The 115,343-nt window shown below is 42.0% G+C and carries 102 protein-coding genes and 3 pseudogenes (2 of these 105 only partly in view); 34 read left to right on the top strand and 71 right to left on the bottom strand.

The window, feature by feature from the left end:
• From CWC29_RS23870 to CWC29_RS23865, 5 genes and pseudogenes are all read right to left on the bottom strand, one after another.
• A pseudogene (locus tag CWC29_RS23870) lies at nucleotides 1-158 on the bottom strand (transposase); its annotated part reaches 8 nt to the left of the window's first position; the annotation flags it as partial.
• Between the two features lie 183 nt (nucleotides 159-341).
• Nucleotides 342-716 carry a hypothetical protein gene (locus tag CWC29_RS21270; RefSeq protein WP_128727414.1) on the bottom strand — a complete coding sequence of 125 codons (375 nt, stop codon included), beginning with the start codon at nucleotides 714-716 and terminating at the stop codon, nucleotides 342-344.
• Nucleotides 716-961: a hypothetical protein gene (locus tag CWC29_RS21265; RefSeq protein ID WP_128727415.1), complete on the bottom strand. Its 246-nt coding sequence runs from the start codon at nucleotides 959-961 to the stop codon at nucleotides 716-718. The genes CWC29_RS21270 and CWC29_RS21265 overlap by 1 nt, the downstream gene beginning before the upstream one ends.
• On the bottom strand, nucleotides 951-1,844 hold the full coding sequence (locus CWC29_RS21260) for an RHS repeat-associated core domain-containing protein (RefSeq protein WP_138524367.1): 894 nt from the start codon (nucleotides 1,842-1,844) through the stop codon (nucleotides 951-953). The genes CWC29_RS21265 and CWC29_RS21260 overlap by 11 nt, the downstream gene beginning before the upstream one ends.
• Before the next feature lie 462 nt (nucleotides 1,845-2,306).
• Nucleotides 2,307-3,023, bottom strand: coding sequence for an NBR1-Ig-like domain-containing protein (locus CWC29_RS23865; protein WP_235956708.1), 717 nt, complete (start codon nucleotides 3,021-3,023; stop codon nucleotides 2,307-2,309).
• A gap of 249 nt (nucleotides 3,024-3,272) precedes the next feature.
• Between CWC29_RS23865 and CWC29_RS21250 the strand changes: the two genes are divergently transcribed.
• Nucleotides 3,273-4,148 (top strand): CHAP domain-containing protein, encoded by an 876-nt coding sequence (locus CWC29_RS21250; protein ID WP_128727428.1) that lies wholly within the window; start codon nucleotides 3,273-3,275, stop codon nucleotides 4,146-4,148.
• A gap of 69 nt (nucleotides 4,149-4,217) precedes the next feature.
• On the opposite strand, the gene CWC29_RS21245 is transcribed toward CWC29_RS21250, so the two are convergent.
• From CWC29_RS21245 to CWC29_RS21235, 3 genes are all read right to left on the bottom strand, one after another.
• Complete coding sequence (locus CWC29_RS21245; protein WP_128727429.1) at nucleotides 4,218-5,372, bottom strand: iron-containing alcohol dehydrogenase; 1,155 nt, start codon at nucleotides 5,370-5,372, stop codon at nucleotides 4,218-4,220.
• Between the two features lie 10 nt (nucleotides 5,373-5,382).
• Nucleotides 5,383-6,213: a type 1 glutamine amidotransferase domain-containing protein gene (locus CWC29_RS21240; protein ID WP_138524397.1), complete on the bottom strand. Its 831-nt coding sequence runs from the start codon at nucleotides 6,211-6,213 to the stop codon at nucleotides 5,383-5,385.
• Nucleotides 6,214-6,605: 392 nt separating this feature from the next.
• The gene (locus tag CWC29_RS21235) at nucleotides 6,606-7,637 is read right to left on the bottom strand and encodes an IS110 family RNA-guided transposase (protein WP_138524990.1); all 1,032 of its coding nucleotides are present in this window, start codon (nucleotides 7,635-7,637) and stop codon (nucleotides 6,606-6,608) included.
• 222 nt (nucleotides 7,638-7,859) lie between these two features.
• On the opposite strand from CWC29_RS21235, the gene CWC29_RS21230 reads away from it, so the two are divergent.
• The 4 genes from CWC29_RS21230 to CWC29_RS21215 all read left to right on the top strand — a co-directional run bounded on the left by CWC29_RS21230 (nucleotide 7,860) and on the right by CWC29_RS21215 (nucleotide 10,244).
• Nucleotides 7,860-8,759 (top strand): LysR family transcriptional regulator, encoded by a 900-nt coding sequence (locus CWC29_RS21230; RefSeq protein ID WP_138524960.1) that lies wholly within the window; start codon nucleotides 7,860-7,862, stop codon nucleotides 8,757-8,759.
• A gap of 89 nt (nucleotides 8,760-8,848) precedes the next feature.
• The gene (locus CWC29_RS21225; protein WP_010369844.1) at nucleotides 8,849-9,082 is read left to right on the top strand and encodes a hypothetical protein; all 234 of its coding nucleotides are present in this window, start codon (nucleotides 8,849-8,851) and stop codon (nucleotides 9,080-9,082) included.
• A gap of 429 nt (nucleotides 9,083-9,511) precedes the next feature.
• Nucleotides 9,512-9,667 carry a hypothetical protein gene (locus CWC29_RS21220; protein WP_017217632.1) on the top strand — a complete coding sequence of 52 codons (156 nt, stop codon included), beginning with the start codon at nucleotides 9,512-9,514 and terminating at the stop codon, nucleotides 9,665-9,667.
• Nucleotides 9,657-10,244 (top strand): Fic/DOC family protein, encoded by a 588-nt coding sequence (locus CWC29_RS21215; RefSeq protein WP_138524958.1) that lies wholly within the window; start codon nucleotides 9,657-9,659, stop codon nucleotides 10,242-10,244. Before CWC29_RS21220 ends, CWC29_RS21215 begins: the two co-directional genes overlap by 11 nt.
• Nucleotides 10,245-10,317: 73 nt before the next feature.
• Here CWC29_RS21215 and CWC29_RS21210 read toward each other — a convergent pair whose 3' ends face one another.
• The 6 genes and pseudogenes from CWC29_RS21210 to CWC29_RS21185 form a co-directional block, all read right to left on the bottom strand.
• Complete coding sequence (locus CWC29_RS21210; protein ID WP_138524956.1) at nucleotides 10,318-11,196, bottom strand: helix-turn-helix domain-containing protein; 879 nt, start codon at nucleotides 11,194-11,196, stop codon at nucleotides 10,318-10,320.
• A gap of 45 nt (nucleotides 11,197-11,241) precedes the next feature.
• Nucleotides 11,242-12,105 (bottom strand): helix-turn-helix domain-containing protein, encoded by an 864-nt coding sequence (locus CWC29_RS21205; protein WP_138524954.1) that lies wholly within the window; start codon nucleotides 12,103-12,105, stop codon nucleotides 11,242-11,244.
• 59 nt (nucleotides 12,106-12,164) lie between these two features.
• Entirely contained in the window at nucleotides 12,165-13,034 is an 870-nt protein-coding gene (locus tag CWC29_RS21200; protein WP_138524952.1) for a helix-turn-helix domain-containing protein, read from the bottom strand.
• Between the two features lie 222 nt (nucleotides 13,035-13,256).
• On the bottom strand, nucleotides 13,257-13,877 hold the full coding sequence (locus CWC29_RS21195) for a hypothetical protein (RefSeq protein ID WP_138524950.1): 621 nt from the start codon (nucleotides 13,875-13,877) through the stop codon (nucleotides 13,257-13,259).
• A gap of 150 nt (nucleotides 13,878-14,027) precedes the next feature.
• Nucleotides 14,028-14,300 (bottom strand): annotated as a pseudogene (locus CWC29_RS21190) (helix-turn-helix domain-containing protein); the annotation flags it as partial.
• 271 nt (nucleotides 14,301-14,571) lie between these two features.
• On the bottom strand, nucleotides 14,572-15,447 hold the full coding sequence (locus tag CWC29_RS21185) for a helix-turn-helix domain-containing protein (protein WP_138524945.1): 876 nt from the start codon (nucleotides 15,445-15,447) through the stop codon (nucleotides 14,572-14,574).
• Nucleotides 15,448-16,148: 701 nt separating this feature from the next.
• Here CWC29_RS21185 and CWC29_RS21180 point away from each other — a divergent pair.
• From CWC29_RS21180 to corA, 4 genes are all read left to right on the top strand, one after another.
• Nucleotides 16,149-17,009: an alpha/beta fold hydrolase gene (locus CWC29_RS21180; RefSeq protein ID WP_138523360.1), complete on the top strand. Its 861-nt coding sequence runs from the start codon at nucleotides 16,149-16,151 to the stop codon at nucleotides 17,007-17,009.
• 3 nt (nucleotides 17,010-17,012) lie between these two features.
• Entirely contained in the window at nucleotides 17,013-17,636 is a 624-nt protein-coding gene (locus CWC29_RS21175; protein WP_039496548.1) for a TetR/AcrR family transcriptional regulator, read from the top strand.
• A complete protein-coding gene (locus CWC29_RS21170) occupies nucleotides 17,633-18,124 on the top strand; it encodes a GNAT family N-acetyltransferase (RefSeq protein WP_039496546.1) in 492 nt (163 codons plus the stop codon). Before CWC29_RS21175 ends, CWC29_RS21170 begins: the two co-directional genes overlap by 4 nt.
• An 85-nt stretch (nucleotides 18,125-18,209) precedes the next feature.
• A complete protein-coding gene (corA, locus tag CWC29_RS21165; RefSeq protein WP_010603700.1) occupies nucleotides 18,210-19,166 on the top strand; it encodes a magnesium/cobalt transporter CorA in 957 nt (318 codons plus the stop codon).
• 12 nt (nucleotides 19,167-19,178) lie between these two features.
• On the opposite strand, the gene CWC29_RS21160 is transcribed toward corA, so the two are convergent.
• Both CWC29_RS21160 and CWC29_RS21155 read right to left on the bottom strand, forming a co-directional pair.
• Nucleotides 19,179-19,631 (bottom strand): GNAT family N-acetyltransferase, encoded by a 453-nt coding sequence (locus tag CWC29_RS21160; protein WP_039496544.1) that lies wholly within the window; start codon nucleotides 19,629-19,631, stop codon nucleotides 19,179-19,181.
• Between the two features lie 99 nt (nucleotides 19,632-19,730).
• Nucleotides 19,731-21,083, bottom strand: a complete 1,353-nt coding sequence (locus CWC29_RS21155) for a YncE family protein (RefSeq protein ID WP_128727442.1) — start codon at nucleotides 21,081-21,083, stop codon at nucleotides 19,731-19,733.
• A 174-nt stretch (nucleotides 21,084-21,257) separates the two neighbouring features.
• On the opposite strand from CWC29_RS21155, the gene CWC29_RS21150 reads away from it, so the two are divergent.
• Nucleotides 21,258-21,863, top strand: coding sequence for a LysE family translocator (locus CWC29_RS21150; RefSeq protein WP_128727443.1), 606 nt, complete (start codon nucleotides 21,258-21,260; stop codon nucleotides 21,861-21,863).
• 45 nt (nucleotides 21,864-21,908) lie between these two features.
• On the opposite strand, the gene CWC29_RS21145 is transcribed toward CWC29_RS21150, so the two are convergent.
• The gene (locus CWC29_RS21145) at nucleotides 21,909-22,067 is read right to left on the bottom strand and encodes a YqaE/Pmp3 family membrane protein (RefSeq protein ID WP_010369885.1); all 159 of its coding nucleotides are present in this window, start codon (nucleotides 22,065-22,067) and stop codon (nucleotides 21,909-21,911) included.
• A 102-nt stretch (nucleotides 22,068-22,169) separates the two neighbouring features.
• Between CWC29_RS21145 and CWC29_RS21140 the strand changes: the two genes are divergently transcribed.
• Nucleotides 22,170-22,610 (top strand): MgtC/SapB family protein, encoded by a 441-nt coding sequence (locus CWC29_RS21140; RefSeq protein ID WP_128727444.1) that lies wholly within the window; start codon nucleotides 22,170-22,172, stop codon nucleotides 22,608-22,610.
• Nucleotides 22,611-23,002: 392 nt separating this feature from the next.
• On the opposite strand, the gene CWC29_RS21130 is transcribed toward CWC29_RS21140, so the two are convergent.
• On the bottom strand, nucleotides 23,003-24,709 hold the full coding sequence (locus CWC29_RS21130; RefSeq protein ID WP_138523362.1) for an alkaline phosphatase D family protein: 1,707 nt from the start codon (nucleotides 24,707-24,709) through the stop codon (nucleotides 23,003-23,005).
• A gap of 168 nt (nucleotides 24,710-24,877) precedes the next feature.
• Nucleotides 24,878-25,780, bottom strand: coding sequence for a LysR substrate-binding domain-containing protein (locus tag CWC29_RS21125; RefSeq protein WP_138523364.1), 903 nt, complete (start codon nucleotides 25,778-25,780; stop codon nucleotides 24,878-24,880).
• A 380-nt stretch (nucleotides 25,781-26,160) separates the two neighbouring features.
• Here CWC29_RS21125 and CWC29_RS21120 point away from each other — a divergent pair, with 380 nt between their 5' ends.
• Entirely contained in the window at nucleotides 26,161-26,883 is a 723-nt protein-coding gene (locus CWC29_RS21120; RefSeq protein ID WP_235956707.1) for an alpha/beta hydrolase, read from the top strand.
• 83 nt (nucleotides 26,884-26,966) lie between these two features.
• Here CWC29_RS21120 and CWC29_RS21115 read toward each other — a convergent pair whose 3' ends face one another.
• From CWC29_RS21115 to CWC29_RS21105, 3 genes are all read right to left on the bottom strand, one after another.
• Entirely contained in the window at nucleotides 26,967-27,449 is a 483-nt protein-coding gene (locus CWC29_RS21115; RefSeq protein ID WP_138523366.1) for a DoxX family protein, read from the bottom strand.
• Between the two features lie 74 nt (nucleotides 27,450-27,523).
• Nucleotides 27,524-27,721 carry a hypothetical protein gene (locus CWC29_RS24170; RefSeq protein WP_138523368.1) on the bottom strand — a complete coding sequence of 66 codons (198 nt, stop codon included), beginning with the start codon at nucleotides 27,719-27,721 and terminating at the stop codon, nucleotides 27,524-27,526.
• A 178-nt stretch (nucleotides 27,722-27,899) separates the two neighbouring features.
• Nucleotides 27,900-30,665 (bottom strand): methyl-accepting chemotaxis protein, encoded by a 2,766-nt coding sequence (locus CWC29_RS21105; RefSeq protein WP_138523370.1) that lies wholly within the window; start codon nucleotides 30,663-30,665, stop codon nucleotides 27,900-27,902.
• Between the two features lie 166 nt (nucleotides 30,666-30,831).
• Between CWC29_RS21105 and CWC29_RS21100 the strand changes: the two genes are divergently transcribed.
• Entirely contained in the window at nucleotides 30,832-31,737 is a 906-nt protein-coding gene (locus tag CWC29_RS21100; protein WP_128727450.1) for a histone deacetylase family protein, read from the top strand.
• Between the two features lie 219 nt (nucleotides 31,738-31,956).
• Here CWC29_RS21100 and CWC29_RS21095 read toward each other — a convergent pair whose 3' ends face one another.
• Nucleotides 31,957-32,685 carry a substrate-binding periplasmic protein gene (locus CWC29_RS21095; RefSeq protein ID WP_328820809.1) on the bottom strand — a complete coding sequence of 243 codons (729 nt, stop codon included), beginning with the start codon at nucleotides 32,683-32,685 and terminating at the stop codon, nucleotides 31,957-31,959.
• 137 nt (nucleotides 32,686-32,822) lie between these two features.
• Here CWC29_RS21095 and CWC29_RS21090 point away from each other — a divergent pair, with 137 nt between their 5' ends.
• Nucleotides 32,823-33,650: a TPR end-of-group domain-containing protein gene (locus CWC29_RS21090; RefSeq protein WP_235956734.1), complete on the top strand. Its 828-nt coding sequence runs from the start codon at nucleotides 32,823-32,825 to the stop codon at nucleotides 33,648-33,650.
• On the opposite strand, the gene CWC29_RS21085 is transcribed toward CWC29_RS21090, so the two are convergent.
• The 5 genes from CWC29_RS21085 to CWC29_RS21065 form a co-directional block, all read right to left on the bottom strand.
• Nucleotides 33,628-34,530 (bottom strand): hypothetical protein, encoded by a 903-nt coding sequence (locus CWC29_RS21085; protein ID WP_193554570.1) that lies wholly within the window; start codon nucleotides 34,528-34,530, stop codon nucleotides 33,628-33,630. The two genes, CWC29_RS21090 and CWC29_RS21085, sit on opposite strands and share 23 nt — an antisense overlap.
• 4 nt (nucleotides 34,531-34,534) lie before the next feature.
• On the bottom strand, nucleotides 34,535-35,275 hold the full coding sequence (locus tag CWC29_RS21080) for a ferredoxin--NADP reductase (RefSeq protein ID WP_138523374.1): 741 nt from the start codon (nucleotides 35,273-35,275) through the stop codon (nucleotides 34,535-34,537).
• 69 nt (nucleotides 35,276-35,344) lie between these two features.
• Nucleotides 35,345-36,307, bottom strand: a complete 963-nt coding sequence (locus CWC29_RS21075; protein WP_128727455.1) for a hypothetical protein — start codon at nucleotides 36,305-36,307, stop codon at nucleotides 35,345-35,347.
• 194 nt (nucleotides 36,308-36,501) lie between these two features.
• Complete coding sequence (deoD, locus tag CWC29_RS21070) at nucleotides 36,502-37,203, bottom strand: purine-nucleoside phosphorylase (protein ID WP_128727456.1); 702 nt, start codon at nucleotides 37,201-37,203, stop codon at nucleotides 36,502-36,504.
• 14 nt (nucleotides 37,204-37,217) lie between these two features.
• Nucleotides 37,218-38,429, bottom strand: coding sequence for a phosphopentomutase (locus tag CWC29_RS21065; protein WP_138523376.1), 1,212 nt, complete (start codon nucleotides 38,427-38,429; stop codon nucleotides 37,218-37,220).
• Nucleotides 38,430-38,737: 308 nt separating this feature from the next.
• On the opposite strand from CWC29_RS21065, the gene udk reads away from it, so the two are divergent.
• Both udk and CWC29_RS21055 read left to right on the top strand, forming a co-directional pair.
• The gene (gene udk, locus CWC29_RS21060) at nucleotides 38,738-39,367 is read left to right on the top strand and encodes a uridine kinase (RefSeq protein ID WP_010603723.1); all 630 of its coding nucleotides are present in this window, start codon (nucleotides 38,738-38,740) and stop codon (nucleotides 39,365-39,367) included.
• 12 nt (nucleotides 39,368-39,379) lie between these two features.
• The gene (locus CWC29_RS21055) at nucleotides 39,380-40,603 is read left to right on the top strand and encodes a NupC/NupG family nucleoside CNT transporter (protein WP_010369948.1); all 1,224 of its coding nucleotides are present in this window, start codon (nucleotides 39,380-39,382) and stop codon (nucleotides 40,601-40,603) included.
• A 171-nt stretch (nucleotides 40,604-40,774) separates the two neighbouring features.
• On the opposite strand, the gene CWC29_RS21050 is transcribed toward CWC29_RS21055, so the two are convergent.
• A complete protein-coding gene (locus tag CWC29_RS21050) occupies nucleotides 40,775-41,659 on the bottom strand; it encodes a DMT family transporter (RefSeq protein WP_128727458.1) in 885 nt (294 codons plus the stop codon).
• Nucleotides 41,660-41,871: 212 nt separating this feature from the next.
• Here CWC29_RS21050 and CWC29_RS21045 point away from each other — a divergent pair, with 212 nt between their 5' ends.
• Nucleotides 41,872-42,789: a WD40 repeat domain-containing protein gene (locus CWC29_RS21045; protein ID WP_239966013.1), complete on the top strand. Its 918-nt coding sequence runs from the start codon at nucleotides 41,872-41,874 to the stop codon at nucleotides 42,787-42,789.
• Between the two features lie 41 nt (nucleotides 42,790-42,830).
• Here CWC29_RS21045 and CWC29_RS21040 read toward each other — a convergent pair whose 3' ends face one another.
• The 8 genes from CWC29_RS21040 to CWC29_RS21005 form a co-directional block, all read right to left on the bottom strand.
• The gene (locus CWC29_RS21040; RefSeq protein WP_039496508.1) at nucleotides 42,831-43,082 is read right to left on the bottom strand and encodes a DUF2999 family protein; all 252 of its coding nucleotides are present in this window, start codon (nucleotides 43,080-43,082) and stop codon (nucleotides 42,831-42,833) included.
• Between the two features lie 8 nt (nucleotides 43,083-43,090).
• The gene (locus CWC29_RS21035) at nucleotides 43,091-44,290 is read right to left on the bottom strand and encodes an RsmB/NOP family class I SAM-dependent RNA methyltransferase (RefSeq protein ID WP_128727460.1); all 1,200 of its coding nucleotides are present in this window, start codon (nucleotides 44,288-44,290) and stop codon (nucleotides 43,091-43,093) included.
• 154 nt (nucleotides 44,291-44,444) lie between these two features.
• Nucleotides 44,445-45,998: a hypothetical protein gene (locus CWC29_RS21030; protein ID WP_128727461.1), complete on the bottom strand. Its 1,554-nt coding sequence runs from the start codon at nucleotides 45,996-45,998 to the stop codon at nucleotides 44,445-44,447.
• Nucleotides 45,999-46,158: 160 nt separating this feature from the next.
• Nucleotides 46,159-47,625 carry a hypothetical protein gene (locus CWC29_RS21025; protein WP_128727462.1) on the bottom strand — a complete coding sequence of 489 codons (1,467 nt, stop codon included), beginning with the start codon at nucleotides 47,623-47,625 and terminating at the stop codon, nucleotides 46,159-46,161.
• Between the two features lie 57 nt (nucleotides 47,626-47,682).
• Nucleotides 47,683-48,465 carry a hypothetical protein gene (locus tag CWC29_RS21020; protein WP_128727463.1) on the bottom strand — a complete coding sequence of 261 codons (783 nt, stop codon included), beginning with the start codon at nucleotides 48,463-48,465 and terminating at the stop codon, nucleotides 47,683-47,685.
• Between the two features lie 254 nt (nucleotides 48,466-48,719).
• Nucleotides 48,720-49,499: a Hint domain-containing protein gene (locus CWC29_RS21015; protein WP_128727464.1), complete on the bottom strand. Its 780-nt coding sequence runs from the start codon at nucleotides 49,497-49,499 to the stop codon at nucleotides 48,720-48,722.
• Nucleotides 49,500-49,534: 35 nt separating this feature from the next.
• Nucleotides 49,535-51,046, bottom strand: a complete 1,512-nt coding sequence (locus CWC29_RS21010) for a S8 family peptidase (RefSeq protein ID WP_128727465.1) — start codon at nucleotides 51,044-51,046, stop codon at nucleotides 49,535-49,537.
• Nucleotides 51,047-51,542: 496 nt separating this feature from the next.
• Complete coding sequence (locus CWC29_RS21005; RefSeq protein WP_138523378.1) at nucleotides 51,543-52,982, bottom strand: chitinase; 1,440 nt, start codon at nucleotides 52,980-52,982, stop codon at nucleotides 51,543-51,545.
• A 208-nt stretch (nucleotides 52,983-53,190) separates the two neighbouring features.
• On the opposite strand from CWC29_RS21005, the gene CWC29_RS21000 reads away from it, so the two are divergent.
• Genes CWC29_RS21000 through CWC29_RS20990 form a run of 3 tightly spaced genes read left to right on the top strand, consistent with a single transcriptional unit; the run spans nucleotide 53,191 to nucleotide 55,614 of the window.
• Nucleotides 53,191-53,748: a GNAT family N-acetyltransferase gene (locus CWC29_RS21000; RefSeq protein ID WP_138523380.1), complete on the top strand. Its 558-nt coding sequence runs from the start codon at nucleotides 53,191-53,193 to the stop codon at nucleotides 53,746-53,748.
• A 1-nt stretch (nucleotide 53,749) separates the two neighbouring features.
• Nucleotides 53,750-55,084 carry an NAD(P)/FAD-dependent oxidoreductase gene (locus CWC29_RS20995; protein ID WP_138523382.1) on the top strand — a complete coding sequence of 445 codons (1,335 nt, stop codon included), beginning with the start codon at nucleotides 53,750-53,752 and terminating at the stop codon, nucleotides 55,082-55,084.
• Nucleotides 55,084-55,614 carry a GNAT family N-acetyltransferase gene (locus tag CWC29_RS20990; RefSeq protein WP_045963723.1) on the top strand — a complete coding sequence of 177 codons (531 nt, stop codon included), beginning with the start codon at nucleotides 55,084-55,086 and terminating at the stop codon, nucleotides 55,612-55,614. Before CWC29_RS20995 ends, CWC29_RS20990 begins: the two co-directional genes overlap by 1 nt.
• Before the next feature lie 51 nt (nucleotides 55,615-55,665).
• Here the strand turns inward: CWC29_RS20990 and CWC29_RS20985 are convergent, their stop codons facing one another.
• The 8 genes from CWC29_RS20985 to CWC29_RS20945 form a co-directional block, all read right to left on the bottom strand.
• Complete coding sequence (locus CWC29_RS20985) at nucleotides 55,666-56,352, bottom strand: porin family protein (RefSeq protein ID WP_128727469.1); 687 nt, start codon at nucleotides 56,350-56,352, stop codon at nucleotides 55,666-55,668.
• Between the two features lie 444 nt (nucleotides 56,353-56,796).
• On the bottom strand, nucleotides 56,797-57,780 hold the full coding sequence (locus CWC29_RS20975; protein ID WP_128727470.1) for an HD domain-containing phosphohydrolase: 984 nt from the start codon (nucleotides 57,778-57,780) through the stop codon (nucleotides 56,797-56,799).
• Entirely contained in the window at nucleotides 57,780-61,064 is a 3,285-nt protein-coding gene (locus tag CWC29_RS20970; protein ID WP_138523384.1) for an MHYT domain-containing protein, read from the bottom strand. Before CWC29_RS20970 ends, CWC29_RS20975 begins: the two co-directional genes overlap by 1 nt.
• A gap of 184 nt (nucleotides 61,065-61,248) precedes the next feature.
• Nucleotides 61,249-62,313: a lipocalin-like domain-containing protein gene (locus CWC29_RS20965; RefSeq protein ID WP_138523386.1), complete on the bottom strand. Its 1,065-nt coding sequence runs from the start codon at nucleotides 62,311-62,313 to the stop codon at nucleotides 61,249-61,251.
• Nucleotides 62,303-64,756: an ABC transporter permease gene (locus tag CWC29_RS20960; protein WP_235956706.1), complete on the bottom strand. Its 2,454-nt coding sequence runs from the start codon at nucleotides 64,754-64,756 to the stop codon at nucleotides 62,303-62,305. Before CWC29_RS20960 ends, CWC29_RS20965 begins: the two co-directional genes overlap by 11 nt.
• A gap of 4 nt (nucleotides 64,757-64,760) precedes the next feature.
• On the bottom strand, nucleotides 64,761-65,417 hold the full coding sequence (locus tag CWC29_RS20955; protein ID WP_138523390.1) for an ABC transporter ATP-binding protein: 657 nt from the start codon (nucleotides 65,415-65,417) through the stop codon (nucleotides 64,761-64,763).
• A 106-nt stretch (nucleotides 65,418-65,523) separates the two neighbouring features.
• The gene (locus CWC29_RS20950) at nucleotides 65,524-66,216 is read right to left on the bottom strand and encodes an SDR family oxidoreductase (protein ID WP_128727475.1); all 693 of its coding nucleotides are present in this window, start codon (nucleotides 66,214-66,216) and stop codon (nucleotides 65,524-65,526) included.
• A 142-nt stretch (nucleotides 66,217-66,358) separates the two neighbouring features.
• Nucleotides 66,359-66,745, bottom strand: a complete 387-nt coding sequence (locus CWC29_RS20945) for a SpoIIAA family protein (protein ID WP_138523446.1) — start codon at nucleotides 66,743-66,745, stop codon at nucleotides 66,359-66,361.
• A 169-nt stretch (nucleotides 66,746-66,914) separates the two neighbouring features.
• On the opposite strand from CWC29_RS20945, the gene CWC29_RS20940 reads away from it, so the two are divergent.
• The 4 genes from CWC29_RS20940 (at nucleotide 66,915) to CWC29_RS20925 (ending at nucleotide 76,053) form a co-directional block, all read left to right on the top strand.
• Nucleotides 66,915-67,712 (top strand): putative porin, encoded by a 798-nt coding sequence (locus CWC29_RS20940; RefSeq protein WP_128727477.1) that lies wholly within the window; start codon nucleotides 66,915-66,917, stop codon nucleotides 67,710-67,712.
• A gap of 154 nt (nucleotides 67,713-67,866) precedes the next feature.
• Nucleotides 67,867-71,118, top strand: a complete 3,252-nt coding sequence (locus CWC29_RS20935; protein ID WP_209319194.1) for a S41 family peptidase — start codon at nucleotides 67,867-67,869, stop codon at nucleotides 71,116-71,118.
• 599 nt (nucleotides 71,119-71,717) lie between these two features.
• Nucleotides 71,718-73,322 carry a methyl-accepting chemotaxis protein gene (locus CWC29_RS20930; RefSeq protein ID WP_128727479.1) on the top strand — a complete coding sequence of 535 codons (1,605 nt, stop codon included), beginning with the start codon at nucleotides 71,718-71,720 and terminating at the stop codon, nucleotides 73,320-73,322.
• Between the two features lie 370 nt (nucleotides 73,323-73,692).
• Complete coding sequence (locus CWC29_RS20925; RefSeq protein WP_138523394.1) at nucleotides 73,693-76,053, top strand: RICIN domain-containing protein; 2,361 nt, start codon at nucleotides 73,693-73,695, stop codon at nucleotides 76,051-76,053.
• 377 nt (nucleotides 76,054-76,430) lie between these two features.
• Here the strand turns inward: CWC29_RS20925 and CWC29_RS20920 are convergent, their stop codons facing one another.
• From CWC29_RS20920 to CWC29_RS20905, 4 genes are all read right to left on the bottom strand, one after another.
• Nucleotides 76,431-76,832 carry a hypothetical protein gene (locus tag CWC29_RS20920; protein ID WP_128727481.1) on the bottom strand — a complete coding sequence of 134 codons (402 nt, stop codon included), beginning with the start codon at nucleotides 76,830-76,832 and terminating at the stop codon, nucleotides 76,431-76,433.
• Nucleotides 76,833-77,047: 215 nt separating this feature from the next.
• The gene (locus CWC29_RS20915) at nucleotides 77,048-77,800 is read right to left on the bottom strand and encodes a type 1 glutamine amidotransferase domain-containing protein (RefSeq protein WP_138523396.1); all 753 of its coding nucleotides are present in this window, start codon (nucleotides 77,798-77,800) and stop codon (nucleotides 77,048-77,050) included.
• A 277-nt stretch (nucleotides 77,801-78,077) separates the two neighbouring features.
• The gene (locus tag CWC29_RS20910; protein WP_138523398.1) at nucleotides 78,078-79,982 is read right to left on the bottom strand and encodes a S9 family peptidase; all 1,905 of its coding nucleotides are present in this window, start codon (nucleotides 79,980-79,982) and stop codon (nucleotides 78,078-78,080) included.
• Between the two features lie 121 nt (nucleotides 79,983-80,103).
• Complete coding sequence (locus tag CWC29_RS20905; RefSeq protein WP_138523400.1) at nucleotides 80,104-80,895, bottom strand: AraC family transcriptional regulator; 792 nt, start codon at nucleotides 80,893-80,895, stop codon at nucleotides 80,104-80,106.
• Nucleotides 80,896-80,993: 98 nt separating this feature from the next.
• Between CWC29_RS20905 and CWC29_RS20900 the strand changes: the two genes are divergently transcribed.
• Together CWC29_RS20900 and CWC29_RS20895 are read left to right on the top strand one after the other, a co-directional pair.
• A complete protein-coding gene (locus CWC29_RS20900; protein ID WP_138523402.1) occupies nucleotides 80,994-81,710 on the top strand; it encodes a type 1 glutamine amidotransferase in 717 nt (238 codons plus the stop codon).
• A gap of 386 nt (nucleotides 81,711-82,096) precedes the next feature.
• Entirely contained in the window at nucleotides 82,097-82,588 is a 492-nt protein-coding gene (locus CWC29_RS20895) for a hypothetical protein (protein WP_128727486.1), read from the top strand.
• A gap of 159 nt (nucleotides 82,589-82,747) precedes the next feature.
• Here CWC29_RS20895 and CWC29_RS20890 read toward each other — a convergent pair whose 3' ends face one another.
• Nucleotides 82,748-83,524, bottom strand: coding sequence for a complement resistance protein TraT (locus tag CWC29_RS20890; RefSeq protein WP_138523404.1), 777 nt, complete (start codon nucleotides 83,522-83,524; stop codon nucleotides 82,748-82,750).
• A gap of 156 nt (nucleotides 83,525-83,680) precedes the next feature.
• Here CWC29_RS20890 and CWC29_RS20885 point away from each other — a divergent pair, with 156 nt between their 5' ends.
• Entirely contained in the window at nucleotides 83,681-87,781 is a 4,101-nt protein-coding gene (locus CWC29_RS20885) for a PKD domain-containing protein (protein WP_167815463.1), read from the top strand.
• A gap of 390 nt (nucleotides 87,782-88,171) precedes the next feature.
• Here CWC29_RS20885 and CWC29_RS20880 read toward each other — a convergent pair whose 3' ends face one another.
• Entirely contained in the window at nucleotides 88,172-88,546 is a 375-nt protein-coding gene (locus CWC29_RS20880) for a hypothetical protein (protein WP_128727489.1), read from the bottom strand.
• A 148-nt stretch (nucleotides 88,547-88,694) separates the two neighbouring features.
• Between CWC29_RS20880 and CWC29_RS20875 the strand changes: the two are divergent.
• Nucleotides 88,695-88,923: pseudogene (locus CWC29_RS20875) on the top strand (IS110 family transposase); the annotation flags it as partial.
• A 17-nt stretch (nucleotides 88,924-88,940) separates the two neighbouring features.
• On the opposite strand, the gene CWC29_RS20870 reads toward CWC29_RS20875, so the two are convergent.
• From CWC29_RS20870 to CWC29_RS20835, 8 genes are all read right to left on the bottom strand, one after another.
• Nucleotides 88,941-89,687 (bottom strand): autoinducer binding domain-containing protein, encoded by a 747-nt coding sequence (locus CWC29_RS20870; RefSeq protein ID WP_099032015.1) that lies wholly within the window; start codon nucleotides 89,685-89,687, stop codon nucleotides 88,941-88,943.
• Between the two features lie 10 nt (nucleotides 89,688-89,697).
• Nucleotides 89,698-90,936: a class I SAM-dependent methyltransferase gene (locus tag CWC29_RS20865; protein ID WP_138523408.1), complete on the bottom strand. Its 1,239-nt coding sequence runs from the start codon at nucleotides 90,934-90,936 to the stop codon at nucleotides 89,698-89,700.
• 567 nt (nucleotides 90,937-91,503) lie between these two features.
• Nucleotides 91,504-92,490 (bottom strand): Calx-beta domain-containing protein, encoded by a 987-nt coding sequence (locus tag CWC29_RS20860; RefSeq protein WP_128727491.1) that lies wholly within the window; start codon nucleotides 92,488-92,490, stop codon nucleotides 91,504-91,506.
• Between the two features lie 9 nt (nucleotides 92,491-92,499).
• Nucleotides 92,500-92,988 (bottom strand): hypothetical protein, encoded by a 489-nt coding sequence (locus tag CWC29_RS20855; protein WP_128727492.1) that lies wholly within the window; start codon nucleotides 92,986-92,988, stop codon nucleotides 92,500-92,502.
• Entirely contained in the window at nucleotides 92,988-93,626 is a 639-nt protein-coding gene (locus tag CWC29_RS20850) for a glycine zipper family protein (RefSeq protein WP_167815462.1), read from the bottom strand. Before CWC29_RS20850 ends, CWC29_RS20855 begins: the two co-directional genes overlap by 1 nt.
• A complete protein-coding gene (locus CWC29_RS20845; RefSeq protein WP_128727494.1) occupies nucleotides 93,616-95,751 on the bottom strand; it encodes a hypothetical protein in 2,136 nt (711 codons plus the stop codon). Before CWC29_RS20845 ends, CWC29_RS20850 begins: the two co-directional genes overlap by 11 nt.
• Complete coding sequence (locus CWC29_RS20840; protein ID WP_128727495.1) at nucleotides 95,744-97,945, bottom strand: hypothetical protein; 2,202 nt, start codon at nucleotides 97,943-97,945, stop codon at nucleotides 95,744-95,746. Before CWC29_RS20840 ends, CWC29_RS20845 begins: the two co-directional genes overlap by 8 nt.
• A 148-nt stretch (nucleotides 97,946-98,093) precedes the next feature.
• On the bottom strand, nucleotides 98,094-98,522 hold the full coding sequence (locus CWC29_RS20835) for a hypothetical protein (protein WP_128727496.1): 429 nt from the start codon (nucleotides 98,520-98,522) through the stop codon (nucleotides 98,094-98,096).
• 391 nt (nucleotides 98,523-98,913) lie between these two features.
• On the opposite strand from CWC29_RS20835, the gene CWC29_RS20830 reads away from it, so the two are divergent.
• Complete coding sequence (locus tag CWC29_RS20830) at nucleotides 98,914-99,990, top strand: hypothetical protein (RefSeq protein ID WP_128727497.1); 1,077 nt, start codon at nucleotides 98,914-98,916, stop codon at nucleotides 99,988-99,990.
• A gap of 502 nt (nucleotides 99,991-100,492) precedes the next feature.
• Nucleotides 100,493-101,269 carry a 2OG-Fe dioxygenase family protein gene (locus CWC29_RS20825; RefSeq protein ID WP_161568694.1) on the top strand — a complete coding sequence of 259 codons (777 nt, stop codon included), beginning with the start codon at nucleotides 100,493-100,495 and terminating at the stop codon, nucleotides 101,267-101,269.
• 76 nt (nucleotides 101,270-101,345) lie between these two features.
• On the opposite strand, the gene CWC29_RS20820 is transcribed toward CWC29_RS20825, so the two are convergent.
• From CWC29_RS20820 to CWC29_RS20800, 5 genes are all read right to left on the bottom strand, one after another.
• The gene (locus CWC29_RS20820) at nucleotides 101,346-102,413 is read right to left on the bottom strand and encodes a ChuX/HutX family heme-like substrate-binding protein (RefSeq protein WP_138523412.1); all 1,068 of its coding nucleotides are present in this window, start codon (nucleotides 102,411-102,413) and stop codon (nucleotides 101,346-101,348) included.
• A 9-nt stretch (nucleotides 102,414-102,422) separates the two neighbouring features.
• Nucleotides 102,423-104,540: a TonB-dependent receptor domain-containing protein gene (locus CWC29_RS20815; RefSeq protein ID WP_138523414.1), complete on the bottom strand. Its 2,118-nt coding sequence runs from the start codon at nucleotides 104,538-104,540 to the stop codon at nucleotides 102,423-102,425.
• A 151-nt stretch (nucleotides 104,541-104,691) separates the two neighbouring features.
• Entirely contained in the window at nucleotides 104,692-105,099 is a 408-nt protein-coding gene (locus CWC29_RS20810) for a biopolymer transporter ExbD (protein WP_069021332.1), read from the bottom strand.
• Nucleotides 105,092-105,595 (bottom strand): MotA/TolQ/ExbB proton channel family protein, encoded by a 504-nt coding sequence (locus CWC29_RS20805; RefSeq protein ID WP_045963679.1) that lies wholly within the window; start codon nucleotides 105,593-105,595, stop codon nucleotides 105,092-105,094. Before CWC29_RS20805 ends, CWC29_RS20810 begins: the two co-directional genes overlap by 8 nt.
• A gap of 14 nt (nucleotides 105,596-105,609) precedes the next feature.
• On the bottom strand, nucleotides 105,610-106,350 hold the full coding sequence (locus tag CWC29_RS20800) for an energy transducer TonB (protein WP_128727501.1): 741 nt from the start codon (nucleotides 106,348-106,350) through the stop codon (nucleotides 105,610-105,612).
• Between the two features lie 63 nt (nucleotides 106,351-106,413).
• Here CWC29_RS20800 and CWC29_RS20795 point away from each other — a divergent pair, with 63 nt between their 5' ends.
• The 3 genes from CWC29_RS20795 to CWC29_RS20785 are packed head-to-tail and all read left to right on the top strand — an operon-like array spanning nucleotide 106,414 to nucleotide 109,194.
• A complete protein-coding gene (locus CWC29_RS20795) occupies nucleotides 106,414-107,331 on the top strand; it encodes a heme/hemin ABC transporter substrate-binding protein (RefSeq protein ID WP_128727502.1) in 918 nt (305 codons plus the stop codon).
• Nucleotides 107,331-108,386 (top strand): FecCD family ABC transporter permease, encoded by a 1,056-nt coding sequence (locus tag CWC29_RS20790; protein ID WP_099029927.1) that lies wholly within the window; start codon nucleotides 107,331-107,333, stop codon nucleotides 108,384-108,386. Before CWC29_RS20795 ends, CWC29_RS20790 begins: the two co-directional genes overlap by 1 nt.
• A gap of 1 nt (nucleotide 108,387) precedes the next feature.
• Entirely contained in the window at nucleotides 108,388-109,194 is an 807-nt protein-coding gene (locus CWC29_RS20785) for a heme ABC transporter ATP-binding protein (protein WP_128727503.1), read from the top strand.
• A gap of 76 nt (nucleotides 109,195-109,270) precedes the next feature.
• Here the strand turns inward: CWC29_RS20785 and CWC29_RS20780 are convergent, their stop codons facing one another.
• From CWC29_RS20780 to CWC29_RS20760, 5 genes are all read right to left on the bottom strand, one after another.
• Nucleotides 109,271-110,407 (bottom strand): MFS transporter, encoded by a 1,137-nt coding sequence (locus CWC29_RS20780; protein WP_138523416.1) that lies wholly within the window; start codon nucleotides 110,405-110,407, stop codon nucleotides 109,271-109,273.
• 520 nt (nucleotides 110,408-110,927) lie between these two features.
• Nucleotides 110,928-111,587 carry a YoaK family protein gene (locus CWC29_RS20775; RefSeq protein ID WP_128727506.1) on the bottom strand — a complete coding sequence of 220 codons (660 nt, stop codon included), beginning with the start codon at nucleotides 111,585-111,587 and terminating at the stop codon, nucleotides 110,928-110,930.
• Nucleotides 111,584-112,000 (bottom strand): VOC family protein, encoded by a 417-nt coding sequence (locus CWC29_RS20770; RefSeq protein WP_128727507.1) that lies wholly within the window; start codon nucleotides 111,998-112,000, stop codon nucleotides 111,584-111,586. The genes CWC29_RS20775 and CWC29_RS20770 overlap by 4 nt, the downstream gene beginning before the upstream one ends.
• The gene (locus CWC29_RS20765) at nucleotides 111,997-112,437 is read right to left on the bottom strand and encodes a DUF2214 family protein (protein WP_128727508.1); all 441 of its coding nucleotides are present in this window, start codon (nucleotides 112,435-112,437) and stop codon (nucleotides 111,997-111,999) included. Before CWC29_RS20765 ends, CWC29_RS20770 begins: the two co-directional genes overlap by 4 nt.
• Nucleotides 112,438-112,457: 20 nt before the next feature.
• Nucleotides 112,458-112,868 (bottom strand): nucleotide triphosphate diphosphatase NUDT15, encoded by a 411-nt coding sequence (locus tag CWC29_RS20760; protein WP_128727509.1) that lies wholly within the window; start codon nucleotides 112,866-112,868, stop codon nucleotides 112,458-112,460.
• A 231-nt stretch (nucleotides 112,869-113,099) separates the two neighbouring features.
• Here CWC29_RS20760 and CWC29_RS20755 point away from each other — a divergent pair, with 231 nt between their 5' ends.
• Nucleotides 113,100-113,282, top strand: a complete 183-nt coding sequence (locus CWC29_RS20755) for a hypothetical protein (RefSeq protein ID WP_128727510.1) — start codon at nucleotides 113,100-113,102, stop codon at nucleotides 113,280-113,282.
• A 109-nt stretch (nucleotides 113,283-113,391) separates the two neighbouring features.
• Here CWC29_RS20755 and CWC29_RS20750 read toward each other — a convergent pair whose 3' ends face one another.
• Complete coding sequence (locus CWC29_RS20750) at nucleotides 113,392-114,390, bottom strand: LLM class flavin-dependent oxidoreductase (protein WP_138523418.1); 999 nt, start codon at nucleotides 114,388-114,390, stop codon at nucleotides 113,392-113,394.
• 127 nt (nucleotides 114,391-114,517) lie between these two features.
• Nucleotides 114,518-115,343, bottom strand: the end of a protein-coding gene (locus CWC29_RS20745; RefSeq protein ID WP_138523420.1) for an amidohydrolase. It continues 878 nt past the right edge of the window; 826 of the gene's 1,704 nt are visible here — the last part of the coding sequence; its start codon lies off the right edge, out of view — the gene reads right to left on this strand; it ends in the stop codon at nucleotides 114,518-114,520.

Raw genomic sequence — 115,343 nt, 5'->3', positions numbered from 1 at the left:
ACAGCAGCAGTTCTTCTACCCAGCCTCGGCGATGCTCATATGGCTTACCCGTAAATTTGTATTCACCACACAAAAGCACGGCGAACACAGCGCGAAACACAATAATAATAGGATGTATCTGACAAACTGATTTGCCGCTTCCCCACTAATCCCACCATTCACTCCTTGAACTTAGAATTTAAAGAACTAAAAGCTTAGACAAGCCACCCCAACATGCAAGTTGAGGTGGGTGTCCATCATTTTTTCTTGACTTACCTTAAAGAGCTTCTTGCAAAGCTGCTGCCGTATTATTAGCTATATAAGCTGTGATGATGGGATCCTGAGCATTGTTTTAGGCTCAGTTAAGTGGGTTCGTCATCATGAACATAAATTGCCCATGATGGATTATGAGGAGAGGATTTTATCCAGCCAAACTCTTTAATTACACTGTTAGCCATTTTTCTCATCTTCGCCCATTGAACACTGCTTGATACCGATTCATTGGTCCACAACTCTGCATTCTCTTGACCGCTAATAGATAACATATAGTCATCAAGTTCTTTGATGGCGCTTCTTGCGTTATCAGAAAGCTCATCCAAATCAGTATCCTCTAGGGCTTCTTCCCAGCTTAACGCTAGCTCATCTGCCGCGTTAGCAAAATCAGGAAACAACCCAAGTTGAACTTTTGCAGGTTGAGCTAATGCTAATAATGCCCATTCAAATTGTTCGCTAACCATTAATTAACTCCACTTACTATTGTGCCTTTTTGGTTAAGGTCGGCACGAAATGTTGCAGGGTTAACAACCCAGACTTTACCTTTGGTACTGGTCGATATTTTGTAATAAGCGCCACCATGTCTGCCACCACCTGCATGAACTTGGATTTGTGTAACTTGCTTATGTCCGTCTACTTTAATGATTGCTGCGTTACCAGAGCCCCTTGTCGATTGCCTTAATGCGACTTGATAACCTTCAGCAGTCAATAGTAGCTGCTATTTGTTCTGCATTTCGCCCCCATAATAACTTGGGTTGGGCAACCATGTTCCCAGATAGCCCACCAGAAGGTAACCGCATTGAAGCAGAGGAACTAGCACGTAGAGGGGTATTTGCAAGTAAAACTGAACCTACTTTCCTAAAGTCGTTAGCAATGCCTTGGGCAATATCATTATCTACATCTACCCATTTGTCTATCCTGCCTAGCGAACCTGAATCTTGATGAAGAAAACGCTCAGTCCAGTCAGCAATGCCATTGACCATATCTGGAATCAAATTACCGACCGCTGCTGCGGCTCCATTACCAATGGTTGAGGCTGTATCGGAGTATATTTGACTAAGTTGGTCGCTACTCAATCCTCCACTGGTACGATTATCCCCGGTCTCGACCGTCACCCCAGACAACTTACCACTACGATTATAGTTTGCGGTTATCGTTGTCGTGCCACCGTTTGAATTGCTTGTAGTCTGAGTAATTTGCGATACCTGCTTTCGCTGAATTCGACTACCTGGCTTAGTAACTCGTTCTTCTCGCACTTGACACTCATCGGCACCTTCTTCGCAACCTACATAACCCGTTGGATCTGTACCCGCTAACGGGTTGTTCATCAGGTAGCTATATGGGTTTAAGCTTTGACTGTTACCAGGCGCTTGTATCACCGGGTCTACCGACATAAACCGACCAAGGTTATAATCGTACACCCGACCGTTCATATGAATTAATGCTAACTCGTCTAAGTGTTCGTGATCGGTAAATCCTCGCGATGAAAACAGCTCTAAATCTAGCACATTGCCACTGAGTTTCGCTGGGCTAATGACTTGACCATCTCCTCCTCTCGGCTTACCAAATACATCAAAGTTACGATAAGCCATCACATTACCCACTTCGTCACTCAGTGTGGTTGTGCTGCCTAATCTGTCTTTGTGCGTAAAGCGTAATTGATAGCGCTTTACGCTTGAGTCATAACTTAATATTGCTACATCGCTAATATAAGCTCACCAAATCGTATTTCCTGAGGACGCTTCTTGTTCAAATAGCTTATCGAGATAGTACACCGTACTTTTACTGCCATCTTAACTTTTAAGACACCCGCAACTGTATGCGGTCTTTTACCAGCAGACATAGCGTGGATAACCATTCAAGTTTGAGTGGCTGTCCACACTAGTTAAACTATTTGTTAGCACATAAAAGCTAATGCCGCAGTTTAGTAAGAGTGATGCGATGCTCTCTATATTTGAGAGTCCGACAAGGAAAGCGACGAACAGCATAGTTGGCTAAGCATACACCCAAGCTTTGAACAAGGCATAGAGCAGTTACAGCAAAAGCCATGATCCTTAATGAGTTTTATCATATGCTCTTTGTTGAATCTGCACGACTTGAACAATACTGTAAAGTCCACTGAGTGTTGGGTAAATTAGTTTTCCTCGATCGTCTACCATTTTCCAATCAGTTCTGCACGACCCTGGTAGCGATGGTGTTTTGAAGGTGACCTCTAAATCTATGACTTCTCCTGGTGCAGTTTCTGGGATAGGTATTCGATTTGGACTTTGACATAAGCCTTGTGAAGCAATCGTCATACGCTGTAAATAACGCCCTGACCACATCACCCCTCCACCATTTTTAATACGCCAAATTTTAACAAACTCAGTATTAACCGGTATTGCTGTCCCATCGGGAATTGTCACGTCTTTGACAAAGATCGGAATATCTTGGATTTCTGAATTCGTTGAATACCTAGACTCAACAACAAGCGGTTTAATATCTTCAAACAGATACGATAAAAGCAACACACTGAGGAAAATGATAGTGATCAAAGTGCGTTTCCAGGTAATCGCTTTATGGTTTTTGGTTACTTTGCTTGCATAATGTGGTGCCTCTTTTCTTACTGTGGACTTATTACATATTAAGTCCTCAAGCTCTTCCTCACTTACACTTAAAAGCTGAGCAAGATATTTACGAATATGCTCATTCAGAGGGCGCTTACCTGCCAATACTTTATAAAAGTGGGATTGGCTACATTGACAGTCGTAGATCACTTGTTTCATTTGCATGCTACGAGCTTTCGCACTTTGTCTTATTTTATCCTTTAAATTCGACACGCATCTAACACAAAAACAAAAATATAACACAATTGCATCACATGTAACAAAAACACATAACCAACTGTTTTTAGTGGTTATAATTTTTCTTTATAACAACGACTCTTTCGGACAGATGCTCGGACACACAATTCCACGCTCTGCGAGAGTGTGATATGCCATGATATTTCTCGTTCAATTCAAACCTAAGGAATAACAGCTATGAAAAAAAGTCGGAATTTAAAGCAATCAATCTTGTTAGCCTCAATCGGATTTTTTGCATCGCAATCACAAGCAGTTGACTACTGCGGTGGACAAACCTCTATTAATAACCCTTTTCCTTGTTGTACATCTGCAGATGAAGTAGAAGGAAATTGCACTTGGTTCGCTTGGAAAAAAGCAAAAGATGTATGGGGCCACTCATTACAATTAAACGATTATCCCAGACATGCATATCGTTGGGATGTCGACTCTTATAAGGCCATCAATAAATCATCGGGCTATATTTACAGAAGAGAGCCCGCATTAAACAGTGTAGCTATCAGAGATAGTCGTAATGGAGATTACGGACATGTTGCTTGGGTGGCAAATATTGATGGTAACAATCTCACAGTGCAAGAACAAAACTGCAAGTCGAATAATCAGTATCCTAATGGCATAGTGCGTAATCGCAGTTTTTTTAATAATTATCTGCTAGGTATGCGAGTACAAGACTTTTGGGTGAGCGGACACAGAATAGCAGCCGATCCTGATGCAACAATATCTAGACCAAACTTTGACGCCCAATTTAAAGTTAAGAACATAACGAATAGTACCCCGTACCATTTTAGGCATATCGCTTTGGCAGTACATGACTCAAATGGTAACTTTTTGTTTAATATGAAGAAGTATGACTCTTCAAACCGTTCATCAGATGCTATTTATACATTGTCTGAGTTAAGTGATAATAATTATGCGCTATCGGGAGGGGAAATTTCTAGGAGCGCTCGCGCAGTTGCCTATTTCAATCAACCAGGACAATTTCGTGTTGTAGCGAAGATCCGGTGGATTGACAACTCTTGGACAGAAGTCGGACATCAAGATATCACTGTTGAGTAGCTAAATAACATCTATTGATATTAAAAAGAGCTGACTATAATCAATCAGCTCTTTTTTGATATATCTAAATCACAACGCCAGCATTAAAATCTCTTTCGCCTTCGCTAAATCAATATCGCCGTGCTCACCTAGTGCCGTCATGCCGTTCTTTTCTAGGTTAGCGATAACTTCTTGTACTGCTTTTTCGTCTAATTGATAATCAGCTAAACGCGTTTGCACCGCCATCGACTCAAAAAAGTCCTGAACTGCTTTTATCGTTTGGTCAATTTGCTGTGCTTCGTCTGCAGCTGCAATACCAAATACACGCTCACCAAGTTGCTTGATTTTCTCGGCTTTTTTGTCTCGTTGCACATACATCACCGCAGGTAATACAATCGCAAGCGTTTGCGCGTGGTCAAGGTTATACAATGCCGTTAGCTCATGACCAATCATATGTGTTGACCAATCCTGTGGCACGCCTTGACCAATAAGGCCATTTAGCGCCATAGTTGCAGACCACATAACGTTTGCTCTTACATCATAATTGTTAGGCTCGCTTAACGCCTTTGGCCCTTCGCTGATAAGCGTTTGTAAAATACCTTCTGCGAATCTGTCTTGCAGTGGCGCATTTACTGGATATGTTAAATACTGCTCAATCACGTGAACAAACGCATCCACTACCCCATTACTCACTTGGCGAGGCGGCAGTGAATAGGTGTATTCTGGATCGAGTACCGCAAACTGCGGCTGTACCGTCGGTGACGAAAATGCACGCTTTTGCGAAGTTGCCTTTTTAGTAACCACTGAGTTGCCGTTACTCTCAGAGCCTGTAGCAGGTAAAGTAAGCACAGCACCAATCGGTAATGGATTGCTAAAGCTTGCACCTTTTACCAAAATGTCCCAAGGCTCACCGTCAAAATTAAAAGCTGCCGCCACAAACTTTGCGCCGTCGATAACACTGCCGCCGCCAACCGCAAGAATAAAGTTCACATCATTTTGCTTTGCCGTCGCGACCGCTTGCATTAGTGTTTCATATGTTGGGTTTGGCTCCACACCACCAAATTCCACAACCTCAACACCTGTCAATGCACTCATAGCTTGGTCGTATACACCATTGTTTTTAATTGAGCCACCGCCGTACAGTAGCAGCACCTTTGCTGTCTCTGGTAATCGTGAGGTGATTTCACTCATTTGGCCTTTACCAAAAAGAATTTCGGTTTGATTTTTAAATACAAAATTAAGCATGCTCAATTCCTTACTGTTTAATATTCGGTTCTTTCGCTAACATTTCTAGCAGCTTTTCTGCTAGTAATTTGTCTGAAAACGGGTTTTGCCCTGTAATTAGCTCTCTATCAACAACCACTTTTGGCTGCCATGCATTTGCAAACTGCATCTCTCCTCCAGCCTGGGACATCGCGGCTGCTGGGTAAAAGTTGAGTTTTTCGCCATTTAACGTGCTTTCAAATACTTGTTCTTCTGGGTTCGAAAATATCGTCATTTGATATCCGTCATAAATCCAGTTTTTCGCTTGAACAGGTGATTGTGTTGTTAAACTCTGATAATACGCTTTTGGTTCACTTTGCGCCGACAGCAACGTAATTGGGCCGTGGCAAATCGCGGCTGTAGGTTTATTCTCGCGGTTAAAATGGCGCAAAATTTCACCCACCTGCGGATTATTCGCCAAATCAATTAATGGGGCGTGTCCGCCTGGAATAAATACCGCATCAAACTCGTCTAACCCCGCAGCAAGGATCTCGCTAAAACTCGCGGTATCGTTAATATCTGGCAGGTTAGCAATAAATTTTTTGATGCTTTGTAATTTAGTCTCATCACCGCCAAAGTAATCAACCGTCACTGACTTTTGATCAACAGCAGGGGCATTGCCTTTTGGTGTTGCTAATACCAGTTTATATCCAGCATCCACCAACGCCTTTGCTGGGATCCCAAACTCATTGAGATAATAACCTGTTTCTATTGTCTCACCACTGGCAAGCTCCATCGAGGTTTCGCTCGAAAGTAACACTAATACCTCACCTTCACTTGCATGAACGCTAAGCGCAAGCGCTGAACCCAACAACGATGACATATATGGACGCTCTGCTGCTGTCAAGTAATACTCATCCAACAAGGTTGTTTTAACAGCCTTGTTGCTTCTTTTATTTATCTCTCATTTACTATTTGTATGTATTGATAAACAGTCACTTTGAGTCACCCTAAATAAGGTGCTGCTCTGACATATATTCGGGCTTAACTGACTTTCAGCGCCCCTAATGAGTTTCGAACCTAGCCACCCAAAAAGTAGAATACACCCACGCGGCATTGAATGCCTTGCCTATAACGGGTTTAACTAGGTAGGTTTGACCTTTTGTTCATCGTTATGTTTACAGCAATGAGAATATGGCTATCAAGGGCTCATAAACACCCACTCGGGCTCGAGGCCCTTGTCACGACCGGGCTCCTTAATAGCCATAATTTGAGTCATGATTGCGCCTCACTTTGTGTATATTGGGCTTTATAAGGTTCATTTCTTTGTAGCAATATCCACATTAAGCGAGCCAATCGGTGGGCCGTGGCCACCACCGCTTTATTTTTACCGCGACGTTCTACCAATGCGTTGATCCATTTGTTTAAATCATCCTGCTTTTTGTGCGCATGATTGACCACTGTACGGGCACCATGAATGAGTTGTTTTCTTAGATAACGATCACCTCGTTTGGTGATCCCTCCCATCTTCTTGGTTTCACCCGAAGCATATTGACGTGGTGTGATCCCAAGCCACACAGCCAACTCCTTTTTATTAGAAAATGCTTGCCCTTTATCTATTGTGGCACTCAATGCCGATGCGTTGATAATCCCAATTCCGGGGATGGATTGGATAATTTGAGCAGCTTGGCTCTGTTCATTAAACTGCTTAAATTGTGCCTCTACATTTTTAATATTGGCGTCTAACTTTTGCATTTCTTCATAAACGTCTCTGAGGAGTAGATTTAAAGCTCCATGTAAATTACGGTTGAGCAGATCAGCAATGGTTGCACGAAAAGACTTTAAGCTCTTCTTGATGACGATGCCAAATTCAAGTAACAAACCACATGTTTGGTTGATGCAGGCAGTTCGATTATGTATGAGCCGTTCCCGATAACGATGTAGTGCTAGGATTGCTTGTTGATGCTCTGTTTTTACAGGAACAAAGCGAATGTTAGGTCGAAGGCTCGCTTCATAAATCGCCATACAATCATTTTTATCGTTTTTATTGCCACGGACAAAAGGGGTAACATGTTGCGCAGGGATAAGCTGAACTTGGTGCCCAGCTTGTAAGCAGCAGCGCCCCCAATAATGAGACGTTGAGCATGATTCCATAACAACATTACAAGCAGGTAATTGGGTCAATGTTTGCAAGAGCTTTGCTCTATCTAACCTTCTGGAAAAACATTTATTACCTTGCTTATCAAACGATAAAAGTTGGAATACATTTTTTGCTAGATCAATTGAAAGCGTGCTAACGTTATTCATGATGGACTCTCCTAATAACTGTGTTTGCAACTATCAGTTTGGCGCATTGACGCCGATTTGGGAGCGTCCATCTCATCACCCACACTATCGTATTCACTAAACTCTTGTTCATCCCGGCTCCTCATACCAGTTCAATATCGACAAGTTTAGGCGATTTGCGGATACAGGAGAATTCGGATAAATTGGTAGGAGCAATCAGAATATTTATGGCTCGAATGTTTTATGTCTCATCTCACCCAACTGAAAACTTTTGTGGAAGTATACCGCTGCAAAAATATCACCAAGGCTGCGGCCAACTTGGGGATGTCGCAACCGGCAGTCACTGCACATATTCAAACCATGGAAGCGGTAGTAGGAAAAGCCTTGTTTGAACGTCAAGCACGAGGTGTAAAGCCAACGCCAACAGCACATGACTTAGCGCTGCAGGTGTCTGGTCATATCGATATTTTAGAGCAGAAGATCACCTCAATTCGGGCACGCTCCAATGCGGTGTTTGGCACACTAAATATTGCTGGTCCCGCGGAGTATTTAAGCTTTGTCTCCGGTCCACAAATCGCCAACTTATTGCAAGCGGGCAACATTAACGTGGTACTTCATATTGGCAATAAAATTAACATTTTCGACGCACTAATAAACGACACCGCCGACATCGCCATTGCCGCCTCTACGCCAGATCCCACAACCTTTGACTATCTCGTTCTAGATAAAGAACAACTGTGGCTAGTGATGAACCGTTTAGAGGGCCGAGAAATTCAAGACAACGATATTACCGCCGACTTACTCTCAAGCTATAACGTCGTCACGTACGATCAAGACTTACCTTTGGTTAGACAATACTTTGACCGTGTATTTAATGCGAGCTGCAACTCTAATGTCATCGCTATTTGTCCAGACATTAGAGCAATTGCTAACATCATTCGCTCTGGAATTGGTTACTCCGTTCTCCCCGATTATCTCTGCCGAGATCTCATTAAAGCAGGTGAACTGATCCAGCTTGGCCCCATAGGCCCCGAAAACAACATCTATTTGGTATGGAAAAAGGGCGCGTTAAAGCACCCTCGCATTGCTTTTGCGAAAGATGTGATCTCCGCCTTTGCTAATATTAATTATCTTTCGAATTAAAAAGTTGTAAAAAAAATTATTTTCCGCAGATTTCTGCTGAGAATTCCTGTTACCTTGCTGTAAATTAAAAGAGACGGGTTGGAACAACAATGGACTATCAAAGCCAATATCGTGACTTAACTATTTATTACGACGCACTAAAAAAAGCAACAAAGCAAAGTGAAGCGGTACCAGACACCACAGAAAAATGGCTGGCACTCGTAGAAACGACCTTATTTGAACTACAAGAGCTTGCCCATATGGAAAAGGCTTATATGCAAAAATCAAGAACGATGAATAACCTAATTGAGTTGGTGTATTCCAGCGCCCCAAGCATGGACTAGCAACTAAAGGTTATTGCTGTTGAGTTTTGCATTGACAAGAGTGCTACTACTAGCACTCTTTTTTTCGCTAGAAATGGAGTTAAATAGATTTAAAGTTTAAACGATAGAGACGAGATCCTTATAGGTTTTCTGCAGTTCGCCACTTGCAAATACCATTTTATAGGCAGGAATTCGAGCACTAAGACTTTTATTAGACATGTTGTCCTCTGAGTTTTTTAGGCACATAGACAAAATGACCCACACACGAAGCTAGCTTAGCAAGGGGCCTGAGTCATCATTAATTGTCAGATATCATATCAAACTATCAAAATCGAATGGTGCTTCATATACGCTAAGCTAGGGTGTAAGTAAAAGAAGCGGGCTGTTTTGAACTATTGGCATAACTATAGTGCTAAGTTATACTTAAGAAGTCAGACAAGAGGTGTATTTATGGCTGTTACTTCGGTGAAAAAAGCAAAAAATGTTCAAACATTTATACCTAAAATGAGCAACTTTGAAATAAGCGCTAAATACGAAGGTCTAAGCTTTAAAAAAGAGAGCGTGAGCAAATCAATTGCTGATTTAAAAGCAAAATATGCGAGATAAATACGGCGTTGCTCAGGATAGTTATTGTTATCCAAAATCTGACGTACTAGTTAATAAGCTTAATATTACAGATGCAAATGAGTTAGCGGAAGCTGAGCTAGCGTTTACCGCCTTTAGATATAGTAAATACTCTTCTACAATCAAATCCCTCCACGAATTTAGTTTAAATCATTTACGACATCTCCACTGGTATTTATTTCAAGATGTATATGATTGGGCTGGTGAGATTAGAACTGTTGACATTTCCAAAGGAGAAACTCGGTTTTGTACTTGTTCACGAATCAATGTTGAAATACAAAAGCAGTTCCAGCAAATTGAAACATTGGATATAAACGCAGCTAAACCAGAAATCTTAGCCCAGCTTGCGGATATCTACTGTGAATTAAATATTATTCATCCCTTTAGAGAGGGCAATGGTAGAACTCAACGTTTTTTCTTTGAGGAGCTACTATTTTTCTTAGGCTTTTCTGTCAATTGGCCAGACATATCAAAAGATGAATGGGTTCAAGCAAATATAGATGGCTACTACGGTAATTTAAATCCACTAAACACCATCCTAACACTCGCGACGAGATAGCTTACCCCACACACGTTTAATGCCTGAATTGTAGCGAGTGCTAATCCACATACAGCACGATATGTTAACAGCCCTATTTTGGTGCTGCCCCAAGATACCCAACTTGTAGCGGAGCATTTCTTCGAGCTATAAACCCGATATAAAGTACCGCGACACACAGCAGCATAGGCACTGATTTTAAGTAAGCAAAATAGTCATAAAAGAAGGTTACTTCCCAGAACACCTTTGCGGTTTCTTCATTTATACCCATTCTATCTAGGTTACGGAGAAAGTTTTCCATTAAGGCAAAAAAATCTATTAACGCTAAGGTCAAAACTAAGAAATGTAATGGCCCCTCCGCATAGTTTTTTTCAAACACAGAGGCACTTCTTCCTCGGGTAAGCAACACCGCAAAAGCCATCCGATGTTTTAGCAAAAAGAGTAATAAAAGGCTGAGTGATAGCTGGATGAAGAATGCACAAGAGTTTCCTATAAAATTGTTATCCACTATCGGATAAATAAAGTTCTCCAGTGTATATACAGCTACCGTTGAACACAAAAATACTACTACAAAGCAAAGCGTCAACAGCTGACTATTTTTGTCTTTGTAAGAGTAAAAGAACAAAACTAACAATAAGATAAATAAAGTAGATTCAAAAATAATTACGCCAAAAGCCGAACCCAAGATTAGCGTAAGAATACTACCTTTGTCCTTCATATTGTCTGGATATAGTCGCGAGAGCGCTTCGGTATCATCCAAAATATCAGCGAGTTTAACTCTGCAGAGATCGGCAAACTTCATTAACGTGCCAAGCTTAAAAGAGCTAACACCATTAAGGTAGTTGTCTAGCGTTCGCATGCCAATCCCGAGGTGGCGGCATATATCTTCTCGCGACATCCCGCGTTTATGCTTAAGGCCCTTTATTAGTAGTCCTATACGCTGGCTTACTTCATACTCTTCTGGCGTTTGCATCAGCCCGCCGTCTCCTTATTCCGTGATTTACTTATCGACTTATTACTACGTACTTTGGGGCTGCTGCGTATTTCTTTTCCGTGCGAGTATTCCTGCATAGAGGAGTACTAAACTGAGTAAGATCGGCGGGGCTTTAATGTATTCGTAATAATCATAAAAGAAAGTTAATTCCCAGAATGTTTTAGCGAAATCTTCATCCATACCGATATGCTCTAAGTTGCGAATAAAATTTTCCATCAATGCGCAAAAATCAATGAGCGCTATCATCATTGCTAGGAAGCACAGAGGTGCCTCGATAGGGTTTTTCTCAAAGACATCTTCAGACCTGCCTCGCGTGATAAATACAGCAAATTTCATTCTATATTTAAGTAAAATGAATAAAAGTAAGCTTAAAGACAAGTTAGTTGAGAAAGCATAAATATTTTGATAGAAGGCATTAGTAACCACGGGAAAAAGAACAAAATGCAGCCAGTAGTTAGCTACATTCGTTAATATATAAGCAGTGACAAAAGTTGCGACCATGCATTGACTGTTTTTGTCCTTATATGAATAGCAAAGCAGCGCTATTAATAAAAGCAAGAAAACCGACTCGAAAAGCATAGCGGTTGTACCTAAGCCAAAAAGCAATGTAAGAATACTGCTTTTGTCTTTCATATTGTCTGGATACAGTCGTGAGAGCGCTTCGGTATCATCTAAAATATCGGCGAGTTTAACTCTGCAGAGGTCGGCAAACTTCATTAACGTACCAAGCTTAAAAGAGCTAACGCCATTAAGGTAGTTGTCTAGCGTTCGCATGCCAATCCCGAGGTGGCGGCATATATCTTCTCGCGACATCCCGTGTTTATGCTTAAGCCCTTTTATTAGTAGCCCTATGCGTTGGCTTACTTCGTATTCTTCTGGCGTTTGCATCGCCTCACTATCCTTTTATATTAAACTATCAATTAGTACTGAACCTGTTATTACTAAAGTTACAGTGTAGCTCTAACTTGTAACGGAGCATGTCTTCGAGCTATAAACCCAACATAGAGTAAAGCGATGCAGAGAAAAGCTGGGATAGTCTTGAGATATTCAAAATAATCATAAAAGAAGGTAACCTCCCAAAAAGTTTTAGCTAGCTCCTCACTCATACCTAAGCGATCCAAGTTACGCAGAAAATTTTCCATGAGGGCCAAAAAATCGATAAGCACTAACGTCATTGCTAAAAAATAAATTGGGGCTTCTATGCCATTCTTTTCAAATACAGATGCAGATCTTCCCTGAGTTAAAAATACACTAATCGTCATTCTATGTTTAAGTAAAAACAGTAACATGAGGCTAAGAGTTAACTGCAACCCAAAAGCATAAATATTCTCGAAAAAATAGCTTTCAACAGCTGGGAAAATAATGAACCTCAAGAGGTATGCGACAACGACCTCAAGTGCAAAAATAAAGAGGAAAATGCCTGTGATAGTTTGACTATTCTTATCTTTGTAGCAGCAACAAAACAAAAGTAATAGAAGGAGGAATACGATAGATTCGAAAATAAGAAAATACCCAGCAATAGATCCCAAGATAAGCGTAAGAATACTCCCTTTGTCCTTCATATTGTCTGGATATAGTCGCGAGAGCGCTTCGGTATCATCCAAAATATCAGCGAGTTTAACTCTGCAGAGATCGGCAAACTTCATTAACGTGCCAAGCTTAAAAGAGCTAACACCATTAAGGTAGTTGTCTAGCGTTCGCATGCCAATCCCGAGGTGGCGGCATATATCTTCTCGCGACATCCCGCGTTTATGCTTAAGGCCCTTTATTAGTAGTCCTATACGCTGGCTTACTTCGTACTCTTCTGGCGTTTGCATCGCCCCGCTTTCCCTTTAACCAAAACATCAAATTAACCCAAACATTACATTTTGTTTAATATAAAGACAAGTACATGCTCTAATAGATGAGAGCTGCATAGGTATTGAGGTTGAAACATAACTAGGAGAATAAAATGCTCATGCTTTCTAACTGTGGCAGATGTTTGCAATATGAAATTGAAACGCAGTATTCGAAAGCTACTGCGTTTACATAAGATTTAGCTAATTTTGGATTTGCTGCCTTTTAGTTCGTACTATTAAACCTATATACAGAAGAAAGATACACAAAAATATTGGGACGGCTTTCAAGTATGCAAAGTAATCAAAAAAGAAAGTTACTTCCCAAAACATCTTGGCAGTCTCCTCATTAACTCCCATCCGGTCTAGATTACGAAGAAAATTCTCCATTAAGGCAGAGAAATCAGTAAAAACAAGTAAAAGTACTAGAAAATATAGTGGACCTTCTGCATAATTTTTTTCAAATACCGACGCGGATTTCCCTTTCGTTATTATTACAGCAATGGTCATTCTATGTTTCAGTATAAACAGTAATAATAGACTGAGTATTAGCTGAGCAGAAAATATGTATGTATTTTCGAGAAAGTTACTACCTATCAGCGGGAATATCATCGTTTTAAGTGCATACAAGGTAATAGCCGATAAAGTAAACACAAATGCAAAGCATAATGTCAAGAGTTGACTATTAATATCATCTTTGGACATTACGACTAAGACTAGTAAAGCGACAGGAAAAAAGAGTTCTAAAACAGTCGCACTAACAAAAGTTGCACAAATTGTTGCGACAATACAGGTTAATAAAGATAGGTTAAACAAACTTTTCATGACACACCTTAACCATTAGACTTTTCATTTGGAGAAACTTCATTTTGAACTCTGGGACCTCCTCCAGTACTCACACCTGTGCCACCAATAACTAGCTTACACAATGAACGACTAAGGACTATTTTTATCGGCTTTTTCTGTGCAGCCTTCATTGTTCTTTTCCTCACTTTTTTCTCCATACAGGCCGGAGAGCTTATCTGTATCTTCTAAAATATCTGATAACTTTACTTTACAGATTTCAGCAAACCGAAGCAATGTCCCAAGCTTAAAGGAGCTAGAGCCATTTAAATAGTTATCAAGGGTCCTGTCACCCACACCTAAACGCCGGCTAACCTCTTCTCGGGTCATCCCTTTTTTGCGCTTTAGCCCACGTATCAGTCGGCCGATACGCTGGCTTACCTCGTATTCTTCTGGCGTCTGCATCGCCCCACCATATCTCTCAATCACCCCAACCAAATTAACCAAAAGTTTACATCCAGTTAAATATAAAGACAAGTAGATGACAGTACTATTTTTAGGTGCACACTCGCAAAACAACCCAAAACAGAAACAAACTTATCATTATATTTGAATTTTTGGTATCAATTGATTTAAGCAACCCTTACTACACCCGCTTATTTGTTATTTAGCAGACCAATAAAATCAATAATTAAAAACACACAGACTTCTCTATTTTTATGGGAAAATCTTCACATTATTGTATGGGCGCAGCATTTGCTTTATTTAAAACCTGCTTACGGCGCGCTGTTATTCCTGCGTATAAAACAAACATGCAGAGCAGATAAGGCACGGCCTTAATATAAGCAAAGTAATTATAAATAAAGGCTAGCTCCCAAAATGGTTTGGCAACTTCTTCACTTATTCCTAAACGCTCTAGGTTACGGATAAAGTTTTCCATCAATGCGGCAAAATCAATCAAAGCTAACGTACATGCTAGTGCATAAAGCGGCGCATCTACTTGGTTCTTCTCAAAAATGTTGGCTGAATTCCCTTTGGTAAACCACGCACCTAAAAACATTCTGTATTTGATCATGAACGCCAGCAGTAAACTCAGTAAAAGTTGAGCTGCAAAAGCATAGATATTTTCAATGTAATAGCTTTCAATAGCTGGGAAGACGACATAATTCAACCAGTATGCAACAACGATTTCTAACGAAAAAGCAAATATAAAAATTGCAACAATGCTTTGGCTATTCTTGTCATTACGCGCATAAAACAATAACAAAATAAGAAAAGCAAATAAGGTAAATTCAAGCACCATAACGCCGACAAAATAGCCCGTAAATAGCAAAAAGATATTGCCTTTGTCTTTAATATCCTCTGGATACAAGCGCTTCAGCGCCTCGGTATCATCCAAAATATCAGCCAGCTTTACCTTGCATAGATCTGCAAACTTTAACAATGTCCCAAGTTTAAATGAGCTCACCCCGTTTAAGTAATTGTCTAACGTGCGCGAGCCTATACCTAAACGTTTACAGACATCTTCTCGGGTCATACCTCTGGTACGCTTTAACCCAAGTATTAACCTACCTATCCGCTGGCTTACCTCATATTCCTCTGGTGTTTGCATTAATCCACTGTCATTTTACGGTATTATTTGAATTAACCCAAACATTACATTTAGTTAAATATAAAGACAAGCCAATCACGACCACATCACATAAAAAGTACATAAATTCAGGGAAATTTTACGTAAATTGAAATATTTTCATCGTTTTTCACTTTATACGGTGCTTTTAGAGACAAACCTTTTTGAGGGTATGCCCCTCATAGCCTTGAGTAATCCGCAGCCGGCGTTTTAAAAAGATCGCTGGGTAAACTAGCTCCTACGCGGTGGTGTGGAGTCCGTATAAGGTGCTTTGTGCAGCGGTTGACGCTTTACAAAGATCGCTGGGTGAACCAGCTCCTACGCGGTGGTGTGGAGTCCTTATAAGGGGCTTTGTACAACGGTTGACGCTTTACAAAGATCGCTGGGTGAACCAGCTCCTACGAGGAGGTGTGGAGTCAGTATAAGGGGCTTTGTGCTGCGGTTGGTTCCTTAAAAGATCGCTGGGTGAACCAGCTCCTACGCGGTGGTCTGGAGTCAGTATAAGGTGCGTTGTGCAGCGGTTGGTGCCTTATAAAGATCGCTGGGCGAACCAGCTCCAACATGATGGGGGTGTATCGCATAGTTAACCAGCTGCAATATTAAAAGGTGATTGTTATGCTTTACAAAAAAGTACAGTTGTTCTATTTTAATAAAAGTACAAGTGTTCTTTTTTAGAGGTCAGGATGAAATTCAGCTACTTTAACGATAAAGACGGCTCGCTTATCACCAAGATAAGCCGGGGGATCACAGGGCTTATGTGCACGCTTGCGCCACCTATTACTTCGAGGTTAGGTCAGGTATTACTGATGAGCCCGCATGGTAAGCGTCAATATCAGTTTAAAAATAAAAAACCCAATGGTGAATTCAATATTCTTACCTCGCTCGGTCGCGTTCATGTAAACGTGTTTGGCCTTGGCCCGAAGACCGTTGTGTTAAGTCATGGTTGGGCCGATAACAGCAGTTGCTTTGATACTTTGATCCCAGAACTCGTTGCAGCGGGATTTTGTGTGGTGGCGGTTGATCATGTTGGTCATGGGCAATCTCATGGTAAGCAAGCCCATTTGCTGGCTTTTGTTGAGGCACTGGATACTCTAATTGAAAAGCTAGAAGCCGATCGCCATGATATCGTGGCTTTGGTGGGCCATTCTATGGGCGCTGTGGCGCTGATGAACTTACCAGATTATCGCCTAGAAAATCGCGTGGTTATTAATGTTGCAACTCCCGTGCAGTTTTTTGAGCTGATGTTTGAGCGCGTCGCGCGAGCGGGCATTTCTGAAAAAATGCTGCACCAAGTGTTAGGCGCTATCACCACAAGGTATGGCACGCATTGGCATTTGATCCGAGATAAATTCCACGACGGTGTACTTAAGTTTAAGCCGACATTTATTCACGATACCGAGGACCGATTTGCGCCATTTGAACACGTAGAGTCGCTTATCGCAGCCGCTCCTGAACGTTTAATCCAAACCTCAGGCCTTGGACATCGCCGCATTTTAGGCGATACTGGCGTTATTCAACGTATTACTCAAAGAATAACTGCATAAGTGATGAATAAAGGCGAGAGAACGAGACAAACCATTTTAGAGCAAGGTATGCGCTTTAGTAGCCAATATGGCTTGATAGAAGTCACTATTGGTTCTATGGCAAAGCTTTGTGGCTTGTCTCGCAGCGGGCTTATCTCGCATTTTGACAGTAAAGAAGATATGCAGTTGGCGATCCTCGATTACTGTGAAGATCAATTTATGCTGCATGTCGTCGCACCGGCACGACACCAAGATCCCCTTGTACAACTCAAGATGCTCTTTTCTATTTGGGCCGACTGGACTCGTGAACTATTTAATGAGCCACATTCAACTTGCCCGTTTATCAAAGCGTTGGTTGAGTTTAATTGCCATACAGACAGCCCGATTCATACCAAAGTTACCGAGCAACATAACCGATTATTTAGCTATATTAAGCATAAAATTGTGCAAGGGATAGAAAGCGGTATTTTTCATCCTGAGCTTGATGCGCAGTGCGCGGCGTACGAGCTATACAACTTGTATCTAGGCCATGCGATAGCGAAAAATACGGTACTAACAGAACATGCCAGCGAGTTGTTTAAACGTAATATTGAGCACTTACTTGAAAGTTATCAAGCTGATCCAAAAACACGGAGCGCATCTGCATGATTGAAATAATCTCTACCCCAAACCGCGATATTGTTGAGCAGCTTACTGAGCTATACATCGCGACTTTTTCAGCGCCGCCACGTAATGAAGAAATAGACCAAGCAGCCATTCGCTTGCTTATGGAAAAGGAAATCGAAGAAGGCGAAGTACGCGTTATTTTTGATGATTCAACACAGCAACTTATTGGTAGTTTGTCGCTAGTGCCAATCGCGCATTTTAAAGATAAGGCGCGCTTTGATCTTACGTCAGGCCTCTATATTTCGAACTTTATGGTTGATGCAAATATTCGCGGCAAAGGAATTGGCAAGCAATTACTGCAAGACACCTTAGCCGCTACTCGCCAACCTATCCACACTCGTTGTCGAGTAGATGCCTTAGCGGTGAATCATCTATTTCAGCGCCATGGCTTTAAATTGATTGCTAATTACACAACAATCATGAATAACTCGGTTGCGGCACGTAATATCTACACCTATCAAGCTGAATAATCTGCAGATAACCTTTGGATTGTCATTGTTGATTAATACATTCACTCTTATACTTTGCCAAAGAGTCGTCGTGTAGAGTAATGAGATGCTGAGGTTTTTTTCGATTGAACACGGTGTAATTTCCGAAATGGAACCAAGCGCCGACACCCCGATTGAAATAGCGATCAAAAACGCCCATTGGATAGATACTATTAATCCCACTGAGGAGGAGCGAGTTGCCCTTGCAAACACGCTAAATATTACCCTTCCTGGTGCGGATGACGTAGAGGAAATTGAAGCCTCTTCGCGCTGTTTTATCGACAGCGAAGGTCTGCATGTACACGCTTTGTTTATGTCTCCCAATGATGGGCGTTTTAATACGGTGACCGTGGCCTGCTTATTACAAAAGAACTGCTTATTAACCATTCGTGATGACGAGCTTGCGGATTTTAGATTGCTGCGACTACGTGCGCGTAAAGGGCAAGTGGCGTGCGATAACCCAAAACAGCTGTTAGTGACTTTGTTCGATCAAAAAGTCGAAAACCACGCGGATATGCTTGAGGATATGCACCACCAGCTTGAAAAGCTCAGTGCCTATGTACTTGAGGAAGAAGACTCAGATCTAGAAGAAGCCGTTAGTCGTATTTCAAGGCTAGAAGATGCCAATGGTAAAGTGCGCTTATGTTTGATGGATACGCAGCGCAATATCTCGTTTTTAATGCGTCATGTGGGGGTGCAATCTGAGGAGCGAGAAACGCTACGGGAAGTCACACGAGATATCGAAACCTTAATGTCGCACTGCGCCTTTCTCTTCGATAAAGTGAATTTTTTGATGGATTCTACGCAGGGTTTTATCAATATCGAACAAAACCAAATTATTAAAACCTTCTCCATTGCCTCTGTCGTATTTTTGCCACCCACTGTGGTTGCCAGTGTGTATGGAATGAATTTTAATAATATGCCAGAGCTAAACTGGGCATGGGGCTACCCTTTTGCCATTGCTATTATGCTACTGTCTGGTTTTGCGCCTTACCTATTCTTTAAACACAAAGGTTGGCTGTGATTTTTGGTTAATCTAGAGGTGTAGCTTCATTTCCAGCAGGCAAGGTGTAAATCCCGCTTTTTCATACGCGCGAATTGCTGCGGCGTTACTACTGTATACATCAAGGTAAAAATCGTTGACGTTTTGGGTTTTACACCAAGCGATTAAGTGCTCCATGATCTCTTGATTCAAACCTTTACCACGATGCTCAGGTGTTACATACATAAAACCAAGATAACCATGCTGCGAATGTTGTAGCTGCTGTTTCGATGCTCTGATCTGCACATACCCTGTCGCCACTATTTGCTCTGACACTACTCCAACAACCACTAACGTATTCGAACAAGTGAGTAATTTTTCAAGATCATAGTATTTGGCGTCTTGCGATTTGATTGCTGCGTTATACGGACGCTCCGCTTCGATCACTTGCTGTTCTAAGTCTAGAAGTGTGGTTAAGTCGTTGATGGTGGCTGCTCTAATTTTCATATTTTTTCCTTAAAAAAAGCCACCTTAGCTTAACTAAGGTGGCAAAGCCACTATCTACAGTGTTAAAAATTGTCAGGGACTACATGAGTTAGCTAAGTATTAATGGTCGTGAGACTCCTCTGCTGCAATACCAAGCCATACTAGTTTTTCTGGTACGTAATCTAGTTCAAACGTGTCTACTAGTTTGGCTTCTTCTAAATCAAACTTTTTGATTTGTTTTGCAATTGGATCGCTCACATATACCGCTTGCTCTGAATGAGAGAATGTAATTTGGAAACCGTGACCTTCTGGCATCGTAGTTAAATCGGCATCGCTAACTTGTACTTCACCTGCTGCTTCAAAATGGTGCTCACCATCATGATCATGACCGGCAAAAATGCTGAGCTTACCTGCTGTATCCATCACTACAACATGCTCACCCGCAAAGCTAAATCCAAAGCTCGCGATGCGATAGTTATCACTTACTTGCCATTCAAGCTTTTCGATATGGCCATGCTCTGGGTCAACCATCAGCACATCATTACCTGCTGATGCGATAAACTGCTCTGCATCATGGTGACCTTTAAGGGTGCCAATTCGCTGCCCGTCAGCAAAGTAATCTGGATTGGCGAGTTTTACTGCACTGAAGCTTTCGCCTTGCTGAGTGATAAGCGCAACACCATCACCACAACCAAATGCCACTGCTTCTTCATTTTGTGCGCTGCCGTGAAGTGCTGGACAGCTTACGTTAAATACTTGCTCTTGATGGAAATGGTCACCATGCGCATGATATAAACCAATTTGCGAAGGTAGAGAAGTTTCGGTTTGAGGGTCTCTGATCGTACTAATTAGAAATTCGCCTCGAGCTTGCGCTGCACCGTGCATGTAAGTGTCATAATGTAGCGCAGCGACTTCGCTTTGCTCGCCGCTAATATGCGCTTCAGTGAACATTGCTGCACCGGCATTCTGTTGACTGTCTTTGTCGCCATCAGAGAATACAGCAATACCCGACTCACCCACTGTAACGTGTGTTGGCTTCACTGATTCTAAATGGAACGAAGCAAGTGCAGGCGCTTCTTCATGAGTATGGTGATGGTCGCCATGCTCTTCCTCATATAAACCACCATCAATAAATTCCACTAAACCTTGGTCTCGTTGTACCAACACAGCAAAGCGGTGATTTTCAGAGCTATATACATATTTTGGATAGTGAGTAACACCAATTGAGTCAATAAGTGATTTATCCGCCGTTGAGTACACATTCACAACGTTACTATCTGCACTAGTGACTATCAGGCGACCATTTGCGTCTGTGATCGCATCTCCATGATCGTGATCATCATGACCATCGTTATCGTTACCATTGTCTTGTGTTGGCGGGTCTACTTTTACGATTGTATGTTCAGTACCACCACAAGCGGAAAGGAGAATTGCGGAAATGGCAACTGCCAAAAGTTTACCTTTTAATACCATGAGAGAGATCCTATTTATATTTATGTTATACCATAACCTTAAATATGTTATCTTATCACAAATATAAAAACAACATCCCAGCTATTCTTCTATTGACTATTTAACACACAACCCCAATAGTGAACTAATAATCCGACAACGATAAAGCTATCAGTAGGTAAAAAGGACTGTTTAATGGACTATTTGGTTGCCATTACCTTATTTGCAATTGCATCTTCCGTAACACCCGGGCCAAACAATATTATGGTAATGACGTCTGGTGTTAATTTTGGCTTAAGGAGAAGCATTCCACTACTAAGCGGTATTTGTGTAGGTTTTTCGATTATGCTTTTGTTAGTCGGCTTAGGTTTTGCGCAGCTTTTTGAGTTGTTTCCTAATTTACACTTTATTTTAAAGTGCATTGGCGTCATTTATCTTCTATATCTTGCCTACCTTGTCGCGATGTCTTCACCTACAACGGATGCAGACGCAAGCTCTCAACCTTTTTCGTTTGTAAAAGGCGCACTATTTCAGTGGGTAAACGCAAAAGCGTGGATTGTGGCAATAGGTGCTATTTCAACTTATACCTCCACTGGCGCAGATTTTATGAGCCAAAACTTGATGATCACCATTGTCTTTTTATTGGTGTCATTTCCTTGTGTTGGGATCTGGTTGGTGTTTGGCTCATCACTCAAGTACGTGTTAAAAAATGAGCAAAGCCTTAGGTGGTTTAATTTTGTGATGGCTGCATTACTTGTACTGTCTGTAATGCCTATCGTGCTGGAGATCTTTGCAGGATAATTCCCTGCAAAGATTACCGTGTTATTGTTACTTGTTGTCCGTTTTTTACCGACGGGCGATCACCCACACTGCATGTACAATTCCTGGTATATAACCCAACAATGTCAGCAAAATATTTAACCAAAAAGCCCCGCCAAGACCGACTTGTAAGAATACACCGAGTGGTGGAAGCAATATTGCAATTATGATCCTCAATAAATCCATTGTTCTCTCCTAAAAGTTATAGACGCTTTCATGTTGCATGGGTTATGCCAACTCAAAGGAATGCCTTTTGCATTAACCCAACAACAGTATAGGAGATAAAAAATGCCAGATTGGATTAATCTTGACTTAGCACTCATTTGGTATCACTTTTACCAAATAATTTTTGCGTTTTTACTTACATTACCTTTGGCTATTAATAGAGAAAGTCGCTCTGATAGCGCGGGGCTTAGAACATTCCCATTAGTCGCTATTTCCTGTTGTGCATTTATCTTAACAAGTATGGATGTCTATGAGTCACACGAAGCGCAAGCAAGAGTAATGTACGGTGTTATCACTGGAATTGGTTTTATTGGTGGCGGCTCGATTGTGAAAAATGATAACTCCACGCATGGCACTGCAACCGCTGCAGGTATTTGGTTAACCGGTGCAATAGGGATCTCAAGCGCATATCAACGATATGAAATCGCAATTGTGTTAAGCGCGGTCGGATTTTTGGTATTTCGTTTACTAGAACCGTATAAAAAGCCTTCGAGTTCGCAATAGACTTACGTTGAACTTTTCGTTCTTTTGCTCGATACTTGCCGCTTGAGCTCTAACTTTTCGCCGAAAAAGTACTCGTAAACTAAAACAGCTATAAAATAAAAGAATCCAAAAACGCTGATATCAATAAGTAACTTACCGAAGTCAAAGGGATCTTCGAATAAAAAATATTCAAAATTAGTAACGTAAAAGACTAACTTAGTCAAAAAAAATGCGGGTATGAGTGAGATGATAAATTTCAAATTAATGTCCTTTTAATTTGGTATTAATTACTTTCCTGTAAGCAGTCTAACTGCTTTTTTCTAAAATTGCACGCAATATACATTTTATTTCGATAGTTTACAAAGAGTTACTAACCTATCAGCTGAACACTAGGCTCAGCTGATAAGTAAACATCAAAACTTGATGATAGTCGAGACTGCTTCCTCGTCTGCCGTTTCAATAGACATCTTTAGTTCACGATTTTGCCAATCAATATCTATCAAGCCGTAATTACTTCCCGACTTATTGATCAAATGGCGGTTAGATGTTGTCAACTTTGCGATGTCTTTGCTTATCGCACCAACTCGTCCGGTTGGAATAATGGCACCTGCTGGCGCGCAGTTGCCCCACTCACCTTCGATACCTTTTTGGTTATCATCCACTTGGGTATAACACCAAGGTTTATCGTTGTCTCGCGTGATACAACCTTGATAGGTTACACCTGCATATTTGAACGGTAATTGGCATGCTTTGGCAAAATTGCCATCCCCCTTGTCGTCTGCGTAAATCGGTAATCTTAATGGGTTTTCGATATGATAAGGCCAGTTTTGACCAAACCCTGATGCTGTTACTTCATAGACGTTAACCGCTTGACCATATGTGCTGCTTGCTGGAATAGTCTTTTGCAGAAGCTCTCCCCAATGCTGATCGCCAGACAAAAATACAACTGCTTTAGTCTTTCCTTCATTCACAGATTTTTGTACTAACCTTAGCAAGCGCTCTCTTTGTGCTGGCATCTCTGCCCAAGATTCATAACTAGTACCTGACATATTTGTTTCTTCTAATGACTCGATAGCAGCATTAAACGTTTTGCCGTCTCCGTAAGCACAGTAGCTAGTTTTACTTCTACCTCGATGTAGCGGGGGCAGCACTTGAATGCCGCTTGCAATAAGCTTGATTTCTGACGGTTTTTGCAACTCTTGCTCAAGCCATTGCCACTGCGCCTCTCCCAATATGGTGCTACTTTCACCTTCACACGCACCATAACTTGAGAAAGTTGGTGAGCGGAAGTAACGGGCATCCAATGTGATCACATGTGTGGTTTCGCCCGAGCCACCCAGCATTTTTGCTTCGTAAATACCAGCTTGACCATTTAGTCTTGGATCAGTCTTATCGACATCAAAGTGACGCAAATATTCTTTCTGCGCATTTGCTTTCTGTGGATAATGTTTGCCTTCATTATTCCAGCCAAAATCGTGATCATCCCAAGTCGCCATCACCGGGATCTTAGCCTCTAAAAACTTGCGATATTCACTATTATTCTTTTTATCATCGTACTTCTGGCGCATCACAGCCATATCAGTGGTATCTGCGTAGATATTGTCCCCTAACCAAAGAAACAAATCCGGTTGCTGACCAATTAACTTCGCGAGCGCTTCGGGCATATCACCTTTGGTTTTGAAACATGAGCCTAGCGCAACTCTATCTAATCGTTTACTTTGTAAGGGTTGAGTGTGAGATAACAGCGCTGGCGGCTCCTCTGGTTGACATTCTTCCCAGCCACCCTCTTCGACATAGCACCAAGGTGCGGTGTGATTTCGGGTTGTACAGCCATAAAACCTTTCACCTTGATACTCCGATGGCGTTTTACACGCTTTTCCGGTTACCGTTTTGAATTCTGGGATAGTTTCTGTTCTGACATGACCCCATGTTGCGCCTTCGATACTTTGTTTTAAATAGCACCACTGCGAACCTGAATTATTTTTATCTGTCGTACCTTGATACTGTGCGGCTAAATAGTTAAAAGTGGATTTACAAGACTCGTAGTGAACTTCCGGCTGCGCACTGATAACGCTACTTGTAAGCATCAAAACGGCTGGTGTGAGAGTGTAAGCTTTCATCGTTTCCTCGGTATTTGAATGTCGGCATCCTTGCTAGTTTTCCTTGCGGGAACGAAGTCTAATTCGGTAATGTTAAATTTTAGTTTAATATTTATTTCAAATTCACATTTACTTCCGCATTCATGAAATAATGCGAAAGAGGCTCAATTAGTGAGCCATAACTAGGCCTTATGGCAAGTGGCTGATAAGCCAATCAATAAATACTTGGATCCGAGCTCTTTTTGGTGAATCGGGATCAAATAACACATAGCGTTGCCATACCACAGGGTGAGGTATGTCAAAAAGCTGCACGATAAGTCCAGCTTGTTGAAAGTCTAAAAATAGCTCTTTGGAAACGATTGCCACACCATGGCCTTTAAGTGCTGCACTCAGGGCCATATCATTAGAAGAGACTCGAGTGTGTGGGCCTTTGGCACATATACTTGAACCGCATATCCCTTGAGTCTCAAACCACTGCTCCCAGCTCACTTTATCATCATCGTGGTGGATAAGGTTGCATCTTGCTAAATCACTTGGACATTTAATTTGTAGCGCTTCTTTGTAGCTAGGTGAACAAACAGGGTAGTTGCTATCTTCCCCCAGATATAACTGCTCAAGTCCGGTGGGACACGCTAACTCTTTCTTATTAGAAAACCGGATCGCGATATCAATATGGTTTAAACGAATATCTTCGAAGCGATTAGAGCCCAGCACACGAATTTGGATGTCGTCATGAGCTTCGTAAAACGAGCTTAGGTTAGGCATTAGCCATAAAGAGCAGAAGGACTGGGTTGATGTAATAGTTAAACTGCCCGCCAGCTCTTGCGTTTGGATCTGATTCAGCCCGTCAATTATGCGCGTAAATGCGCCTTGAGTTGACCTCAACAACACTTCTCCGGCTTCAGTTAAGTGCATATTGCGACCTTTTCTTACAAAAAGCTTAACTGCAAGTGCATTTTCCAGTTGACGCATTTGTTGACTTACTGCCGCCTGAGTAATGTTTAATTCGAGTGCAGCTTGGGTATAACTTTGAAGCCGGGCTGCACTCTCAAAACAGCGTAGTGCACTTAAGTGCCTTAACCTCTTATCCATAAGCTCAACTTATATTTATTGCAATTAACTATCGTTGGTATCCTGCCATACTTTGACCCAAAATACAGTCATAAATTAAGTACCTGAACTCAGGTTATTGACACAGCAGCAGGAGTGAAAATGAACTATTACAAGCCAAAGCCAAAGCCAAAGTCACGGTTATTATACTGGTTAACCATAATAGGAGCTTATCTGAAGCTAGAGCACATAGTGAAGTACAAATAGATAAGAAAGTATGGATTCTTTACTCAATTTGGTAATCAGTGAGACTTGAATATGCTACTATTATTGTGAATAATTCGTAACAAAAATTACTCTTACAAGGCATTTTGATGCATATACAACGCTTACTATCCGAAGAATATATGAGCAGGATAATAATGGTAATATTATTCTTATTACCATTATCTCCCTTAGCTAAAACGATAGTAGACAACACCCGTGATAGAGCAGTTCCTGTGGAAATTCATCAACCATCTAATACCGTTAACTGCTCAGCTACCAAGACTTGTCCCGTTGCACTGCTAAGCGCCGGTTATGGTGTTGCACATACCGAATATCAATTTTTGGTCAAGATATTAAACCAAGCTGAATATTTGGTTATCACTGTGGGTCATGAACTTGCAACGGATCCTCCGCTTTCCGTTGAGGGAAACTTATACGAAACACGTGCAGAAAACTGGCAGCGAGGCGCAGATACTCTGGTGTTTATTCGCGATCACTTTAGGCCGAAGTTCGCCAATTTTGATTTTGAGAATATCCTCTTAATTGGCCATTCAAATGGCGGTGATATTTCAGCCTGGCTAATCAATCACGGCGCTACGTTTGCAAACCATATCATTACACTAGACCATCGCAGAGTGCCATTACCGCGAAGTCTTGATGTAAAAGTATTGTCGATACGAGCAAGCGATTTTCCAGCAGACAAAGGGGTGTTGCCAAGCCCTGCAGAAAAGCAAAAATACCACGATTGTGTTGTCACGATAGCGAATGCAAAACACAATGACATGACTGACGAAGGTCCAAGCTGGCTAACAGAAAAAATAGCACAAATCGTGGCTGGTCATTTAGCTGGGAAGCCTTGCCCAAAGAGTGAAAAATAAACGATTAATAGTCGCAAAACGCAGAAAAGAAGCGGGTAAATCTCACTCTTCTTTCTGTTTATATGTTCTATTTGAGCTGAGCTTTATTTAATTTCAGCCGCTGGCATTGATAGCGGCTTTATGCACATATAATATGACCAAGCAATCAATATGATTTGCAGTGGTGCTCTAATGAGCAAATAAACTGGTCCCCACTGATGCCCTCCCAATCCAACACTATTAAATGCTGCATACACGTTTGCTGGAAAAAACAGAATAAAAATGACAATAGCCACTTTTGCTGCAACCAATTGATAACTGGGTATAAATAATAAAACAGCCACAACAAGTTCAATAACACCCGTAAAGTACACCAGAGGGTGTCTATATGGCACCCAACTAGGCAACATTTCTACCATTCCCTGTGCTTTTACGATATGGCCAATAAAAAAGAACATAAATGCGATACCGAGACCCCAGCAGGCAAGCGTTGTTGTTTCTACCTGTACGTCTCTTATCTTTGAATAGATGATACCGAGTAATAACGGGCCGCAAAGCAACAGTATAATGATGATTGGTGTAACCATGGTTTATGCCTTATCCCTAAACATTGTTAGCGGCTAATTAGCGGCTAAAAAGCCATCAAATTAGTCCAATCATGTCATGTGATGTTCCTAAAAACAATAAAATCAGCAACCGTATGTGCTAGGGCCTGTTGACCTTTGCTGTTTGATTTTTGTTCTTCTGAGTGTGTTTTGGTCGCGACGCTCGACTTGCCGCCTAGTAATCTAGGCAAAAGTTGAGCAACAATGAACAAAGCGCACTCAGATGAACCCAAAGGGCAGCGCTTGATTAGCATTTCTACTGTGTTGCCCCACAAGGATGTGGGGTAAGGTGACTTTGCAGGAGCACAAAGTCTTTATCGCCAGACTTACATAGAATGACTATGCTACGCTGGCTCTGCCTTGTATAAATTCCAATCAAACTGCTGCAAAAACAAACTTGAAAGATCAACAGGCCCTAGATTTTGCTGACCCTTAGCTCACCACTTTCATCAACTCCGCTTTAGTCTTGCCGATATCAAACTGCTCAACCATCTCTCGCAATTCATTGGCTTTACTCAACAATGACAGCCCTGAGGCATTCGTCATCTCTACCAAGGTATTGTTTTGTTGTGTGATACCATCAATTTGCTTAATGGCTAGATTAATTTGCTCAATACCACTTGATTGTGTGTTGCAAGCCTCCGCGATAGTTTGCACTTGGGATGCAAGTCCGTACACACTTTCCACGATGGTTTTTAACGTCTCACCGGATTCTGAGGCCAGCTTAGATCCTTGCTTCACTTTGATGTTACTGCTTCCCAACAGCTCAGATATGTCTTTTGAGGCGCTTGCGCTTCGCAGCGCTAAGTTTCTCACTTCTGAGGCAACGACAGCAAAACCTTTTCCTTTTTCTCCAGCTCTTGCTGCTTCTACAGAAGCGTTCAGCGCTAATAAGTTAGTTTGAAACGCAATAGAATCAATGACCTCGATGACGGTGAGTATTTCTTTAGCACTCTTACTAATTTCGGTCATTGCCTCAATCGTTGCTTCAACTACCTTCCCACCTTGCTGAGCTTGCTGGTTTACTTCAATTGCCAACTTATTAGCAGATTGCGCATTACTGGCGTTTGAATGTACAGTTTCGGTAATTTCACCAATTGACACTCGTGTTTCCTCAACAGATGCAGCTTGAGAAGAAGAACGCTCACTTAACTCTTCGATACCTGTAGTGATCTGCTGTACCGACACGGTAATGGATTCCGCCATAGCGAGTAGCTTTTGCATCATGTTAGCTAAATTGCCAACGCTGGTATTCACCGATTGTTTCAACAGTGCAAAATCGCCCGCATAACTTTTTTCAACTTGACGTGTTAAGTTACCTTGAGAAAGCCCATCCATCACATTCATGCATTCCTTAAGCGGGGCTTCTATTGAGTCTAGCGTTTCATTCATTGTGTCAATTATGCTGGCATAAGCTCCATGATGCATATCGGTATCAGCTCTATGATGTAAGTCTCCTTCGCTGGCCGCTTCAGCAAGCTTTTCAGCATCTGTTAGCATTAACTGTATCGCACTAACACAAGCTGAGAGACTTTGATAAATGCTATCAAACTCCCCTTTATAACCATCATTCGTTAAGGCTGGTAATTCACCTTTAGCGATACTTTCTAGATATCCGCTTGTGAGAGCAACGGGTTTGGAGACCGCGTCAAGCGTTTCATTGACACCACGAATGATTTTACGAAACTCGCCTTGGTGCTTAGCCTCATCTGCCCGAGAAGAGAGCTCCCCTTCTCCCGCAGCAGCAACTAAACTGTAAGTATCCTCAATAAGCAACGAAAGCGATGAGGTGGCACGTTGCAAGGCTAGATGAATTTGCGCAAACTCCCCTTTGAACTCACCACTGATCTGTTCAGGAATTTCTCCTCTTGAAAGCGAAGTAAGATATTGTTTTGTTTGGCTAATGGGTTGCTCAACAGCATCAAGTAGTTTGTTAAGTCCACTGGCTATTAATTTCATGGAGCCTACATACCCTTCAAGGTTAAGACGTTCGCTTAACTTACCGTCAGAAGCGGACTTAATGAGCTGCTCAACCTGTTGTTCTGCACGTCTCGTCTGACTTAAATCCTTAAATTCAAACACCGTACCCAAAACCTTACCACCTTGATCGGAAACCGGATTAGCAGTGGCCGCGATGATTACGTCAGCTGCACACCACTCCCATTCCAACTGGCGTACTAATTGCCCAGCAGCTTGGTGCAATGCAGTGGAGCTGCTAAGTAATACCTCGGGGATAGGATGATCAACAACTTCGACAGGGACGTTTAATACAGTGCGATAGCGATTGAATAAAGACTCACATTGTGCATTTACATAGATCACTTGGTTATTGCCATCACACAAAAGTACTGGTGCGGCTACATTATTTAGCGCATAACGGATCCGTAAATTCTCTTTTGCTTGCATCTCTAGCTTTTGAGTTGCCTCAAGCAAATTAGCTTGCATTTGGCGTAAGTTGTCCAGCAAGATTCCTATTTCATCATCGCTGTGAACAACAATATTGTTATCTAGTCGACCACTTGCAATTGCATTAGCCACATCGGATGCGCGACGGATTGGACGAGTGATTAAATGCTGCATGTACCAAGTCAATAACCCCAAAGTCACAAGCGCAACAAGGATAAGCGCTATGGTACTAAAAAAAACCAGTTGATTTTTTGTCGCAACTACTTCACTCGTTCTCGCGTCTACTAATGCATTAATTTGTTCATTAATTTCAAGTAAGTAAACACTTGCTTGCCGATCTATTCCAGTTACAGATGCATCGGCGAGACTGATATCAAAATTTGAACTTTTGAATAACTCCACCGCTTCGCGATACTTTTGCCCTAAGAGTAGATGTTCCTTTTGATATTCACGTAACTTGTTTTCTAGAGCAGTTGGTAACGAATGAGCGGATACAATTGAACTGAGTTGTTTTTGTACGTCTGCTTCTTTGGTCTCGAATCTCGACCAATACTTCTCTAGTTGAGCAGAGTCACTCCCTCTAATAAGCACATTTTTCCACTCTTGAACTTGAGTTTTAAAATCATCGAGCACCATGTTAATTTGCTCGCGAGCAGCCAATTCATTAGCTATCATGCCGTCATACTGCTCTGCAACACGTTTCATCACAAAGATGGTGAGCATCGCACCGACGAGCATTACTACTAAACCGGCGGTGACCGCGGAAATAAGTTTTGCCTTAACACTTTTCATTCTAAGTATCCCTAATTATGAAAAGATTGTTACATAAACATAGAACAGGAATAAGCGTGTCACAAATACCTGTAGATGAAATAATGCAAACAAGATAGCGAGGAAAGCACTCGGCTTTGGAGGGCAATATTGCTAAACTGAATTGTCGCTATTCACGGAGCTATTTTTGAACAACCCAAACTTACCGCTCGTTTATCATTCGAATTATTCGTTTAGTTTTGATCCAAAGCATCGCTTTGTAATGAGTAAATTTGCGCGTCTATATCAAGAAGTTGATGCGTTAGGGCTCATTCACAACAATGTTATTAGCCCTAAAATTGGTGATCCCTCACCACTCGAAAATGTACACTGCGATCAATATATTTGGGACTTATGGCGTAACCAACTCGACGATAAAATGATGCGACGTATAGGTTTACCTTGGTCGAAGCAGCTTATGGCACGTACTTTTACTGCACCGCTTGGAACGCTAAAGACTGCAGAACTTGCGCTAAAACATGGCATTGCATGTCATTTAGCCGGTGGCACGCACCACGCGCATTATGATTTTGGCTCTGGTTTTTGCATGGTGAACGATCTCGCTTATACAGCCACACATCTGCTCAACAGCCATCAGATCACCAATGCGTTAATCTTTGATTTGGATGTTCATCAAGGTGACGGCACCGCCGCCATGTTGAAGCACAACCCGTATGTATACACTTGCTCAATCCACTGTGAGAAAAACTTCCCATTTCGTAAACACGCTAGTGATCTGGATATTGGCTTAGAAATAGGGGTCAGTGATACACAATACTTAGAAACGGTTGCGCACACACTTGAGTCATTGTTGATTGACCTCAATCCAGATATTGTACTATATGACGCGGGTGTCGATGTTTGGCAAGGTGATAACTTAGGTAAATTAGACATATCATGGCTTGGCATTGCTAAAAGAGATGCATTGGTGCTTAGGCTATGTCAAAAATATGGTGTTCCCGTTGCGACCGTGATTGGCGGTGGGTACGATAGAGATCATCAAAGACTGGCAAAACGTCACGCTATTGTCGTGCAGCAAGCTGCAAAACTTTAAAATGTGTTGATCCTTTTTTGTTGTGCATTCGTTTACCATATTGAAGGGTTTGATTGGTGTAACACCTTTGATTAACCTCCCCCTTCACCATGGCACTGATTAGGCGCACCGCTTGGTGCGCTTTTCTTTTTATACTTAGCCTAGCTTCAAACAGGGTAATCGATAACCAGTACTTGATGATGAAAAATCACCCCATAACTATCAAATTAGCATTAGCCTTTATGGTCCGACAAATTCTTGATTATGCTTCGCCAGTGCGCGTCTTACTCGATCTATAAGTACAGGATTTGTCTCCTTGCTAAATGCCATACAGCCACGCTGTTGAGTCGCTTTGGTTACTTCTATCAGAGGCACAACCTCATCATAATTGAGCCCAGCCGCCTTAAGTTCCTCACTCATGATATATTCTGTTGACATTACTAGGTCTATACGCCCTTTGAAAAAGAGTTTATAAAAGCTTTTAGAATCGGCGGCAACGACTAAGTGCTCTCCTTGACTAAACCCGTGTTGAATCAAAAAATCATAATAGATATTGCCTTTTACTACCGCAGAGGTGTACTGCTTAGCATCTTCCAATGAGGCAATTTTAATATCTTTGCGCGTTTTTAGTTTGAAAAAATACACGCCCACAGGGCGGATCAAAGGACATGCCCACTCGTAGTCAGCTTCACGCTCAGCAGTACGGTAAATTGAGTAAATCATTGTATTAGGGCGCTCTTTAGCAATTTTCATCGCCCGTACCCAAGGGTACACTTTTATCTCGTAGTCAATTTCTGCTTTTACTAGTACCTCCCTCACCTTCTTTGTTGCTCTCCCAACAACCTCCCCTTCGTCATTGGTGAAGTTATATGGCTTCCACTCTTCGGTTACCACTAGTAGATCTTTTGCATAAGCACTCAAATTGATTAAAGAGAGTATAATCAGGCAATAAACCGCTAATTTAGTCACATAAGGCAATATTTCTTCTCCACTTTTTGCAATTCCACCTTAACTCATGCACCATATTAAGAATATAAAGTTTCAAGAACATCAATATGAAAAGCATAGTACTATTTCTCTTTCTCGTCGCTTGTAGTTTTACTTCCATGGCGAATGAGCAAGCCACGCCAAAAAAACCGACAGAAAACCAACAACAGCAGGCTTTGTCACAATTACAGGAGCCGATGTATAGACCTCTAATTGAGCGTTATATTCTTGATGAATTAAGAGCAGTCAGAGAAGATCAAATGCGCTTAAGAGCTGATATAGAGAAGAAAATCAGTCACTCTCAGCTAGATACTGCAGATCGCGCTATTACCTACACCACAGATACCATCAATAATGTGCTCTTTTTGATCACAGCAGCTGCATCTATCTTAGTTGTCGTTGGTTGGACTTCTTTTAGAGATATTAAGAGTAAAGTTGAAGATATAGTTAGTCTGCGCGTTGGCGCGATCACCGATGAATATGAAAAGCGCCTTCAGGTTATTGAAGAGAAATTACGCGAACGCTCTGAAGAAATCCTCAATAACCAGAAGAAGATATCCATAACGAATGAAGTACACTCTCTGTGGATGCGGGCAAACCTTGAGAGTGATATGAACTCTAAAATTGAGATTTACGATGAGATCCTAAATCGCAAACCGGAAGATGTAGAGGCGATTGCCTACAAAGCTGATGCGTTGTTAGAGCTTGGTCAAACCAACACGGCAATTGCTTTGTGTAATCAAGCATTAGAAATTGACAGTGATTATGGTTATGCCTATTGGCAACGAGCATGTGCTTACTCCATGCTATATAAGCACGCAGATGCGATGGCCGACATCCGTATGGCTTTGGAGTATGCGCCTAACTTAAAGAACGAGTTACAACACGAGCCAGCGTTTGCAAGCCTTGCAGATAACCAAAGCTTTAACGAGCTGGTGAATAATTAAGGTGTTTTAGCAGCTCGATTTGTAATTGAGAAATCGAGTCGAGCTGCTTTTTAGAAATAATCAACGGATTTTCAATTTGATGGATGGCGGCACCTTGTAAATTAAAGTGCTTTTTCAACTCAGCCATCATCGTACTGTCGTAAAAAAGCGCAGCCAAAGAGCCATCTTCAAGCGCTTGTGTTAAGCCATATTCCAGACGTTTATACAGTTTAATATCTTCTTTGCGGACATAGAAGTAAACCATTGAAGGATAGAGCAACAGGTTCTTCTCGCCATAAATCACTTGCTTGTTATCGAACGCCTTGAGCTCAGGTACGACTTCAATGATACCTCGTGGAAAAATCTTACCGGCACTATTTGCAAGCACTCTGTAAACTGCCAACCCATCAACATATTTTTCTACCGTAAATCCCGCTTTTTCAAAAACCTGAACGTCAGGCCAATCCTGCCCTAAGATGACGTTGAACTTTTGTAGCTCAGCTAATGATAAATGCACATTCAGCTGGCCGCTGTCGGCCACGTTCATTGCCAGTGCCCTTATACCAAAGCTGCCAAACGCTATGGGAATGGCCACAGGCTTTGCTTGAGTGTCTCTAGCGGCAGTTGAGACCGTCCAGAATACATCAATGTTGTGTTTTAGCAGCTCCTTAAATTGCCTTGACTGATTTATTGGTAGATCAATCGGCTCTATCCAGTACTCACCATATTGCTCTCGTGACTTATCCAATGCTAGCCGCAAGACTGACAAAAAATATTGGTTCTGCGGTGTGCCATTTTCTTCAGCTGCGTCCACGACCCTAATTACCTTTGGAGCTGCAGACACCATACTCGCGATTACCAGCAGTAATATGCACAAGAGATCAATAACACGAGCCTGCATAGGATCACCAATATTGTTCAACGGTGATCTGCCCAGGCTTGGCTCGCCTGTGGCGTTCATATCCCATACTCTGCAATTGAGCACTTAGTTGTTTCACCATTTCGGGGTTACCACAAAGCATAAAATGGCTATTATCAGGAAACTGCTTATAGCCTAGATGAGTTAATAATTGCTTATTTTCTATCAGTTCAGTGACGCGGCCCTGACAACCGAGCTCTGGCTTTTCCCGCGTAACGAGCGGCACATAAGTAAAGCCGTCTCTTTGTTGTTGCAATTGCTCAAGCTGTTCGCGGTAATATAAGTCTGCATTCTGTCGCACGCCATGAATAAGGATCACCTGTCTCACCTTTTGCCACACTTCACCTTCTCTGAGCATAGATAAAAATGGCCCAATAGCCGTACCTGTACTTATCATCCAAAGTGTATCGCAAGGCGGTAATTCATCTAGTACAAAAAATCCATTTGCTTGGTAAGCTACGTCAAGCACATCACCAACCTGTAGCTGATGCAAAGGCACAGAAAGGTTGCCGCCTGGCACTTCGACTAACAAAACTTCGTGAATTGACTCTGATGGCGGGTTCACAAAGGAATAAGCTCGTGCAATGCGTTTATCCCCTTGTTGCAAACTCAATTTAGTATATTGACCCGCTTTAAACGGCGCGATATCTGCTTTAAATTTGATACTAAATAATGTTGGCGTCCAATCTATGACTTCGACGATTTCTCCTTTTACCCATTGCGACATTATTTCTCCTAGACTCACAAGCTGTATTTATTTAGCAATAACATAACCATGGCAAAAAAATTAGCTTTGTCAACGGTTCGGACACCAGGCTTTCCCCAATTCAACAGGAAGCGGATCTCTGATAGTAAGCTGTGAAGTGACCTTCGGCAGCGACAAATTAAATTCGTCGATATGCGCATTCACCATAGAAGCGTATCCTGCATTCGCGGCGCCAAGTGAGTAGGCTTTCATGGTTGTCGACACGGTTACTGGCTGGTTTTGCTCTAGCTGGTATACCAGCTCTCGCAACCAACCAAGGTAATGCTGATTATCATCGACTAGAGAGGACTCTAACGCAATATCAGCAAGCACCTTATGATAGTTGGAAAAGTCAGAGTTGAGTACATATATACCAAGGCTATTGATTGATACTTGCTTCACAGCCCTATAGTTTTCATCTTGTGCATAATGGGTCGCCGCTTCAATGAAATAACTAAGTGCCTTGTCCACTTCACCCAGTGCAAATGTTGCATTGCCAAGTGCTGTTAGCAGTCCCGCTTGCATAAAGCTTGGTAACATTTCTCTATCCACACTTTTTAAGAGGCTATAACCGATAGCGGGTTGTTCAAGGCGTGTGTACGCAATCGCAATATTTACTTTTAGTGCAGACTTGTACTGTAAACTGGCCGTGGCATTCATTGCACACCGATAATGCCAAATAGCTTGTTCATTCTGGTTACGACGACGATACCCAACACCAATATTAGTCAGAATCTTCGCCCTATCCTCATCCGCCAAAGCCTTAAAAGGTGGTGTTTTAAGACTATCTACCGCCTTAATCAAAATGACATTATTGAATGTGCTCGCACTTGCTCTAATCGCTTGATAATGGAGTTGGTATAAATCTTGAGCCGAAAGATCCTTCCGAGTAATCGTGTTTTGGTATACTTTAAGCGCGTCATCAGGCGCATTTTTGACCAGAGACTCAAACGCATCTAAGTCAACTTCGGCATTCGCCATTAATGCTAAAAAGCCCAAAACAAAAATAGCCATCGCCCAACACCAATACCTTATCATTAGAAAAACTCTACCACCTTTATGTAGTTTAAACTAGATATGGGAATTTCGGATGGACAAAGATCAAAAAAAAAGCCGCTTAAAGCGGCTTTTTTGGGTGTGATTCGCTTTGTTTTAGGCGTGTCTCCAAAACTCTGCGATTACGTTACCAAGGAACTTTTCAAATTGTATTAAATGGACTCTAGTGCAATTTTAACCATTTCATTAAACGTGCTTTGACGCTCTTCTGGTGGCGTTGCTTCACCAGTAATAACATGATCACTAACTGTGAACAATGCCATCGCTTTTGCACCATACTCAGCAGCTACGCCATATAAACCGGCTGTTTCCATATCAACAGCCATTACGCCTAGCTTATCTAATTCTTTATAAAATTCACCATCAGCTTGATAGAAAGTATCTGTGGTGAAAACATTACCAACTTTTGCATCAATACCTAAACGGCGAGCAGCATTTACGCCATTTTCTAGTAAACCAAAATCAGCAATCGCAGCGAAATCGTAGCCACGTACACGAGCACGATTCACATTTGAGTCTGTGCTTGCACCTTGCGCAAAGATCACATCACGGATCTTGATGTCTTGGCTAATACCACCGCATGTACCGATGCGGATCAGGTTTTTAACACCAAAGCTAACAATAAGCTCACGAGCATAAATAGACATAGATGGAATGCCCATGCCTGAACCCATGATGCTAACTGGTTTACCATTATAAGTACCAGTGAAACCAAACATGTTGCGAACGTCAGTTACCTGACGAGCATCTTCCAAAAAGTTTTCTGCAATGTACTTTGCTCTTAGTGGATCGCCCGGCATTAATACCGTTTCTGCAAAATCACCTGGCTTTGCGCTAATGTGTGGAGTGCTCATATTGTTTCCTTTAGTTAGGCTTTTATCTCGGCCTTAAAGCCTTCACCGTACTGCGTTGCATCTAAATCAAACCACTGGGCAAGCGTTTGACCTATGTCAGCAAAACTTTGTCTTTCTCCTAACGGAGTATTGCTCATACCCGGTGTATATGCCAATACAGGCACGTACTCTCGCGTATGATCTGTGCCTTCAGCAGTTGGGTCGCAACCGTGGTCGGCAGTCACTAAAAGCAAATCATCAGCTTTTAGTTTGGCAATAATTTCCGGTAAAAATGCGTCAAACTCAGCAAGTGCTTCTGCATATCCCACTGCATTTCTGCGGTGACCAAACTTTTCGTCGAAGTCGACTAAGTTGGTGAAGATAAGGCTGTGGTCTGGCGCTGTGTCCATCACTTCGCTTGTCTTCGCTAGCAAATTCAAAAGACCCGGCGCCTTGTGCTTTTGCGTGATCCCTTGATGCGCATAGATATCTGCAATTTTACCAATACTAATTACTTCACCACCGTCATTGGCTAATTTATCTAGCACAGTCGGCGAAGGTGGTAATACCGAATAGTCTCGGCGGTTACCGGTACGAATAAAGTCGGCACTTGAAGTGCCTATAAATGGCCGCGCAATCACTCGTCCTATATTCATTTCATCAAGCAGTGCCCGTGCGATTTCACATACTTGATAAAGCTTGTCAAGTCCAAACGATTGTTCATGAGCGGCTATTTGAAAGACGCTATCAACTGAGGTGTAACAAATCGGCTTACCGCTTTGCACATGTTCTTCACCCAGCTGTTCTAAAATCGTTGTGCCCGATGCGTAACAATTACCCAAAATACCTGGGATCTCTGCACGTTTGCACAATTCATCTATAAATTCTTGTGGGAAACATGGGTTAGTATTTGGGAAATAACCCCAATCAAACAATACTGGCACCCCTGCCATTTCCCAGTGGCCAGACGGCGTGTCTTTACCACTCGATAATTCTTTTGCATATCCCCAAGCAGCACTAGGCTCTATGGTTTGCGCCACAGCGCAGGTTTCTTTACCTGCAGCTTCACACGCTGCAATAAGGCCTAGCTTAGAAAGATTAGGTAAGTCTAAAGCTTGTCCTTTTTCGTCTTTATACGCTTGCAATAAATGAGCGAGAGTATTCGCGCCTACGTCACCAAACTTTTCTGCGTCCGGTGCTGCGCCAATACCTAGGCTATCTGCCATTAAAATGATTGCTCTTGCCATAGATACCTCTCTATACTGCTCAGGCTGTTATTTATTCTTAAATACATGGTTACCTTAAGCGTTGGTTACTTTATGTTTGGTTAAAAAAATCGTACAGGACATAAGTCCGCTGTAATAAAATAGTCACAAAATTCACGAAAAGCTGCGATCTTGCTAATTTAGCTCTGTCGCCCTCAAGCGGACATAAGTCCTGTTTTGAGTACGCCAAACCCGTTAAATTTGCTCATTAAGCGAGGCAAAAGAGATTAATCGTGTCTTTTTTGCTATTGTGATCTTCCAACATAAACAACTGCTGGGTGTGAACTTTAGTGACACGAACTATTATAGCCATAGCTGGCGCATCTGCGTCTGGTAAGTCTCTTTTTAGTCAAACGATTTACAACGAATTAGTGAATGAGCTTGCCTCAGGCACTATCGCGGTAATCGAAGAGGACGCCTATTATAAAGATCAATCGCATTTACCTATAGAGCATCGTACTCAAACGAATTATGATCATCCTGATGCGTTTGAACACGAGTTGTTACGCGAGCATTTAACTAAGCTTCGCCTAGGTGAATCCGTAGAGGTTCCTACCTACGATTACGGACAGCATACACGTAGTGATAAAACCCGAATAGTAAACCCTGCTAAGATACTAATCGTCGAGGGTATATTACTGCTGAGCGATCCTGCATTAAGTGAAGAGTTTGATATCAAGGTGTTCATTGATACACCTTTGGATATTTGTTTGCTGCGTCGCATGCAAAGAGATATAGAGCACAGAGGAAGAAGTCTGTCATCTGTGGTAGAACAATATCAGGCGACGGTAAGACCGATGTTTTATCAGTTTATCGAGCCATCCAAGCATAATGCCGACTTGGTTGTGACCCGTGGCGGTATGAATCGCGTTGCGATTGATATTATTAAAAGTAAAATAAAATATTTGCTACAAGAATAACGGGAAATTGGCATGACAACAATTATGAGCTTAGTGGGCATGATGATGCTCCTAGGCGTAGCATTTGCGTGTTCTACAAATCGCAGTGCTATTAATAAGCGCACCGTAGGCGTTGCATTTTTACTACAAGTCCTTATTGGTGGCTTTGTACTCTTTATTGAAGCAGGTAAAAATGTACTAGCTTCGATGTCTAGCGCAGTTGCCAAGGTGATTAGCTATGCTAATGACGGTATCGGTTTCTTGTTCGGGCCATTAGCCAAACAAGACTCGCTAGGATTTATCTTTGCGATTCAGGTGTTACCAGTGATCGTGTTCTTCTCAGCGCTCGTAGCTGTGTTGTATCACCTTGGTATTATGAACTGGATCATTAAAATTTTGGGTGGTGGCTTACAAAAGCTGCTGCAAACGTCACGACCAGAGTCGCTTTCAGCTACGGCAAATATTTTTGTCGGTCAAACGGAAGCTCCTTTGATCGTAAAACCGTTTATTCCAAAAATGACGCAATCAGAGTTGTTTGCAGTTATGGTAGGCGGTTTGGCGACAGTGGCAGGCTCCGTTATGGCGGGCTATGTGGCGATTGGTGTTGAGCTTAAATATCTCATTGCCGCGAGCTTTATGGCAGCCCCTGGTGGTTTCTTAATGGCAAAAATGATTGTGCCAGAAACTGAGAAGCCACACGAAAACCTATCTGATGTAGATAGTGGTGATGATAAACCAGTAAACGTAATTGATGCAGCAGCATCAGGTGCATCAAGCGGTATGCACTTAGCACTGAACGTAGGTGCGATGCTACTTGCGTTTGTGGCACTAATTGCGCTACTAAACGGTTTACTAGGCAGTATTGGTGGAATTTTTGATTACCCAACACTGACGCTACAAGAAATTTTAGGCTACGTCTTTGCCCCTGTTGCTTGGCTACTTGGGGTACCTTGGTCGGAAGCCGTGACGGCAGGTAGTTTTATCGGCCAAAAACTGGTAGTTAACGAGTTTGTTGCCTACCTAGATTATATGAATTATCGCGATACGTTGAGCACACACACTCAAGCGATTGTCACATTCGCTTTATGTGGATTTGCTAACTTATCGTCGATTGCCATCTTACTAGGCGGACTTGGTGGTATGGCCCCAAGTCGTAGAAAGGATATCGCTCGCCTAGGGCTCAGAGCAGTGTTAGCAGGGTCTATGGCTAACCTCATGAGTGCAGCAATTGCAGGTTTCTTCCTCTCGCTAGCTTAGAAACTTATTGAGATAAGCCGCAGTTGCAAAACAATTGGTTGGTTGCTTTAAGGGGTTAAAGTGACCACACTAACTTGAACGATACTTCACCAAAGGGCCTTTTAGGCCCTTTTATCGTTTCTGAGAAACGCTTTTTTGACCGCCCTTTGTTAAGGGGCCTGCACCTCTCATCTACGACTCCTTTATCGCTTTTGCTGGAAAGACCTTTTCCTGTAGCCCAGTCACTAGACTCACTCCAAGCAAAACTAAAATACTGCCAAGGATTGTGTTAGCACCTATTTGCTCTTGCAAAAATAGATGTCCCCATAAAATCCCAAACACAGGAATTAAAAAAGTAACGGATAAAGCAGACGCAGCACCGAGATCTTCAACTAACTTAAAATAGAGAATATAGGCAACACCTGTGCATAATACGCCAAGTCCGACTACCGCACTTATCTCTGTAGTGTCAGGCATTTCTCTTATTGGCATAAACCAAATAAAAGGCAATACTAATAGCGCAGAGCCCCATAAGTTACCATGGGCATGATTAAATGCGCTCATTTTTGGTGCCGTTTTGGTGTAATGAGAGGCCACTGCATAGCTCAGAGTCGCACACAGGGTTGCAATAATAGGCAGCCATGCGCCCTCATCCAATACTGTGCTATCCAACCCAACTAGCGTGATAACACCTGCAATCCCAAACCCACAACCTAGCCACACCGATTTTTGAGTCGGCACTCTTAGCCAAAACACGCTGATTAGCACACCCCAAAATGGTGCGGTTGAATTTAAAATTGAGAGCATAGAAGCATCTAGCGTTTGCACGGCATAAGCAAATAGCATAAAAGGTAATGCTGAGTTAAACAGCCCGAGGATTAAAAAGTGCTTTTTGTACCGCCAAAAATGTAAATTGCGCTTTAATACTAAAGCAACCGCGGCGAGCGTTAGCGCTCCAAATAAGACTCGAAATTCAATGAGTACAGCAGGACCAAGAACACCAGCAGCTACTTTCATAAATAAAAATGAGCCACCCCAAATTGCAGCAAGTAACACCAAACCAAGAAACCCTTTCACTCCATACTCCAAGGTTAATATTAATGGAGCTTTACCTTACGCCGATATATAAATACAGCACAAGCCATTTTTGGTATTGTCATTAGGATGTGTTTAACTTTCTTTAAGAAAGAGGGAAAGGCTAAAACTTAAGGTACAGAATGAGACTCGCGTTTTACTCAATGATAGTCGCTTTGCTTCTCCTCGCCGGGTGCAGCAAAAGGCAAACTTTAGTGCCAGCAGAGCAAATACAATTGACTCAGTTGCCGGTTAGTCTCGCACAACTTTCAAGTGACGCGGCGCTAACCTTACTACTCATTGACGATCATTTACTACAAGTTTGGGATAATCAAAGCCAACAACTGATTAAAGAAATTGAGGGAAGTAAATACCAACTTACTTTTCATGACGCTTTAATAGCACCGAGCAAACGCAGTATTCTGAGTATTTCGGACACCCAACTCAACATCTGGCAATTGCATTCAAACGAAGTTGTCAGTTATTCATTACCTAAGTTTGACTCATTTATTCGCGTTACTAAGGCTCTGTGGTCAAGTGACGAAGAGCTTATCGCGCTTGGCTACAATGATGGTAGCGTACTACTTTTGAGTTTAGACGAGCGGATCATCACCAGAATAAACCTACATGAAAGCAGCATTACACATTTGATTTTTAATCGTAACTTGACCTCGCTCTACTCTGCTTCTTTAGACGGTCACGCCAAAAGGCTTGAGTTACAGAGTAAAGAAGTCACCGTAGATTATAAGCTGCCTCATCGTATTACCAGTTTGGCATTGTCACAAAATGAAAACTGGCTGTTCGTATCTGACGCACTGCAAGACCAAAAATTCATTGATACTCATACAGGTGAACAAGTGTTATCTCTATCCTATCCTCAGCGCTTCAAATTTTTTCGTGGTGCACAGTTTGTCGCTGACGACAAATTTCTGCTAACCACTTCGTCTAAGGAATATATTTCGTTATGGGAATTAGCGTCGGGAAAAGAGGTTGTCAGTTGGCCAATTGCACAACTGAATCTGGGCAGCACCGTTTATGATCTTCACATCTCAGATAGCAATATGCTTACGACGATAAGCTCGGATGGGGTACTGGAAAAGTGGGCCTTAACACCTATATTGTTTGATAATTAAATATTTGGCTAGACAAGATTACTCTTGCCTAGCCAAAGGCACTACTGTTTTAGCTGTGCTTTTGCAGCCTCAACCTTTTCAAAATCAAGACCTAATTCGTTAACAGCTTCTTTGATCAATGCGGGATTTTGCATTACCAAAGCCATCAACTGTTGAAGCTTTTCAGGTGGAATACCTAGTTGTTGAATAGTCGCCATCGCCATCATTGGATTTTCAGTCAACTGGGTAAATACCGCTTGGATCTGTTCATCCGAAATATTGTGCTCTTTAAGTAATGCAATGATTGGGTTCATTTCGTTTCCTAACTATTTTTTACTAATCGTGCGGCGTAAAAACCGTCAAACTCTGAATTTACTCCTGGAAGTAAACGTAGTGAGTCTTCTAACTGCCAATTGGGGTTATTTTCCAAAAAGCGCTCAACCTGCAGCTCATTTTCAGAAGGAAGAATGGAGCAAGTTGCATACACCAGTTTGCCGCCCACTTTACACATTTGACTGTAGCGCGCCAGAATATCGGTTTGCAAAGCAATAAGTGTGTCTAAATTTTGCGAATTCAAGTGCCACTTTGCATCTGGATTCCGCTTTAATACACCAAGACCTGAACACGGCACATCTAATAGCACGCGATCAAACTTCTCTTTTTGGCGCTTAATGGTTTTATTATTTTGAATAACACGCGTTTCAGCAACATGCACACCTGCACGTTTCGCTCGCTGTTTTAGTGTTTCAAGCTTATGTTCGTGAATATCCATAGACAACAAGCGACCTTTATTCTCCATCAGCGCCGCTATATGCAAACTCTTACCACCAGCACCTGCACAGGCATCAACCACTTTATGACCAGGTTTTACTTCTAAAAAAGGTACAATTTGCTGAGAACCTGCATCTTGCATTTCAAACCAACCAGACTGAAATGCTTGAGAGCGGAACAGATGGCTATTGGACTCAACTTTTAGCGCGACATGAGAGTCAAGCGCCACGTGTGAAACCTTGATCCCTTCTTTTGCTAAGGACTCTGTCACTGTTGCAATATCGCTTTTTAGGCTATTTACTCGCAAATATTGTTGAGCACTTTGATTTAGCGCGGATGCAACCGCAGGCCACTGCTCACCCAGTTGCTCATTTGCAACCTCATTCAACCAATCAGGTAAAGATAAACGAACAGCTTGAGGCGCCTGCTCGATTAAACTTTGTAGCTTTTCCAGATTATAACGCTCAGTATCCAACCATTCAGGAAGCGGCTGCGCTGTAACAACTTGGCAAGTTAACCAGTAGCCGAATCCATCTAACGGCATTTCTTCATGCTCAAGTAAGTAAGCCAGTAACCGCTTAAAGCGAAAGATATGGTAATAGTTACTTACCACATATTGCCTTTCATCAAGGCTCCACTGAGGGTTATTCTGTAGCAGTTGAGTTAATGCTTTATCGGCATGAAGAGAAGTATCTAGTACATGTTCAATGCACTCAGACAGAGTTTGAACTAACGAGCGAGTTACAGACACAATATGGTCTCGATTATTGCTAAAACACTATTTTAGCGCGCATACCAAGGGGCTTCAATTGGAGTTTATGATATTAGCTAAAATTAAGGTAATGAATCGAAGCACACAACAATATGCGACTTCGATTCATTTTTACATTATTACAGCCAGTCGATTATCGGCTTAAATATCCAATACGGTTGAGCTCATCAGCTCGGTGACGCAATGGGTCCTGAATACGACACATCCCCTGCCCTTGTTCAATAAACTTAGCGAGCGCCTCATTTTCTTGATAGTCACCAGAATCATTGCAAGAGTCTGGTAGTAATCTTGCTTTTAACACCTGAGGGTCCAAGTTACTCACACCAGTTTCAGTAGCAAGCTTTACCTGCTCATTTATCGCGTATGATGTTGCAACTGGTGTTGTCCAAGAGGAGCCATACAAGGCTTGCTCTACACCATAGCGCATACCAAGCACATCAGGTTCCATTTTAGGTGTACTATTTTTTGCCGTGCTGTCGTATGGGTCATAACCAACATTAATGTACAAATCAATACTTTCATTGCCAACAAAACTGTCTGGCTGCTCTACATAAACCTGTTGCCACTCAGACTTTCCAAATGGCTGGATAGTCGTGTTTTTTGCTAAAGTCGAATACTGATATACCCGAACTCGATTACTAAACGGCATGAGATCCAAGTCATCCTTGCTTGTCACAGCATCAGTATTACCAGCATGAAATGCAAGCGCTTTGGGTGAGCTAAATATTGCCTCATAAACAGGCTTCAAAGCATATAAAAATTCAGTAGCTTTTGCGCTATTCAGCTCTCCCGCACACGCATTCTGCTCCCATGCGATATACACATCTTGTAGCGTAAAGCCACCCGAATAGTTAATAAATTCAACTTCATTTGCTTCAATGATATCCGCCGTCAGCGAGCTTGCGGCACTTGCCATGTAACTGGAAAACTCGCCAATATCTTGCGCACATAGAGCGTTTTTATGCTGAATAAAAGGTGAGAAAGACTCGGTATCAATAACAACAAACTCTGTCTCAGGGTTATGCTGAGCAAGATAACCAAATACCTTAGTGCCATGACTATTAAAATTGCGCTTTGTAACCCTATCAGCAGTATCATCAGGCACGACAGCTCTATATTTGACAGCGAGATCAGATAACCACGCGGCGGGTAAAAATGCAGGCTGTGGAGAATCGAATTTGTCATCCGTAAAGGCAAACTGATTGACTTCTGTTAATAACTTAACCCCCAGCTTTGAAAGGTTTACCTCAGGATTATCCGCGATAAAAGTTTTGGATTGGGGATCATACTTAAAAGCAGCCTTGACTCGAGAGCGGTATCTCAGCGCCGTATGAAAGTCCATTCCATAATCCAAAACGAGTAATGTTTGCGATGGTTTTGTCCGAGATTGGTCAAACACTCCGTCATTAAACTTTACATTGACGATAGCGCACATTTCATGGGTCGCTGTCGTATCCGTACAGTCTATGCCCTGCGAGGTTATGAACTCAATTGCATCAGAGACGTACTGTTTGCCCTGCTGTTCAATTGCATCCATAAACACACTGGGATCGGGCTCAACTGTAACAGGATCTGGCGGCGGTTTAATTGGATCCGGTACAGGTTCATTTGAATCACTCCCTCCACCGCAACCAGAAACAAATAACAAAGACGAAACGGCAATTAAAGTACCTGTTATTTTAACCATAAAACCTATCCTTAGAATGGTGCTCGATACATTATATTTTGCCTACCAAGCAAAATATTCAAACACAATAAATTAACAAAAAATTTTCTTAGCGACTATATCATGGATTGTCAAACAGGCACCATAAAGTAACAAATTAGTACAAAGTCCTAATTAGCTACTAGTTTAGATACTGCTGACGATTCAGTTCATCAATACGATGCTTCAATGGATCTTGAATTCTACATACACCTTCACCATCACGAATAAATTGAGATAACTTAAAGTTGATGAAATAGCCACCATTGTCAAAACACTGATTTGGTAACAAAGTCTGTTTTAACAGTGCAGGGTCAAACCAAGTTATTTGCTTATCAAGCTCAAGTTGAGCTTGTGTCGCAATCGCATAGGAAGTGGCGATCGGCGTAGCCCAAGAGGACGATGGAAATTCCCAATCTGCACCGTAGCGCATTCCATAAACATCGGAAGCCATTTTCGGCGTGCTATTTTGTTCCCAGAAGTCGCTTCTGCCATAGCCAAAATTTACATATAGATCGATATACTTATCTCCATTAAACTCAGATGTATGATCTACAAAAACCTGTTGCCAATTTAAATCACCTGTAGCCGTTATATTGGTGTCCACTGGACCGGTGGTGTAGGACATCACGCGTACCCGGTTAGGATACTCAGTCACATCTAACGGATTCTCACTGCTACTGGCGCCAATCGCACCGGCATGAAGGCCCAGCACTCCGTGGGTATTAAACAGTACATCATAAATAGGCTTGATACTCTTAACAAATTCGGTAGCGGTACTATTGCTCAATTGGCCTTTACATGAGCTAGCAGACCAAGCATTACGGACATCGGCTCTTTCAAAGCCGCCGGAATAGTTTATATACTCAACACCATGCTGCTCAATAACATCGGCTCGTAAGGAATTAGCAGCCCTTTGCATTTTGGCATGTAACCCTTCGATATTGCGGCTGCAAAGTGCATCTTTGTGATTGATAAATGGAGAAAAGCTCTCAGTATCAACAATGACAAATTCGGCATCGGGATTGTGTTGTGCTAAATAACCAAAAACCTTAGTTCCATGACTAAAATGGGGCTTTCCAGTTATATGGTCATATTTATCATGTTTCGCTATCGAAACATATTTAGCAGCTAACTCTCCAAGCCATGCCGCAGGCAAAAAGCCACTTTCGGTATACCCTGTCTCGTCATTGAGATAGGTAAATCCGTCAAGCTCAGTTAACAGCTTTTTTCCTAACTTTGAGATAGTCACCGATGGATTATCAGCCACAAAAGACTGACTCTGATGATCATATTTATACGTCGCGATGACTCGGCTTCGATAACGCAAAACCGTTTGCAAATCCAAACCATAATCTAGCACTAATACGGTCTGCTGAGGTTTAGTTCTTTGTGGATCATAAGTACCATCATTAAAATGAACAGTGGTAGAGTCACACATTGGGTGTGATTGTTCGGCCAAATCACAGACAATATTTTGCTCCGTCATCCAGTTAATTGAATCTGAAATATATTGTTGAGCAAATGGTTTAACAGGATGAATAGTGGCATGACTTGACGCTACATATAAAGCACTCAATAAAAAAACAGCTTTTGCGGAGTTACCCATTACAAAGTCCTTCTTTTTAATATCTTGATTTACGATGAAGTAAGTTAAAACACTATTTTATGACTGCTTTTTAAATAGCTTCTGTACAATTAATATGGTTTCATCTACGCTTTTCTTGCGATTGATAATTGCGCCAAATTGATTGGCATAAATTTTTCTGATATCAGTGTGAAAATCGTCGTAATATCCAAGTTCCATCATTACAGTCTCCGGAGAATCAATCACTTGCTTATCTCCATAGGTAGCAATAGAAGCATAAACCAAATCTTCAAGATCTAGGTCTCTGCGCTTTTCAATCGTCTCACCGTTTACCAGCTTAGCATTTAATGCTCGTGCAACTTGTCCAGTAGCCTCATACAGAGGCCCCGGCTCCCCCGCTTTGGCAAGTTCATCTAACAAACGAATTGAAAACACTCTAACTAACGCTTGTTGTTCACCAAATGTCTTTTCAGCGTGCTCATAATCCACAAGGCTTTGCTTTGCAATTTCAATCATCTTAGCGTCATGCAATAAGTCTTGCATTTCTTCGCTAATAAAAGAGGCTGAATTAAACTTACCCACTGACAATTGCATTCTCTCAAAAGCGGTTAGTAGTCGAACCTCAGGGGTGGCAAGTTTAGAATCAGCTTTAGGTAACTTAGTATTGATTTCATTGATAAGCTTTTTGTCTAACTCATCGAGTTTACTTAATTTCACTTCCTCACTTTTAGTGAGAACTGTTGTTGGATTATTTCTTGCCTCATTTTCCGCCCCAACTTCTGCAACAGAAAACAAGTTAAACTTAAAAGCTGCCAGTGCTATCACAGCGACCAAACTTGTAATCAAAATACTTTTTTTCATAAAAATAAAACCTAAATATTGAACGACAAATAGTTTGAAAGATGGAAATCTGTTCGTGTTCGAGCTGAAAAATAGTGCTAACTTCATTATGAAAATAACCATAGCCAGAATAACTTTTCAAAAGTATTTGTGACTGAGCTACTAAACAGATAAAAATATAATCATGAGTAAGGGCTGTTATTTCGTATGACAGCCAAGCTTCAAATCGAACAGGTAGAAAAAGGGAAGGAATAGCCTTCCCTATTAAAAATTATTTACTGGCGTACCACAATTTGACCTAATTCAGCTTGTAGCTGATTTTGCCAAGTCAAATCACCAACTAAAATGTCGTTTGCAATAATGATGTGATTTACTACTTCTGCACCATTAGTTTCAAAGTTGTATACGTCCAGCTCGGTAGGCTCACGAGTAATTGAAGCAACTGAAAGCTCAACGCCATCTGCACGCAACATCGTTTGGCCTAACTCAACATCTTTAGCTGCAACCATCGCGCCATTGCCTAAAAGCATACCGTGGTGCTGAGTCACTTTAAGTTCAGAGCCATCTTCTAAAATAAACACGTAAAGATCTGATTCTTCAGCACCTTTAGTACGCGCTCTCATTTCAAACGTGTTTGTCGATAGCAAGCTCAAAGAAGCATCCTTTGCTAAGCCAACCAAACCATAGCTATCATCGATATGTTTTGCTGCTACATCAACAATATCACCACCTTTGGTGACACGAATTAATGTATTCGCTTCAAAACAACCACACTTACATACTGCACCAACCGTTCTGTCGTAAAAGTCGACAACAGGATAGAAGCCATTAGCTTTACCCCACTCACCAGCTCTAGCAGTGATATAGCCTTCACGAACAGCCCAGTCTATACGTTTAACACACTCAGTCGCTGAAATAGCCTTTTTCGCGCAACGTCCATGAGCGGCATTATCGGTAGTCGCTTGACTTTGATAAGCAGCAATATCCATTGCAGCTTCTGATTTGAATGCAACAAGTGCAAACAACGTAGTGAATAAAATCATCAAAGATCTCATAGAAAAATTTCCTTGTAATTAATGTAAATTGAAGTTTATTTCACAGCTTCAGCTTTTAGGGTGACATTATTAAAAGCGCTATACCCATAGGCTGTTAAGTACCAAGTGCCACTTGCTGGGTTAGTGATGACACATGATTCGTTTGAAGTGTCAGGATTCTCTGAGGCACAGTCGTTATCAATTGGATAAGGTTCTTGGCCATGCTTGATATAAAGATCAGCATCACCCGTCCCACCAGATAAGCTAACGACTAATTTGCTCGTGCCTGACGCAACACTAAAAGGGAATACCTTCGACTGGCCTTTGTTACCGCTTACTATTTCGACTAAGCCATCTCCTGGTTGATCTTCAAATTTGGCATAGACCAATTTGTTTGGTGAACCGACGACATTCGAGATTTTGTTTTCAGAAGCATTGTTGTTAATCGCAGCGGTCACCTGAGCAGGGTTTAGGTTTGGCGATTTAGACAAATGCAGCGCTGCTACACCAGCAACGTGAGGCGATGCCATCGAAGTACCACTAATCGTCTTAGTTGCACTGTTGGAGCCAATCCATGCTGACTTTATTGAAGATCCAGGCGCAAATACGTCGACACATTTTCCATAGTTGGAAAAACCAGATCTTGCGTCGTTGATATCTGAAGAGGCAACGGTGATTGCAGAAGGCTCACTTGCCGGTGATTTAGAGCAAGCGTCACCACGATCATTCCCCGCAGCCACTACGAAGGTAATACCACGGTTCACTGCATTTGCCACAGCGTTATTAACAGCTTGAGATTTACCGCCACCCAAGCTCATATTTGCAACAGATGGTCCAGAAGCATTACCAGCAACCCAGTCGATCCCCGCAATTACGCCAGCATATGATCCCGAACCACTACAATTAAGGACCCGCACACCAACTAAATCTACTGCTTTGGCAACACCATATTGCGAACCGCCGATTGTACCGGCAACATGCGTACCATGACCATTACAATCCTGAGAAACAGCGTCGTTATCAACAAAATCATAGCCATTTCTAGCACGACCACCGAAATCATTATGGCTGTTTAACACCCCAGTATCGATTATGTAAGCAGTGACACCCTGACCATTATTCGCACCAACGTATTTCTTGTCTAATGGGCGATCTCTTTGATCGATACGGTCCAAACCCCAAGTAGGGTTGTTTTGTAACGCGTGGAAATCAGAGAACTGTGGATCAATGGTAAAGGTCGCATTTTGCTCAATGAACTTGATGTCTGGGTGGGAAAGCAACTTCAATAACTGCTCGGAGTTTGCTTTAACAGCAACACCAGCTAAGTTATCATATTGATAATCAACATCTAACCCAAACTCTGCGCTTAACTTCGACGTTAAAGATGCCGTAAATGCTGCTTTAGTGCTGATATCTGCATTAACTAAAGCAGACGGTGTATTATACACAATAATGTAGCTGTCTTTAATCGCCTGTGTTCCTGAAGAGTTACTGTAAAACTCAGCGGCTTGAACTGTAGACCCAAGCATAAGGCTCAATAACAACGGTGTTATTTTCCTTTTTTTCATGATTTTTCCTTTTTTATTTTAAAAATCAAAGTAAGTTCCGATTTATATCGACTAAAAAAGCAATGCAAACTACAACTAAAACTACAGATATACATAGAAACACATTTTAGCGACATCAAAATTACACATAAAAAACAAAAAAACAACAAAACACACGTGGGTTAAACAATTTAGATAAGCCGAATAAAAAAATAGAATTAGCATTCATTTCAAAGAGATAAAAACAAACACATTAAAACCACCGAAAAAACAAAATAAAACAAAAAACACAACACCTAGCTTTTCTAAACATTGCCCTTTTTGCAAAAAACCAAAAACATACACAAAGAAATAAACAAGCATTTAAAAACCTTAAATAAATAACAATAAAATATGATTAAATTTTTAATAAGAGGAGGAATTCTGAAAAGTTCAATAGAATAAAGCGTAATAAAAGGCGAGTTTTAAGTAAAAATAAATCTAATAGAAATAGAGGCGGGAAACCCGCCAATACTATCTAATTAACAGCCAACCAAGGGCCAGAGCCGTCGAAAGTAGGTGTATTTCCTTTGGTCCACCACTTGGCTTCATAGATCACCCCATTGTAGCTCGCTCTATCACCTTTTAGATAAACCTTGCTGGCATCCCAAGCAGGTACGCCACCTACAGGTGGCTCAGTAGGATTGGTTGGTAGCTCATCAACAACTCGTACTTCAGGCCAGCTTGCGTGTGATTGATAAAAATTTGTCACACATTTTTCGTAATCTCCAGGCACAAGCGCTGAATAAGCCGTTTGATACCCTACGAGTTTACACTCAAATGAATATCCTCCGGGGCGATCTGCATAATAAGCCCAATCACCTTCCCAGTTGGTGTAGAGGACATCAGTTGCGCCGTCAAGATTTAAGCTTCCGTATGGTGTTTGCTGCCAACAGGTATTTTCTTCATCAGCTTCAATGGTGATGTTGTAATAATGAGAAAGTCCTTCCCAATAACGAATGCGATTAACTGGCTGACCTTTGTCTTTATTTTGCGCGCCGCACTCAATCCCACCATTAATAATATTAATAGTGGTGCCAAAGCCATAACCAATCCCCGCCTCACTTTCCCGCAGAGATGGTGTCCAAGTTCTATCAATGACATGTAACATTGCAGGTTTTGGCGCTTGTGGCGTTAAAAAGAACCAAATTGCAGACGCTAAGTTTAGCCAAGAGTCGGCTACTAAACCCGGATTATTTAATAGCACCGTGGCATCACCATTAAACATGACTTCACTAAATGCACCATAGTTAAAGTGATATGAAAGCTGTTTAGCGCCTCGGCCAAAATACCCTTGTCCCGTCCCACATGGCCAGCGGCGGTTTTGCCAGTCATTTTGTCCACACCCCGTGGTATAACCAACTTGTCCTTCTGACCACCCCATTTCACGCACATGCACCAAAGCTTGTTGCCATTCTTCTAACCCGAGAGGGTTATCAGAAGTATTGTCTTTAGCAATATGCCCCCCTGTTTCTTGGGCAAAATGCGCAAATGCAGTCACAATTGAGCGTTTACAGATTGCATCGGCATCTCGCCCATCGGTATAGTCGCCACAAAATGCGGGAAACTTACCAATGGCACGTAAAAAGCGCGTGTAGGTGTATTCAGGCGCCGCCATTTGGGTAAGAAATTGCCACTGGGTTTGACCAAATACCCGCTCAGCTCTTTTTACATTATCAGGATTACTTACAAGGCCCGGTACTATCGCCTCTACAACCGTATTTTCTCTTGTTTCCAGTGCTTTAGACCAAATAGCATACATAGGGTTGTTGGTTTTCGCGCTTTCTGCATTATTTAACGCCACCCGAGAGACAATATAACCATTGGGGTTTTGTGGATTGGGTTGCGGACTCATTGCTATCACCTGACTTGCAGTTATAGCAAGCGAAACTGCGGTCGCTAATTTTAGAATTTTCATATTTTTCCTTTACATGTTGTTGTTAACGGTGAAGATCACCGGTTCAACAATTATTAACAAAATGACATCGCTGTCAAATTTTGTTCACTTTTTATTCTTACCACTACTCAAAAAGCGCCAGTTAAAATTGCCGAATCTTCGCGTTTTTGGTACATGATTAAAGTGGTATGCTAGGACCTCACAACAAATAACAATAATGGAGCAGCCTATGAAAATCATTCCTTTACAGTCGCAACATTTCGACAGTGTCATCGCACTTGGCAATCTCGTTCATGGTGATAATTATCTTGATGACGTAAGTATTGAACAAATGCACCAAAAAGGCTGTAAAGAGGGCATTAATGCTTCCTTTGTTGCGCTAAACAATGAAGGTGAGTTGCTCGGTTTTAGAACATCATACAGTGCAGGGCAATGGCCTATAGATAAGTGGTGCTCGCCAACATTGTGGCCTGTAGACAAAGCTGATATGGCTTACTTTAAATGCATTGCTATCGCACCTTCAGCTCAGGGACAAGGCATTGGCCCACAATTATTAAAATACTCGATAGAAGCACTGAAGCAACAAGGTGCAAAAGCTGGCGTTTCACACCTTTGGAAACAAAGCCCAGGTAACGGAGCCGTAAAATACTTTACTAAGGCCGGTGGCAAACTGATCAAAATCCATGATGATAAGTGGTTAGACGACTGTATCTATCACGGCTATGTTTGTACTATTTGTGGTACTGAATGCCACTGCCAAGCAGCAGAAATGGTATTGGAGTTTTAAAATGTCAGGATTTGATCCTCTCACTCAGCCACATTGCCAAGGCCAAGCTTTTGCTAACAGTTACTGGGCTGCAACTTGCCCTTTAGGTGCGCCCACCCCTTCACTAGATAAACCGTTACAAGTAGATATTGTGGTGATCGGTGGTGGCTTTACGGGCTTACTTACCGCCTACCACTTGGCAACCACTCACCATCAAAGCGTTGCCCTATTTGAAGCAAATCAAGTTGGCTTTGGCGCGAGCGCGAGAAATGCAGGGTTTGTGCTACCCAGTACGGGCCGACTTGGCTATGCGCAACTGGCCAAAAAGTATGGTTTAGCTGTCAGTAAAGCCATATATCAAGAATACAACAATGCCGTTGCCTTAGTCCGTGGGCATATCGACACCAAGCATATTGACTGCAATGTGCAGGCATCGGGTTATTTGAAAGTTGCACACAATCAGCAAGCATTTTCGCTACTAAAAGCGCAGTCTGAATTTCTCACTGCGACTATGGGTAGCAAGAACCATCAGTTACTGTCTCAGCAACAACTGACCGAAACCTATATGCACAACCAACAAGGGTTTGGTGCATTGCGATTTGACAACGCGTTTGGTATTCACCCTTTGAAGCTGTTGCTAAGTTATAAGGCATTAGCTCAACAAGCTGGTGTGCAACTTTACGAAAATAGCCTGGTCACCCACCACCAGAACCCAAATGGCAACCACCAGCTAGAAGTGAACGGCCACAAAGTTTCAGCAAATAAGGTCGTGATCGCAGCGAATGCCTACGCTCAACGACAATTTTCGCCGTTAACTCAAGGGCGTTACTTGCCTATTTTAAGTAGCATTATCGTGACTGAACCTCTTAGTGATGAGCAACTTGCTGCCAAGGGCTTAATGACAGAACAAGTTGTCATGGATACCAGACGGCTTAAATACTACTATCGTCGCCTTCCCGACAACCGTATTTTGTTTGGTGGGCGAGGCGCGGTGTTTGGACATGATCAGGACAATGCAAAATATCAACATAACTTGCGCTCAGCACTTAACGACTGCTTTCCTAACCTCAATGCTAGAGTAGATTATTTTTGGAGTGGTTATATTGCCGCCGCGCTTGATGATCTTCCCCATATCTACAGTGAAAATAACACCGGATATGTACTTGGGTATTGCGGCTCAGGTGTGGCGTTTAGTGCACAGGCAAGTATTCGTCTCGCTGAGCAGTTAATGGGTCGTAAAGTACCTAATTTACCTATCTATACGAAACCACTACCCAAGTTTCCAATGCCACGATTACGGAGAGTAGGTCAACTCGCGTATTACCAATATGCACAAATAATGGACAGGGTTACGTAATGCTCAACGTTACTATTCGTCCGGCAGTTCCCTCTGATGCAGTGACACTTGCAGCGATATCTATTCAAGTTTGGCTTGATACCTATGCGCAAAAAGGGATCCGTCATGAGTATGCTCAATTCGCGCTAGAAACTTTTTCATCGGCTTACTTTTTGGAACGCATTGAAAAGCCCGAGTTTAATATTTTCGTTTCTGAGCAAAACGGTCATCTTTTAGGTTTCATTCTGACCAATCACAACTCAGATTATAATAACGAAGATTATGGTTATGAAATTGAAAAGCTATATGTGTTAAGACATTTTCAGGGGAAAGGAGTAGGTTCTCAGCTAATGAACTATGCTTCTATAAAACTCGGCCCTTGTTTTTGGCTCTATACTTGGGTAGAGAATCAAGCAAACCTATTTTATGAGAAGTATGGGTTAACTAACGTTGGAAAATTTACGTTTACGTTCTATGAGTGGGAAATTGAAAATAACGTTTTCCGTTCATCTGACACTTTAAAACACTTGTCGAATGTCGCGCAAAGGTAACATAAAAGATGTATAGATACAGCCGCCGGTTAGCGACTGTATCTCGCTCGCTTAAAAGCTATATCTTAAGTTCACACCAAAATTATCGTATTCGTCTACATTTCTATAGCTGATATTGGCTGAGATGCTGTCGGTAAATTGGTAACTAAGCTTGGCTAAGTATACAAAGTTAGTTTCGCTTTCATCGTCTTGAATGCGCTCAACACCGAGACCAACGCGCGCATTCAGATCTCCAAACGAATGCTCGTAGGCAGCTTCGATATGGTAATGATCACTCGTGTCACTATCTTTATCAGAGAAGCTTTCTTGATAACGGTAACCATCGTTAGATGTAATATTTGTGATGCCTGAATAATCTAGTTCTAATTTATATCTAGAATAACCACCATATACATCAACAAAACCTGCATCTGTTACATCAAATTGATGACCAACTAAAAGGGTAAGATAATTTAAATCAGTCTCAACTTTAACCCTTGCCTCTATATTTGCGTAATAATCGCTTTCGATTAAAGTATCATTAAAGTCATCACTTAATGCCGCATAAGTACCTTGAAGATAAAAGCCGTCAAAAGCCTTGTTGACCGTAACTGCGATACCCGTAGGCTTGAATTCATCAACGCCATCAAGCGTGATTTTTCCGTAGCCTAGTTCAACGAAGTCTGTTGAGTTTGCTAGACAGGCTGTTGATGCAAATAGTGCTGATACTAATGCCACTTGCTTTAAAGTTGAATTCACGATCCACTCCATCATTCTCGTATTTAATTCGTGGCGCATACTACTGAAATTACATATAAATACAACCAGAACCTAAAACAAATACAAAATGACTTTGTAACAAAACTTGTTACTATTAATCAAAGCGTTAACTTTATCGAGTTTAGCTCAGTGTCGTCATCCAAGTGGACGAAAATTAGCTAGGACATTTGGAAGTGGACGCCATGCTGTTCATAATCAGATTAACGCCATGACGGGGCATTGTCATACCCCAAATTTAGACTGACGGTATTATAGGCCTCAGCATTTCTATCGCTCACGTTTGTGCAAATATTATTGGTAAAACGATATCCCATCTCAGCCAGAATAAGCAGTGTTCAATATATGCATAGGATAGCCACCATAAATATCAACAAGACGATGGTCATTCAAATCAAACTGTGTGTCAGCAGAGACAAACAACCTTTAGTCATACTGGGCTTTAATTTTTAGAATTTCTGGTAATTTTTCACCCAGCAATTCAACTAATTTTGGGTCAAAGTGCTTACCACTTTCAGAATGGATAAAAGCCAATGCCTTTTCAATAGACCAAGCCTCTTTGTATGGGCGCTTTGAAGTGAGTGCATCAAATACGTCTGCAAGTGCGCAGATCCTTCCTTCAAGTGAGATTTCTTCCCCCTTTAATCCTTTTGGGTAGCCACTACCGTCAAACTTCTCATGGTGCTCCATTGCCATGAGATATGCAAGTTTGACGAGTTTGGACTCGGAGTCCGCTAGTATATTCGCACCCAATTCAGCGTGCTGTTTCATCACCTCATATTCTTCGGCATTTAAACGTCCGGGTTTCAGCAAAATGCTGTCAGCAATACCGACTTTGCCAATATCGTGCATCGGGGCGGCCAACATCAAATCTTCTGCATACGCTTCTGGTAGACCGCAAGCTTTAGCAAGCACATAACAGTAGCGGCTCATTCTAGCTATGTGCTGCCCTGTTTCATTGTCTTTATATTCAGCCGCCTGACCTAGGCGCTGCATCAATTCGACATACGCACTTTTAAGCTCAGTCGCACTTACCAAAGACAAGTGCGTTTTCACTCGTGCTCTGGTTATAGCGGGGCTGATTGGCTTTGTGATGTAGTCAACACCACCTAACTCAAAGCCCCTAGTTTCATCAAACTCTTCGCTCAAGGCGGTCACAAAAATCACTGGGATCCTTGCTGTGATAGGGTCTTCTTTTAATTTAGAGCAGACTTCAAAGCCAGTCATCTCTGGCATCATGACATCGAGTAAAATTAAATTGGGTAGTTCCTTATCTACTAGCTCCAAGGCCAATTTTCCTGACTTTGCAAACTTCATACGGTATTGATTGCCGAGCGTTTGTTTTAGAATTTGCAGGTTTGTCGCTTCATCATCAACGGCTAAAATCAGAGGCTTATGGTCATTTATCATTACACATCAGTACTCATTAATTGTGCAAGAATTTCCTCCGCACGTTCAAATTCAAAATCATCCAATGCATGTTTCAACGCCTCTACCTGGCTTCGGTGAGCAAGAGGAGCACTTTCTAACAATGCGTCTAGCACATCATCTTCAACTTGCGACTCATCTATCATCTCCTTTACTCGTGGTAAGTTTTGCTTAAACAAAAAAACATCACCCTCACTCAATGCGTTGGTTACGACTTCTTCATCACTTAGCCCAACAACATCGTCAAGTTTTTCAATAATGAGTGCCAATTTGGCCCTCAGCCGTTCGTCAATTCCCTTTTTACTCTCTATTTGCTCTAGCAGAGCAAACAGTGTCTCCAAAGCCAAGTTTCCAGCAATTCCTTTAATGGTATGAATATTCTGCAGTACATCACTCGTAAACTGACCTTCGTGAGCAAAGAGTGCTACTACTTCTTCTCTCTTGTTATCCCAAAAGCGAGCTAGTTCTTTCAAAAACCGAGTCTCACTGCCCCATAAATTTACCGCACGAGCTCGGTTAATCAGCTGTTTGTTGGTGGCTTGCCTTAAACCAATCGCCGTACGAGCAATATTAATATTGAGCGTCTCAGCAATTGTACGAGTTAGATCTTCAATCACCACAGGCTTTGAGGCAAATGCAGCCATACCAGCAGCCTTTGCTGCTGCTCTATCCTCGCCCAACACACTCGCAGTTAGAGCAATTACCGGTGTCTCTTGTTGCCTATTGTCTCGTTCATATGCTTTGATAGCGCGCGTCGCTTCAAGCCCATCACAGCCGGGCATATGAATATCCATTAGAATAAGATCGTATTGCTGCGCTTTGGCTTTTTCGACGGCCTCAAGCCCATCTCCTGCGACCTCTATACTATGACCTTGCTTTTCAAGTAATAAGCTCAACAACTCGGTATTTTGTTGAATATCATCAGCAACTAAGATACTTAACGGGGGAAGCTCAACATGGACATCCTGTGTGACTGCGAATGCCTCAATTTTATTCAGTGGCACTGTGAAATAAAAAGTAGACCCCTTACCAAGCTCACTAAGTGCCCATATTTTCCCGCCCATTAGCTCGACTAGCTGGCGACTAATGGTTGTGCCAAGGCCTGTACCACCAAAGCGGCGACTCATACTTTCATCAGCTTGCTCAAACGGACTAAAAATGGAGTCTAACCGGTCGCTAGCTATCCCTATGCCCGTATCCGTGATTTTAAATAGTACATGATTGTCATGAGATGCCTCAACGTAAAGCTCTACAACGCCTTGAGCCGTAAACTTGATCGCATTACCCAACAAATTTACCAATACTTGCCGTAACCGGTCTGAAGCCCCATGATAGGTTTGATGTAAGTCACGGCTCATTGTGAGCTCAAGTTTTAAGCCTTTTTTCTTTGCTTGATACCAAAATGTGGATACCACGTTATCAAGTAGCTCAGATAGACAGAAATCATTTTCAACCAGATCGAGTTTGCCTTGGTCCAGCTTAGCTGAATCTAAAATATCGTTAAGTAAGTGCAGCAACGCCTTTGCGCTTGTCAGTATGGTATTTACATGCCTACTTTGATCAGACTTCAGCTCAGACTCTTTAAGCACTTCACTGAATCCTAAAATAGCATTCATCGGAGTGCGGATCTCATGGCTCATGTTAGCTAAAAACGCCTGCTTAGAAGCTGCCGCACTCTCAGCAATACTTTTCGCGGCACGTAATTCGTCTTCCATGTGTTTACGCTCACTAATATCGAGCAATACGCCAGCGATCCCTTCGACCTTACCCGCTTGATCATACTCAAATGAGCCTTTATCAAGTACCCACTTGGTATGGCCAGATTTGTGTAATATCCTATATTCCAAAGAATAACTCGCTTTGCCACACTGCAGCGCTTGTTCAACGACATCGTGAGTTAAACTGATGTCGTCCTCAACAATCAAGCTCGCAAAATGGACTTGCCCCGACATAAATTCCTCTGCCCGATAGCCAGTAAGCTGTTCCACAATGGGGCTTACGAAAGATAGAGTCCAGTCGCTATCAATATTGCAGCGAAAAGCGACACCAGGCATGTTATTTAACAGCGTTCGATAACGCGCTTCCTGTTCAATCAGCGCTTTTTCCATTTGCTTTTGCGCTGTTAAATCTGTAATAAAGCCAACATAAAACGCGCTTTGATCTTTTAACTCAACCTCACCAACTCCCAGCCGAATAGGCACTAGATGCCCTTGCTTGTGCAGCGCCTTTACCTCACGGCCAACCCCTTTAAATCGCTCAAGATAAGCGGTGTCGAAGGCTATGTCTGTTTGCGCTTCTTTAGGTTTAGGCAAAAATACGGCAACATTGCGGCCAAGCGTTTCTTGCTCAGACCACCCCAAAATTCGTTCAAATAATGGGTTGCAGCTCTTAATGATCCCTTCACCGTTGATAGTGATGATCCCATCAACTGCCGTTTCTAGAATAGCTGCAAGCCTGGATTCATTCGCAGCTTTGTCTGCTGCAACCGAACGGTACTTGCTAGCTGTATGAATAAGCGCGGATAAAGCACTAATGATCATACTGACGGCGGCAATGAACAGCGCAAGTGATTGCGTGTGCTGCTCTTGCATCTCTAGGCTAATAACTGGTGAGTCCGATACAAACTTCGCCGCCTGCATACCTGTATAGTGCATTCCCGATACCGATGCACCAAGCGCTAAAGCTCCTAACCATCTGACCATGCTGGTATTGTTATCGCTGACATAATCGCGCAGTTTACTTCTCGCTTGAATTGCAATGAAGGCAAGTGACACTGCAACAACAATTGATAAACCAAAAAGTGTAGGATCATAACCCAGCATAGGTCCAAGCTGCATGGCTTCCATGCCACTGTAATGCATAGTACCAATACCGGCTCCCAAAATAACAGCGGCGATACCCTTGATCACCAGTGTCACATTTGGTCGAGTTATCAGGTCAAATGCAACCCAGCAGCCTAAAAAAGCGGGGAAGATCGATGCCGCAGTAAGCCAAGGATCGTAATCCACTTCAACACAGAGCGAAAACGCCAACATGCCAATGAAGTGCATACTCCAAATACCACCAGACATGGCCACAGCACCGCCAAATTTTGCGAGCCGATTTATACGACTGTTTTGATTTTGCTCTGCAAAGTCGATCTGAATAAGCGTAAAAAATGAGGCAATAACAGCCACCAGCAAAGATAACGCTACAAGCGTAGCATCGTAAGTTCCGTTAAGTAGCAACTCAGGTGCGGGGTCGGTTACAAAAAACGTATTTAACATAGCAACACGGATAGTAAGATATTCTTAGAGTCTAGCTTTCTAGGACCGAGTTTGACAGAAAAAATCGTTGCCAAAACAAGATTTCGGGATAAATTCTTGTTTCTTTTGGTCTAGCACTATCTCATGAGCGACGTTACATAAAAATATGGGTACAGATTATTCGGTATAATCAATACAGAGTGGGTTATTCATATCCAACTAACTCAGCGTATCCCTCACCAATATAGCCGCCAGAAACTTTTACTCTTCCTTCCCAATATGGGATTGTAAGCTGGTTTCTCGCATCACGATTTATGCTTTCTATTAGAATAGGTGACTTGTGCTTTAGCCGTAATTGCCACTTAAATGGATAACTCACGCCATCTAACGAAACCTGCTCTAAAACACTTAATTGAATATCCTTATGCCCGATTTCGCTCGCCCTACCCTCAGCTGAAATTTCGGTGCCTCGACAGTCTTTGTAAAATTGCTGATTATCACGAATGCAAAATACCATTAGTGCACCATTCGACCTGTTTTGACCACGAATGCTAAACCAATCCCACCCCCGTTGTGCTTTACTGATAAACGAGGAAGACCATTCTCTATCTAACCAGGCATCACCGCTAACTCGATGTGTTTCACCTTGAAAAGTGAGCTCGCCCTTAACCGTTAAGAAAGGGTAGCTATAATACATAGAGGCATGGCCATCGGATGTTTTTTCACTGTAGCCATTCTTTCCGTGTAGTACCATTGGGCTTGTATCAAGCGTTAAATTAGCACGGTTTTTCTCTTGCTCAGCATGAAGCGTCAATGGAAAAAATGTTTCCGTCTCGCTGCGCAAATACCAATTATCTAGCTGTGTGACAAATGGGTTAGCTTGAATTTTTACTTGCCCTGCTCTGCCGTAACGTTCGAATGCTTGATGACTAGTATTATCTTGAATTGCAAAATGCGCAAAATAGAGCTCATTATCCCACCAAGGACTAACGTATTGAACGTTAGCAACGGAGGTTCGAAATAACGTCCATTGAACACCAAACTCTTGTCCTGAATCACTTTTTAAGTTTGCAGTAACATACCACCACTCAATGCCTTGCTCAGGATGACTGCCATGATCAAACGGAAAACTTAACTGATATGAGGGAGAGACCGGTTCACCTAACTCAAGATTGAAAAAATCATTTTTTGAAACAGGTACTTGTGATAATTCTGGTGTGCAACCGGCTACCAAGAACAACAATAAAGCGATAACAGGATTAATCTTCATACAGCAGATCCGCAGTATCATAACGACTCAGTTTGAGTAGAGGCACTACACTAACAAACAAAGCTAAACCAAAAATAAGCGTGATAAAAACCGTGATGTCCATATAGGGTAATAGAAAAGGGATCGTCCAGCCGAATCCAATTGGCATTACAAATTTAAGTAAAATCCACCCGAGCATCCCCCCAAGTATCGTCGCCATTACTAAACTCACAAGCAAAATCATGGCGCTCTGTACTAATTTGATCGCAAACACTTGCCAAGTGGTGACACCTAACGTTTTTAATATAGCCAACGGGCGAATTTGCTTAGCACCGAGTGTGAGCAATGATACCCACAGCCCAAATAGCGCAATGGCAACTATCATTAAATTTAAGGCATGCGTCGCGTAAAACGTATGTTCAAACAGACGCGTCGCGTACTGTTTAAAGCGCTGATTCTGAACCACTTGAGAATCATTTAGATGAAATTGCTGCATCACTTTTTGTTTAAATAGAGCGGTATTAACCTCTGGCTTTAGAACAATTGAGAAGCCATATGCCTCATAGTTAAAGCCAGCATTTTTAATCGCGTCACTAACGGCGACGAATACGGCACGCTGTTCACCATAATCGTAATAAAACCCCGTTATCTCACAGTTAATATATCTCTTGCCTTGTTGCAACTGAACACGCTGTCCCAACTGAACGCCATACAATAGCTTACTTGGCTCGTTGGCAAGACACCCACTCACGTTATTATTCGCATCGTAATAAAGCGCATCACTTTTAGGCGAAGTTCCCGAAAGCAAAGTAAGGTTGTGGTGATGTTCATCAGAGCTACCAAAGCTCATCAAACTCGCAGGTAGAGTGTCTCGTGGATTTGAATTCAGGTCATAATTTATCTCTGCGCGCCAGAATACGCCAACCTTATCGATATCCTTATGGTTTAACAGCCATTGATATTGCGCGTCAGATACTTTGCTAGGCCTCACATACAGGTCCGCGCTAAGACGACCATCTAAATGGATCTGCAAAGCAGAACTAAAACTGCTCACCATAATTTGCAACCCAACAGAAGTGCCAACCGCAAGCAATACGGCATAAACACTGATTGCAAGTACTCTGATCTGCTCGCCACTGTCAGCTTTCATCCATTTGACTAATGGGTGCTGAGTTGAAATACGTTTGAACGCGGCTCGAAGTACCACTGGTGTTATCATAAAAAAGAGCAACAGAAGGCAAAGACATAAACCAAGCGCATGCAATGGCGCGTCACTATCAATATAAAAGTACCCTGCAACCACAACCAGTAAAATTCCACTGGCTAGTTTACTCTGCCAAGAGTTATAAAAAGTGATAGGTTTTACCTGGCAATAGGCCACACTTGCCAGCACTAAAAGGTTTAATATGAATGCTTGCAGTACGACTAACCAACTGAAATGAACCGGTAAATGCCTATCTAATGCAAATAAACTCTCTAACGCCATAGAGATCTCGCTCACCAGTAGGTTTGCCCCCAAGAAAGCCACACCTGCACCCACCAGTGCAGCAATCAAGCTTAAGATGAGCACCTCAATAACTACAGCTGCGACCACATTTGATTGAATACACCCGAGTAGTGTGAGCTGCTGATGTAGTTTTTTTCTCGCGTGCAGACACAGCTTTATAGCGTTAAAACTCAAGAAAGCACCGACCAGATAGCCAAGAAGTGCGAGGGCTTGCAGGTTGAAGAAAAACGCCTTTGACAACGAATCGAAAGACTGCGCTTGCGCATTTTGCAACTGTGCTTCGTCACCTATGATCTTCCTAACTTTTGCTTCGTCTAATACGGAGTTTGAGATCTCTATATAACTAATTCGACCTGACGAATTCAGTAAATAGTCAACTAATGCAATATCGGCTAATGCTATACCATCTGCAAGCTCTGATAAAATGACGAAATGCACATCCACATCAAAAAGCTTGAGCGCTTCATGATTACTGAGCAACAGCCGTTGAGCCATCGTGTCAGATACATAAATAGTATTAAACCCGAACTGCAATGGTGCTGATTGATTACCTGACCTGCCTCCCCGTGATTGTGTTTTAGGCGCAGAAAGCCATTGCAAAGTATTTACTCCTTTAATGCGAAGTCCTTTACCGCTCGGCAGAGTCAATACACCTTCCAAAACTGGCTCAGCCGAAACGATGCCAGCGCTTCGAAGCGCTTGCCACACGTCTGTAGTTAACATATCTCGGCCTGCGCTTGGGCGCACAAAATGACTTATGGGATTACTAATAAGCGCACTGGTTTGCTGGTAGCGCTCCGTTGCTTCTTGGTTTAGTCCTTGAATTGAACCAAGCAAAGCACTGCCCAAAGACAAGCCAAAGACGAACAGCAAAAACAACCAAAGATGTTTTTTGTAAAATTGGATAAAAACAAAGAGTACAAGTCGAACTTCTGATAATGCACTTAGGCGCTTCATTGTTTTAGCCATAAGCACGGTTATTTTGAATGGTGATTTTTCTATCGAGGCTGTCAGCGAGATGTTGGCTGTGCGTAACCATAAGCAAGTTAACGCCTTGCTCTTCACACAGCTCACGCAGCAGTGATACCACTTCTTCGCTCTTTGCAGCATCTAAGTTTCCTGTCGGCTCATCAGCCAATAGTAACTTAGGTTTGTTGATCATGGCGCGCGCGATACCAACTCGTTGCTGCTCCCCTCCTGACAATTGCTGAGGATAGGCAGTTAATTTATGCAAAATCCCCAAGCGCTCGGCCAGTGCATTGACATCACTTTGTTTGGGGGTCAATTGATTGAGCTGTGCTTGGAAGACGATATTGTCATAGACAGATAGAGGAGCAAGCAGTTGATAGTGTTGAAATATCATGCCCAGACTGCGACGATATAGCGCTTGATCGGTGTCATTTAACTGAGCAATATCATGCCCCTCAACAATAATCCTGCCATCGTCAGGTCTTAACAAGCCACCAATAAGATGGATCAGTGTAGTTTTACCCGACCCACTATCACCAACAATAGCAACCTGTTCTTTAGCCGCGATACTAAGACTGAGCTTATCTAAAACAGCTCGATGCATCTCACCATCACGGCGTGTGAAGACCAAATTTTGAACTTCTACCACTTTATGTACATTCCTTTACTACTATGCAGGCACTACTTAATTTACCTGTTTCGTTAAGTAGCAGAGTATTTTATTTCTCTTGTTAACGCAATTAGTTATCTGTTTATTACCAAGGAATAGCATCACCTTTATAGTCATAAAAGCCACCGCTTTGTGCATCCACAAAATGAGATAGTACTGAATAGATCCCACTGGCAGACTCGTCTGGAGTGATTAACGCGTTAGAGCCTCCCATTTCGGTTTGGACCCAACCGGGGTGAAGCGCAACGGTGCGGATCCCTTCACTTAGTAAATCATTAGACAAGCTTTTTATCACTGAGTTTAACGCTGCTTTCGAACTGCGATAAATATAGCCGCCACCTTTGGTATTCATGGTATGGCTGCCTACCTTTGAGGAAATGGCCGCAAAAATCTTTTCATTACCATTGTAAAGGTGGGTGTAAAATAGTTCTGCAAGTCGCATGGTGGAAAAGACATTAACCTCCATCACCTCTCGCCACGCTTCTATATCGGTTTCACCAAATGCGTATCCTTTCGGCCCATAAATACCCGCATTGTTGATAACGATATCAATGGCAACAGGGGCCAGTTTCTCACTTAACTCTTCCATCTGGTCGAAATTAGTGACATCTAAGGCAAATACTTGGAGTTCAGGAAAAGTTGGTGCGAGAGAATTCAGCTCTGTAGCAATAAGTGGGTCTCGACAAGTCGCTAATACATGCCAACCAGCCTGTAGATAGGTTTTAGTTAACGCAAATCCAATACCGCGGTTCGCACCAGTGATCAGTATTTTTTTCACAGTAGAAGCTCCTAAGCCGTTATGACAAAAGCCAATGGTGTTAATTCACTATACTGATGATAGGTTGAATAATCCACTTTTTGCACATCTCAATAGTGTCTCGAGTCACAACGCATAAATAATGAATTTAATTCAACTTCAATTAATCTCTCTCATTAACCCACTTCAGCGCATCTTCTTTATCATCAAAATACTTCACTTTACCAGTAACAAACCAGTTACCTATTGTTGCAGCAAGTCGATGCCAATTTTTACCGCCATATATTGCTACTTTGGCAAATTCAGTACTGTGTTCATAGGCGAGCCGGAAGTCGTCCCACATAGCCCTTGGCTCCCAACCTTCAAAATCAGTCGCATCAAGAAACACATAGATTTTAGGCATTGTTACTGCTTTTAGTGCACTCTCAATTATTGGTGTAATAACAACATAATCTTCATGAGTGAGTTTACCTGTCGGCTTAAGTGTGAGATAAATATCATCTCCAAAGCGTTCAGTGCCTATTGATATGCCATGGAATGGATTGGTCATGCTCTCTTCCGTTACGTTTATCTCATAGACAAAAAGCATAATTAAGTCTCAGCTTTTTGCCAACATCCAAACTTTTTTCATTACGGTCAGCTTCCGTTCAGATTTCTAATACTACCATGCGCGCCGTTGAGTCGATGTAGCTCAATATATGGAAATTAAAGGGATGACTATGAAAAAACTACTATCTATCGCAGCTGTTTCACTACTTGTTTCAGCAGCAGCTCAGGCTAACACTGGTAACGTACAAAAAGAGTGGTTCAACACCGCTAGTTATACAGATTATGACGGCTCTGACAACAGCGCACTGATGCTTTCTTCTCGCTATTTCTTCGCACCTCAAGAATCAGTAGGCGTATGGGATGACTTTGGCTACCTTGATACGGACAGCAATGTAGGCGTAAGTTACTTTAACGATGATTATTCAAATGCTTTCTCAGCGCGTGGTGAAGGCTTCATTACTAAAGAATGGTTTGTAACTGGTAGCATCGCAGATCTTGGCGAGGCTGACGACCATTACTCTATCGGTTTTGGTTACCTATACAACGACAGCCTAAAACTAAGCGTTCGCCACGAAGAGTTTGAATATGGTGACGTAACTTGGTTCAAAGCTGAGTACAATCACGAACTAAATTCTACAGATTACATTGGTTTCACTGTTGAAACTGAAGACGAATTTGATTACCTAAACCTAAGTGCACGCTACTTCATGCATGTAGGTGGTGAAAGCTACTTCACAATCGACGTAGAACACAATCGCATTGATACAGATTTTGTAGATGACTCTGTAACAAACGTACTTGCAAACTACTACTTCACTCGCAACTTTGCGCTTGGTCTAGGTTCATATGACTCAGACCTAGCGGTAGAAGCTAAATACTTCTTCAATGACACTTACTACCTTAAAGGTAGTGTTGTTGACACAGATGGCGGCGAAACAAGCAACCTAACTTTTGTTGCACAGTTCTAAGTTAACACAATCTTGAGGTACACCAGTACCTCATTGATACTCCCCCAACTACTCAACATCTCATCGCGACCACACTCCGCGGTGGGGTGTTTTTTCACATTTTGAAACAAGCTACTCATCTAAATTGGGTGCATTTCACTTCTCAATCGTTATTATGTATCAAAATTATAACGGAAATGCCTATATTATGATGAAGATAAAAACACTCATGCTCGCTATTGCTACGGCAGCCGCGCCTTTTGTTTCGGCGTATCAGACAGAAGATACTCGCCTACTCCGCTTTCCAGATATTCACAAAGATAAAGTCACTTTTGTGTACGCTGGCGACATTTATATTGCAGATACCAATTCAGGTAAAAGCCAACGATTGACCGACCATGTAGGTTTTGAAACTTTCCCTAAGTTCTCACCAGATGGCAGCAAAATCGCTTTTGCCGCTGAATATAATGGCAGCCGCCAGATATATGTGATCAATGCCGATGGTTCTGGTTTAAAACAACTCACATATTATAACGACGTTGGCCCAATGCCTCCCCGCGGTGGTTTTGATTATCGTGTGATGGACTGGACGCCTGACGGCAAACATATCGTTTTTAGAGCAAATCGCACACCATGGGGCAAACGTATGGGTCGCCCATATATGGTGCCAGTAGAGGGTGGACTTGAGCAGCCGATGGCCATCCCAGAAACCGGTGGTGGTATGCTCTCCCCTGATGGTAGCAAGTATGTTTACACACCAATCGACAGAGAGTTTAGAACCTGGAAACGTTCTCGTGGTGGTCGAGCACAGGATGTCTGGATTTACGATCTTGAAAACAATACGTCCAAACAACTTACGACTGACAAAGCAACCGATCAGCAACCAACTTGGGTGAATGACAGTATTTACTTCGTGTCTGATCGTGACTACACGCTCAACCTCTATAAATATCGCGATGGTAAGTCACCGATAAAAATGACTGACCACAAAGACTTTGACGTGCTTTGGCCATCAGCTGGACCAGATGCCATTGTTTACGAAAATGGCGGCTATTTATATCGCTTTGACGAAGCGACAAAGACCGCGAAGAAGCTAAAAATTGATGTTTCAGGTGTGCGTCAATATGCCATGCCATATAGTAAAAACGTTAGCGACTTTATTGATTCAATGGATATATCACACGATGGTAAGCGTGCATTGTTTACTGCCCGTGGTGAGTTATTCTCAGTCCCAGTAAAACAGGGCCCAACTCGCAACCTTTCTTACACGCCAGAAGGCCGCGAAATTGAAGCTAGCTGGTCACCAAATGGTCGTTATATTGCCTACATGAGTGATAAAACAGGTGAATATGAGATCTATCTAAAAGATAGAGCAAATAACAACAAAACCATCCAGTTAACTGACAATGGTACCATCTGGCGCTTTACGCCAATTTGGTCGGCTGATAGCAGCAAACTGCTCTTTGCTGATAAAAACCATACGCTATGGTGGGTTGATGCGAAATCTGGCGATATGCATAAAATTGACACCGCCAAATACGACGAAGATGGTCTAACCGAATATACTTGGTCGCCAAACAGTGAAGATATTGTTTTTGTTAAGAACAATGAAAACCGCTACGCCTCGCTTTGGCACTATAATACTGAGGATAAAAAGGTCACTCGCCTGACTGACAACATGACCAGTGAGCGTAACCCGACTTTCTCTCCTGACGGTAACTACATTTATTTCACTTCTGAGCGCGACTATAACCTCACCTTTAGCAGCTATGAATTTGATTATATGTTTAATAATGCCACACGCATTTATAGCGTTGCGGTGAATAGTCATATCAAGCCATTAAACGCGTTTGAAAGTGATGAGCTAAGCATTCAATCAGACGGCGAGACGAAAAAAGACAGTGACAAACAAGAAAATTACATTGAGGCCAACGGCTTTATGTCGCGGGTTGTATCACTCTCAGCCCCAGCGGGTAACTACGGTTCGCTTACAGGTGTTGAAGGTGGCGTACTAACCTTAACGGGCGGTGCGTTGAAGCTCCTAGGCACAGAACCCGATAGCAAACTAGAGACGGTTGCCGAAGGGGTAAGCAGCTATAAGGTTGCCGCTGGTGGTAAGCATCTAATTGCTCGTGCTGGCAATAATTACAGTGTTATAGCGCCTAAGCCAAAACAGGACTTAAAGAGCAGTCAGCTTGACCTATCTAAGATGACACTGAAAATCGACCCTAAAGTTGAATGGCAACAAATGTATGTGGAAGGCTGGCGTACATTGCGTGATTGGTTCTACGACGAGCATCACCACGGTCAAGATTGGGATGCAATTTTAGATAAATATCAACCACTTGCCAGCGCTGTCGCACACCGTAGCGACTTAGACTATGTACTTAGTGAAATTGCGGGAGAAATCAATGCAGGTCACATTTATGTACAATCTGGTGATGCCCCAACAGCCGAGCGCAAAAAGCATGGTTTACTTGGCGCAGAAATAAGCGCGCATCAGTCTGGCTACGTAAAAATTGAGCGTATCTACAAAGGTGAGAACTGGCATGAAGACTACCGTTCACCACTCGACGAAACCGGCGTGAATGCCAAAGCGGGAGATTACATCATCTCGGTAAATGGTCGCTCGGTAAAAGACGTAGTTAACTTTTACGAGCTACTTGAAAATACCCAAGGCGAGCAAGTTGAGTTGGTATTGAGTAAATCGCCAAGCGCTGATGATAGCTGGAAAACCACGGTAAAACCTGTCGCCAGCGAACAAGGCTTACGTTATATGGCATGGGTTCAATCACGCGCTGACTATGTGGATAAATTATCAAACGGTAAGATTGGCTACGTTCACCTACCAAATACTCATTATGATGGTAACCGTTCATTATTTAAGAACTTTATGCCACAAACGAGTAAAGATGCGCTGATCATCGACGACCGATATAACGGTGGCGGCTTTATCCCCGAGCACATGATCACTTGGCTTGCTCGTAAACCGCTTAATTACTGGAAACGTCGTGGTGTTGAGCCAACAAAAACTCCACAATTTGCTCACGATGGTCCAAAAGCGATGTTGATCAACGGCTATTCAAGTTCAGGCGGTGATGCTCTACCTTATTACTTCCGTCAGGCAGGTCTTGGCAAACTAATTGGTACTCGCACTTGGGGTGGCCTTATCGGTATCTCAGGTAATCCAAGTCTTGTTGACGGAGGTCAGGTTATCGCTGCAACCTTCCGCATTCTTGATAATGAAGGCAATTGGATCATCGAAAATGAGGGCGTCAGCCCTGATATCGAAGTGATTGATAGACCAGAGCTGGTTCATGCAGGTAAAGACCCGTCGGTCGAGCGTGCGGTAAAAGAGCTATTGCAGGAGTTAAAAGATAACCCGAAGAAAGCACTGACAGTGCCTCCAGCACCGTCTAAGTTTTAATCCACTATCAGGCAGGCCATCGCGCCTGCCTATATTAACTACAAAAACATCGAACACACAGCCCCTTAAGAGTAGTTTAGCGCTAGTGTTCAAAATTCCTCACTGACTGTGTCTGATTTAAGTCAAAAAAGATTCAACTAAACGCAACAAACACTACACCAGTCCGAATTAAAGTGTATAAATAAACAGAACAAATAAAACATTTAATCTGGTGTTAGATAGTGAGCGGGCTCTTTATTGTTGTTAAATGCCCTTAAATTATTTCCTTGAACAGCAAGAGAGCTGTGGAGATAACCCCACTTTCGCGTCCTGCTATCTACTATAACCTGTAAGCAAGACACGATGACTGTCGTAGTAAGTGCTAAACAGACTGCTATAAAAACACTAACTATCGAAACTCAGGCTACCTGTGAAGATATGCTATATTCAATGTACCCTTAGGAGAAATACGCTCAAAGAGCAGTATCAAAAAATAGTCCACTTAAACTCGTACTTCGATGAATGCACTGAACAATTCATTATTACGTAACAAGGTAGTAAATAGTGTCATTTCGCATCAAAGTTGAACTTAATCCATATTTGATATTCAGGTTGTAACCATGAAGCTAAGTAGAAAACTATTCCTTGCCTTTGGCACAATAATACTACTCATGACATTATCCAGCGTTTTCGTATGGTTAAAGGTCTCCGTAGAAACATCCCGTGCTCTAGAAATCAAAAACGACGACCTACCAGGTATGATTTATTACAACCAGCTATTAGATATCGGCCATCGACTAGAGGCTTCAGCACTTGAATATGCCAATGGCGATTCAAGTAAAAAACTTCAATTCGAACGTTTATTTGAAGCTTTTAAGGAAACGCATAAAACACTCTACATTTACGAATCAAGCAAAGCATCTGACCGTGAAAAAATGTCTGAAATCATGCGTTTAATATCTCAATACCAAAAACGTATTAACGACGATCTTTTCGCTAAAAATACAAGTACTGAAATAAGTCGTCGAGCGTTAAAAATTGCTGATGAAACATATCTTCAACCGTTGAATAAAATCTTAACGGTATCAGCAAACGAAGAAAGAGATGATGCAACAAGGTCTCTTGATAATTTAGTTGATGGCTTGAACTCAACACTTTTTATTATAATTATCATTTGTATACTTGCGGCCGCAATTGGTGCGATAGTGGCTTATTCGTTGAATAAATCCATTATTAATCGGTTAAATCAGGTCCTAGAAATTGCCGAGCGAGTCAGTAATGGAGATATTTCCCAGCCTGATATTGTTCACCAAAGTAAAGATGAAATCGACAGCCTGGCGTCTTCAACGAATAAGATGGCGGCATCGTTAAACAATCTACTCAGAGAAATCAGTAAAGTGGTTGGTGAGGTTCGTGCATCTAGCCAAAACATTGCTGTAACCAATAACCAAATTGCTGTACGAAGCCAATCGTCCTCAGATCAATCAACACAAGTAGCTACTGCAATTGAAGAAATGAGTGCGACCGTTTCAGAGGTAGCGACACAAAGCCAAGTAGCAGCAGGCCATGCCGAGCAGGCAAAAAAGCTTGCCATACAAGGTGGAGGTTCGGTAGGTGAAACTATTGAAAAAATCCGAGCAGCCTCGAAAGATGTTCAAAATACTGCCAGCAACGTAACGAACCTAGGGGAGCTAAGTAGTCAAATCGGCAATGTGATCGGTGTTATTGGCAGCATTGCAGAACAAACTAATTTACTGGCTCTCAACGCAGCAATTGAAGCTGCAAGGGCAGGTGAACAAGGCCGAGGGTTTGCTGTGGTAGCTGATGAAGTTAGGACATTAGCAGAACGGACGTCAAAGGCGACTGAAGAAGTGGTATCAACAGTTCAGTCTATACAATTACAAACCGAACATGCTGTTACGTCGATGCAAAGTAGCGTCAACCAAGTTGAGCAAAGTGTCTTGATGGCTGAAGAAGCAGGCTCGCAACTTGAAGAAATTGTCAAAAGTGCATCGGAAATCGCGACCATGATCCAATCCATTGCAACAGCAACAGAGGAACAATCGGTGGTTGCAAGTGAAATGGCACGTGATGTTTCGCATATTGAAGAATCTAGTCGCAGCTCTTTGCAAGACACTCAAATTGCTGCGCACTCAGGTGAAGAACTTAGCGAGCAAGCAAGCGCGCTGGCACAATTGATCCAAAAATTTACCTTACGCGCTTAACCTAGCGCTTTATTTCTCTTTTTAGTCCTGACTTTGCTGCATCATTCAACTCTTGCTTAGCTTGTTAAGCAAGAGTTGAGCGCTAATACCAATTGTATTAAGTAAATAAGTAATAACTCACGCTTAAGCATCATTTTGGTTACATTAAAAATACATAACATCGTAACACAAGCTCATTTTTAAACCTTTTAATTGACCTTCCATTTTCAGATGTTACTTTTTCAAACCATTTTGTAACTTGTTAGGAGGTAACTTTTTCAATAAGGGTCAATCATGTTGAAGCTGAAAAATGCCAAAGAAGGTAAATTTAATCACCAAAAGGGACGGTAACAGCATCAAGAACAAAAAAAATTCAAATTAGAGAAAAATAATGAAAAAACTCACCTTGGCACTCAGTGTGTCATTAGGACTAAGTTCGCTTCTGATCTCACAAAAATCATTAGCAAATAATTTACAAGGTCCCTGTTTTGATTACGCGTCACGTACCAGCAGTACCTCCACCACCGTCGATTATCAAAGTGGCGCACTGTCTCTGGCAAACAACTTTGCAGGATTAGCTTTTGAAAGCAGCCCTGCTTTAAGCGTAGTCTATCCGTTACTTCACGACACGATAATGGACTCTATGAACGAAGAGTCTATTAACGGTGCGGACCCAACATTGGCTGGCTGCTTATCCCACTTCGAAGCGCGTATATCGAATCTGGAAGTCAGTCAGCTAACAGGACCATTAAATGATATTCAGCATCTTATGAAGTCAGCACATAGAGATGCCACTTCGGACCTAAAAGGGTTACATTATAGTCTTGCCGAGAAATATAGCAAGATGGCAGATGACCTTGCGACTGTGATCCAGAACCAGTTCAAACAGATAGACACAGGTTCTGTCTCCAAAACCACATTTGATACCCTCACTAGAAGTGTTATCCCAGGCTTTGTTAGTGCGATGCAAATGACCTTTTTGCACCGAGCAGAATTCGACAATATGTGCGCGAACTTGGATACACCGCCTTATTGGCATAATCTCAGTGACGATGGACTCGTTCCTTATACTACTTTATATGATATTCGCTCTGGTGATCAGTACCTTACCGACCTGTTTACCCGACCGGAAGAGAGCAGTGCAAACAATGCTTCTTGTACTTTAGGTTATGCAACCTTCTTCGACTTCATGAGTTTAAAAGACGGCAACTGGGGTGAGGCTTTGCGTCAGATTGGCCTTGAAGTCGTGCCCAATAGCCGAAATCCAAGCCTGATTTCTGTGAGCCTAAATTTTGAAGACTCTAAACTGATCCAGTACCGAGAAGCCTTTATCTCACCATGTCGTCATAACTCTTACACTGATGACTACGACAACTATTCAATGAATGGCTCTCATTGTGATAGTAACTACAACTCTCGTATCAGTCAGATCCGCAACCCTTCCTTTTTAGATCAAACATCCCGACATGTGGATGTGAAGGAAGTGATGTACAACCTTGCACATGTAATAGACTCATGGGACCTCAATAACCTGATCATGACTCGCAATGAGTTGACGAGCAACGCGGGAGCTATTGATTTTCACAATGCCCTTCGTCTAAAACATGGTGCATCCAACCTTTGTGTAGACCAGCAATCTAAAGTGCGTAGCGTTTGTACCTATGGTGCCAGCCACTTCGTATTTGAACCTTTTAATGACGGTTATTCAATCCAACGTGCTGAAGATAACCGTTACCTTAAAGACAAGGGCGGCGATTCTGGCTTTCAGATATATTCGGATCGAGGTAGTGACGCAACTTGGCACCTCAGCTCAGTCAATAGACAAGGCCGTTATGAACTAAAAAATAAGTCCACTGGCCGGTGCTTGACTGTCTCTGGGGAGTCGCTGTCCGTCGGTGGCTGTAATGGAGCTCAGTGGGAGATCAACGGCAGCCACGTACCGACAAACAACGCGCTGGTTCGTCTGCGTGACACCAGTAACAATACCTGCGCTAGCAAAGACTGTAATGCAAACAGCTACGAGCTGAGGCTTACTCATTTAGATGATGGCTATAAAATTGCCCGTTTTACCGACGGCAAACATTTAAGAAGCCAGAATAACATCGGCTTTTCTAATGCCCGGCTATATCGTGTTATCACACCGGGCTCCCCTTTTGGGCCTGCAGAAACCATTACTGAGCCTGCTGCAGTGTGGTATATCTATGACACCAACGGAGACAATAAATTTGCGCTACGCAATAAAGATACCAAGCAGTGTCTAGCAACAAACAATGGTAGCCTAATCAATATCAACTGTAGTGATAACAGCGAGACTTGGGCATTTGACCGCAAAGCACCACCGCTAGGTCGCCACCTCAAGCTGGGTCAAAATGGTATGTGCTTGTGGTCAGTTGGCTACATAGGCTCTAAAATGTCATACGGTTTATCGGCTGGCTGCGAGCAGAGCATGAAACGCGTCACGCTTGAAGGTATGCAAGGGGGTTACTTGATCCATGATCCACTAGATGGGCATTATCTGACAGATCCGGGCGCCGCAGAGTACGACCATTTTGGCCTAACTGCACCGACAGAACCAAGTAACAATTCAATCTGGGATTTTATTGGCCCCTATGACAACGATAAATATCAGATCCGCAACCGCATTACAGGTAAGTGCCTCAGCTCTAAATACCTTAATCAGTATACCAACAGCGCTATGGTGATTAGCTGTGCGGAAGAAGAAACTAAGTCTTGGGAATTTAATACCCAGTGATGTTACAGCGAGACATATTTATTAATCGGCTTAATTAACAAGACTATTTCTAGGTAAGGAAACCTGGCTATAAAACTGCTACGCCTCTTGCCTGCACTAAACGTACAGGCAAGGCGAAATCTTATTTATTAAATAGATTTTTAAAGTGGTGGAGGCCGGGTTTCACCTTCAAATAAAACGTCTTTAAAGCAGAATAGATATTGCTTGCAAACACATCGAATATAGCCCTTACGCATCTGTTAGGGCTTTTTCGTTGTTTATACCAGTTACATGATCGCACAACTAATTTGGGGAGGCGCAGTATTAGTTGTTAGGCCTTCATTGGTAACAAAAGCCCAACTCAAAAGTCGGCTATTTTGAGACCAGAACAACTTAATTCAGTTACGCGTATATACGCTCAGCAACGGGAACTTGTTCTCACCGAAAGCTAATGTAAGTGAAAGCGTTTCCCCGCCATCAAAGTTTTCAGAGAGTTTCATTGGCGCGATCCGTTGACCATTTGCCGTCAGTGCCAATAGATGTTTATGTGTTAACGTGCGGCGGCCACTTGATTGGTTCTTGAGTGTAACCACAGCCCAGCGCTCACCGCTTTCATTACTCATCAACACCGCGTTAAGTACTTTGAAGTCACTACTATCTGGATAGATATTTGCGTCATTCGCAAACGCTAATGCCATGTTGTTGGGCACTACATTATCAATCGTTAACGCTTCTTCAGCTGCCTTTGTATTCATAGCCAACATAAGTAACCAAAGTCCAGCTATTATCCATTTAGACATTTGTTCACCCTTCTAGTTTCCTTTGATTGACTTAGTATGCCTCCTATTTGAACACACTACAATTCGGATACTATCTGAAACGAAAACCAAAAAGATAAACCGACTTATTTATGCTAGCCTCTTGTCAGTCCGCCTTCTGCTTGGTGGCAAGAACTTAACGTAACATAGGCTTATATCTCCTTGGTTTACAAATAATTATGACGTGTTGGAGCTAGTTACCTTCTATCTAACTTTGCGATAATTTTCTCTGCAAGTAATGTGGCTGATGCAGGGTTTTGTCCGGTAATTAACTGTCCATCTTCGATTACATTGGTCTGCCATGCAGCTGCTGAAGAGTAAATACCGCCACGCTCGATAAGCCGGTTTTGCAATAGAAATGGGACAATATCCGTTGTCCCTAAATCACTTTCCTCTTGATTGCTAAACCCTGTAACCCGCTTACCTTTAACTAAATAGTCTCCGTTCGCAAGCTTAACATTCGTGATCGCTGCTACACCATGACAAACAGCAGCAAGTACTCCATTTTTATTTAAAATATCGGAAGCGACACGCGCAACATCACGATTGTCAGGGAAATCCCACATAGGCCCAGATCCGCCACTAAAAATTACCGCATCATAATCATTTGCATCTATTTTATTTAGTGGAATGGTATTTATCACCTTATTAATCAACTCTGCGTCATTTAAAAAAACTTGATGATAACTATCAGGCTCTGTCAGTGCTCTCGCATCTATTGGGGCAAAACCGCCTTTGATGCTTGCAATATCAACTTTGATGTTGGCCTTTTTTAGACGGTAATACGGATGCGTTAGCTCAGGGAGCCAAAACCCTGTTTTTCGACCAGTATCTCCTAGTTGGTCGTGGCTGGTAAGAACAATTAATACACGGTGGTCATCCGATGTTTTTGCCAATGGGGGAAAAGAAAAAGTAGCTAAAATAAAAATTAAAAATAACCGTTTAATCATGAGTAAATCACCTTAATTGTGTAAAGTGACTACAATGTATCGCGCCTCAACGCTTGCTTCATTTACATAGGTTGATTATGGCTTAGAAGTTGAAGCAACTTGCTTCGCATCGGTGGGTTCAGCTTTGACACCGTCATAAATAACCAAGCCCGTTGTCTTGCCAATCGAACAATATTGCTTTGGCGATCAATTTTTGTTTCGGAATAACAACGGCTAGAAAGCGAGTTGTTATTCCGTGCTCAATGCAGCTACTCAATAAAGATGCTAATTACAGCAATTATAAGGTTTCTTCTAACCACTTGAAGAATTCACGCTGCCATACTATCCCATTTTGCGGTGTCAGTACCCAGTGGTTTTCTTCAGGGAAATAAAGGAAACGACTCTTCAAGCCACGAAGTTTTGCGGCTTGGAAAGCTTGCATCCCTTGGCTCAGCGGTACACGGTAGTCTTTACCACCATGGATCACGAACATCGGCGCATCCCACTTATCCACATAGCTGATTGGGTTAAACTGATTGTATGCTTTGCTAATGGCCGCATTGTTTTGCTCCCAGTACGCGCCACCCAATTCGTTGTTCACAAAGAACATTTCTTCGGTTGTGCCGTACATACTGCGCAAATCAAAAATGCCGCAGTGCGCGATAAAGGTTTTAAAACGACCATCGTGGTTACCAGCTAAGTAAAACGCAGAGTAACCACCAAAGCTGGCACCAACTGCCGCGATACGTTTGTTGTCAACATATGACTCTTTCGCAACATCGTCGATTGCATCAAGGTAGTCCTGCATCGCCTTACCACCCCAGTCTTGGCTGATATCTTTGTTCCACTTCACGCCGTGCCCTGGCATACCACGACGGTTTGGCGCAACCACAATATACCCTTGTGAAGCCATCACTTGGAAGTTCCAGCGGAAGGAGTAAAACTGTGATAACGGTGCTTGTGGGCCACCTTGAAGATATAATAGCGTTGGATATTGCTTGCGTTTATCAAAATTAGGCGGGTAAATAACCCAAGTTAGCATGTCTTCGCCGTCTTTTGTCTTCACCATTCGTTTTTCAACGTGAGGTAAATCCAAATCAGCATAAAGCGCTTCATTCACATTTGTCAGCGCAACAAGCTTTTTGCTATTCAGATCAAAGCGGAAGATCTCTTTTGCTTGATTCATGCTATTGCGAGTAACAACTAACTGATCGTCTAGAGCCGCTACAATGCTATTAACATCAAACATACCCTTGGTTAGCTGTTTAATTTTTGGTTTGGCTTTGGTTTTGGTGTTCACCGCTACTTGAAATAGCTGGATTGTGCCGTCAACTGGTGCAATAAAATAAATATGCTTACCATCATGACCCCATTCAAAACTGCTAACCGTGCCGTCCCAATGCGCAGTTAGATTGATTTCTCTGTCACCCTGCTTAACGATGATGTCATTTTTATCCGCCTCGTTACCGGGCTCATCCATACGTAAGAAAGCCAGCAGCCCTGTGGATGAGAACTCTGGGCTTTTATCATAACCCAAGTTTTGCTCGGTTAGATTGGTGGTTTTCTTACTGGCTAAGTTATAACGATAAATATCCGTGTTGGTGCTGCTCGCATATTCTGCGCCAGTCAGCTTTTTACTAACGTAGTAGATATTTTCACCTTTTGGACCCCAAACATAGTCGCTTGAACCACCAAATGGTGACGTCGGACTATCAAAAGGCATCCCTTTCATGATGTCGACTTTTTCTTCTGTGATTAGATCCTGATAAAACACATGCTTAACACTGCCGTCTTTCCAGGTATCCCAATGGCGGTAGTTTAAATCATCAAACACGTAAGCATTGGCTTTCGTAAGCGCTTTATGTCTATCCGTGGCCAGCACAGCTTCAACATTTACAGTATCATGAAATAGTTTTTTGCTGCCATCAGGCGAAATATTATCGTCTGACAATATCCCTTGATACGCGCTTATAAGTCGAGACGCCCCACCCTTTAACGGCACTTGATAGACTTTGCTATCAAAGTCATCATTTTCAACGTTTGGCGTCGTAACTCTATAAATCACATGGGTGTTGTCTTTAGATAATCCAAGCGCACTCACGCGCTTTACTTGCAAAAGCTTGTCAGGAGTCATTACCTCTTTGGCAACCAACCCAAAACTTGGTGCTAATCCTAAGCTAGCACATAAAAGAATTCGCAACATCGCGAAATGCCTCCAATAATCAAATCTCACCTAGACTACATAAACCCGACAGAACTTAAAAGCATTCGCGATAAGATACTTTCTTCTCTAGTGCAAGTCGCGAGCAAGTAGCAGAAGTTGCTCAAAATAAATTTACGTTGTGCTGTAAGTTGGCAATTCTGTACTTTCTAGGTGTTTGGTTGAACAATTTCTTAAACGCTTGCACAAACGCAGAGTCAGAAGCGTATCCCAACTCGATAGCAATTTCTTGTATGCTCTTTTGCGACTCTAACAATTGCAAAGATAAAACTAACCTTACATTTTGTCTCCACCGTGAAAATGATTGAGAAAACTCCCTCGAGCACAATCGCGACAAAGTGCGCTCAGAAGCGCCCACTTTTGTTGCCCACTCCTTTAACGTAAATGGCAGATCCGGTTGCTCTTTAAGCTGTAAGAAGATGGATAAAAGGCGTTTATCGGTAGGTATGAGTAGGGGTATTTCATAACGGTTTGCGATCTCGATCTGATCTCGCAATACGGTTAGCAAATGTGTGATATTGGACTCTGCTTGAGTGAGCGTCTCGTTTTCAAATAGAAGCAGTATTAATGCTTTTATAAATGGCGTTACCAGACAGGATTTTGGTTTGTCTCCATACTGAACATATTTGTCGGGATTAAGATAAATCGCCAAAAACTGTGTATCTGTAATCGCTATGGATTTATGCACTGTATTTGCGGGTATGTAGAGCATACCATTGTGAGGTACGATCCCGCTTTTATCCCCGATACTTGATTGCAGCAGCCCCTGCAAAGGAAACACAATTTGATGCCACGAATGTGAGTGAAAGTCATCAATATAGCCAGAAGCCATATTAATCGTTTTAGTTACGATTTGTTTATCTGGAGAACCTTTGATGAGGTCATTAGCTTGCATCTTGGCGACTTATCAACATTAAACGTCTGTTAGTATAAATTACGCCATCCGAATTTAATATACCATCTACAGCCTATCGCAAATTAAAAGGCACAAAGATGCATATTCACTTTATCGTTCATGAACATTTTGAAGCGCCCGGCGCCTATGAATCTTGGGCAAATAAACACGGCCATACCATTACCTACTCGCGAGTTTATCAAGGAGAACCGCTCCCAAAAAGTATCGAAGGCTTAGATTTCTTGATTGTCATGGGAGGACCTCAAGATCCGTCGACAACTATTGAGCAATGCCCGCACTTCGATGCAAAAGGTGAGCAAGAAGTCATCTTGAACTCGATTACCGCCGGAAAAGTTGTGCTTGGCATATGCCTAGGGTCGCAACTCATTGGTGAAGCGTTAGGTGCAACATTTGAACCTAGCCCTGAACGTGAAATCGGAAAGTACCCGATAACCTTGACGGAAGCAGGGATGACACACCCACTATTTAGTCATTTTGGAAAAGTGTTGGATGTCGGTCACTGGCATAATGATATGCCAGGGCTCACCAATGGTTCACAAGTGATTGCATATAGCGACGGGTGCCCAAGGCAAATTGTCGGCTACCGCGACCTAGTATACGGTTTTCAGTGCCATATGGAATTTACCAAAGATATCGTCGCATTACTGATTGAAAATGACGATCTCAATGACGCTTTACTGTATCGATTTGTAGATGAGCCAGAAGTTTTACTGAGTCATAACTATGACGAAATGAACCAAAAACTGTATGATTTTTTAGATAAGTTAGAAAGCTTCTATAAATCACAGCCCTGAGTGTTAATCATATTATTTAACCTGAGGTTTGGGACTTGGGGCTAACTCAAATACCCACCATAATTCGCATCTATATTATGGTGGGTGTCCTTTATCTGTACTTATAAAATATAATTGCTTATCCAGCCAAATTTAGGTGTAATGAGCACATAATAAACACTGAGCGATGCAGGGAAAGCTTAATTAATAATAGATTAGCTGTTCAAACTAGCAAAGAGCGCTAAAGCCTCCAAAAAGCCTATTTTTTCTAAGTAAGCCCACAGCATAAACGACACCAACTCTGACGCACCGAGCAGGTAGCGGCTCAGTCCGACCAGCGATTATGCAACACAAACTGCGTGTCGCATAAATACTAAAATGTTATACAACTACGGATAGCCCAGAGTATGCCCAATCCATTTATTCCTGAATCGTTTAAGCCTCCGACGTTCTTTGATAGTGAAAATTTTCACTTCAGAGTGCTTGAAGAAGAAGTTGCTGAGTTAGACTTTGAAGCAGTAATGTCCAGTCAAAAAAGACTACAAGGAATATTTGGCCCTGAAACTGAGTGGCCTAAAGTTAATATGACCCTCGAAGAAAATATAGAAAGCTTAAAAATTCATAAACAAGAATTTGAATCAAGGGATGCTTTTGCATATTCCATATTTAACAATTCAAAGGAAAAATGCCTAGGCTCTGTTTATATAGATCCAAGCCGATCACTAAATTATGACTGCGAAGTCTACTTGTGGATTCGAGATGATAGTATTGCGTTAGAAAAAATACTTTATCAGACTGTCTTAAATTGGCTTCAATCAGTGTGGCCTTTCTCAAAAATAGCATTACCGGGCAAGTCGATTTCATGGAAAGATTGGACTCATGAGTTAAAAGCTGTATAACAAGCCAATCGAGCACTAACACAGACCCCCATCACAATTTGCATCTATATTATGACGGGTGTCTGCTATTCGCTATAACCGTTAAAAATAAATGGAAACATAGTATTGGCACGTTACTTCCACCCTAGTACTATATTTTCAATATTACCGAACACCTAGCTACAACAGGCCCGAAATAGAATTTACTAAACCTTGGACTAGCCTAGGTCGAGCCTCAACGAATTCCAGATTTACTTTATTCGCTGTAGATACGATCCGTGTTTGATACTTTTTACGGTCAGTCACTTCGTTTGAAGTCACCGATTTATAGCCTGAGTTACCTTGCTTTAGCTTAGCTCTATTTCCTTCTTGTACTTCAACACCAGATTTCGCGCGCTCAGAAACCTGTAAGTCAGTAACAATATTAAAATAAACGTCTTCCACCATTGCATCAGCAACAAAGCCTGCAGCTGCACCAAGCAAGCCTGCAGCTGCTTGTCCTCGACCACTACCAAACTGAACACCAACAATAGCACCCGCTACAGCCCCACCATAGCCTTGGGCTAAAATTCCTCGATTTTCATCAGCGGTCGTTCTGCCGGCTTTGAGAATATTCGCTTGGATCCAAAAGTGCGCTGTATCTGGGTCATTAACAACCTTGTAGCCTTTTGAAAGTAATGCAGTTTGTATCTCGTTAGCGATGACTAAATCCTGCTTATCCGATGTATTTCTGAGTTGTAAAAACACTGTACGCTTGTCTTGACTGACTGGGTCAAGAAATATAGAGTCGCTCATTTTAGTTTCAACTCTTAAATCTCGCTTTTTCACCGCAGTGTGCATCGCATTACAACCAACTAATTGCATCACTAGAAAAAATGAGCATAGCGTAAAAATCAATTTCCAAGCACCGAATTTAGGTGTCGAAATAAAATGTTGTGATATAGTGCCGTGTTCCATGTCCATAAACCCTTCATTTTTGTTAACACCTAGATAACTTATTCAATGAATCAATACTGAACAAGGTGGAAATTTCGACCCTGTTTCATGCAGACTTTTTCACGCATTCTTATTTTTCAAAGCAACTTGCTCTCGCTCAAATACATAAGGATGGTTATGGATCTGCATAAATGCATTCCTCTACGCACAACCCTAATTACGTTGTTAACAGGCGCTTTAGTCGCATGCGGTGGGGACTCAGATAACGATATAGATAAGCCAACAAACAGCCTACCGATTGCTCAAGCAGGAGAACATCAAACGGTCGATGAAAAGGCAACCGTCACGTTACGCGGTAGTGGCACGGATAACGATGGGGTGATTAAAAGCTATCAATGGCAACAACTGTCAGGCCCCCCTGTTTTGTTATCGGACCAAAGCAACGCAATTTCCTCATTCGTGGCTCCAGATGTCACAGAAAACGAGGAGTTAAGCTTCGAATTAACCGTTATTGATGATGAGGGAGGAAGTGCTACTGATCAGGTAGTTGTCACCGTAAACAACCTGAACAACATAACGGTTCAATTGCAAGTACCTCAGAGCATCGCGAAAGGATCGTGGGCACAATTAAAAGCGGATATATCGAGTGCCGTTGAAATTGACAGCATCGTATGGGAAGAATCAACAGATATAGTTCTTAACATTGATAATGATAAACCTGACTTTGCTTCACTAAAAATCCCTGAAGACTACACTGGAGATAACCTTGAGTTTACGGTCACAGTCTCAGATAAATCAGGCTACTCTACCTCTGCAAGCGCCCATGTGGCAGTTGCTGAAGCAATAGATTTTGTTGACTACACAGGTGATCATGACGAGCAACCGCTTGAAGATGCTGAAGTCATCGCGACATTAGACCCGAGCAGCGAATTGAAGCCAGCAACAAGAGGCGTTGACGGTTACACGACCTTCATCGTTGATGGCCAATCGGGAGTAGAAATTACCCCGGAGATGGGTAGACTCACAATCACCGCAGGTGCGTTAAGCGACATACAAGTCGGTGATATTATAGTCGGTGTCACCGCTGATGATGATACCGGGTTTATGCGTGAGGTTCTTGATATTAATGGTAATGTTTTAACTACTTCCCATGCACCATTACACAAAGCTTTTCCAGATGCTGACGTTAAACTAGACCTTGTTATAACGAACCAAGCTGCAACACTTAATCAGTCGGTTTCAACTGCTAGTAATACGGTACAGTCAAGTGTAGATATTCCTATCTTAACGTTCTCAAGAACACTGCAGCAAAAACTAAGCCCTGAGGTCACGTCAGTTGTAGAACTCGAGATGAACTCAAGCGCTACAATTGGGATAGAGTTTTCAATTATTCGAGGTGAAGTAACTCACTTTTCTACAATTGCTCAAGCAGATTATCTAACTAAGACCTACCTTAATGCTGACTATGAATATCAAGGCAGTCTGAGCAAAAGCAAAGTATTCAACCCTATAGTCAACAAAAACGTAAAGCTGTTTGTTGGACCAATACCTTTGTTTTTGAACGTTAAACTACATCCGCAACTAGGTGCTTACTTGGGCGTCGCAGGTGAAGCCCATTTAAAAATGGGTATTAGTGCTTCAGGAGAGTATAAAACCGGATTCAAATATCAAAACGACAAACTGAGCCCAGTTAACAGCTTTGTACCCGTCATATCTCAAATTGGACCTGAATACCAACTATCAGGTGAAACATCAGCAAAAGTAGAAGCCGAACTACAGTTTATGCTTTCTGCTTATGAGTTATCTGTCGCATTACCTTTTGGTAATAAAATAGAGTTAGATGGCCCAGGAGCAGGATTAGCAATGGGGCCATATGCTGAATATATCGCAACTGCAGTACTTAACAATACACAACAGACAGTCAAATGCAGCTTAGCGCTATCATTAGGTTTAGGTGTTGATGCCAATTTAGATTATGGATTTGTTGGAGATATTCTTGGCTTAACCAACGAAGAAAAAAACAAAAATATTCCTCTTTACGATTTTAATCGACCAATTTGGAGCTCTGAAGTTTGCCCATTTGAGACTCAATTCAATACGCTTACAGGTGCTATTTCCGATGTTGACGGCAGCCCCATAACGGGTGCTGATGTTTCACTAACAAGCGTTAGCACTGGGCTTTCTCAACAATTATCATCCGATACCAGTGGCGCCTTTAGTTCTTCACCACTCGCGGTTGGTGATTATCATGTCATCGCTTCTAAATCGGGTTTTCAACCAGAGCGCATTACAATCACCGTTACCGAGGACACCAACCAACCAGTTCAATTAATTCTGCTCAGTGGTGAGCCCGTAGATGATAGCAACCCAATTGACGACAACCTAGGCAACCCGCGCAAACAAGCTCGTGTCACAGGAGACCCAAATTTACGTACGTTTGACGGCTTAAACTATGGATTTAATGGTGTTGGTGAGTATATCTTAGCCAAGTCCAATATCGACTCTTTTGAGATTCAGGGCCGTTATGTCGCAGTCCCTGGCAATCAACATGTGTCTTTCAATGCCGCTGTCGCCGCAAATGTAGCAGGAATAAGAGTCACCTTTTACCCAAATGATGAAGGCCTTGCCGTGCTTATTGATGGTCAATTACAAACATTGAATAACGGTGCTCGTGAGCTTCCTAATCAAGCAAGTATCTTTAAACAAAATAATCGTCATTACGAAATAACTTGGCCAGACACCTCATTACTAAAGGTGTATAGACGGGGTGAGTTTGTCGAGACAGAAGTGCTTTTACCAAACTCTCGTGCGGGCAGCGTTAATGGATTACTTGGATACTTTGATGGCAACGTCGACAATGACTTAACGGATGCTAACGGCAAGCAAATTGAAGACAAAGGTAACTTTAATCAACTTTATGATATTTATGGTAATAGTTGGCGTGTAACATCCGAATCCTCTTTGTTCGACTACTTCAATGATGAGACTCCTGAAAGCTTCGTTGACCTTAACTTTCCACGGACATTGTTAACTCAAGCGAGGTTAGAGGCACAAATTGGTAGTGCGGAATATCAACGGGTTAAAGAAGTGTGCCAAAAGTATGTAAGCATAAAAAGCAGGCTTGAAGCATGCATCATAGATGTTGCTTTAACAGGAAACGAAAGCGATTTAAGCGCTTATCGCGCAATTTCCGAGCCAACATCTGAGTTAACATTAAAAGTTCCACCACAAATCACAGTATTGTCTCCAACACCTGGCGCAATTTTGAGTAGTAACATCTTAATAGAAGGCAAGATTGAAACAGTTCAATCAAGTATCGCCAAATTATTTATTTCTATAAATGGAGAGGCTAAAAGAGACATTAGCTTTGCGCTTAATAGTGGCAGTTTCGCACTCACTCAACCAGCGGAGTCTTTTGTTCAAGGTGAAAACAACATTATACTCTTTGCGACAGATAGTAAGGGGAGCCGAGCTAATTCAATTATTGGCTTTACGTTTGACAGTAACGTCGCACCTGCAGCTGGTGGAGATTTAATTGTATTCAATGATGTCAATATTCTAGATAATGAACGGATTTACAAAGCTGATAACACACAGTTTGCGAAAAACCTAGCCAGTTTTTCAGGAAACAGCCTCCGTGCCCGAGGTTCTAAAATAGTCCTAGATCGATCTCATGATTCTCGCTGCAGTTGGTCATGCCAATCTATTAATTACCTGTACAGTACTTGGGAAGATTTAGGCTTTGAAGTTATTACATATCAGTCTCTAGAAGATTGGGATCTTGATGACCCACAAATAAAACTTATCGTACTCTGGACTCCACTTAACTCATATTCTCCGGATGAAGTCAGTCGCTTAAAACAATTTGCTGCGCAGGGGGGAAGAATTGTATTTGTCGGTGAGCACGAGCTGTTCTATGGACTAAAAGGCATTGAAGTTGAAAACAACTTCCTTATCAGTATGGGGGCATTTATGCGTAACATTGGAAAAGATGTATACGGCGGCGACCACTATTTTGATGTCAGTGAAGATAACCAACATCAAACAGTTCAGAATGTAGAAACTTTAGTGTTCAACAGAGTATCACTACTCTCTCTCGGTCCAAACGACTACCCCTTGGTGAAGAGTGCCGATGGTTTAGACGTAATCGCAGGAGTTGCACGTATTGATATCAATAATCAACCCAATGAACGCCAACAGTATTACTTTATGCTACACCAGAGTAATAAGCCCAAAAACCCGCCATCACCTATCGTAAGTGATCGCTCAACAAACTAAAAATAAAGCAGGCCCACTCATGCACAATTTGATGAGTGGGCCATAAAATCTAGCCCGAGTTGACTTAATTAGAGACCACAACTAAACCACCTGACGTTAATAAACCAGAATAACAGGGCTAAATTAAACTTGGCTGTTGTATGTGTGTCACACTCGGCGGTTCAACAGCAACTTAATATCTTAAATCTAATTACGATAGCGGACGTTCGCCTAACTCGTATTTGGACAGAAATGAGCTATGTCGTCGGCTATATTAGGTGAATTTCGCATAAGAATTCTATGGACTAACGCCCTACTATCAGGCAGATAAAGCTTGGCTAAAATTGTGTAGCTAAGCGGAGCCAAACAAGCTGTTAGCAGTCCCGAATTGAGAGACTTGCTAGAGTATTTTTAACCAAAGCTTAATGTTCCGATAACAGCCGTTCCAGAAGCTATTATGAAACCGAACGAGGTATTTGTTAACTTACCAGCTTTTTTGGCTCTATCAGAATCGTTTGAGAAAAGGTATAAAGGCAAAGAAATAATTAAAATCAAAGTTGAAATTGCTAATGAAAATATTGAAATAGCCATAGCAAGTTCAAATACTTGTTGATTGTTAACTTCTTGTATATCAACGAGGCACCCGACACATTCATTCAAAAACTTATCAAGTTCATTTTCCTGAGATAATGAATATAAGAAACCGAAAACGATTATTACTAATAAAAGAATAGTACCGAACTGCCAAGATGGCCTAATCCCAGTAAGATCTTTAATATTTCTCAAAATTTGAACTCCTTCCCAAATACTCTAACGCCAAAAGAATCGGCAGTGAAACCGGCCGGTTGCTTTTCTTGATACCTATTGAACCTTCACCCCGAAGTTTAGCGAACAGTTAAACTTCAAGACGAACAAACCAAAAGGAGAAAGCTCAATGAAATTCTATACTACTTTTCATAAATATTATTGTGGAATTGACCTCCATGCATGCATTGTTGGTATTGGGTAGTGATTTATGTGCTGAGCATGATATTGATTTTGTGCTTGGTCATGCGCTTTGCATGAAAGCTATTCACGGTGGTAAAGCCAAAAACGATAAGATTGACTCTTATAAAATCGCTAGTCTATTGCGTGGTGGCAACTTCCCGCTGGCTTACAGATATGAAATACTAGCGTTAAATCAACTAAAGTAGTGCCCTAGCGAATAAAGCAATTTATCTTTTGGAACATTTCCATGCTTTTTTCTAAATTTATCAATTACTTTTGCAGCGTAGCGATAGGTTATTCCAATATGATCTTCAATTTGCTTCATCGGTTTCCCCGAAACCAAGTATCGCATCACTTGACGCTCTGTATCGCTCATTTTTATATAATTGTCGTATAACTCAGCAACTAAGTTTGGATCTGAGAAAATTTTGCTGTTCAACGCTGAGCAAAATAATCCGATTTGTTCTTCATTTTCCTGTACGAGGTGATTAAAGTCTTTATCACTTAAATTGCTATACAAAGTAACACAAGCGTAGCCTCTGTGGTCGCACATGAGCGGGACGACAAAACCGTTATTGAGACCAAATTCGTTTTTTGCATGGGTCAAGGTAGCAACTTGTAACTCTGTGGGGTTGAAACCATGTAGGTCCCGCCACCAGTTTATTGGATCTCGATGACCAGCAAGTATTTTAGCTACGAAGATATCTGTCTCAGGCTTAAAAATTTCATTTTCTTGATAGTACTTTAAATAATCCAGAGGGGCGTTTTCGGTGGCGAGTATGATAGGCATTTGGTTCAAGTGTTTAACAAATTCATGGCTTGGCAAAAAACCATAAATTGCGCTATCAAATCCGATATGTGAGATGGCACGATAAAAACTTGCAGTGTATTCTGCTTGATTCGAAGCATTCAACAAATCGACTAGATCTTGATAGCGCATTTTTATTTTCCTACTTTTTAGCTACGATTAAATTCATTGCACCATGAAAGTGAGTGCAATCTCTGTTTGTTACAGACAGTCCAGCTTGTTCTAGCCAACCTTCAACTTTATCTAAAGTATAAAAAGAATGTTGGTATTGTGTGACAAATTGTAAGTTCAATCTCTTAAAATCTGCAACAGCAGGATTGTCTCTAAATTGCGCTTCATACAACTCAATCATCATTTCCATGTGAGATTTTGTCATGTTTTCATTGGGGTTTGCGATAATTAACAGACCACCCGGAGCAAGTAAGTTATAGCAGTGTTTAAAAACCAAAGACGGATTATCCATCGCGTAAACACTGTTTATTAATGTAATCACGTCGTATTGATGCGTATTAACAAACTCTTCTAGTTGGACATGAAATGCTTGAAATCGCTGTGGTTCTTTCAGTCTCTGCAGATTGGCGTTGGCTTTTTGCACCATATCAAGAGACGTATCTACACCGTGATAAGTAGAAACTTCACCATTAACAAAAGCGGCTAAGTTTCCATTTCCACATCCAGCATCCAGAACAACTCCTGACAAAAGCGGAGCAATTGTATTATAAAGTTCGACTTGTGGTGGAGTAATAATAGAGTCAAATGCACTACTATATTCATCCCAATGAGATTTATTCATAATTTCCCTTTTAATTAGACAATCACTCTTATTAAAGCAAGATGATAAGTTTCGATTTAGGAAGCGAAGCCCCCTTTTCTTTATTTCTTTCGTTTCAACAACTAGAGCAGATATTTTCCTATCAACCCCAATATCATAGTTGCAATCATTTTTAATCAGTATAGCGTTAAATAACTTTTTATAAAAATCAACATTCCCTCTCAGGATAAAAAACAACCGCTCGAAACCCATCTGTTGTGCTTTATCTGATAATAGGCCATAAACCACTCTGGTAATTGCGACATCTTTACTCGATATACTAAGCTGGCCGACAACTGCATCCTTTTTAGGGTCAAAGCCATCGCTTAATGATGCCCTTACTTCTTTCCAAACATCTTCATCTTCATACGCGCTGCTCAATCCAAAAGTGGCTATTGGATTATGTGGAACTTGGCTTATATCACTAAGTAGGTATAGAGAAATCCCTTTACCTAAGATTTTATCTTTGGTAACTCTGATAGCCGGAAAGTTTTCCACATAGTTTTCTTTCAACGTTTTAACTGCGACATCAATATTATTAAAATTACATGCTTCAATTTTAAAAGACATAGTAAATTCCTCTCATTCTGTTTTTAAAGGAGAGGTAAAATCTGTCTGCAGCCAGAGTTCACCTTGCATCAGGCATTTGCTTGTTTGCCCGATAGACATAAGGTTAAGGCGATAATGGCAGATGCCAGAGGCCGATATTTGGCAAAATCACAAACCAATAAGCCATTTAATATCAATAAGTTAAAAACTTCGGAAAGAAATAGGAAATAGATTAGAAAAAGGAAGGTGCTACTTGTAGCATTTGATATAAAACGATTTCAAACTAGCTCAGTATTTTTACAAACGTCAATTACAGACAACCCACTCTGCCAGCTCTTTAGCCAGCAATCGGTTTGCTTGAAAGTTTTGCAGGTAAATATTGTAGTTCGATGTAATGGTTGAACTTAAACACCTTAAGCTGAAGGCTCGTGGTATTTGAGGGTGCTTCAATGAGCTATTGCTAACTCATCGAATAATGAACAAAAGTTCTCTCGATTTTCACTTCTGTTGATGGGGAGTATGCAGCAGCGCTGAGTGCGCTGCCCATTGGCTTAGTTGAAAGTTAGCCCAATAAACAAGCAACCCAGATTAGATAACACTACCATTGTTATTTGCTTTCACTTCAAGTTTTACCACCTCACCTAACTCTTCAAGCCACTTAGGCGAGTTAGAAACTCTGGAACTCAAGTAGTCAAGTAACTGAGCTTTCATCACTGTTGTTGCTTCATATTGAGTATGAAACTGTTGTTTTTTCAGCGCTTCAAGGTGGGAGTCCAGTGCATTTCTCAAAACATTAGGATCCAAATCTAAAGCTTCATTAAACAGAATAATGTATTTTTCTCTCGCTCTTTGAATATTATCTTGAGTATCACGGTAATTCTTGACCAAGTTAGCCTTTGGGTTTTCTTTTCTTGACAAATAGTTACCAAGGATCTCAAGCTGTTTCAAATCATTCGAAAGGTCCGCAGCAAGAGCTGAAAGGTTACTTACCAAAAGGCTGCTTTTTTCCACTAAGTCTTTGTTTACTCCAGCTTCGACAATCATCACGATATGTGACGGCTGCCCTTTCACATTTTTCAGCTTAATGTAAAACATTTCATTGTTTTCATAGACATCAGAGTCAGGAATAATAGGAATATTTATTGATTTTTGCACTTCACCAGGCTGGAACTGTAAAGCAATATCAAGAGCTCGATAGTCCTCAGCTGCTTTTGCAGTACCATCTTCTGTTATCAACTCAATCTGTTGTACTAAATCAATGTTGGTTGTTCGATGAAGAGTAACTTCCACGACAGCACTAGACTCTTGAACTTCAGTCTTCACACCAGAAAAAGTAATATTTTCATATTCTTTAGGAAAGAAATATGGATAAGACAGCGCTGCTAATGTTGATAAACAAAGTACCCAACTAAAGGAAGTAACAAACGAAAAATGCCAACGCGCAAACAGTAATGGCTGAGCACAAACACCACACTTGTTGGCATATGATTTAGTAAATAACTTATGCGCCCGAGCATTACTACAGTGTTCTATATTGCTGCAATAATATTGTGCTTTTATTGGTTTAATCGACATCTACATTACTCAAAGTATCATATCTATTTCTTGTGCTAGTGATTCAAGCTCACTCTCTAGCTGGTTTAGCATTTGCTGTTGTCGTGATTCGCTTGCCGCTTCTTGAAATTGTCTCAAGACCTCCTCTCGACTCAGACCGAGCCATGGGTAGCGTGTTTTCAGCTGGCTAATTTTTGTCTGATTAATACGCTCAAGACCTTTGTATGTTTCTATCTTACCCAGCAACGCATCATGGCTTGCAATTAAAGCGTTTAACTTCTCACTTTGTATTACTATCAACTGCGTTAGTTGTACCTTGTCACTTTCAAGCTCTTGATTTTCTTCTTCAATCGCATTCATTTGAGCTTCGATATCCACTACCCTTCGGTTTAGCTGTGCCTGTCGTTGCTTTGCTTTTTCTTCGCTCCATCCATACAGCCCACCAGTTGTTGGATCACCTGTCGTCTCACAACCTGATAGCAAAGACAAAAACAAGCAATATATAACCCGCTTCAGCATTAGTATAATTTCCGTCTATCTAATGAAGCTAGCTGGGCTTGCATGAGTTCTAGCTCGTTCTTTTCAGCAAGAAGTTGTTGAATAACCGTTTCACTATGTGAGGCTAATTGTACAGAAACTGTTTCTCTTTCTTGTGCCAGCACATCCTTTTGGTACTGAATTTCTTCAGTCAATATCTCGACTAACTTAGCTGACTTGGAAACCGCTTTAGACAAGCTATCTTTTTGCGTTTCTAAGCCACTATACTCAGCACTGCGTTTTTGAGACTCTGCCTCAATGCTTTCTAACTGAGCGGTATAACCTTCTATTTCCAAATGAATTTTTTCTCTTTCATTTTTTGCTGCGATAAGTTTCTCTTGTGCCCCTTTAATCACATCTTGCATATATAACTCAGTATTAGCGTAATCCTGCTTCTTCTTAACCACACTCTTGGTATAAAGATCACCGGCAACAGCACCAATCAATGCACCAATCATAGCGGCTTGCTTATTGTCACCTAACACCAAACCAAGCGCACCACCAATGAGCGCACCTGTCGATGCTCCCTCAGCTCGAGTTTTAGTGTCGTCAGTCATTGCACACCCGGATAGCAAAGCTGTCATGATTGAAGCAGCAACAAGGTTTTTCCTACTTTTCATCGTTCGTTTCCCACTGGTTATTGGATTTAGTAAGTACATCAGCTAATTCTTCGATATCGCTCGAGGCATGGCTGTTAGGGGCAGGTAGTAGCTCTTCTATGGTCGACTCTTTAGTATTTAAATGACGGTAATCATTTTCGATACGCTCTTTTTCTTCTAGTAAGTCCTCAAAATCATCGCTGTCGCGCAGGAAACTCAACCTTCTTTCTGTAACTTCGTCTGCCAGCTTTTGCTTTTCGTCTTTGCTTTGTTTTAAATCAACTAAACGCTGCTCTAAACGCATACTATCGACATCGGCAATTGATTTGAGCTTACGATCTCGACTATCAAGCTGCGCTTGGATCAGGCTTTCGTCTTTAATTTCTAGTCTTTCAATCAGTAGATCCATTCCTCGACTGCGCCTCAACAGAGCCGATACCTCACTGAGTAATTCATCTTGTAACTTTGCGTTATATTCACGTTTGTTTACCCAAAGCGTAATGGAAGGGATAAGTAATGTTGATGCCTTGAAAAGCCTAATAACTTCCTGTTTTATATCTTCTAGTTCATTCTCAATCGCCAATTTTTTACAGACTCTATCGTCATTCCCTTTAAGGGCTGTGTTGGTATGACGCTCAGGAGAATCGATTCGGTAACCAAAGTCCCATTTTTCAAACGTTTCCCAACTATGTTCACCACCGGCATCACTGACGACTAGACCGAGCACTTCAAATGCGCCACTGAATGAATACTCGGCACCAATCCCGTCTTGTCCACCAAAAAAATGCTTAAATTGGATTGGTATTTTTTTACCTCTTAGCTCTTCAAGCCTCATGGCATCTTCAGATTCAACTGCCATTAGTGACTTAATACTTACCACCAAGCCATGCTGTTCACTTAATCGTTTGCCAATTTCACCTTCAAGTTGAGGCCGAATTAATTCTTCAAACTGACTTAATGCTTTGTAATGATTAAACTTGTCATTCAACATCACTTCTTTGCAAATGTCGTGTACTAGTACTTTTATTCTGTCGAGAATTTGTGCTTGCGTTATCGCTAACAAATCAATCTGATTGTCGTTTTCACTACTTGCAAATAAGTGACGATATTTTTCAAACTCTCCTTCTTTCGCCTTAACTTCCATGCGAATATTTAACCTTACACGGCTACCAAACATCCCCGTTTTAAATGCGCCATCTTCTTTATCAAACGTGAGCATCAACCCATTCAATAACCTCAGCGGAGCAATGTTTGGTAATGTATGAAATGAATTAAGTTCATAACCAATTGCGGTAGCTTGTTGCTTAACACTATTTTTAACCTGATCGGAGATAGAGACGTCTTGACTCGTTGCCGTTTTGAAGTTGCTCAGCAAATCCATTTCAGATTTGCCCAAAATATGCTGACGGATTGCTCTATCAATACCCGCTTTCATGTGTGCTACCACCCCCTCGATATCGCTAATTTCAGACTTGCGATAGGCTTGGTAGTTATTCAATGTCATTTGACATTCGGACGTTACTTCTAAGCCCGTTTCTTTAATCTTGGTACTATATTTAAATTCGGCATATCGCTCTGGTGCGTTACGCAGTGTGAAGCCAATATTAAAATCCATTCCTTTTAATTCTTGCTGCATTTGCTCGCACACCGACGTGTTTAATTCACTGCTTTCTCCACGCTGTAGCTCTAGCTGATAAAACTCATCTAATAAGTTGCTATTTTGTGAGTCCAAACATTTCTTATACATTTTCGACATGCAGTGATGCAGGTGCTTATCTATTAAATTAAATAATCCTTTTTCCGGCGTACCGGACATACTTAAGATTTCGACTAACTTATGCGCTTCAGTTTGATCTGTAATTTTAAGCTGAAAAGTAGCATAAAACTCTAGTGCAATCTCACTTGCACCTTCATGCCATTCAAATGGAATTTTGCTAATGACGATTGGTTTTGTATGAGATTTAACAAAGAAATATTCATAATTTTTCTTATTAAATAAATCAGATAGCAAACCTTGCTTGGTTACGATTTGGTTGGTTTTCTTATTCCAAGTGACAACAAATCCCTCTCCATGAACTCTCGGATTGTGAAAGTTAGTATCGACTTTTCTGATTAAGTTGCTCAAATTAGAGACGCTTTCATGCATGGTAGGATTCTCTTCTAGGTTTTTTAAATTGTTTAATAGCTTCGCTTAACACGCCTTTTTTTAGCTTTAGTAGCATCCTCAGCTTTTTATCTGCTCTACAATCTCTGTACTGCGCTAACGCCTTATCTCGCTGAATTCTTAAATCCGCTTTAATTTGCTCGTACTGTTTTCTGGTGCAAGCAATGGCAAACAATTGATTCAATCGTTTGAATTTTTCATCCAACTCTGTAAGCATCATGTCGTAATGCTCATATGCGCTTTCATCGGTGACATATTGCGCTTGGATCAGCGTCTGTTTTATATAAATTGATGCAGTTAAAAATGCAGTGATATTTCTCTTCTTTAAACTTTCATTCAAACTAGGCATCGCGAGCAATTGGTAAATTAACTCTTCCGCTCCCTCTTCAAAAATTAACGTAATCAAGTAAGAGGTTGCCTTATCGTCAAGTTGATTATTTCCTTCTAACACACGGTGCATAAGACTAAAAACAAAAATTCTTACAATCATTAAAGTTAAAACACACTGTTCACTATCAGAAAGTATACTTTTTAGTATTTTTAATAAATGAGATGCATCACTATATAAATAGCCAGAAAAATAGTAACGAAGCACCGCAAAACTAGGGCACTTTTTACCCTTATCCAACCCAAGCTCATAGCTTTTAGAAAATATATACTCCAATGACAAAACTTCAGACTCACTTTCAAATTCAATTGAGTAGGCTAGAGTATTAAACAAAAAATAGAGGTGATTTTTGAAATCACATACCACCTCTTTAAGCTTATTTTCATAGGTTGATTTAAATGCAGGCACCCAGTTTTCAATATGAATTTCCAAGTCTGAAATAGATATTAAATCTTTCTCTTTCTTTTCCACTTGTCCTAGTAGTTGATAAATAAATTCATCGATGGCCGACTTAAATCTATCTTGATAAGAAAGCGCCCTAACAAATGAAATAAAATGAATTATTTTTGAATCTTGGCACTGACGATAACGCTCAAATATCTTTAATAGATAATCACTGCTTACAGTCATTACCCCAGCTTCAGAAAGCTTTAAGTAGAGATAGGCAAGGTCTGAAAAAAGTGCATCTATGTCAAGGAGTTCGTTTGTTATATCCTGATCAAAAATGACTTCCTCAATAATTGGCGAGAGTACAGCTAGTTGGAATGGATTGTTTGTAAGCAACTTTTCTCGATATACGCTTGCCTGCTTTAGCGAACTTAGCCGGATACAACAAATGTCCAAGCCTGACGATGATGAGAGCTCAAGCCCAGCTAATTTTAAAAACGCATCAGGATCTTGCTGCCAACGAGCATAAGCATGAGTTAACGCTTCTACCCCTTCCCCCATTTCTTTAGCTTGTTTTAATTTATGATCAAATGCCTTAGCAATTGCTGTTTGAAATAACACCAGTGGCATGTTGTTAAACCAACAAGTTAGCGAAATAACTAAACACCCCAACCAATCATCGTTATCTATTGCCGCCGCAGGTAACGGGTCATGTGTAAAGTGAATTGCAGGCTGCCAATAACCTTGCATAGCACTTATAGAGTTGAAACGCAGGTATTCCTGGATCCTTCTAGGACAATCACTATCGCCTTTACTATCCAATACCATAAGCAACGTCGCCTTGCGTGCTTTTAGTTTAGACGTTAGTGCATTTAGGTTTTCACGGGTTTCGATAAAGCGCTCGAAACTTTCTAGGTCTTCTATTGGTTGCCTAATAACATACGCGTGTTGACTTTCTACGTAAGGAAATCTTGATTCTAAGTACTCAGTCATTCGACATGAATTGTGACGTATGTAGTAAGATGATATTTCGGTTTGCTGTAAAGCAGCAGCAATAGCCTCTGAGAGATAAAAGGCATTCTCGTTGTTTTTTTCAATAATCAGCCAGTTGTGACAAATGAGGAAATTGTTAAGTTCGGCTAACTTGACGTCATCTAAAATGACCTCATTACTCGCAATTTTTGGAAACGTTCTTAACTGAAGTGCTTCATACTTCAGTGGTTTCTTATCAGCATTTGAGAAATAGTTATTGACCTGAACATCTCTGTTCCCTTGGATCACAGCTTCTTCAAACGTACTACTATCAAATTGGCTTAGTTGCTGCGGAACATCATTATCATATGCATTGGTTTCGATGCCAATGCTTGAACCAACCTCTGCTTCCTTTGGATCAGCACTCATATAAAATCACTTTTAAAATTTTAAAAACGGGAGCAATTAAGCCTTAAGAGCTTCAAATAGCGAGTACTTCGCTATGAAAGATACAAGCTTCTTAACTAGCTTAAATTTACAGGGTCAAACCACCCCTTATCGGAATTTAAGGCTACCTTTAGTCTTTAGCACCAAAGTTAAGCGTAATGTCCCTATTACCAGTGATGACATTTGGTGCATTCGCCCCGCCGTTAAAGGTGCACCCTTGAAACTGAGTATTGCTTTGCTGTCCATTTTGATTTGTAGGGTCTGAGTGGTGGTTGTTTTGTTGATTTTCTATTCGCTTTTGGTGGTACTCTAGCACTTCTTCAGGCTCAATATTAAGCGCAGTCAATAGATTCTTTAGCTTACTTACCGTCGATGACGAGAGTGGCGCTAAACTGGCTAAGTAGCCTTCTGTCTTATAATTGCGAAGGCTTCTATCACTCATGTAAGCACTGTCTATAACTTGCTGTTCAGATAGTCCTTTCTGATTAATCTTCTCAACAATTAGCTGCCTTAAAGACTCTAATTGCATCTCATCCGCAAAGTTATAAACTTGTTCCATTTCGCGCTCCTTACCCTCAGGCATACCAAAAAATCTCACTTACCGGTCTAAAAACCACATTTATATTACATTTCTATACAATTAAAACATAATTTTCAAATATAATTTCACTTTGTTACCTTAATAATAAATTATGAAAGTCACTAGCCCTTCGGTAACTTGCATCGTTGTGAACTTTACGAAATCTTGCTCAAAAAAAGATAAAAAGCCATTAAAAATCATAACAATAGAAATTATAACCATGTAAAGCAGCATCAAACACTCTTATTTAGCAAGCAAGAATTAGCACTGTTTCCTAGTTCAAACAGGTGCGTCAAGGTAGAAATAACCACCCTTAACGGAGTTTTTAAAAGTCAATAAAGTTAAGGGAAATTAACAAAAGGAGTTTAATATGAAATTTCTACCAATACTGAGTGTTATCGCTTTGTCTAGTTACTCACTCAAATCACAGGCTACCTTCACGCTACCTACTCATGATGCTATGACTAGCGCCCCGGTTAATGCCACCAATTATAAAACCTTTAGCAATACTGATGGCATTATTGGATCCGGTGTTGATGTGTATAAAATCAGTTATAGCAGCGGAGCCGACGATTACGTGATAATTGTTAACTTAGATAAAGGCGGACACCCACTAATAATTAGCTCTGAAAAGCACTCTGCGGCCAAGTCCTGGATGATGGGGGGAAATTCACACCAAGATAGCACCCCATATTATTACTTCAAAGCAGCCAGCGGATACGGATTTCATAATGCTTTAAAAGCTTTAGACACTGATTTGACTCAATCATATGTCGGTTTCACTAACTTAAGTTACTTTGGCCCTGTTAGTTCAAACGTAGGTGAAAAGCGAGGGATATTATTTCCTAACCGCTCACATTCAATTTGGATGGAGGGAGGAGAATTAAAACATTCCTTTTATCATGAAGATTCTGGGTATTACGAGGATAGCATTGACCAAACTTGGCACTACGCTCTTGATAATTTAGCTAAGCTTGAAATCGGTGGCGGTAAAGCATTTGTAGGGCGTGTTGATGAATTTGATGATGTCACTTCCTTCCAACCCAATGATTCACGAGATTATTTTGCAGCATTGACTGACTTTGATAATGCAACATATCGGCGCAGTAATTTAGTATCTTACGCATATGCCTTTACTACCAATCATTTAAGTTCCATAAAAGGATACAACTGCAGCTTTGGAGGTGGTTATCCAAGGGGATTTGTCGGTACAGTTGATGCTGATAACAACCCAGGAAACAAGCATGAAAAGCTAGTCATTCTGGTAAGCCAGTGTCAAAATTATAGATACGCAAAGGATGTGCTAGAGATGTATGGACTCAATATGTCTAACGTCATGACTCTAGACAGTGGAGGTTCTTTAAAGTTGTATCTAAATGATTCGAATAGTAAAAAAATAGATTATGGCCGTACAATTCCTAATATACTTGCATTTTTTGAGGATTAACAAAGTAACCGCTCAATTGTTACTGTAAATAGAAAAATCGCTCTCTACTCAAGTAGTTTTCGTGGATTTATTCAGATTCTACCGATGACTACTTGTTCCTGCTCACTTTTACTCATAGCTTTCCTCCAAAGTGCAAGAGAAAATATACATCCTAGATGTACTAGCCCAAAAGGCTTTCCATTTGTCCTGCCCACAGCCCTTTAAACTATTGAGAAAGCATAGATTAATATTAATTCGAGTTACCCAGCTCAATTAATCTCCACTAAGCTAAAACTGAGTGAGGCATACGGTACAGCAACCATTCGTTCGAACAAGCCCTTCACATTAAAACTCACTATAAAATTCAGTTTTCATTCCGTTTAGATTCCTATCATTTCCTTCAAAATCAATAAATTAAATGCAAATCTATAAACACCAAAACAAATCCGATGAGGTGCATATGAAAAAGCTTATTGAAATTTTTATGAAAACAAATCAAGCAAGTCAGATAGGAGAATCAAAAATGACTAAAACTACATTGTTAAGAAATGGTTTCTGCCAATATTCTTTGCCAAATTTCAACGTTGGTTCAATACAAGATATTGAGTTGTTACTGAAACAGGTGGAACCTGAATTAGGCTTAGATACCTATATTCCATCCGGTCAAAACGCAAGAGGTATCGTGCGTTATACCGTCAAGGACGCTAACACACACCTTATCACTCCCGAGGACCGACAAGGTGGCCAATACTATGTATACGGCTTACCTCAACAACTAAACCCGGACGCAGGGGGTAAACAAAGGTGGTTCAAAGCAATAACACATTGCAGTGACGGTACATTGATTTGCAACCACCCAGTGATCACAGCGCTGACTGAATTTTTGATCCAACATTCAATTTCGGCACCGTCGTACCATATTGAGCATCAGTTTATTGGCTATTATCCGACACCTTACGCGGATTGCTTGGTAACCCCTAATACGCTTCATTTCGACGGGTTAAGTCATCAAACGATTACCTCAATCCTTACGCTGGCCAGAGAAAATGTATCAGGCGGGGAGTTTGTGATAGCTGACGGTATCGCGGTAAACACCCCTATAGATAATGTTAGTACCCAAGATCTTCGGCTCTTTACTGAATTACCGGTGGGGTCAGGAGTGATTATGGACGAGTGTCAACGTGGTACTTCCCGTCCACTGTGCCATAGTGCAATGGCGACAAGAATGGAGAGTGCGCAGCAAAATACCATCTCTAAACGAATAATCTTGGTCTCAGAAGTCACGCCTATTTGGCACTAGAAAATCAAAGGGCTCGTTTATTGAGCCCTTTTCAATATAGCTGGTTGTAAAAGATAGCTTTTCTATAGCTCAGATATTACGCCGCAACCTGTCCTTTGTGGATCAATCGCTCACAGAGGGCTTGCCACTCATTGGTTTGCTTTTTGCCTTCAATGCGGCGGCCAAATAGCGTTAGTACCGTTTCGCGATTGGCATCGAAAAACTCAATAGAGGTAACCACCGTATTGCCGTTATCCGTGGGTTTTCTGACCACGAACGCGCGGATTAGCTCGTCTGCTTTTACATGCAGGTTAAACTCAGGATCTAAGACGTTAAACCAAGGGCCAACTTGCTTGAGGTTTTCAACCTTTCCAGAGAAAATCTGTACCGCACCTGGGTTGCCAACGAATACCATAATCTCTTGCTTAAACGTTTTTGCTTGTTGAAAAATATCAGCAAGTTCAAAGCTCTGTAGCTCAAAGCTCCATGGTGAGCCGACGAGCTCAAGGGCCTGCAACCGTTCAAGGTTGTATGTCTCTAAAAGCTTTGGAAAATGGTGCACATCCTCAAGCTCACTCCACTGACTCCTAAAGTTATCTAGTTGCTCAGCGCTCGGCTGAGTAATTGTAGGCTCCACCAGTTCAAATGGCTTCACGCTAAATGGGCGCTGTGATGTTAGTTGGTAGCGTGCTTTTATATTCACCAGTTCATTAAAGTCCGACTCATTCGTAGTATAAACCTTATGTACCGCACGGCCGTTTTCATCAAAAAATTGAAAGCTCGTGTGGCTTTCAGTTTCGACTAAAAATACGCTTTGCCAACGATACAAAAATAACCGCAAGTCGATACCGCCGGGATTGATTGCAATACCACTCAGTTTGCCATTATTGTCCGAAACATAGAGCTTTTCGTATAACCCTTTAATTTCATTTACCACACTGCCATTACGCGTCAGCGCCATCACTTTACCCAGTTTTTTCAGGCTTTTGAGGATATCGGCAATCTGCGTTTCGTCTAAGCGCGTTACCGTGGCAGTCACCGCTTCTTCCTGTTGAGCATTCAATAACTCGGCTTCACTCACACCAAGTTGCATCGCTGCATCAACGGGCCGCAGTCTTGGCTCACCCGCTAACAAGGTTTTATAGTCTTGAATTAATTGCTTCATGATCTCTCCTTAAAAACGCCAGCTGATCTGGGTTTTAATATTGCGGCCAAAACCGTAATCGCCTATTCCACCACCGGTACCAGCCATCAGTTTGTATTCTTTGTTAAAGACATTATCGACAGCAACTCTTAGATTAAACGCAGCATTAATATCCCAACTCGCGTATAAGTCGGTCAGAATGTAGCTTTTTTGTGTTTGCGTTGAGTATTGTCTTGTTGCACGGTCCATCACCTGCACATCACGATCGCCACGCCTTACTATTTGTGCACCAACTTGAATGGCTTTATCAAATAACGAGGCGCCTAAATCCAAAGCCATTTTGTCTGCAGGCAAATACCATAAAGGCTCGTTGTCTTGATCTTTTCCGTCTATGTCACTGTAAGAAAAGTTGCTGTAAAAGCGCGGTGTTGCAAAGTTTACTTCCAGCTCAATGCCGTCTCTATCATTGCTAGCGCGATTCGCATAACGCGGTGCTGGTACGGGATTGGTCACATTACTGGTGACCGACGTGATTTCATCGTCTACCGAGATATCAAAATAGATAAAACGTGCTGTTAATGTGTCATTGTCAGTGAGTATGTTATTTGCCTGATAGGTCACGCCAACTTCGGTATTGTTGCTATATTCTACGTCTAACGCTAATCCTGGTTGTCTGCCACCATATTGATCGTATAACTCGTCAATAAGTGGTGCTCGGAAACCTTCTTGGCGGTTTGCAAACACCGCCCACTGTGGTGTTAGTTGATAGTTTACACTCAGAGCCCCCGCCCAATCACTGTGTGTCACTTTACTATCTAGTGCTGCAAACATCTGTTGGAATTTAGCCGTTGGTGAAGTGCTATAGCGTTCATAGCGAAGTCCTGCGATCACAGTAAGTTGCTGCCAAGTGAATTCATCTTGGATATACACACCGGAGCGCTTTTGTGTACCACCCGGTTGGGATGTCATCTCGGCTGTCACTTTTGTCGTGCCGTATTGCTCACAGGCGTAGGTCTCGTAGTTGAGTTTTATGCACGGTAATGCGGTCTTTTCACCAATACGCTCTTTGTCGGTATATTGCACGCCATAGGTCAAAGTATGTGAGTCCAATACGCTGGTGTTCATTACATCCAGAGTGGTGATGTTGTATTCATAGTTTGATTCAATACCTATGTAGTCCTCAAGCATGCCGACACCATCAGATTCAGTGACTTGACTACTGGTATAACCGGCCTTAGCGCTTAGGTTGAGATAAGGATTATTCGCAGGGTTGAGTTCATAACTCAGGTTAGTAACGGACTGCTCTACCTCACGGTACACCGTCCCCCATGCGCCCGGATCTGTTGTATTAAACTCGGTTCGCTGGTTATCTGTGGTTTCGGTGTAGCTTGCCCCCACAATGGCATCATCACCTAAAAAATATTCCCCTTTTAACAGAACAGAGCTATTTTCGATTGCCGAGTTGTCCAAAGTTTCATCATTAGAAAGCTCCCAATCATCACTGTCGCGCTTTACCACACCAGCTAGTAAGTCGAGCGAATCATTCGGCCTTGCAAAAGCGATCACAGAGGCATTCTTCTGGGCATTGTTGCTGTCATAACCAAGCTTAATTTTAGCGCCAGCGACTTCACCATCCTGTAAAAAATCAGCGGCGTCTTTTAGCTCAAACTGAACAACACCACCAAGTGCACCGCCCCCATGCAGCACAGTACTCGTGCCTCGTTTAATGCTTATCGAGCGATATAATTCCGGATCAGTGAACAGGCTACCCATGCGATATTTTTCAAAAGTTTGCAGCATGCCATCAATCGTCACCATCACGTCTTCCGCGTCACTAAAACCACGAATATTGAACTTATGTCCAGCCGCTCTTGGCCCACCACTGACAGAAACATTAGGAATGGTATCTAAGGTCTCAAATACACTGCTATCTAATTTGCGCTCTATTTGCTCCGACGAAATAACATTCACCGCTTGTGCCGATTGCAATGCGGTTTTTGCGGTACGCGTTGCCGTGACAGTCACTGCATCTAAGTCTGTTTTTACCACTGTCGACTGAGAAACATCCTCATTGGAAGAAGCAGCAGCTTGTACCCAGGTGGCAGAAGTGGCAAGCGCGATGAAAAGGGTTAATTTAGATAAACGCATAAGAATACTCCGAGTGTCGTTATTTTTTACACGCACTTCAACTTTGCCCCTGATCTTCCCTAGTCCTGTCTTATCTAAACAGGCTCATCCAAGATGAAATGCGATTGTCGCGGCGCAATATAACACACACCAATCTAAATGGTAATTATTTTTATTCGCTTTTAACAATTAAGTTCGCGACTTGAATCTCGAGTGTACTAAGCTGTGCAAAAAGTGATACCAGTGCTTCACTGGGTACTTGTTTATCCACGGCGATATAAATCACCTCTGACTTGTCTAAATGACCAAGCGCTTGTATCAGCGTGTTTTCCGCGCTAAACGGCTGCTCGTCTAAGGCATAGGCTATTTGATCATGATTGAACATGATGCTCACTACCTTAGGTGTTTTTTCCAGTACAACCTCACCATTTTTTCCCGCTGTTGGTAAGTTGACCTCCAAGACGTTGAGTTTTACCGCCACACTGAGCAGCAAAAATACAAGGACGATAAAAAGCACATCGAGTAACGCGGTTAAATCAGCACCTAGGTGCTGAGGTTTGGGTGTCGGCAGCTCAAGCATTATCTGCCTCCACCAAGGTAAATTGGGTATTCATATAAAGCACAAGCTCGCTTTGAAAACGCTCAACCATCGCTTGCAAAACGCCATAAATAAGTAAACATGGCATGGCTATCGCTAGTCCTGCCATAGTTGAATACATAGCTTCCCATAACCCATCCGCTAATAACGCGGGTGTTACAGCTTGCTGAGTTTCGGCAATGGTTTTAAACATTAATACCAGCCCCCAGACAGTGCCAAAGAGTCCCATTAATGGGCTTAGCGTGCCGATAATGCTTAAGATCACTAACCGCTTACGCCACTCAAAAACATACCCTTGTAACCGCAAAGCGCCGACTGCTTTGCTACGAAAAAAGTGAGGTTTACGCTTGATTTCAAGGACGGTAAACCAAGCGCGGCTAAGCACCCAAAGACGCTCTATAATCACCGCAAGCGCAATAACCGACAAACATAAAAATGGCCATTGCATTGGGCCAAGTTGGGAAAACCAGGACTGCATCGTAGTAATACTCTCTAAGAAAGGGAAAATTTAATGGGTACGGTAAACAAGGCTTTTACAGCATTACCGTCACGAAAAACTGGATGAAATCGCCATTGTTCAACGTTCTTGCGAGCAGCTATGTCCAAAGATTGATGGCCACTGCTTTTAACCAAAGTTAACTTCACGATTTCACCTCTTTGATCCAGCTCAATTTCAAAAATAGTCACGCCTTCAAGCCCTCTTCGCTTGGCACGTAATGGGTAGCTAAGCGCAGGTCTTGGTGCTTTGAATAAAGGTAAAGCATCTAATTTAACAGGAGAGTCATCGGTACTATTTGCTTCACTGAGGTGTCTCGCTGAGGCTATTTGCGTTGCTTCTTGCTGCGACGTATTTTCTCGTGTTGAGGTAGGCTCCGTTGCTTCAATAGTTTTTTTATTCTCAGCCACTATGGCTTTATTAAGCTTTTTAGGTTGTGGCCGCTCTTTGGTCTGTTGCTTGGGTTTGGGTACAGGCTTGGCTTTCTGCTCTTGCTTCTGTGGTTTTTTAAGTAGGTGCGTAGTGCCATTAAAATCAGATGGCGCTTGCTCTGCTTCCACTTTTTGAGGCGGCTCTTGGGAAGGTTGCGCCGCAAACGAAATCATGAGTGGTTTGGTGACTTTACTCACTTCATTTGCAGCAACGCCTGAGTGCCACACCAGTGCTGAGCTTGCAGGAAATAACCACCACAAACCATGCAGCAGAGCGGAGACTGTGATGCAGATAATTAATTTCATATTGATAAAGACAAATGATAACTGTTACTATTCGCAATAAATACTAACAAGTTTGGATCTGTAATGAAAGCTCAAATTACGACACTGCTAACTTCTAGTTTGCTACTACTCACTTCTCTTCTACAACCTACCTATGCCGATCAAGGTGCCAAAAATATCGTTGTTTCTGGTGGCTCTATCACAGAGATTATTTATGCACTTGGCGAGGAAAATCGTATCGTTGGCGTAGACAGTACTAGCGTATTTCCTGTTGCTGCGACCGATAAACCACAAATCGGTTACGTAAGAAAAATTAACGTTGAAGGGATCCTTTCCCTTAATCCTGATTTATTACTCGGTGAAGCAGATACAGGCCCAGACAAGGTATTAAAACAGCTTCAAGATACCGGATTACCCACCTATATTTTCAGCGATAACGATGATCTTGCTGGCGTCGAAGAAAAAATAACAACAATCGCCGAGTTACTGGCAGTTAAAGATAAAGGCCAAGCGCTAGTCGAATATATTCAAGCCGACAGAAAAGCCTTAACGCATGTTCTAAAGCAAGTGAACAACAAGCCTAAGGTATTATTTGTTTTAAGCCTGCGTAGTGGCCAACCAATTGTTGCGGGTGCTGGCAATTCTGCAGATGAGGTTATCAACGCAGCTGGCGGCGTTAATGTTGCAGCTCAGCATTTTGACGGTTGGAAGCCGCTCGCAACCGAAGCGGCCATCTCCATGGATCCTGATGTGATCATTAGTATGGGCCGCCATGGAGAACAAAAAGCGACGGATTTAAGCCAAGTTCCCCACTTTAAGTTCTCTAACGCCGTTAAAAACAACCGAGTTATACTTATCGATGGAACGTATTTACTTGGTATGGGCCCACGCACACCACAAGCCGTAGTTGAGCTCGCTACCTTACTCCATCCAAACGCCACACTGCCCAAGGGTTACCGATTTAGAGCAGCCCAGTCTGTACCAAAAAATGAGTCTCTGTAATGCTAGCACTCGAGCAATCTCTAATTCCCGCTGAAGTTGCCAGAAAATGGATGTTGTTGGGACTAATTATCGGCTGTATCGTGGTGAGTTTTATTGGCCTTACCAGCGGCGGAGTGAGCATTAGCTACAGTCGTCTGATGGATATTCTCTTTGCAGGTCAATCGAGTAACTTAGAACACGCGGTGATCTGGCAAATTAGATTACCAAGGTTGGTGCTCGCAATTGTGGTGGGTGCTGGACTTGGTGCATGCGGCGCTGCAATGCAAGCAATCTTTAGAAACCCGCTAGCAGATCCAGGGTTAATTGGGATCTCTAGTGGTGCCGCACTTGGCGCAATTAGTACCATCGTATTAGGCTCTACGTTACTCAGTGGATTTGCGGATTATTATGGAATTTACGCGGTGCCAATCGGTGCTTTTCTGGGCTGTCTTGGTGTGTGCAGTTTAATCTACCGTTTATCCAGTCAAGGAAATCGCTTCACAATTGTCAGTTTGTTGTTAGCGGGTATTGCAGTAAACGCCATTGTTGGTGCAGTCATCGGAATACTGACGTTGATCAGCTCAGATCAACAGTTACGCGACCTAACTTTTTGGAGCATGGGGTCACTTGCAGGTAATAGTTTCACAACTATCATCCCATCGCTGTGTTTAATGTTGGCATGTTGTTTTGGTTTTAGCCGCTTGGCTCAACCGCTCAACCTCTATTTACTTGGCGAGCAACAAGCTAGACACCTCGGGGTCGATGTCGTGCGCCTTAAAAAGAAAGTGTTTGCTTATACCGCATTGTGCACCGGTGCGGCGGTTGCGCTAACTGGTATTATCGGTTTCGTCGGCTTTATTGTTCCTCATATTGTGCGCTTATTAATCGGCCCAGATCACCGCTATTTGTTACCTGCTTCGATGTTGGGTGGGGCAATTTTACTGTGTTTGGCGGACTTGCTCGCTCGCACACTCATTCTCCCATCAGAATTACCGATAGGCCTTATCACCAGCGCTTTAGGTGGCCCTTTTTTCCTGATCATGCTGGTGAAAACATATCGTATCAAGGAGCTTTAGTATGCTAGAAGCGAATAGTGTCAGTGTCCAAGTGGGGCAAAAATTGTTACTCAAAGACATTGATTTTTCGGTCAGCCTGGGGGAGTTTGCCGTTGTTCTTGGCCCCAACGGTGCAGGCAAGTCTACCCTACTCAAGGCGCTGTGCGGTGATACCTCACTAACACAGGGCGATGTCACCTATCATCAACGAAGAGTACAAGACTTAAGTGCCGTAGCACTCTCTCATATCCGTGCCGTACTCACGCAGCAATATGATTGTGAGTTCCCATTTAGCGTGCAAGAGATAGTGGATATGTCGCACTATGTACATCAGCATGAGTGTACACCAAACTCGCTTCGCGAATATTCACAGCAAGCGATGCAAACTTTATCTGTCGAGCATTTAGCGGCGCGCTGCTTTACTCAGCTATCAGGGGGAGAAAAGCAAAGGGTTCAATTTGCGCGGGTACTTTGCCAGCTGCTACCCACTTTACATGCGAATAACCCCTGCTACCTGATGATTGACGAGCCTACCGCAAGCTTAGATTTATATCATCAGTATCAAGTCATGAAGCTGGCTCAGCAAATAGCTAAACAGGGAGCGGGCGTAGTGGCAGTGGTACATGACTTAGCCCTCGCTGCAAGCTTTGCCGATAAGGTATATCTGCTACAACAGGGCGAATTGGTTGCCACCGGATCCCCAGAGGACGTACTCAGTAACGCACAATTAATGAGTACCTATGGGATTGATGCAGAGATCACGCTTTCAGATATGTTTTTACCAACCCTAGGTGTTGCAAAGGCATTTGGACTTGCGGCAGAAAAATAACCTCTACTTAAACAGGCTGGCCTGCACCAGCCTGTTTAATCAGCTCGCTAAAATTAAGCAAGTTGCTAGTTACCTCCTAAATTGATGCGCCTTTTACTGTGCGTATACACAAAATGGCAAGACTAAACAAAATAATAGCAAGCAGCGCCATCGCAGCCACACCAAGGCTGTAAGCAAAACCCGCGACGGCAGACCAGATCGCAACACCAATGTGCATCATGCTCATGGCCAGTGAGATAAGTACACCACTGTGTGCAGGCGAAAGTTCTGAAATATATGCCTGTAATGCCGGAGCCCCAATGCCACCAGCCAATGCCCAAAGTGTCATCAAAAAGTATAACGGTATGAGAGAGATACCTTGATACCAATAAAGACCGCTACTGGCGATGAGGCAAACGACCAATGATGCACGCATGACCTGCCGCCCACTTTCAAAGTGGGTTGCGAGTTTTGGCATCATCAGGTTTCCAGCAACGCTCACTAAGCCTAATAAGGCATACAGTACACCAATAAACCACACTGACAGTGCTTGTGTATCTCGTAAATGCTGCCCAACCAAATTGAACAAACCAATACCACCACCTAAACCGATACACATGGTAAGTAACGCGCCAACAACACCGGGGATTTGCCATAGCTTGACTGATATCTTAGTGCCTTTTCCAACTTTGTCATTTGGGATCGCATGGCGGTTTACGGTAAGTAATAATGCTACAACCCAAGTGGCGATCCCGAGCGCAACAAAAGCCGCTCGCCACGACATTAGATGCGTTAAAAACGCGCCAAACGCAGGACTTGAGATCATGCCAAGGGTTAAGCCTGCTTGCACCCAACCAATCCGCTTTAGCGCATCTCCACCAGAGCTTGCCGCGATGGCAAATGCAATCGGTAGCATGCCAGCACTGGCAATACCTGTGATCACACGAGCAACCAACCCCCACTCAAATGAAGTGACCAGCCCTGTCGCGATGGAGGCACCACCAAAAACCACGATTGCAGGCAAGATGATAGCTCGGCGCCCTGCTTTATCTGAGAGCGCCCCAAATAAGGGAGCCACAATCGCTAGGGCTACGCTGTAAGTGGTAATAAACAGTGTAACTCGCTCAGGCTTTACACCTAATTCGAGTCCAATAGGCTCAAGAATAGGCCCAAGCATCAGCTCATCGGCCCCGACTAAAAACGCAATAAAGGCGAGTAATAAAGTCAATAACATCTCATTACCCCTTTTTTGCGCAGCAAACGGTTACCTTGCAGGTGTTCAACAAAGCATAAGAAATAAAGCCAATATTAATTTGGTCTTTGTTTAGGTTAATGCCTGACATTATCAGGCCTTTTAAAATCAAGTTCATTAAATTACATCCATAAAAAACGGGAGATCGGCTGTGATACCGACCTCCCGTTTCAAAAAATTTCGAAAACGTGTGCCGCTGAACTTTGGGCACAAAAAAGCCGGCGATGAAGTATCATCGCCGGCTTCGTCTTTCCAATCATCAGATACACTGCCGTTGCCCACCTTTATTCAGGTAGTCACCAATGCCTCTGATGAAGATTCAGAAAGTAAGCTCCGAGCAACACTTCATCGTGTTAATGCGCGGAGCAAAGCCTTATAACAAAATTCTTAAATAGGATGTAAAACATCGTGGAAAGATCCAAATTAAAATCGCGCGCCAATTTATACGATGTCGATTAAGTAGTCAATAATCCAAACTAAGATACGTCAACACAACGGTGTACTATCTCTTATCCCTAAGCGCAAAGCGGTAAAAAACTGCGATCAGCAAACAAATGGTTATAGGCAACCACAGCGCCTGAAAGTAAAACTTGTTATAAAGCCAAGCGCCTAACACACCACCTGCCACAAACCCTGAGATTATCAACACAAACAGTCTTGTTTTTCTGGTATCCAGTGGCTCGCCTCTACATAGCGCTCCAATCATTAGTCCTAAGTCGGTGAATATTCCTGTTACATGGGTTGTCCTCACCACAGCTCCACTGTACGTGGTGGCTAATGCGTTTTGTAGTCCACAAGCTGCAGAGGCAAAAAAGTGACCATAAAATGAGCCTTGCATCAGTAATACGAGAGACACGGTAAGCAACATGGCTTCGATCACCAACGCGGTATCGTAATGTTTGCCAAGCCTTAGCGTGGTGCCATGCAGCAAAAACCCCGCAAGTGCAGAGCCAATCAAGAACGCGAGTAACACTCCAAATAAGTGCAGGGTTTCTTTAAGATTGTCACCTAAAAAACTGGTTCCGAGCATAGTCGCAGTGCCGGATAAGTGAGAAACGGATTGGTGCTCGAAGCTAAGTAGGCCGATTGCATTCACAAACCCTGCGACGAGCGCCAATATAAAAGCGCCGATCTCAACCCATTTTGGTAACTTTGAGATCATCTCTTCGCCATCGGATGATCAGGATTTAACTGCAATAAGTCCCAGCGGTTGCCATAGAGATCTTCAAACACAGCAACCATGCCATAATCTTGCTCTTGTGGCTCGCGAATAAACTGAATACCAATAGACTTCATGCGCTCATAATCACGCCAGAAATCATCGGTATTTAAAAATAAAAAGACTCGCCCGCCAGCTTGATCACCAATAAACTTCTGCTGCTCTGGCGTAGAAGCTCTAGCAAGGAGTAACGCAGTACCATGGGAATTAGGCGGTGCCACCACCACCCAGCGTTTATCTTGCTCGGGTTGATAGGTGTCTTCTATTAATTCAAAACCTAGTTTATTGACGTAGAAGTCGATGGCTTCATCGTAGTCTTTGACGACGAGCGCAATATTAACAATATTTTGTTTCATGATGAGAGTATCCCATAGCCTCTTGCCATAAGCGCAGTAAGTAGCGATAAAATTAAAAGTAACAGTATTTCTAGTCTTTTAATGACAATGATGCGCTGGGGCACAGACAAATTAGCTGCTGTTGTATTACGGTACTTCAATAAAAACACAGTCGGAATGATAGATAGCAAAGCGGTTAACAAAAATACTCCCTCTTTGGCATGGAAAATCGGGTTTTTAGTGTAGAACTCACTGGGCTTGCCAACTGCAAACCATAGCGTTAATCCTGCGCCAAGGGTTACAAGCGCACTGACGCCATACAAGCCATCAATTAGTACTAAGCGCTTAACGCTATGACTACTCATTGATTTGGAGAGTAGCATGTTTTCAATCGCGAGCGTCGATGCCAAAAATAAAATACCGATAAAATGAATATATCTAACGGCTATCTCTTCCATGCGATGCCCCAATTGCTATTTTAGCCTTGATAAAGTGTGCTGTTTTCTTCCAAAAAGTTCACCAAAGGCAAAAACAGCGGTTGCGGCAATTCATCAAGCGAGAACCACTGCCATTGTTTACATTTATTTGGCTCTCTAACTTCTGCATCGTGAGTATCGCACCTTGCTATGACAAACAGAGTGACATAATGTTTCTGCTCATCAGCAAAATAATCATTAGTAAAGCCAAGCTTTTCAACGTTTACAACATCTAGCCCCGTTTCTTCATGCACCTCTCTTATTGCACATGCCTCAATGTCCTCTCCATACTCTAAGTGACCCCCCGGCGTTGCCCAAGTATGTTCGCCATGGGCACCGATGCGTTCACCAAGTAAAATTTTATTATCGTGTATTAAGACCACGCCAACTCCGACACGTACAACTTGATCCATCACTTATCCTTACTGTTGTTTTTTTGGATATTATATAGTGTGTGTCCTAAAAAGTTCAGAGCTATTCAACACATACATGTCTAACACAAAAGAAAACAATTAAATCACAATAAAAAAACATAACCCCATAAAATTGACATCACTTTAAAATTATGAAAATGTACGCTTGCCCATTACAGGAACTCTGGGTAAAAAAATTATTAGAACATACTGACAACTAAGGAATAAGTAATGAAATTAACGATAAAGAAATCAAGTTTGAAATCGCTTTCATCTCAATCACTACAACTTAATCTTGCTCAAACACCAAATATCGCTGGTGGGAACAAAGAGCAAAACAACCGCCCTCAGGCTGCCGGAACACGTATAGATTGCGCATCTATTGCGGTTAACCTTCCTTGTGTGATCATGTAAGGTACGATTGTTATACTTTTGTATAGAAACTGACAAGGCCGCTGCCGCGGCCTATCTATAATCGTTTTTAAAATCAGCGCTGTAACCCAAGCTACTTGTAGAGGACCAACTAAGACGATGTTAAGCTCGCCAAGATTTCAAGCGCATGTTTTCTATCGCTTAACTCGTATAAATCGTTGGTAAAAATAAACTCATCGACCGCTAGCTCACGTTTAATCATGCTGAGTTTATGATATACAGTCGCGGGACTTCCAACCACAGATAGACCTAAAAAGCTTTCAACTTGCATTTGCTCTTGGGCATTCCATAGACCCTCCATCGAGTCAACAGGGGGTTTTAACCATAACGCCTGACCTCGCATCAACGCTAGGATACGTTGCTTTGACGTGGTAGCTAAATACTGCGCTTGCTCGTCGGTATCCGCTGCAACTACGGGCAAACCAAGCATTACATAAGGTTTATCTAACACTTCTGATGATTGGAAATCGCGGCGATAAAGCGCAATTGCATCATGTACAAATCGTGGCGCAAAGTGACCCGCAAATGCATAAGGTAAACCTCGCTTTGCAGCAAGTTGGGCACTATAAAGACTCGAACCAAGCAACCAGATTGGTACCTTAGTATTTTCACCCGGAATGGCACGCACCGAGGATTTACCATCATAAGGCCCTAGCAAGGCCTGTAATTCAGCGACTTCGTCGTCAAATTGCTCTGCACGTCTGTCATCGCGACGCAGTGCTCGGCTGGTAATCGGATCGCTGCCAGGCGCTCGCCCTAACCCCAAATCAATACGTCCAGGATAGAGGCTTTCTAAGGTGCCAAACTGCTCAGCGACGACTAACGGTGGATGGTTTGACAACATCACGCCACCCGCCCCCACCCGAATATTGCGAGTGTGCCCAGCAATATGCCCTATCAATACAGAGGTTGCTGCGCAGACAATACCACGCATATTATGATGCTCAGCCATCCAAAAGCGTTTAAAGCCAAGTTCATCCGCTTTTTGCGCATAAGCCACGCTGTTAGCGAGGGTTTGTGAAACGGTATCTTGCTCTTTCATCGGGCTTAATTCGAGCAAAGAAAATGGCATGTTGGCAAGTGAAGTCATAACAATCCTTAACGCTTTGAGTTACACCATAGAGTAAGGGTTGCAGCCCCCATTTCAATCCGAAATTCTGCACTACATTGTTGCTGATTTTCGACTGGTTATGAACAATCAAGCCATTAGCTTTACGTCAAAAAGCCTGATTCCCATGGATCCACGTTTGCGTAACCTTGGTCGCTTTTATTTCTTCGAATGTTACATCGAATAGATTTCGGTCTAACACAATAAAGTCAGCAAGCTTTCCAACCTCAAGGCTTCCAACAATGTCTTCTTGTCGCATCGCGTACGCAGCATTTATTGTGTAGGCCGCAATTGCTTGTTCTAATGAGATTGCTTCAGGCTGTCGAGTAACTGCATTCGCGATACCGATAAAAGGATTAAGCGTACTCACATTCCAATCGCTGCTCAGCGTGAGCATCGCACCATTTTCACTTAGGCTCTTAATTGGAACCAAATGATCAGCCCGCTCGCGGCCTAACAGTGGCTGCATTTCTTGCCAATGATGCGGTTGAGTAAATTCTCCTGCGACTTGTGCATCTGCTATCACACCCAACGCGGAAAACCTTTTATAATCTTCAGGATCAACAACTTCTACATGGGTAAGGCGATGCCGAGCAGTTCCTTTAGAGGCCGCCTCAATGGCATTTAACGCTTCATGTATTCCTCTGTCGCCAATTGCATGAATATTAAAATCAAAGCCACTAGGCTCCAATGCTTTTATATATTTCTCTAGCCGAGCTTGGGTAAAATAATTCACTCCACGGTTACCATCGAGCTTAAGCCAATCTACTTTATAAGGCTCTTTCATTGCCGCAGTGGTATTCACCAAAATACCATCCATGTAAAACTTTATTTGGTCGATTTTTAGTAAGCTATTTGGCGTCGTATTATAAAACGATTTAAGCGCTCTAATTTGACTTTCATCACTTGCTTCAGGATAAGCCCATAAGCCCAAG

It is taken from the genome of Pseudoalteromonas galatheae, from assembly GCF_005886105.2.
Lineage (GTDB): Bacteria > Pseudomonadota > Gammaproteobacteria > Enterobacterales > Alteromonadaceae > Pseudoalteromonas > Pseudoalteromonas galatheae.
This window is presented reverse-complemented; position numbering and strand designations above follow the sequence as displayed.

Excerpts from the sequence above, each read along its gene's own strand:
- CWC29_RS21270 (WP_128727414.1), bottom strand. The coding sequence starts at position 716 with ATGGTTAGCGAACAATTTGAATGGGCATTATTAGCATTAGCTCAACCT.
- CWC29_RS21260 (WP_138524367.1), bottom strand. The coding sequence starts at position 1,844 with ATGGCTTATCGTAACTTTGATGTATTTGGTAAGCCGAGAGGAGGAGAT.
- CWC29_RS23865 (WP_235956708.1), bottom strand. The coding sequence starts at position 3,023 with ATGCAAATGAAACAAGTGATCTACGACTGTCAATGTAGCCAATCCCAC.
- CWC29_RS21250 (WP_128727428.1), top strand. The coding sequence starts at position 3,273 with ATGAAAAAAAGTCGGAATTTAAAGCAATCAATCTTGTTAGCCTCAATC.
- CWC29_RS21245 (WP_128727429.1), bottom strand. The coding sequence starts at position 5,372 with ATGCTTAATTTTGTATTTAAAAATCAAACCGAAATTCTTTTTGGTAAA.
- CWC29_RS21240 (WP_138524397.1), bottom strand. The coding sequence starts at position 6,213 with ATGTCATCGTTGTTGGGTTCAGCGCTTGCGCTTAGCGTTCATGCAAGT.
- CWC29_RS21235 (WP_138524990.1), bottom strand. The coding sequence starts at position 7,637 with ATGAATAACGTTAGCACGCTTTCAATTGATCTAGCAAAAAATGTATTC.
- CWC29_RS21230 (WP_138524960.1), top strand. The coding sequence starts at position 7,860 with ATGTCTCATCTCACCCAACTGAAAACTTTTGTGGAAGTATACCGCTGC.
- CWC29_RS21225 (WP_010369844.1), top strand. The coding sequence starts at position 8,849 with ATGGACTATCAAAGCCAATATCGTGACTTAACTATTTATTACGACGCA.
- CWC29_RS21220 (WP_017217632.1), top strand. The coding sequence starts at position 9,512 with ATGGCTGTTACTTCGGTGAAAAAAGCAAAAAATGTTCAAACATTTATA.
- CWC29_RS21215 (WP_138524958.1), top strand. The coding sequence starts at position 9,657 with ATGCGAGATAAATACGGCGTTGCTCAGGATAGTTATTGTTATCCAAAA.
- CWC29_RS21210 (WP_138524956.1), bottom strand. The coding sequence starts at position 11,196 with ATGCAAACGCCAGAAGAGTATGAAGTAAGCCAGCGTATAGGACTACTA.
- CWC29_RS21205 (WP_138524954.1), bottom strand. The coding sequence starts at position 12,105 with ATGCAAACGCCAGAAGAATACGAAGTAAGCCAACGCATAGGGCTACTA.
- CWC29_RS21200 (WP_138524952.1), bottom strand. The coding sequence starts at position 13,034 with ATGCAAACGCCAGAAGAGTACGAAGTAAGCCAGCGTATAGGACTACTA.
- CWC29_RS21195 (WP_138524950.1), bottom strand. The coding sequence starts at position 13,877 with ATGAAAAGTTTGTTTAACCTATCTTTATTAACCTGTATTGTCGCAACA.
- CWC29_RS21185 (WP_138524945.1), bottom strand. The coding sequence starts at position 15,447 with ATGCAAACACCAGAGGAATATGAGGTAAGCCAGCGGATAGGTAGGTTA.
- CWC29_RS21180 (WP_138523360.1), top strand. The coding sequence starts at position 16,149 with ATGAAATTCAGCTACTTTAACGATAAAGACGGCTCGCTTATCACCAAG.
- CWC29_RS21175 (WP_039496548.1), top strand. The coding sequence starts at position 17,013 with ATGAATAAAGGCGAGAGAACGAGACAAACCATTTTAGAGCAAGGTATG.
- CWC29_RS21170 (WP_039496546.1), top strand. The coding sequence starts at position 17,633 with ATGATTGAAATAATCTCTACCCCAAACCGCGATATTGTTGAGCAGCTT.
- corA (WP_010603700.1), top strand. The coding sequence starts at position 18,210 with ATGCTGAGGTTTTTTTCGATTGAACACGGTGTAATTTCCGAAATGGAA.
- CWC29_RS21160 (WP_039496544.1), bottom strand. The coding sequence starts at position 19,631 with ATGAAAATTAGAGCAGCCACCATCAACGACTTAACCACACTTCTAGAC.
- CWC29_RS21155 (WP_128727442.1), bottom strand. The coding sequence starts at position 21,083 with ATGGTATTAAAAGGTAAACTTTTGGCAGTTGCCATTTCCGCAATTCTC.
- CWC29_RS21150 (WP_128727443.1), top strand. The coding sequence starts at position 21,258 with ATGGACTATTTGGTTGCCATTACCTTATTTGCAATTGCATCTTCCGTA.
- CWC29_RS21145 (WP_010369885.1), bottom strand. The coding sequence starts at position 22,067 with ATGGATTTATTGAGGATCATAATTGCAATATTGCTTCCACCACTCGGT.
- CWC29_RS21140 (WP_128727444.1), top strand. The coding sequence starts at position 22,170 with ATGCCAGATTGGATTAATCTTGACTTAGCACTCATTTGGTATCACTTT.
- CWC29_RS21130 (WP_138523362.1), bottom strand. The coding sequence starts at position 24,709 with ATGAAAGCTTACACTCTCACACCAGCCGTTTTGATGCTTACAAGTAGC.
- CWC29_RS21125 (WP_138523364.1), bottom strand. The coding sequence starts at position 25,780 with ATGGATAAGAGGTTAAGGCACTTAAGTGCACTACGCTGTTTTGAGAGT.
- CWC29_RS21120 (WP_235956707.1), top strand. The coding sequence starts at position 26,161 with ATGGTAATATTATTCTTATTACCATTATCTCCCTTAGCTAAAACGATA.
- CWC29_RS21115 (WP_138523366.1), bottom strand. The coding sequence starts at position 27,449 with ATGGTTACACCAATCATCATTATACTGTTGCTTTGCGGCCCGTTATTA.
- CWC29_RS24170 (WP_138523368.1), bottom strand. The coding sequence starts at position 27,721 with ATGCTAATCAAGCGCTGCCCTTTGGGTTCATCTGAGTGCGCTTTGTTC.
- CWC29_RS21105 (WP_138523370.1), bottom strand. The coding sequence starts at position 30,665 with ATGAAAAGTGTTAAGGCAAAACTTATTTCCGCGGTCACCGCCGGTTTA.
- CWC29_RS21090 (WP_235956734.1), top strand. The coding sequence starts at position 32,823 with ATGGCGAATGAGCAAGCCACGCCAAAAAAACCGACAGAAAACCAACAA.
- CWC29_RS21085 (WP_193554570.1), bottom strand. The coding sequence starts at position 34,530 with ATGCAGGCTCGTGTTATTGATCTCTTGTGCATATTACTGCTGGTAATC.
- CWC29_RS21080 (WP_138523374.1), bottom strand. The coding sequence starts at position 35,275 with ATGTCGCAATGGGTAAAAGGAGAAATCGTCGAAGTCATAGATTGGACG.
- CWC29_RS21075 (WP_128727455.1), bottom strand. The coding sequence starts at position 36,307 with ATGGCTATTTTTGTTTTGGGCTTTTTAGCATTAATGGCGAATGCCGAA.
- deoD (WP_128727456.1), bottom strand. The coding sequence starts at position 37,203 with ATGAGCACTCCACACATTAGCGCAAAGCCAGGTGATTTTGCAGAAACG.
- CWC29_RS21065 (WP_138523376.1), bottom strand. The coding sequence starts at position 38,429 with ATGGCAAGAGCAATCATTTTAATGGCAGATAGCCTAGGTATTGGCGCA.
- CWC29_RS21055 (WP_010369948.1), top strand. The coding sequence starts at position 39,380 with ATGACAACAATTATGAGCTTAGTGGGCATGATGATGCTCCTAGGCGTA.
- CWC29_RS21040 (WP_039496508.1), bottom strand. The coding sequence starts at position 43,082 with ATGAACCCAATCATTGCATTACTTAAAGAGCACAATATTTCGGATGAA.
- CWC29_RS21030 (WP_128727461.1), bottom strand. The coding sequence starts at position 45,998 with ATGGTTAAAATAACAGGTACTTTAATTGCCGTTTCGTCTTTGTTATTT.
- CWC29_RS21025 (WP_128727462.1), bottom strand. The coding sequence starts at position 47,625 with ATGGGTAACTCCGCAAAAGCTGTTTTTTTATTGAGTGCTTTATATGTA.
- CWC29_RS21020 (WP_128727463.1), bottom strand. The coding sequence starts at position 48,465 with ATGAAAAAAAGTATTTTGATTACAAGTTTGGTCGCTGTGATAGCACTG.
- CWC29_RS21015 (WP_128727464.1), bottom strand. The coding sequence starts at position 49,499 with ATGAGATCTTTGATGATTTTATTCACTACGTTGTTTGCACTTGTTGCA.
- CWC29_RS21010 (WP_128727465.1), bottom strand. The coding sequence starts at position 51,046 with ATGAAAAAAAGGAAAATAACACCGTTGTTATTGAGCCTTATGCTTGGG.
- CWC29_RS21005 (WP_138523378.1), bottom strand. The coding sequence starts at position 52,982 with ATGAAAATTCTAAAATTAGCGACCGCAGTTTCGCTTGCTATAACTGCA.
- CWC29_RS21000 (WP_138523380.1), top strand. The coding sequence starts at position 53,191 with ATGAAAATCATTCCTTTACAGTCGCAACATTTCGACAGTGTCATCGCA.
- CWC29_RS20995 (WP_138523382.1), top strand. The coding sequence starts at position 53,750 with ATGTCAGGATTTGATCCTCTCACTCAGCCACATTGCCAAGGCCAAGCT.
- CWC29_RS20990 (WP_045963723.1), top strand. The coding sequence starts at position 55,084 with ATGCTCAACGTTACTATTCGTCCGGCAGTTCCCTCTGATGCAGTGACA.
- CWC29_RS20975 (WP_128727470.1), bottom strand. The coding sequence starts at position 57,780 with ATGATAAATGACCATAAGCCTCTGATTTTAGCCGTTGATGATGAAGCG.
- CWC29_RS20970 (WP_138523384.1), bottom strand. The coding sequence starts at position 61,064 with ATGTTAAATACGTTTTTTGTAACCGACCCCGCACCTGAGTTGCTACTT.
- CWC29_RS20965 (WP_138523386.1), bottom strand. The coding sequence starts at position 62,313 with ATGAAGATTAATCCTGTTATCGCTTTATTGTTGTTCTTGGTAGCCGGT.
- CWC29_RS20960 (WP_235956706.1), bottom strand. The coding sequence starts at position 64,756 with ATGAAGCGCCTAAGTGCATTATCAGAAGTTCGACTTGTACTCTTTGTT.
- CWC29_RS20945 (WP_138523446.1), bottom strand. The coding sequence starts at position 66,745 with ATGACCAATCCATTCCATGGCATATCAATAGGCACTGAACGCTTTGGA.
- CWC29_RS20940 (WP_128727477.1), top strand. The coding sequence starts at position 66,915 with ATGAAAAAACTACTATCTATCGCAGCTGTTTCACTACTTGTTTCAGCA.
- CWC29_RS20935 (WP_209319194.1), top strand. The coding sequence starts at position 67,867 with ATGTATCAAAATTATAACGGAAATGCCTATATTATGATGAAGATAAAA.
- CWC29_RS20930 (WP_128727479.1), top strand. The coding sequence starts at position 71,718 with ATGAAGCTAAGTAGAAAACTATTCCTTGCCTTTGGCACAATAATACTA.
- CWC29_RS20925 (WP_138523394.1), top strand. The coding sequence starts at position 73,693 with ATGAAAAAACTCACCTTGGCACTCAGTGTGTCATTAGGACTAAGTTCG.
- CWC29_RS20920 (WP_128727481.1), bottom strand. The coding sequence starts at position 76,832 with ATGTCTAAATGGATAATAGCTGGACTTTGGTTACTTATGTTGGCTATG.
- CWC29_RS20915 (WP_138523396.1), bottom strand. The coding sequence starts at position 77,800 with ATGATTAAACGGTTATTTTTAATTTTTATTTTAGCTACTTTTTCTTTT.
- CWC29_RS20910 (WP_138523398.1), bottom strand. The coding sequence starts at position 79,982 with ATGTTGCGAATTCTTTTATGTGCTAGCTTAGGATTAGCACCAAGTTTT.
- CWC29_RS20905 (WP_138523400.1), bottom strand. The coding sequence starts at position 80,895 with ATGCAAGCTAATGACCTCATCAAAGGTTCTCCAGATAAACAAATCGTA.
- CWC29_RS20900 (WP_138523402.1), top strand. The coding sequence starts at position 80,994 with ATGCATATTCACTTTATCGTTCATGAACATTTTGAAGCGCCCGGCGCC.
- CWC29_RS20895 (WP_128727486.1), top strand. The coding sequence starts at position 82,097 with ATGCCCAATCCATTTATTCCTGAATCGTTTAAGCCTCCGACGTTCTTT.
- CWC29_RS20890 (WP_138523404.1), bottom strand. The coding sequence starts at position 83,524 with ATGGAACACGGCACTATATCACAACATTTTATTTCGACACCTAAATTC.
- CWC29_RS20885 (WP_167815463.1), top strand. The coding sequence starts at position 83,681 with ATGGATCTGCATAAATGCATTCCTCTACGCACAACCCTAATTACGTTG.
- CWC29_RS20870 (WP_099032015.1), bottom strand. The coding sequence starts at position 89,687 with ATGCGCTATCAAGATCTAGTCGATTTGTTGAATGCTTCGAATCAAGCA.
- CWC29_RS20865 (WP_138523408.1), bottom strand. The coding sequence starts at position 90,936 with ATGTCTTTTAAAATTGAAGCATGTAATTTTAATAATATTGATGTCGCA.
- CWC29_RS20860 (WP_128727491.1), bottom strand. The coding sequence starts at position 92,490 with ATGTCGATTAAACCAATAAAAGCACAATATTATTGCAGCAATATAGAA.
- CWC29_RS20855 (WP_128727492.1), bottom strand. The coding sequence starts at position 92,988 with ATGCTGAAGCGGGTTATATATTGCTTGTTTTTGTCTTTGCTATCAGGT.
- CWC29_RS20850 (WP_167815462.1), bottom strand. The coding sequence starts at position 93,626 with ATGAAAAGTAGGAAAAACCTTGTTGCTGCTTCAATCATGACAGCTTTG.
- CWC29_RS20845 (WP_128727494.1), bottom strand. The coding sequence starts at position 95,751 with ATGCATGAAAGCGTCTCTAATTTGAGCAACTTAATCAGAAAAGTCGAT.
- CWC29_RS20840 (WP_128727495.1), bottom strand. The coding sequence starts at position 97,945 with ATGAGTGCTGATCCAAAGGAAGCAGAGGTTGGTTCAAGCATTGGCATC.
- CWC29_RS20835 (WP_128727496.1), bottom strand. The coding sequence starts at position 98,522 with ATGGAACAAGTTTATAACTTTGCGGATGAGATGCAATTAGAGTCTTTA.
- CWC29_RS20830 (WP_128727497.1), top strand. The coding sequence starts at position 98,914 with ATGAAATTTCTACCAATACTGAGTGTTATCGCTTTGTCTAGTTACTCA.
- CWC29_RS20825 (WP_161568694.1), top strand. The coding sequence starts at position 100,493 with ATGACTAAAACTACATTGTTAAGAAATGGTTTCTGCCAATATTCTTTG.
- CWC29_RS20820 (WP_138523412.1), bottom strand. The coding sequence starts at position 102,413 with ATGAAGCAATTAATTCAAGACTATAAAACCTTGTTAGCGGGTGAGCCA.
- CWC29_RS20815 (WP_138523414.1), bottom strand. The coding sequence starts at position 104,540 with ATGCGTTTATCTAAATTAACCCTTTTCATCGCGCTTGCCACTTCTGCC.
- CWC29_RS20810 (WP_069021332.1), bottom strand. The coding sequence starts at position 105,099 with ATGCTTGAGCTGCCGACACCCAAACCTCAGCACCTAGGTGCTGATTTA.
- CWC29_RS20805 (WP_045963679.1), bottom strand. The coding sequence starts at position 105,595 with ATGCAGTCCTGGTTTTCCCAACTTGGCCCAATGCAATGGCCATTTTTA.
- CWC29_RS20800 (WP_128727501.1), bottom strand. The coding sequence starts at position 106,350 with ATGAAATTAATTATCTGCATCACAGTCTCCGCTCTGCTGCATGGTTTG.
- CWC29_RS20795 (WP_128727502.1), top strand. The coding sequence starts at position 106,414 with ATGAAAGCTCAAATTACGACACTGCTAACTTCTAGTTTGCTACTACTC.
- CWC29_RS20790 (WP_099029927.1), top strand. The coding sequence starts at position 107,331 with ATGCTAGCACTCGAGCAATCTCTAATTCCCGCTGAAGTTGCCAGAAAA.
- CWC29_RS20785 (WP_128727503.1), top strand. The coding sequence starts at position 108,388 with ATGCTAGAAGCGAATAGTGTCAGTGTCCAAGTGGGGCAAAAATTGTTA.
- CWC29_RS20780 (WP_138523416.1), bottom strand. The coding sequence starts at position 110,407 with ATGTTATTGACTTTATTACTCGCCTTTATTGCGTTTTTAGTCGGGGCC.
- CWC29_RS20775 (WP_128727506.1), bottom strand. The coding sequence starts at position 111,587 with ATGATCTCAAAGTTACCAAAATGGGTTGAGATCGGCGCTTTTATATTG.
- CWC29_RS20770 (WP_128727507.1), bottom strand. The coding sequence starts at position 112,000 with ATGAAACAAAATATTGTTAATATTGCGCTCGTCGTCAAAGACTACGAT.
- CWC29_RS20765 (WP_128727508.1), bottom strand. The coding sequence starts at position 112,437 with ATGGAAGAGATAGCCGTTAGATATATTCATTTTATCGGTATTTTATTT.
- CWC29_RS20760 (WP_128727509.1), bottom strand. The coding sequence starts at position 112,868 with ATGGATCAAGTTGTACGTGTCGGAGTTGGCGTGGTCTTAATACACGAT.
- CWC29_RS20755 (WP_128727510.1), top strand. The coding sequence starts at position 113,100 with ATGAAATTAACGATAAAGAAATCAAGTTTGAAATCGCTTTCATCTCAA.
- CWC29_RS20750 (WP_138523418.1), bottom strand. The coding sequence starts at position 114,390 with ATGACTTCACTTGCCAACATGCCATTTTCTTTGCTCGAATTAAGCCCG.